Consider the following 113,925-nt stretch of genomic DNA (forward strand, 5'->3'; position numbering starts at 1 on the left):
GCCGTTCCTTTTCAGTTGTCAGTTGTTCAACAAGTTTTGCCCGCCGGTCGCCGGACCGGGCCAGCTGATGCATTCGTGCCCGGGAGGCTGCGGTCAACGCCGTTTCAGATCCCGAAAAAAAGAAACTTACCGCCAGCAGGGCAACAATGCCCCCGCTGGTTAGCCAAAGCATTGCGGTCATGAAAAGTTCGTCGTCCCCATCGCTGTCAAATCTGATGCGCGTTCCCTGATCGGATTGCGCGCGGCACATGGTAAGCCATGACGCGACAAACCCCAATGGTTTGGTGTCAATTAGGGGTTGAGTTCTGCAGGCACCGGGGGCTCATCGTGCAGCACTGAGATTTTGACGCGCTCGTTGGCCGCCAGATAGGGGTCGTTGGTAAAAAAGGCTCTGAATCGGCGCGTCCGATCACACCCTGTATCTGGCGGGCTGGCAGGCCAAATTCTCCCAGGATGGCGCGTACCGAATTGGCGCGATCGCTGGATAGCTCCCACGGCCCGTAGCGATCATTAAGATAGAGCGATCCGGCGGCGGTATGTCCCGAGATGCTGATCCGGCTACCCAACTGGCTCAGGATTGGGGCCATGGCAGCAATGGCGGCGCGCGCCTTTTCGACCGGATATTTGCCCCCTTCGGGGAACATGCGGCTGCCTTTTTGATCGGCGATGACAATGTCGAGGCCTTCGGGCGTCTCCTCGACAATCAGATTATCCGCAACTGTGGTCAGTTCGGGCATCGACTGCCAAGCCTGCCGTATGGAAGCGGCAGCCAGCGAGAAGCGCTGCTTGGAGTCGATGGTGTTTTTTCGATTTCGAAGGTGTTGGCTTCCACCCCCTGCATCCGGTTCTTGTCGCTCTTGGTGCTGGATATGGACACTTTTTCCATATCGATAAGGTCGTCAGAGGCATCCTTGACGAATTCGCGCGCCGGGTTGCCGCTCTGCTCGATAACGCCGGACAGGCGGCGATTGTCGCTGCTGCCGAAGGCCTCGCGCATCGAGCCGGCCACCACCTGAAGTTTCTTGGTGTCCTGAATGGAAAAGGAGATCAGCAACACAAAAAAGCAGACGAGAATGGACATTAAGTCACCAAAAGTGACCATCCATTCGGGTGCTCCGCCGCCAACTTTTTTGCGCATTGCCATTTCGCCAGCCCCTAAGCCGCTTCGTCCAGCATGCCCTTATGCTGGTTCTCGGGCAGATAGGCGATAAGCTTTTCGCGAATGAGGGAAGGACTGGTGCCGGCCCGCACGGCCAGAACGCCATCGATAATGAGGGTCTGGTTGATTTCTTCGACTTCGAGCTTGGCGGTCAGTTTGTCGGCAATAGGCAAGCACACCAGATTGGCCAAAACCGCGCCGTAAAGCGTGGTTAAGAGGGCCACGGCCATTGCCGGACCAATGGCGGATGGATCCTCCATATTGCCCAGCATCTGCACCAACCCGACGATAGTGCCGATCATGCCAAAGGCGGGGCCGGCATCGCCCAGCGATTTGAAGACGCGTTGGCCTTCCGAAAGGCGCTGCAAAAACTGGTCGCGCGTCAATTCCATTGCTTCGCGGATGTAGGCCGGATCATAGCCGTCCGCGATATAGACCGCGCCGCGTGTCAGATTGGGATCGCCCGCCTCAAAACCTTCCAGCCCCAGCGGACCAGAGCGGCGCACCAATTCACCCATTTCGGCGATTTTCTGGATGAGGGCCCGTGGTTCAACCTTCTTGTGGGTAAACGCCACCCGGCCACCAATCGCCAATGACTGGCCAATGCCCATCAGAGGAAAGCGAATGACCGTGGCCGCAAACCCGCCACCGAGAACTATCAACACCGATGGCAAATCGACAAAGGCCATGAACGAGCCGCCGAGCGAAATCGCCAACCCAATAACGGCGGCGCCAACAATAATTCCGGCAATTGTTGCAATATCCATGGACCATCTCACTTCGTTTCCAAGTTCGACAGTATAGGGGTGCCTGTTAAGCCATCGCTAATCGCGACCGGCTACTCACCAGAAATTGCTATTGAAATGCAATTTGGTGCGATCATGTCCCATTTGGGAACCATTTCAGTGAGGCGGGACAGAAAACCCTATGGATAGGGTTTGAAATGCTTGGAGAGTTTGAGCGCCTGAGCCTGATAGTTCGAGCCTGACGCCGTGCCATAGAGCCTGTCGGGAGTTTCAGCCAGTCTTTCGTAAATCAGCCGCCCAATGGTCTGGCCATGCCCCAAGAGAAACGGCACCTCGCGGCTGCGCACTTCCAGAACTGCCCGGCTGCCGGTGCCACCAGCGGCAGAATGGCCAAAGCCGGGGTCAAAAAATCCGGCATAATGCACCCGAAATTCACCCACTAGGGGATCGAACGGCACCATTTCAGCGGCATGATCGGGCGGCACGTGCACCGCTTCATCGCTCACCAGAATATAAAACTCATCGGGATCAAGGATCAATTCGTCCGAGCCGCGATTGGTGATGGGTTCCCAAAAATCGAGCACGTCGAGCCCGGCCTTTTTGTCCACATCGACCACGGCGGTGTGGCGCTTTGAACGGAACCCCACCAGCCCATCGCGGCTTTGTCCCTTGAGATCAATTGATAGTGACACGCCATTTTCAACCGGCCGGTCGCCGCCAATGACCAAAGTCTGTGCAGCGTGCAGGGCCTGATGCTCGGCAATGTTCAAGCGGGAATCCCCAGAGCGGAACCGCATCTGGCTGAGGCGCGAGCCGGTGCGCACGAGAACAGGAAAGGTGCGTGGGCTGACTTCGAGAAACAGCGGCCCACGATAGCCCGCGGGCATCTGGTCAAAGCCGCGCGCCCGATCCCCGATGACCCGGGTAAAAACATCGAGCCGTCCGGTGGAACTCTTTGGATTGGCCGAGGCGCTGACGGTGGCGGGCAGCGCCAGACTTTCCTGCAAGGGGACCAGATAGACACAGCCGCGCTCCAGCACCGCGCCTTGCGTCAGGTCGATTTCGTGCAGCTTGAGCGCTTCAATCCGCTCGGCAACGGAATGGGAGGGGCCGGGCAGGAAACTTGACCGCACGCGAAACGCTGTATCACCCAATCGCAGATCAAGGCTTGCCGGTTGCACCTGATCGGCATCAAAGGGTCGCTTTGTGCTGATGGAGCCCTCGGCGCTTAATTGTTCGATCAGCCGGGCCGGAAATACGCCCTTGGGCCAATTGTGCTCAGTGCTCATGACGGCGCCCCTGATAAAAACTGGCCTCTCCGATAGCAACCCATGCAATTGACGCCAAGAGCCAATTGGTCTTAGATCAAATAAGTGGTGATTTGGCCGGTCTGGTTGCAGCCACTTTAAACAAATTGCTAAGAGACCGTTCAACCGGCCGCTCCTGCGGGCCGGTTTTTTTGTTTGAAGGCATATCAATGACCAAGGCCAGCAATCCCCTTAGCGATCCCGCCCGTCAGTCTCTGGACACCCGTCTGGTTCATGGCGGCACCGATCGTTCCCCGGCCGGGGAAACTTCTGAAGCCCTGTTTTTAAACTCGGGCTATATTTATCCCAACTCGGCCGGTGCCGAAGCGCGCTTCAAGGGCGATGATCCGGGCTATATCTATTCTCGCTTTTCCAATCCGACCGTTGAAATGTTCCAGAACCGGATGGCGTTGCTTGAAGGGGCCGAGGCGGCTCGTGGCACGGCCACCGGCATGGCGGCGATCACGCTATCGCTGATGAGCCAATTGCGGGCGGGCGATCATGTGGTTGCCGCACGCGCCCTTTTTGGCGGCTGCCGTTTTGTGGTCGAAGATTATCTGCCGCGCTGGGGCGTCAGCTCGACGCTGGTTGATGGGCGCGACCCCGCCAATTTTGCCGCCGCGATGAAGCCCAATACCAAGGTCATATTTCTTGAAACCCCGACCAACCCGACGCTGGAACTGGTCGATATCGCCGCTGTCGCCGATATCGCGCATGCCCACGGCGCCAAACTGGTTGTCGACAATGTCTTTGCCACCCCGATCTGGCAATCGCCGCTGCAATTGGGGGCGGATCTGGTCGCTTATTCCGCCACCAAGCATATTGACGGCCATGGCCGGGTGATGGGCGGTGTAGTTCTGGGCAGCAAAGAGCTGATCGAAGGGGATGTGCACACTTTCATCCGCCAGACCGGCCCGTCGCTGGCCCCGTTCAATGCCTGGAACCTCCTAAAGGGGTTGGAAGGCTTGTCGTTGCGGGTGCGTCACGCCACCGCCACCGCCACCGCCCTTGCCAATGCGTTGGCCGATCACCCCAAGATTGAGCGGGTTTATTACCCGCACCACAAGGATCATCCCCAGTATGAACTGGGCAAGCGGCAGATGCGCGGCGGTTCGACCATGTTGGCGTTTGAAGTCAAAGGTGGTCAAGATGCCGCTTTCAAGCTTGCCGATGCGTTGGCCATCATCCTGATTTCCAACAATCTTGGCGATGCCAAGTCGATCATCACCCACCCCACCACAACCACGCATCAGCGCTTGGGTGAAGAGGTGCGGCTCGAAACCGGCATCAGGCCGGGTCTGTTGCGCTTGTCGGTTGGACTTGAGGCGGAGGAAGACCTTTTGGCGGACCTGCTCTATGGGCTGGATCAGAGCTGATCATTTTCCGTTCCCCCAACATTGGCCGTCCGCGCCCCTCGCCAAATCTGCTCAATTGCGCCATAACCGGGGCAATTGAACTGGCCGGGGCGTACCGACCGATGCGTCTGATTATTTCGTTGTTTTTGCTGCTGGCGGGGCTCAATGGGGCCTTTGCACAGGCGCTACCCAATCATGTTGACCCTTCAGCGCGCGAAATTCTGCCCAATCTGACGCCGATCCCGGCCATCCGGTTTTTGACGACGGCGGATTTTCCGCCCTTCAATTTTCGCGATGCCGGGGGCGCACTGATCGGCTTCAATATTGATCTGGCGCGACGTATTTGCTCCGAAGCCGATGTGGCCTGCACCATTCAGGCCTGGCCCTGGGCGCAGGTGACAGAAGCGTTGGCTGACAATCAGGGCGACGCCTTGATTGCGGGTCTGGCCATGACTCGCGCCGATGGCGACCGGTTTGATTTTTCGGCAAACTATCTGGCCCTGCCCGGCCGATTTGTCGCCGCAAAAGGCGCTATAAGGGATTTTGATCCCGAAAAACTTGGCGGCAAATCAATCGGGGTTCGTGCCGGATCGGCGCACCAGACCTTTATCAATCGCTATCTGCCCACGGCCAGGCTTGTGCCGTTTGAAGATGAATTGCAGGCACTGGCAGCGCTCAAGGAGAACAAGGTCGATTTCTATTTCGGCGATGCCATGCGCGCCTCGTTCTGGCTCAACGACAATCCTGACTTCGGTTTTGCCGGCCAGCCTTATTTCCGACCTGACCTGTTCGGCCCGGGTCTGACCATTGCGGTCAATGCCGGTCATGACGCGGTGCGGCACGCTATCGATCTGGCGCTGGTCAAACTGGAAAACAGCGGTGCCCTCGACGAGCTTTACCTGCGCTGGTTTCCCATCGGATTCTATTGAGCCTTATGGCCCCTGATCAGACCCGAACGCTTGGCGATTGTGAAAATGCCGTCGTTTTCGGCCATCCGCTTGATAATCATTGCCCGAAGGGTGGCCAATTGAGCCTGACTGGCCCGGTCGCCCGGCGGATAGGAAGTAAGCGATCCCACGATCGCCTCGGCGTCGGTCACCTTGAGCATGTCGCTGGAAATTTCAACCTCGACCTCTTTTAGCCGGGCCTTCATGGCATCGGTGGCCGCCTTCATGCCAAAGCTTTCCCCGCTCGGATCAACCGCCAACCCGCCCCATGCAGCGTGGGCCAGCGAATACATTTCGCTCATATTGTCTTCGCTATTGGTTGTAACAAGGATTGTGCCCCCGGGGCGCAAGACGCGGATCATTTCGTCCAGTGCGCCCTGCGGGTCTGGCACGTGATAAAGCATGTGACACGCCAAAACCACATCGAAGCTATTGTCGGGAAAAGGCAGCGCTGCGACGTCTGCCGTCCGACCCTTAACTGTCGGGAAACGATCCAGCGCCCGTACGCGGGCCAAGGCCTCAGAAACCATACCCTCGGACTGGTCGGTCAGGGTCAATGACAGTCCCTCGGGCATTGGTTTGGCGGTCCAAAGCCAGCCGGGACCACACCCCACCTCCAAAACATTGGCGCCATCGGGCAGGTGTGCGTGCAATGCGACCCAATCGAACCAGCCAATCGGGGCGGTACCGTATTGGAAAATATTGGCCCGCCGCGCCAACCTGGCAGCGTCGCGATACTGCTCCTTCATGCCGTCCTGATCCAAAATCCAGTTGGACTTTGCGTCATTGGCCATCTCGAGTTTCTCCCGCCCGCCTAACCGGGCATGCGCCGATAGCGCGCCCGCGCTGCTGTTTCGATGGCGGCGGTTGTCAGGCGGTCGACCTCAATCCGGTCGCGCAGCATTTCCAGAAACCGCAATTCTTCCTGCGACAGATGCAAGTCGAGCGCGGTTATCTCGACCGCCAGGGCATAGGCTGTGTCCTGCAACTTTGCTGGAATGGCGGCCAGCGCATCATTTATGGCACCGTCCAGTCCGGGTGCGCCGTTGACTTTTTCAACGCAATTGTTGGCCACCTCGGCCAATCGGGCGCTGTCAAAAGCCTCAAAAACCGGCATCCGACCCACCAGTCCTTCGACGCGTTTCCATTCGCTTTGGCTCATGGCACTATCGGAGGCGGCCGCAACGACCATCAAATGAATCAGACCCTCATGGGCGCTAGTTGGCATCGAAGTTTTCCTTTGAACAGGCTTGGGTTGGCTATGCCAGCAAATCAGGGGCACACCACAGCATTGACGCAAGCGGCGCACAATGCAACACACCCATACGCCCCCCTTAGCTGAAAAGGCCAGACCCTTGTCGCCCGCACCACTTCCCGTCCTCGACCCCGCATTTTTCGAGCCCGCCCAAACCGCCCGCGCCTGGCCGTTTGAGGAAGCCAAAAAGCTTGTGGCGCGACTGGAAAAAACCGGCAAATCCGAGGTTCTGTTTGAAACCGGCTATGGCCCCTCGGGCCTGCCACATATCGGCACTTTTGGCGAAGTGGCCCGCACGACAATGGTCCGAACGGCATTCCGGCTGTTGACCCGCGATCAGATACCAACGCGGCTTTTGGCGTTTTCCGACGATATGGATGGGTTCCGCAAGGTGCCAGGCAATGTGCCCAATCAGGAGATGATGGCGACGTTCCTTGGCAAGCCATTGACCCGGGTGCCCGATCCGTTCTCGAACGAATATCCCTCGTTCGGGGCAGCCAATAATGCGCGTTTACGCGCTTTTCTCGACGGCTTCGGCTTTTCCTACGAGTTTGCCTCCTCGACCGATTATTATACCAACGGCACCTTTGATGAGGCGTTGCTGCGCATGCTCGCGGTCTATGATGATGTGATGAACATCATGCTGCCCAGCCTTGGTCCGGACCGGCGCGCCACCTACTCACCATTCCTGCCGATCTCCAGGGTCAATGGCAATGTGCTGCAAGTGCCCATGGTCGAGATCAACGCCAAGGCCGGCACCATTGTCTATATCGACCCTGCCGATGATCAGAAGTATGAAACCAATGTTACGGGCGGCGCGGTCAAGTGCCAGTGGAAGCCCGATTGGGCGCTGCGCTGGTTTGCGCTCGGTGTCGATTATGAAATGGCCGGCAAGGATTTGATCGACAGCGTCAAACTGGCCAACCGCATTGTCACAGCGCTCGGCGGCAAGCCGCCCGAGGGGTTCAATTACGAATTGTTCCTTGATGAATCGGGCCAGAAGATTTCAAAGTCAAAGGGCAATGGGCTGACCATTGACGAATGGCTGGCGTACGCCAGCCCGCAAAGCCTGGGCCAATATATGTTTGGCAAGCCGCGCGCCGCCAAGCGCCTGCATTTTGACGTCATCCCCAAGGCGGTCGACGACTATTATACGTTCGTCGCCAAATATCAGCAGCAGAGCGTTTCCGAACGACTGGAAAACCCGGTTTTTCACGTGCATTTCGGCAACCCGCCAGCCGCAGAATCGCCGCTGACCTTTGCGCTGCTGCTCAATCTGGTTTCGACGGCCAATGCCGAGGATGCCTCGGTGCTGTGGGGTTTCATTTCGCGCTATGTCAAAGGCGCGACCCCCAAAACCCATCCCGAACTGGATCGGCTGGCTGGCTACGCGGTTCGCTATTTCAACGACAAGGTCAAGCCAGGCAAAATCTATCGCGTGCCAACCGACAAGGAGCGCGCAGCGCTTAGCGATCTTTCAACCGCACTGGTTGCCAAGTCAGGCTCGATCGACGCTGACGATTTGCAGAACCTCGTGTTCGAGATCGGCAAGAAGCACGAATTCGAACCGCTGCGGGACTGGTTCAAGGCGATCTATCAGGTGCTGCTGGGTCAGGATCAGGGACCGCGCTTTGGCTCGTTCATCGCGCTATATGGCGTTGATGAAACCCGCAAGCTGATCGAAACTGCCTTGGCGGGCGATCTGGTCAAGGCGGCGTAGGCTCAGGCGACAACTTTGCGGAAATAGACCACACGCTGGGTTTCCTCGAATCCGAGCGTGTGGTGCATCTGGTGGCTTACGAAGTTACTTATGGAAGCATCCGAGGCCAATTCCTTGCATCCGCGCGCCCGGGTCCATTCTGCGGCGAGCTCCATCAGATGTCGCGCTATTCCCTGGCGCCTGAATTCGTTTCGGACGTAAATTCCTTCGAGGAATCCGACTGGTGATGTTTGGCAGCCATTCACGTAGTCATGGCGAATGCTTGCCTCGACGAACCCGGCGGCGGCGCCGTCAGATGTCCGCACCAAAAGGTTCAGCCTGTCTGAATTGTCTTCCAGCATTTGCGTGGCTTCAACATGGTGATCCGCCAGACTGGTCTCCGGCCACAACTCTTTGCGCATCGCGACCCAGTCGGGCAAATCATGGGTGCAGGCCTCCTCGACTAAAATCCCCGGCATCTTACTGGCTCGCCCAGATGATCCGGGCGATCCATTCAATATCGCTCAGCTCCAGCGTGCGCGGTTCATAAGCGGAATTAAGGGACTGCAACTCGATCTGCTTGGCGCTTTGCCGGGCCAGAACCTTGGCCATCACTTCGCCATCGCAGGTCTTGACCACCACCCGGTCTCCGCGCCGCACCTGTTCGGTGGGTGACACGACAATCCTGTCGCCCTCGCGATAGAGCGGCTCCATGGAATCGCCCTGCACTTCGAGCGCATAGATGCCCTGCTCGCCGGGCGAGGGCAGGGCGATTTCGTCCCAGCCCTGTCCGGCGGGAAATCCCGCACTATCGAAAAAGCCGCCTGAGCCCGCCTGTGCCACTCCTAAAAGCGGTACGGTGCGCAGGTTTGCCTTTTCCGACAGCTGCAAAAACGCGCCGGTTCCGTTCAAGAAATTGTCAAAACTTTCGCCGGTCGCTTCAAGGATCTTGGCGATACTTTCGGTCGAGGGCCAGCGCTCACGCCCGTCCTTGCTCACCCGCTTGGAGATATTGAACGCCGTCGCATCCAGCCCTGCAAGCTTGGCCAATGCCGAAACGGAATGGCCGTGGCGTCGTGCCAGAGCGTCAATTCCATCCCAGATGGCGCGGTGTGAGAGCATGAGTGATCGTTCCTAGAGACAGGAAATAGTTCTTAGGTATACGGAATGAAGTCCTATCCATACGTCGTTCGCGGGCGCTTGTAAAGTCATTCCCCCGCTTGCGTGGAAGCCTCGCGCCCCCTATTTTGCGCCGCATGACAACGCCGCCCAGCCTGACCTTCAAAATACTCGACCGCCCAAGCCGCGATGCTACGGGCACCAGCAGCCATTGCGATGGCATGCCGATTGATCGCAGGGACGGATATATTCATCTTTCATCGGCTGACCAACTCGCCCAGACGCTTGCGTTGCATTTTGCCGGACAGGATGATCTGGTTCTCTTAGCCGTTAGAACTGCCGATCTTGGCCAAAATCTCAAATGGGAGCCGTCGCGCGGCGGTGCTTTGTTCCCCCATTTTTATGGCGCCCTGCCCATGGCCGCTGTCGCATGGGAAGCGCCCCTTGCCGTTGCCGCTGATGGGTCGTGCCTGCTTCCTCAAGGCGTTCAATGATCCTTTCGGCCCTTTCTCCGCTCCTCAAACTCACCCCGGTCCAGAGCCTGAGCAGCGCTGCGCTCCTGAAAATGGATGCCGAAACCGCCCATGGCGCCACCATTGCAGCGTTGCGGTTGGGGCTTGGCCCGCAGCAAAACCATCCCGATGCCCCTGAACTTGCCACATCGCTGTGCGGGCTGGAACTGACAAATCCGGTGGGCATGGCAGCGGGCTTTGACAAGAACGCCGAAGTCCCCCGCCAACTTGGTCAGATGGGCTTTGGCATGGTCGAAATCGGCACCATTACGCCGCGCGCCCAATCCGGCAATCCCAAGCCGCGCCTGTTTCGCCTGACCGCTGCCCAAGGCGTCATCAATCGTATGGGGTTCAACAATGAGGGCCACGAGGCCGCATTTACCCGCCTCAAGGGGCTGCGCGTGCCCGCCGCCCTCGGCGTCAATATCGGAGCCAACAAGGACAGTGAGGATTTCGTTGCCGATTATGTTGCGGGCGTCAAGCGCTTTGCCGATCTCGCCGATTATCTGACGGTCAATATCTCCTCGCCCAATACGCCGGGCCTGCGCAATCTGCAGGCCGACGAGGCCCTCGCGCGCCTGCTCGGCGAAGTGTTGCAGGCCCGCGCCAAGGCCAAAGTACGGGTGCCGGTATTTCTAAAGATCGCCCCTGATCTTGACGAGAAGGCGCTGGATGCGATCGCGAGGGTTGTACTGGCCACCGATCTCGACGGCTTGATCGTTTCCAATACCACCCTTGCGCGCGACAATGTTGGGGGGCAGGAAAATGCCGATGAGGTCGGTGGCCTGTCGGGCCAACCGCTATTTGATCTGTCCACCCGAAAACTGGCCCAGACACGCATCCGGGTTGGCGAGTTGCCGATAATCGGCGTTGGCGGCATTCATTCGCCCCAAAGCGCTCTCGCCAAGTTTGAAGCCGGTGCCAATGCCATCCAGATCTATTCGGCGATGGTTTTTAGCGGGCTGAACCTGCTCGACAGGATCAAGCGCGGCCTGGTTTCAGCTGTGCGCGCCAATGGCAAAACCAACATAGGTCAGCTAAGTGGCACCCACGCCGCCGACTGGGCCAGCGGCAAGGCGCGCCTCAAGGACAATAACTAGTGTGCGCTATCAATGGTAATGATCAGATCTGCCCGATCCTGGGATTGGGCGACCAAATCATAATTGGGCAAATCAGTGCGCTCGATATGAGCCTTGTTGCGTTCCTCTGAAAACAATCCTTCTTCGGCATGGCGCTTGAGCAATCGCGCCCGCACCGTCTCGCGCGGCACATCGATAAACACCGAAAAATCCAGTTGCGGCTTGACCCCTGCCCACGCGCCCTCGCTGAGCAGCAAATAATTGCCCTCAACGATCAGCACCCGCACATCCGGCCTAACGGTATAGGCATTTTCGACCACATCCTCAATCTTGCGCGAATAGCCGGGTCCGCTGACCGCAATTTTGGCGTGTTTGATATGGTGCAGAAACCCGGCAAACTCGGCGCCTTCAAAAGTGTGCGGCGCGCCTTTGAAATCCACCAATCCCAACTTTTCAAGCTTGGCATGGCGCATATGAAAGCCGTCCATTGGCACCAGCGCCGCGCTTCGGGGGCGGACTGCATCGAGCATGGTCATCAACTCACTCGCAAGAGTGGATTTACCGCTGCCGGGTCCCCCGGCGATGCCGATGGCCAGCCGCTCCCTGCTACCCGCTTCCATCTCGAGGATGTGGGCGGTGAGCAACGAAAGCGCGGCCTCAGGCCTCAGCGTGCGGCGAACCGGCGTGTCGTTCGATTGCGAATTTTCCGTTTCCATTGACTTTTTCCCGCCTGCATCCGCGTTATGTTGGCACGCCGCTAATTGACAGCCCCGGATCACCCTTGACCGAACTGCCCCCCATTATCACCGATTGGTTTGCCGCCAAAGCCTGGACGCCGCGTGCGCATCAGCTTGAGGTGTTGCAAAGCTGGAATGATGGTGCGTCGGCGCTGTTGATTGCGCCAACCGGTGCGGGCAAGACGCTGGCTGGCTTTTTGCCGACTCTTCAGGATCTGATCGCCACCCCGCACGAAGGCCTTCATACCCTTTACCTATCGCCGCTCAAGGCGCTGGCGGTCGATGTGGCGCGCAATCTGACGACCCCGATTGCCGAAATGGATCTCACCATCAAGGTCGAAACGCGCACCGGCGACACCCCGGCGTCGCGCCGTCAGCGCCAGCGTTTCGATCCACCGCATATTCTTCTGACAACGCCCGAGCAATTGGCGCTGCTCTTAAGCCATGCTGACGCCCCGCGCCTTTTTGGTTCGCTCAAGCGCATCGTGCTCGATGAATTGCACGCCTTGGTTACCTCCAAGCGCGGCGAATTGCTATCGCTGGCGCTGGCGCGGCTGGCAACGCTCGCTCCGCAAATGCGGATTACAGCGCTCAGTGCCACCGTCGCCCGACCCGACCTTCTGGCCGACTGGATCGCCCGACCATTGCCACAGGCAAAAACCGACCTGTTGACCGCAACCGGCGGCGCACCACCAACCTTGTCGATTCTCAAAAGCGAAGACCGCCTGCCGTGGGCCGGGCATTCGGCTGCCTACGCCGTGCCTGAACTTTACGACACTATCAAGCAGCACCGCATTACCCTGCTGTTCGTCAACACCCGCTCACAGGCAGAAATGCTGTTTCAAAGCCTCTGGGCGATCAATGACGATGGTTTGGCCATAGCCCTCCACCATGGCTCCCTGTCGGTTGAACAGCGCCGCAAGGTTGAAGCGGCGATGGTGGCCGGCCGTATTCAGGCGGTGGTCTGTACTTCGACGCTGGATCTGGGGATCGACTGGGGCGATGTCGATCTGGTGGTGCAGGTTGGCGCGCCCAAAGGGTCGTCGCGCATGCTGCAACGAATCGGCAGGGCCAATCACCGGCTAGACGAACCGTCCAAGGCGCTGCTGGTCCCCTCCAATCGCTTTGAAGTGCTTGAATGCGAGGCGGCGCTGGAAGCGGTTGAAGAACGCCATCAGGATAGCGAGGATCCGGCAGAGGGCGGCTATGATGTTCTGGCCCAGCACATTCTGGGCATGGCGTGCGCTGCCCCCTTTGATCCCACGACACTTTATGCCGAAATTATTCGCGCCTGGCCCTATCGCGACCTGCCGCGTCACTTGTTTGACCGCATTCTCGATTTCGTCGCCACGGGCGGTTATGCCCTGCGCGCCTATGAGCGCTATGCCCGGCTCAGGAAAACGCCCGCGGGCCTTTGGCGTATCGCCAACCCGCAGGTCGTCCAGCAATATCGCCTCAATGTCGGCACCATCATTGAAGAACCGATGGTGCGTGTCCGGCTGGTCCGCGCCCGGGGGTTCAAAAAGGGACAAACCACTGGCCCCATTGGTCGCGGCGGTCGGGTGCTCGGCGAAATGGAGGAATATTTCTTCGGCACACTGGTTATTGGCGACACCTTCATGTTTGGCGGCGAGATCGTGGCGTTCGAGGGCATGAAGGACAATGAGGCTTTTGTCAGCCGCGCCTTTGCCAAGGACCCCAAAATCCCATCGTATATGGGTGGCAAATTTCCGCTCTCGACCTATCTGGCCGAGCGCGTCCGCCGCATCATTGATACGCCCCAGGATTGGCCGCGCCTGCCTGATCAGGTGGCCGACTGGCTGCGCCTGCAGCGCGACATTTCGGTGCTGCCGGGACGCAATAATCTGTTGGTCGAAACCTTTCCGCGTGGTGCTCACAATTATCTGGTCTGCTATCCCTTTGAAGGTCGTCTGGCTCATCAGACGCTGGGCATGTTGCTAACCCGTCGGCTCGAGCGCGCCCGCGCCCGCCCGCTCGGTTTTGTCGCTTCTGAATATGCCTTGGCTATTTGGGGGCTGGGCGATCTGTCCGCCCTTATTCGCACTAACCGGCTATCGCTGGCAGAGCTGTTTTCCCAGGATATGCTGGGCGAAGACCTTGAAGACTGGCTTGATGAATCGGCCCTGATGAAACGCACCTTTCGCAACTGCGCCATAATCGCGGGTCTCATTCAGCGCCGCCACCCGGGCAAGGAGAAGACCGGCCGCCAGATCACCATGAGTTCGGATCTGATTTACGATGTGCTCTATCAGCACGAGCCCGACCATATTCTCATTCAGGCCACCCGGCATGACGCGGCGCGAGGGCTGTTGGACATTGAGCGGCTGGGGCAATGCCTGGCGCGTATTCACCAAAACATCGCGCACAAGCCGCTGGACCGAATCTCGCCTTTTGCAGTACCCATGATGCTCGAAATGGGTCGCGAGCCGATTTTTGGCGAAGGCCGGGAAACCGCCATGGCCGAAGCGGCGGACGAATTAATGAAAGAGGCATTGGGCTGATTTTGGGGTACGATCAGGGCCAGGCAAGGCGCGAGGAGATACCGCTATTGCATTTCGCCGGGCACATTTTTGAGCCGCTGGCTTCGGGCGCCTTGTTCTGGCGCGCCGAGAATGCGCTGCTGGTTGCCGATCTACACCTTGAAAAAATGTCATCCTTTGCGCGAAGCGGCCAATTGTTCCCGCCCTATGATACCGGCCTGACCCTCAAGCGGCTCAGCCGCGATCTCGCGACAACCGGTGCCACGACGCTTATCGCATTGGGCGACAGTTTTCACCGCGATTATGGACCGCAGACCCTGTCTGATGCCGATCGGGCAACCATTGCCACCCTTTGCGCGCGCGCCGAATGGTTCTGGCTTTCGGGCAACCATGATCCGGCACCCCACGCGCTGGGCGGCCAGTGCATGGCCCAATTGGAGCGTGGTGGTCTGGTACTGACGCATGAGCCGCGTCGGGGCACGCCGGGCCTTATGGCGGGGCACCTGCATCCGTCCGCTCACATCCATATTAATGGCCGCGCCATTCGTCGACCCTGCTTTGTCCATGACGGCCAATTGCTGATCCTGCCCGCCTATGGTTCATCGACCGGCAATCTCAATATTCTGGACCCGGCCTTTGCCAATCTGTTCGATTTTTCGTCGCTCGCCATCACCATGCTGGGGCGGGATCGGCTTTATCCGGTCAGCCCCAAGCGCCTGATTGCCTAGTTGCGTTTGAACAGAACGCCACCCAGCCAACCGGTCAGAAGACCCAACAGCACGCTGACCAAGCCATAGAGCAAAGGCTGCTGGCGCGCCTGAATGGCCAGAAACCGCTCGAAGCCGATCTTTCGGACGGTAAAGCCCTCGGTGTTACGCGCCACGGTTACGCCATCCTTGAGCACATAGGTGCGCGCCAGATAACGTCCCGGTGGGGCGGCGGCTGGCAGCGTCAAGCGGCTGGTATAAACAGTTGGTGACAAGAATTTCACCGCTCCCTCATTGAGCCCGAACAGGCCCTGCTCGGTCATCAATCGCGTCAGTTCGCGACCGAAAAGCGCCGATTTCCACCAACCCGCTTCCGCGTTTGGCCGGGCTTGACCGGCGGGATCGAAATTCTCAACCGCCTGAGTTGAAGGGCTTGCAATGTCATTGAGCCGACCGCTCGTGAGCACCTGATAGTAGGTGGGAAAATGGGCAAACCGGACTTCTTCGGTATTGAGCCAGACACCAAAATTGTGGGTCTTTTCGCGTGCCACCCGGTCCGTGGTCGGGCCAATGACGACAATGATGACGTGATACGGCCCGTTCAGCGAACTCACGTCGGCATCGGCATCGGGTCCGATGCTGCCAAAAAAGCTCAGCCGTTCGCCCGAAAAACTCGAGGTGATCTCGACCGATTCAGTGGAAAGTTCGCTCACCACGGTTTCGGCGCGCACCGGCGCGCAAAATGCGGTTAGCGCCAATCCTGCCATCAAGACCACACGGGACCAGGTCAATTTACGCCTCCAGTCCCGGCGACGGCCATGCTGAAAATATCGCCCGGCGTGAGCACCAGCGACAGCCCGAACCGGATGGCGACAGCTAGCACCAGCAGCGCCAGCAACCCCCGCAATTGCTCGCCGCGTAGCTGCTTACCGGCCGCCGCACCAAACTGGGCCCCCATCACGCCCCCAACCATCAGGCAGAACGCCAGAACGATGTCGACGCTCTGACTTTGGACAGCATGCAACATGGTGGTCGCCGCCATCATCACCACGACCTGCATCAACGATGTGCCGATGACCATATTGCCGGGCACCCGCAGCAGATAGACCAGTGCGGGCACCATGACAAAGCCGCCGCCAATGCCCAATACCGAGCCGAGAAAGCCAATGGTCAGGCCAATCACCAGAACCGGTAGAACGCTGATATAGAGTTTTGAACGCTTGAAACGGACGCGCAACGGCAGGCCGTGCATCCAGTTATGCTGGTTGGGGAGGCGTTCGCGCGACACCACACCCGAGCGGCGTTTGAGAATGGCGCGCGCCGACTCGATGAGCATTACCGTGCCGACAAAGCCCAATAGCACCAGGAAGCCGATCGAAATGATGAGATCAAGTTGCCCGGCGGCGCGTAGTTTTGAAAATGCGGCAACGCCACCAAAGGCGCCCAGAATGCCCGCAAGCACCAGATACATCGCCAGATGCAGGTCGATTTGGCCGCGCTTGTAGTAGGTCAGCGCTCCGGATGTCGATGCCGCCACCACCTGCCCGGTTACCGATGCCACGGCAACCGAGGCCGGCACGCCCGAGAAAATCAGCAGCGGGGTCAACAAGAAACCACCCCCGACCCCGAACAGGCCTGACAGAAATCCAACGGCCCCTCCGATCCCGACGAGAAAGAAGAGATTTACCGACATCTCGGCGATCGGCAGATAAATCTGCAAGACCCGGGTCCATTCAAACCTTGTGCGCGGTCGCTTCGACCGGGCGGGAACAATAGGAAGAAGCCCCGGACCCCAAGTTCATGGGGTCGAGGCTTCCGGTTGATAAATTAGTATAAGGGACTATGGCACATTCGCCACCCACCAAGTAAGCCATTCGTCCACGACAATGCGCTCAAAAGCTGAATGTTTGCTTTCACTTATGCACACCGGCAAAGAAAAATGTCCGCCCCCGCATGCGGGGACGGCGTACCAATGGATATTAGACGGGTTGGCTACCCAGAACGGCGAGCAGGCGAGGGTTGATTGCCCCAGTCTGACTCATGCCGGTTTCGCGTTCAAATGCCTTGATCGCGTCGGCGGTCTTGGGGCCAACGACACCGTCGGGTGTGCCGACATCAAAACCAAGATTAAGCAGGGCCGTCTGCACTTTGCTGACTACCGCTTTTGTCTTGATGGTTTCGCCCGGGTCGAAGCTGGCTGACCAGGTGCCGATGGGAGCAAAATTGGCCGCCAGATCGATTTCAGCAGGTTTCCAGTTGCCGATTTCGGCATTGACCGCCTTGACCGCATCGGCGTCGAGCGAGCGGGCGATATCATCACGCGCCTTGATCGCATCAGCATCGCCATTGCGCGCCGCCAACGAGAACCATTTGAACGACTGCTCAAGGTCCTGCTTCACGCCAAGGCCGCGCGCATGCAACATGCCCAGATTAAACTGGCTGTCGATCATGTCACGGTTGGCGGCGCGTTCGAACCATTCCGCCGCCATGTCAAATTTCTGGTCGCCCAGCTGGCCGCTGGCATAGAGCGCTGCCAGATTGTGCATGGCCATGCGATTGCCCGCTTCAGCGCTGCGCTGATACCAGAGTTTGGCTTGCTCGATGTTCTTTTCGACCCCGTTGCCATTTTCATAGAGGTTGCCGAGCCGATATTGGGCGGGGGCAAAGCCTTGCGCCGCTGCGCGTTCGTACCAGGTTGCGGCGCTGTCATAGTCCTGAGTGACAGCGTGACCTTCACTATAGATGGCTCCAATTTCGAACTGGGCGCGGGCATCACCCTTGGCCGCAGCTTCACGAAGTGGCAATGGCCCGATGCTCTCAGGGGCCAATTCGAACGCGGCGGCGCCGCTTGCTGACCCGGTGCTGGAGGATGCCGGATCGGCCAGCGCTGCGGTTTGAGTTGTGATCGGTTGGCCCGGCTTTAACGCATCAACCGGTTTGATAGTGATGTCGGTCGCACTGGCCTCGTCTGCGGGTGTTGCTTGCAAGGCATCGGGCATGGCACTCGTCGCTCTGGTGAAGCGAGTGGTGTTGGCCGGGTCGATCGAACCAACTGTTGAGGAATCAACCATTGAAATGACGCGCGGCTCGGTCGGCAGGTTGGTCGGGTCAATCGTGCCGTCGAGCATGGAGGTCTTGGCTGGCGCATCGGCTCCGGCTGCCGGAACGGGCGCTGTGTTTTCAGCCGGTCCGCCGCGCTGCAGTACCAGATTGATCGCCAGCATCGACACCACCGCCAGTGCTGCCGCCAAAAGCAGCGTGCGGCGATGGCGCATCAGAAAACCTGGGTTGTCCTGTTCGTCCTCGGACAGATCAAATCCCTCTGCGGTGACGCCATCATCCAGTTGATCCTGTGCCACAGCGTCCGGCGTTTCGATACTGGGTTCCTTACGACGACCGAGGAACCGCGCAGCCTTGGGCGCGCGTTCTGGTTCCTGATCCCTGTTATCCTCTGAGGTCTCAATTTCTGCTTCTTGAGGCTTGTCTGCCTTTGGCTTGCGCCCGAAAAGCGAGCGCTTCTTTTTGACCATGTCCGGCGCATCGCCAGCATCATCTTCGTCACCCGTTGCCCCTACGTCGGCGGTATTGGCCTTCACCCGTGCCAGTGCCCGCCCAATGATCGAGTTGGACATGACGGCGGGGGTTGATTCCTGTTTGGCGCGCTGCGCCCGTCGCGCGGCGGCAACAAAGGTGCTGGTGCTGGCGGCGCTCGCTCCAACGCTGGGCGCATTGGTCTCGGCGTCGCTGGCAGCGGTCGGCGAGAATGGATCGTCTGCTGGAGCATCAAAACTTGATTGAGGCCGCGGTGGCCGCTCAACGCTTTCGGCGTCATATTCCATTTGCGCTACGACTTCGGGAGGAAGCCGGTTGGTGCGCTTTTCGATGCCCGGATGTGCCCGGCGCGCTGCCTGCGGCGCTGCGGGTTCAGCCGCTGCAAATCCGGGATCGCGCAAGGGCGCATCCTCGGATGGATTGTTCGGCATGGTGTCGGGGCGCGTTGCAGCTCTTGGGCCTGTTGCCGATAATGCCGCCAGCATGGTGTCCAGCGCTTCGGCCTCGGCTGGCTGGCTTGGCGCCGCTTTTGCCGGGGCGGCGGCGGCCTGCCGCTGTGGTTGCGATTTGGCTTTCACACCTGGTGCTGCTGCCTGCGCTGCTCTGGCCTGTGGCGGCTTGGCCGCCGCTGCATTTGCCGCCGCTTCGCTGGCGCGCTTTGCCAGTGCCGCTTCGAGCTTGGCCAGCCGCTCGGCTGTGTCCTTGCCCGCGGTATTGAACATGGCCGACATGCGCTGTTCAAGCGCGTCGATGCTTTCCTGGTCTACGCCGCCGGGAGCAGGCGCATCCCGGGTGGCAGCCTCAAAAGTGCGATGGGCAACCAGGGTCGCCAGTGCCTCAAAATCGGGCTCGGGAACCGGTTTGGGTTCGGGCGCCGGGGTTTTGTAGAGGGTTGTGAGGCCGTTGAGCTGCGCCCCGGTCTCATCCATGCGCGCCACCAGCGCCTTGAGCTGGTTTTCGATCTGGCCAACGCCGGGATCTTCGCGCGGCAGATCAAGCTTGCTCGAAAGCGCCTCGATCTGGGTCTCAATCTTGTCAAAACGCGGCGCGACGCCACTCAGGATGGTGCCGCGCAGGGCGCTGACATCGCTCTTGAGCCCGGCAACGTCGCCATTCATGCTTTCAAAACCGTCAATGCGGGCCTGCAGCGCATCGATCTTTTCGATCAGCGCCTCCGGCAGCACGTCCTTGTCGCGCACCGCCTGGGTGAAGGCTGCCATTTCGGCGGTCAACCGTTCAAATTCACCAGATGACAGGGTTACGTTGCGTTCGATGGAATCTATGCGGTCGTAGACATTGCGCACACTGGATTCGATCGCCGCCAAAGCCTCGCCATTGTCGGCTGCCTGTCCAACGCCAAAATCGGCCGCCAGCGTGTCTCGCTCCTGGCGCACCACTTCGCGTTCCATCTGCTGGGCCTGCAGTTCTGCCAGCTTGCCAACCGTGGTCGAAACATCGTCCAGACGCTGGTTGATGGCCGACAGGTCGACCTTGGGACCATCGCCAATCAATTTCGCCAAGCCGGCGATCTGGGCTTCGAGGCGCTTGACCTGCCCGGTTTCCCCGACGGCGCCCGCCAGTAGTTCAACCACTTGGGTCAATTGCTCAACCTGGCTGGCAACTTCTTGCACGTTACCATTGTTGGCGCGCTGCGCCCTGAGTTCAGTCTCAAGCCCGCCCAAGCGACCGGACAAGCCCTGCACCAGCGCCGTCATTTCGCTCAGTTGTGGTGATTCGGCGTTCGCAGCCTGTCCATTGTGGCGTGCCACAGCGGCGGCTGGTGCCGAAAACTGCCGATTGCGAATTTCATCGATAGCTGCGTGCAGTCCTGTTGGCGCATCGGCCTGGGGTTCCTCAGGTTCAGAGAACCGGTCAACTGCCCGTTTGACCGTCTGGAGTGCCTCGCGACGCCGGACAACGCCGGAAGTGCCATCGACCTGATCGCGCAGATTGCGGACCTTTTGGCTCAATCCCTGGTAAGCGGCGGGGGGCTCGGCCTGGGTAAACCGACCTTCGACCTGATCGAGCAGTGCAACCAGTTCACCGCGCAGGGCCTGCCATTCGCCGGGCTGCGGTTCGATTGCGTAATCCTGTGGTTCAGAGAGCGAGGAGGCACGGGCCATAATGTTTCCCAATCGGAAAAACTGCGGGCACCCTCGCGATTCAACACGAAGGTATAAGGTTCACTCTTGAGAAAACATGGTAAAGAACCCGTTAACCATTGTCTCATTTTGCCAAAGTGCTTCGGTAATTGTACAGATTTATGCGCTTTGACATGCTTTACAGGCATCTGCACCGGACCCGACCAAGAGTATCATTGTGCCCATGACGCGCCGCCGCATAATCATCGTTGACGATCATCCCCTGTTTCGCGCTGCCCTGAAACAGACCCTTGCTGGTGGCGATGCCACCATTTTGGTCGAGGAAGCGGGTGACCTTGCCGAGTTGAACAAAGCGCTCGAGGCCGAGCGCGACTGCGATCTGGTGCTGCTCGATCTCAACATGCCGGGCGTACGCGGTTTTTCGGGCCTTTTGCTGCTGCGGGCCCAGTATCCCGATATTCCGGTCATGATCATTTCGGCGGTCGAAGAGGATACGGTGGTGCGACGGGCGTTCGAATTGGGCGCCGCCGGATATTTGCATAAGTCTGTTGGTCCAACCGAAATCCGCCGCTCGATTGAAACGGTTCTTTCGGGCGAAGTTTTTGTGCCCGAGGGGGTCTCAGTTGGCAGCGATGATGACCAGAGCGCCCTGATGCGGCGTCTGGCAACGCTGACGCCCCAGCAGGTGCGGGTCCTGATGATGCTCAGCGATGGGCTGATGAACAAGCAGATTGCCTATGAGCTGACGATTTCAGAAGCCACGGTCAAGGCGCATGTTTCAGCGATCCTGCAAAAACTTGACGTCGACAGCCGCACCCAGGCGGTGATTGCGGCGGCGCGCATTGAACAGGGGCAGTTCGAGGCGCTGTTTTCTGCTGGTATCGCCAAACCCTGATGTCAGCCGATCGGAGATTTGTTGGTGCGACCGCTTTGGCTGGCAAGCCCGGTTATAGCGGCGCGTAAGGCAGCCGGTTTGACCGGTTTGGTCACCACGGCAATGCCGCGCTCCTCGGCCAGCGCACGCACGGTGGGGCTGCGATCAGCGGTGACCAGCGCGGCCGGCAGGTGCCCACCCACATTATGCCGTAGCCATTCGATTGCATCGAGTCCGGAAGTTTGTTCGAGATGATAGTCCATTAGCACCAGATCGGGAGACCAGCCTTCGATCAAGCGGCCCCGGTCGATTTCCCTGAGGGAGCGCGCCGAACGCACATCGCACCCCCAATGGGTCAACAGCCCTTCCATGGCCTCAAGAATAGTGCGCTCATTGTCAACGCAGAGGATGCGCAGATCCAGCAAACCGAAACTGACTTCGCGTTCGGGCAGATCAGGCTCGTCGGCTCTTTGATCGTCCCGTGCCGCCGCCAGAAACAGCGAGAACCGCGATCCATGTCCTTCAATACTATCGAGTTCGAGCACGAGCCCCAGCGCCGTTACCAGACGTTGAACGATTGACAGGCCAAGGCCCAGCCCCTGGGCCATGCGCGCGCCCCGCTCCAACCGCGAAAATTCAGCAAACACCAGCTTGTGCTGGTCCTTGTTGAAACCGATACCGCTGTCGATCACATCGAGGCGAATGCGGCTGCCGCGCCGTCGCGCACCCACCAGCACTCGCCCGCCGGGCGGGGTATATTTGATGGCGTTCGATACAAGATTTTGCAAAATACGACCGACGAGCATGCGGTCAGCCACGACGGTGGCCTTGGTCGGGATGACCACCAATTGCACCCCCCGCTCGCGCGCCATCGGTCCAAATTCGACCTCGATCTTGGTCAAAAGGTCACGGACGCGAACCGGGGCGGGTGCCGGTCGCAGCGCGCCACTATCAATACGCGACATGTCCAGCAGCGCCGACATGATATCTTCGACCGCGGTCAGCGATGCCTCGATACTTTGGGCCAGTTCACCCAATCCGGTGGCCTTGGCCCGCTCAATCAGGGTTGAGGTATATAGCCGGGCGGCGTTGAGCGGCTGTAGCAGATCATGGCTGGCGGCGGCTAAAAAGCGCGTTTTGTCGTGGTTGGCCGCGTCGGCCTTGGCGCGCGCCTGTTCCAGCTCGGAATTGACACGTGTCAGGGCCGCCGTACGCTCGGAAACGCGTGCTTCAAGCGAGAGGTTGACCTGCGCCAGTGCCCGCTCGGCTTCGGCCCGCGCCGTGACATCGGAAAGGCTGATGGTCAGCCCGCCATCGGGCAGGCGGGCGGTATGGAATTCGAGCATCTGTCCGGCGTTGCCCATACGCTGGCTTACAGTTTGGGCTGATCCAAGCAGTTTTTGAACGCGCTCCTGGGCCAGTTGCAACGGATCTCCCGGCCCGAAATCGCCGCGTTGGCCCACGAACAGGCAGATATCGAGCAGCGCGGTGGCGGGCACTGACAGCCAGGCTGGCAATGCCAGCAGTTCGCCATATTGCTGATTGGACATTACAAGCCGCAAGTCCGCGTCGAACACGGCAATGCCTTGCGGGATGTGGTCCATGGCCTGACGCAACTGGTTCGCATCGGCTTCGCGCGACAAATCCATCAATGCACTCCTGTTGCCGTGCCAATATCGGGCATGGGCACTATTGGCGCAAGCAACGCAGTGGTTCTACTTGCAATCGTTAACGGATTGCTAAATTCTGGGTCTCGTCGCGCGGGCGGTTTTGCTCAGGCCAAGGGCGGGCGCGGCACAACATTTACGGTTGAGCAAAAGGGGACACAATGTTCAAGGAATTTCGCGACTTTGCCATTAAGGGCAATATGGTCGATCTAGCGATCGGCGTTATTATCGGCGCCGCCTTTGGTGCCATCGTGTCATCGCTGGTCGATGATGTTTTCATGCCAATCATCGGCCTGATATTGGGCGGTGTAGATTTTTCAAATCTGTTCTTCGTGCTCAAAAACCCCGACAATCTGCCCGTGCCGTCGCTGACCGCCGCTCAGGACGCCGGTATCGCCACTCTTAATATCGGCCTGTTCATCAATGCCGTCGTCAAGTTCACCATCGTTGCATTCGTGCTGTTCATGGTGGTCAAGGGCATCAACTCAATGAAACGAGAGGCGGCAAAGGAACCTGTCGAAGCCACCCCTGCGCCATCGCGGGAGGAAGTTCTTCTCACCGAAATCCGCGATTCGCTTCGCTCAAAGACCTAGAGCTTCCAGCAGACAGACAGTCGGCGCTTCGGTGCCGATTTTCTTTGCGCCCATTCTAGGAAAAAATTCAGTTGACGTTATATCAAATATGATAATATACCTAGTTTGTAGGTAGTCGATCCTACGCATTGTTCATATCGGACAGCGCCAACACTTAGCGCAAACTACGGGCAGAATCACGGGCATCGCAGATGCAGCGTTCGAGTTGCGGATGACATCACGTCATTTCCGGGCGCGTACCCGCCTGCCCGAGAAATGGCCCAAAGGACAGAGGACACCATGAGCGAGCAAGTCTACTATCATTCATTCTTGAACCGCGACCGCCTGATTCATATTGCCGACCCGGACCCGGCGACCTGCGAAGCGCTCAGCGTCCTGTTTCGTCTTGAAGGTTTCCAAACCATTTTCTCGCTCGATGCCAGCCATTTTCTGGCCAGTCTTGAGCGTCGTCGCGCCGACGTCGTCGTCACCAATCTTCAGGTGGGCAACGAGAATGGGCTCAACCTTCTGGCCCGTGTTAAAGCCATGCGCACTGGCACGCCGGTATTCATCCTGTGTGATACACCCCAGGTGGAGGTGGCGGTCGCGGCGATGAAGGCGGGCGCCTCCGATGTCATTACCAAACCCATTGATTCTGAATATTTCCTGCAGTCGGTGCGCGATGCGCTGCGACGCGACATTCATCTGGGCGCCATGATCGGTGGACGTCGGCCGGTGGAAGTGCGAGGCTTTTCCCAGCTCACGCCACGCGAACGCGAAGTCCTGCAACTGATCACCAATGGTCAGTCCAACAAGGAGGCAGGGCGCGAATTGGGCATCTCGCCCCGCACCATTGAAGTGCACCGGGCGCGGGTCATGGAAAAGCTGGGTGCCCGCAATACAGCCGATCTGATGCGGATCGTATTGACCACCTGAGAAAATGGCCCCGCTGCCGAGACGGCTATATCAATGGCTAAGTTCAGGCGCCGCAACCAGAATGGCGGCGGCGTCGCTTGCATCAGGCTCCAGCATTTTGGCGACGCGCTCCAGCGAAGCAATCAGCATGGCCTGTTCCCATTCTGCCAGTTCGAGAAACTGTTCATTGAATTTTGCATGAACGCCATCGGGGGCGATGGCCAGCACTTCGCGGCCGCGCTCACTCAGCGATAACCAGACCTGTCGGCGGTCTGCCTCACCCTTGCGGCGCTGCACCATGCCAGACTGTTCAAGTTTTTGAATCAATGCCGTGGCCGTGGCCTGAGTAATGCCCATGCGCCCGGCGACGTGGCCGGCGGTTTGCTCGGCACCCTCTTCGAGCATTTGCATAAAAATCAGTTGAGACGGCGTCAGGCCTGTCTCGCGCATCACGGCCTTGGCGTTTAGCTCAGTAGTGCGCAAGATCTTGCGCATGGCCGTCAGGGCTAGTTTGGTTCGGTTTTCCAACGCTGCGCATCCCACATGTCATTTTTCAGACATTATCCGCGTCAATCGCCGAACCCAAGCGGCTTTCGGCTTCATCCCGCACAAAATTGTTTCTCTATTACAAACTATTTTAGGACAGATAGTATGGCCACTGTCACGATATAAAAAATCTAAAAAATATCAAATCTCTATGTAACCGACTGATAACTCTCCATAAAAATGCCTCTTGCAATTTTTGCAACTCTGCTGTGCCGTTGACATTTAGTTTTAACAAGCTAAATACCTGACCGCAGACCAATGGAGAATTTTTATGCATCTTGCGGCCATATCCCAGAACAATGCCTCGGCAGGGCACAACCATCTGAGCATTCGCAGCCCAAAGCGCGAAGACGGCGCAGCGGTGTGGAAGCTGGTGCGTGAAACTGTGGGGCTTGATGACAACTCCATGTACTGCAATCTGTTGCAGTGCAGCCATTTCGCCAGCACCTGTGCGTTGGCAGAAATGGACGGCGAGGTGGTTGGGTGGATCTCGGGCTATATCCCGCCTGATCATTCTGACACCCTGTTTGTCTGGCAGGTTTGCGTCAGTGAGAAGGCGCGCGGACGCGGCTTGGCGCGGCAGTTGATTACCGCTGTGCTGGCACGTGATGTCTGCGCCGACGTTCGACGCGTGCAAAGCACGATCACCAAAGACAACAGCGCTTCATGGGCCCTGTTCGGCTCCATTGCAGAGCGGCTCGATGCCGACCTGACCCGTCAGGCGCATTTCCGGCGCGACGATCATTTTGATGGCCTGCACGACACCGAATTTCTGGTGACCATCGGTCCATTTGAGCGCGAAGCGCTCGCCATTCGCTCGGCTGCCTGAAACCACTCGGCTTGCCACGCGTTCAATATTCACGTCCCCAGGGAGACGATACTCATGACACTCACGACCAGTAAAATCACCAATTCTGAGGTTTTTGACCGGGTTGAAAGCCAGGTGCGGTCCTATTCGCGCAGCTTCCCAAAGACCTTTGGCAAGGCGCAGGGCGCAACGATCTTTGACAAGTCCGGTAAGGCTTATACCGACTTTCTGGCCGGATGCTCGACGCTCAATTACGGCCACAATGATCCTGATCTAAAAGCTGCCCTAATTGACTATATTTCAGCCGATGGGATCACTCATGGTCTGGACATGTTCACCGAGGCCAAGGAAAATTTCCTTGAAACCTTCGAGCGCCTGATCCTCAAGCCGCGTGGCATGGATTACAAACTGCAGTTCACCGGCCCGACCGGCGCCAATGCGGTGGAAGCTGCCATGAAGCTGGCGCGCAAGGTCACCGGTCGCAATTCAATCATTGCCTTTACCAATGGCTTTCACGGCGTCACCCTTGGCGCGCTCGCCGCGACCGGCAATTCCGGTCATCGCCAGGGCGCCAACACTCCGCTTTCCGGGGTAACGCGCGCCGCCTATGACGGCTATTTCGGTGCCGACATTGACACTGCAGACATGCTCGATCAGCAATTGTCTGATCCATCCAGCGGCTTTGATGCGCCGGCTGCCTTTATCGTTGAAACGGTTCAGGGCGAGGGTGGTCTGAACGCGGCCTCGGCTGAATGGCTGCTCAAGATCCGCGCCATTGCCCGTCGCCACGGGGCACTGTTCATCGTTGATGATATTCAGGCCGGATGCGGTCGCACCGGCAGCTTCTTCTCGTTTGAGGGTATGGGGCTGGATCCCGACATCATCACCATGGCCAAATCGCTTTCGGGCATGGGCCTGCCTTTTGCACTGACCCTGATGAAGCCGCGCCTTGATATCTGGAAGCCTGCCGAACACAATGGCACCTTCCGCGGCAACAATCATGCGTTTGTCACGGCGGCTGCGGCTATCCAGAAATTCTGGTCCGATGGCAAGTTTGAAGCCGAGCTGGCGGAAAAATCCACCTATCTGGGCGAGCGCCTCGATGCGATTGCCGAGGCTCACGATCTGGGCCGTCGCGGTCGCGGCATGATGCAGGGCATCAATGCGGGTACGGGCGCTGTCGCCGAGGCCATCTGCCGCTCGTGCTTCCGTTCGGGCCTCATCATCGAGACCTCAGGCGCCCATGGCGAGATCGTCAAGATCCTGTCGCCTTTGACCATTGATAAACAACAGTTCGCTGCTGGCCTCGACATTGTCGAGAACGCCTTTGAGGAAGTCCTCGGCACCCAGCGTGCGGCCGCAGAATAGGAGCACAATCATGATCGTTAGAGATTTGCACGCCGCGCGGGAAACCGATCGTCTGGTCAAGTCTGATGGCTGGGACAGCACCCGGCTGTTACTGGCTGGGGATGATATGGGGTTTTCCTTTCACATCACCCGCATTCACGAAAACACGTCGCACGTGTTTCATTACAAGCACCATTTTGAGAGCGTTTATTGCGTTTCGGGCGAAGGCTCGATTGAGGATCTTGCCACCGGCACGGTCCATCCGATCCGCCCCGGCATCATGTATGCGCTCGACCAGCATGATCGGCACCGCCTGACCGCCAAGTCCGAAATGGTCATGGCGTGCTGCTTCAACCCGCCGGTGACGGGCAAGGAAGTTCACCGCAAGGACGGGTCCTACGCACCGGTTACCGAAACCGCCTGAGCGAACCCACCTTTTTCCAACCAATTTGCAGAAAGGGATTTCTGATGAGCATTGCCATGCAATCGACAACAAGAGACCTTTACCCCACCCGCCTTGAGGCGGAGCAATGGACTAACCGGCCCGATCCGGTGTTCTGGGGCAAATGGACTCCTGAAGCGCCCCTCACGCGTGCCCAGACCGAAAGCTTTGTCAAAAACGGCTATTTGATCCTGGAGAATGTCTTTTCCAGCAGCGAGATTGCCGCACTTCAGGCCGAGGCTGCCCGCCTGCGCGCCGGGGACGGAAATCTCGATGCTGACAGCGTCATTGCTGAGCCCAACTCCAGGGAAGTGCGCACAGTCTTCCGTCTCGACGAGCAAAATGTGCTTTTTGATCGTTTGGCGCGCGATGCGCGCGTCGCAGGCCCAACCAGCTTCCTGCTCAACGACGCTGTCTACCTGCATCAGTCACGCCTCAATTATAAGCCCGGCTTTAATGGAAAGGAGTTCTATTGGCACTCCGATTTTGAAACCTGGCACGCCGAAGATGGCATGCCCCGTATGCGGGCCATTTCGGCCTCAATTCTTTTAACCGACAATGATGCGCTCAACGGCCCGTTGATGCTGATGCCCGGCTCGCACAACCAGTTTGTTGCCTGCGCTGGCGAGACGCCCGAAGACAACCACAAAAGCTCGCTCAAGAAGCAGGAAATCGGGGTTCCCTCGCACGAAGCCCTGAGCAAGATGGCCAAGAAACACGGCATTGATTATGCGGCGGGCAAGGCTGGCACGGTGCTGCTGTTTGACTGCAACACCATCCATGGCTCCAACGGCAATATCACGCCCAACCCCCGCTCCAACGCGTTTTTTGTCTACAACGCATGGTCCAACAAGGTTGAGGCCCCCTTTGCCGCCAAGACGCCGCGCCCAGCGTTCCTGAGCGCCCGCGATCCCAAGGGTCCCATCGACATCGCGTCCGGCAAGCTGGCTTGATCCCCAGCTTCGCCTCTGAGTTGAATAGAGTTACGGCACCCTCTCAGGGGGTGCGCAAGGATTATCATGACTATCCGGCCGACCAATACGCACACTGTCGAAAAAATCGGCGGCACGTCGATGTCGCGCACCAGGGAACTGCTCGATACAGTCCTGATCGGATCGCGCCAGGGCACTGAGCTTTACAATCGCATCATCGTTGTTTCTGCCTATGGCGGCATGACCGACGCCCTTCTTGAACACAAAAAATCCGGCGAACCGGGGGTCTATTCCCTGTTTTCCAGCGCTGAAAGCGGCTGGAGCTGGGGCGACGCCCTTAGCCGCGTCGCCAGCGCGATGCTGGAAAAGAACGCCGAGATTTTTGGCGATGACAATTCGCGCGAAGTGGCGGACCGTTTCGTCAAGGAGCGGGTCGAGGGTGTGCGCTCGTGCCTGATCGATCTGGCGCGGCTGTGCTCGTTTGGCCACTTCCAACTCGAACAGCACCTGCTGACCGTGCGCGAAATGCTCTCGTCGCTGGGCGAGGCCCAATCGGCCCACAATACTGCCCTGCTGCTCAAGCTGCATGGCGTCAATGCCCGTTTTGTTGATCTGACCGGCTGGCGCGAAGATGGCCAGCACGATCTTGATCAGCAGATCGAACGCGCCTTTGCCGAAATCGACCTCACCCAGGAGTTGCCGGTCGTAACCGGCTATGCGCAGTGCCGAGAGGTGCTGATGCGCACCTATGATCGGGGCTATTCCGAAGTCACTCTGTCGCGCGTCGCCGTGGTAACCGGGGCCGCCGAAGCGATCATCCACAAGGAGTTTCATCTCTCCTCGGCCGATCCGCGTGTCGTCGGTACCGATGCCGTCCGGGTTATCGGGCAGACCAATTATGATGTGGCCGATCAGCTCTCCAATATGGGGATGGAAGCCATCCACCCGCGCGCGGCCAAAAGCCTGCGTCAGGCGGGGATTCCGTTGCGGGTCAAGAATGCCTTCGAGCCCAGCCATCCCGGCACCCTGATCCGCTCTGATCTGAGCGCTGATCAGCCCGGTGTTGAAATCGTCACCGGTCTCAAGAGTGTTTTCGCTTTTGAATTTTACGACCAGGATATGGTGGGCGTTAAGGGCTATGACGCCAAAATTCTGGAGGCGCTGGATCGGCACAAGGTCTGGATCATTTCCAAAACGTCAAACGCCAATACCATCACCCATTTCCTCAAAGGGTCGATGAAGGCAATCAGGCGGGTCGAAAAAGATCTCTCCGACATCTTCCCGACAGCGGAAATTTCGCTGCGCAAGGTGGCGCTGGTTTCGGCCATCGGTCGTGACCTTGGGGGCACCAATGTGTTGAGCAAGGCCGTCACCATGCTTGCCGAAGCCGGTATAGAACCGCTGGGCATTCACGACCTGATGCGCAAGGTCGACTTGCAGGTTGTGGTTGAGGAAGCCGATTTCGACCGCGCCGTTGTTGCCTTGCACAAGGGTTTGGTGGAACAGGACGCGCGCGATCAATCCAAGCGCCAGCTAAAAGCCGCCTGACAAAAATTGTTGCCCCGCGCCACCAAGCGCGGGGTCAATTCGCTATTTATCCAAATACCGCGTCGACAGCGATCTTGAATTTGTCGACCACTATATCTGCCTCGGCCTCGCTCAGGCACAGGGGCGGCGCAAAGCCGATGATATCGCCCTGCGGCATGGCCCGTGCGATAACTCCCTGCCCCAACAGCGCTGCTGCCAATTTCGGGCCGATCTTTTCGCTCGCCTCAAAAAACGTCCGGCTGGGCTTGTCCTTGACGAACTCGACGGCGCACATCAGCCCCTCGCCGCGCACATCACCGACATGGGCATGTTTACCCAACGCATCGGCCATGGCGGCATTGAAATAGGCCCCGGTCTTACCGGCATTTTCAACCAGTCCCAAACTGTCGATCAGCTTGAGATTGGCCACCCCGGCGGCGGTCCCGATGGGATGGGCCGAATAAGTCCAGCCGTGTCCGATCGGACCGTTCTCATCGGTACCGCGCTCCAACACTTCCCACATCCGCTTGGAAAAGATCGAGCCGGAGAGCGGCGCATAGGCTGAGGTCAAACCTTTGGCGATGGTGATGATATCGGCCTCAAGCCCGTGCTTGTCCGAGCCAAACATGGCGCCCAGCCGCCCAAAGGCGGTCACCACCTCGTCAACGACCAAAAGGATATCGTGCTTCTTGAGAACCTTCTGGATGGCCTGCCAATAGCCTGCGGGCGGGGGCACCAGCCCGCCCGTGCCCAGCACCGGCTCACCAATAAACGCGGCAATCGTATCGGCGCCTTCGCGCTCGATCATGGCTTCAAGTTCGGCCACGCAATGGGCGACAAAATCGGCCTCGTTCATGTCCAGATCGGCGCGCCGGAAATAATAGGGCGCTTCGGTATGCAGGATCGGCGCACGCGGCAGATCAAACTTGTTGTGAAAGCCCGCCAGTCCGGTCAGCGATCCAGTCATGATCCCCGAGCCGTGATAACCGCGCCAGCGTGAGATAATTTTCTTCTTTTCTGGCCGCCCGAGAATGTTGTTGTAGTACCAGATCATCTTGATGTTGGTCTCGTTGGCGTCGGACCCGCCAAGCCCGAAATAGACCTTGGACATATTGGCGGGGGCCCGGTCCAGAACCATTTTTGAAAGCGTGATCGAGGCTTCGGTGCCATGCCCGACATAGGCATGGTAATAGGCCAGCTGCTTGGCCTGCTCTGCAATTGCATCAGCAATCTCGGAGCGCCCATAGCCCACATTGACGCAATAGAGCCCGGCAAAGGCATCGAGCAGTTTGGTGCCGTCGCGGTCCTCGATATAAACGCCCGATCCGCCGGTCACGATCCGCGTCGGCGTTTCCCCGCGCGCGTGCTGGCCCAGATGGGTGGAAGGGTGGAAAAAATTGTCGCGATCCCAGCGGTCGAGTTGGTCATTCGTCAGCATTGCAGTCGTCCTTCTTGATAAATTTCGTACCCCGGATCAGTGCCAGTCACGGCAGACATATTTGACCTCGGTAAAGGCCTCCATGCCCAGCCGTGCGCCTTCGCGCCCGATCCCGGACTGTTTCATGCCGCCAAAGGGAATGGGCGCGCCCGTAACCTTGGTGCGGTTGATCGCCACCATGCCGTATTGCAGCGCCCGGCTAGCGCGATAAATGCGGCGCGGATCATTGGTGTGCAAATAAGCCACCAGCCCATATTCGGTGTCGTTGGCGCGGGCCAGAACGTCGGCTTCATCGTCAAACGGGGCGATGGCCGCCACCGGGCCAAATGTTTCCTCGTGCATGATCAGCGCATCGGGGGGCACATCGACCAGTACTGTTGGCTCAAAGAACAAGTCCCCCGCCGCGTGGCGCTTGCCCCCCACGAGGCATTTAGCTCCTTTGGCCAAAGCGTCGGCCACGTGCTCGGCCTGCTTGGCAACCGCCTCTTTATTCATCAGCGGCCCGATATCGGGGTCTTCAATGCCCGGCCCAACGCTGAGCGCCATGATAGCGGCGGCCAGTTTTTCGCAGAACCGGTCATAGATTGACCGTTCGATAAAGAAGCGGTTGGCCGCCAGACAATCCTGGCCTGAGGTCGCAAATTTTGCCTTGATGGCCTCTTCCACCGCCTGATCGAGATCGGCATCGGCAAAAACAATGAACGGGGCAAGACCGCCCAATTCCATGATCACCCGTTTGACCGTATCGGCGGACTGGCGGATCAGCAGGCGGCCAATTTCGGTGGAGCCGGTAAAGGAAATCACCCGGACCCGTGGGTCCTCGGTCCAGGGCGCAACAATTTCGCGCGCCTTGCCGGTGACAATATTAAAGACGCCCTTGGGCATCCCGGCCCGCTCTGCCAGAATGGCGAGGGCGGTTGCTGAAAATGGGGTTTCGCCCGAGGGATGACAGACGCAGGTGCATCCGGCTGCCAACGCCGCCGCAGCCTTGCGCGTCAGCATGGCGGCGGGAAAATTCCACGGCGTGATCAGCGCGGCGACACCGCAGGGTTCACGCCAGATTTCGACCTCGGCATCCGGCAGATGCGAGGTGACGCTTTCGATGTTGGGCCGTTTGGTTTCTTCGGCATAAAACTCGACGAAGGAAGCCGCATAAGCGATTTCGCCGCGCGCTTCGGAAATCGGTTTGCCTTGCTCGGCGGTCATGATCTGGGCCAGATCTTCCTGCGCGCCCATGATCAGATCAAACCAGCGCCGCAAGGTTGCAGAGCGCTCCTGCGGGAGCAGCCCTGACCAGGCGGCAAAAGCATTTTGGGCGGCATCAACGGCACGGCGGGACTGGGCTGCGTCCATGCCGGGAACGCTCCCCAAAAAACGTCCGCTGGCGGGATCAGTCACAATGATTTCGCCGCGCACGTCCTCGCCGATGCGCTCGCCGTCGATATAGGCAGCCGGACAGAACAGTTCGCGATCTGCCAGCCGGTCGATCAGATCGTCGGATTGCGGATTGCTTGCCTGTGCTGAATTCATCAAAACCTCCTCGGTTCACCCAAGATTAGGCGATCCGGGGGCAGAGGCGTTCGCCAAACTCCCCCTGCTTTTCCGATAGAAGTTCTATTTGGATCGGGTCAGGCGCTAGTTTCGTCTGGCTGGCCTCAGCTTTCGCGTGCCAGCAGTTCTACCGGCAGCGGCACGTTCTTGATCGGCTGGGTCACGACATAGGAATAATAGCGCTTGATGCCGATGTCCTGGGCCAAAAGCCCTTCAACCAGGGCCTGGTAATCATCGAGTGTGCGCACGATTAGCTTGCAGATATAGTCGATGCCGCCGCCAACGCCCCAGCATTCGACAATTTCAGGGGTTGCCTCGATGGCGTCTTGAAAAGTCGCGAAATCTTCCTGACGGTGGCTGTCGATTTCAACCTGCATGAAAACGATGGTCACCGGCCCGAAGGCCTTGATCGAGACGACCGCCTGATAGCTTTCAATGATCCCGGCGTCCTCAAGCCGCCGCAACCGCTCCCAGCAGGGGGTGGCCGAAAGATTGACCCGTTCGGCCAGCGCTGCCTTGGGGATGCGCCCCTCGCGCTGCAGAATGCTCAATATCTTGATATCGCGGTCATCGAGACGGACGCCGTTATCGGCTTTTGGTGCGCTCACGCTTGCTCATCGCTAAAGGTTGGGTGAGCGCACCATAGGGCCAGCCCCCGGCCTCGTAAAGCGTTGCCTTGGGAGAATCCGTTGGTCAGGTGCCACGTCCACAGCTGGTCGGCTTCAGCCTTCCAGCACTGCCTTTAAAAACTCGCGCGTCCGCTCCTCCTTGGGATCGGTAAACAATTCGTCTGGCGTGCCCTGTTCCTTGATCTTGCCCTTGTCGAAAAAGCAGACCCGGTCGGAAACTTCGCGGGCAAAGCGCATTTCGTGGGTTACCAGCAACATGGTCAGATCATGTTCTTCGGCCAGTGCCCCAATGACGTTGAGCACCTCGCCAACAAGTTCAGGATCGAGCGCCGAGGTTGGTTCATCGAACAGCATGACCTTGGGGCGCATTGCCAGTGCCCGGGCAATGCCGACGCGCTGCTGCTGACCGCCTGAAAGCTGGTGGGGATATTTGTCGGCCTGATTGGCCAACCCAACCATTTCCAGCAATTCCTCGGCCCGCTCGCGCGCATCCTGCCTGCTCATCCCCAAAACCTTGACCGGGCCTTCGGTGATGTTGCGCCGAACGCTCATGTGCGGAAACAGGTTGAACTGCTGAAACACCATGCCCAACTGCACGCGCATCTTGCGCAAATGCGCCTCGCTGGCATTAACCAGTCTGCCGTTTCTTTCCTCGTGCCAAAGCGGTTCGCCATCGACGCTGACAATCCCTTCGCTGATACTTTCCAGCGTCATCAGAATGCGCAGAACGGTCGACTTTCCCGAACCGGACGGGCCGATGATTGTTACCTTTTCGCCGCGCTGCACATTGAAATCGAGGTGATCGAGAACGGTCAGCGCACCGAAGCGTTTGACCACCTGATCGAATTTGATGATGGTGTCGCTCATTTCAGGGAAAGACCTCTCTTGGGCAGGGTCTGGTCAAGCCAGCGCACCCCGCCGGACGCAACCAGCGTCATGATCATGTAAAGCCCGCCCACCATGGAAAGCGGGATCAGGTAATTGAAAGTGCGGTCGCCAACAATCTGGGCAACGTTGAGCATTTCGAGAACGGTGACCACCGAAAGCACTGGCACGTCCTTCATGATGGACACCAGATAATTGCCCATGGCCGGGATGATACGGGGCACCGCCTGCGGCAGGACCACGTGGGTAAAGGTGCGCAGGCTGGTAAAATTGAGCGCCCGCGCCGCCTCGTGCTGGCCCTTGGCGATGGCCTCGATACCGGCGCGATAAACTTCTGCTGTATAGGCGCTATATTGCAGCCCCAATGCCAGCGCGCCGGTCAGGAAGGCGGGCAATACCAGCCCATATTCGGGCAGCACATAATAGAGAAAGAACAGCTGGATCAGCAGCGGCGTATCGCGGATAAATTCAGTCAGAACACCTGCGGGCCAGGAGATGATCTTGAGCGGGGCCGCCTTGAGCGCCGCAAAGATCAGCCCCAGGACCAGCGCCACGAAAAACCCCAGAAAGGTCGCCTGGATGGTTACGATCATGCCGCGCAAAAGGATTGGCAGGATCGAGATGGCGAAAGCCAAATCGCTTGAGGTGTCCCATTCAATTCCAAATAGCATGGTTCACCTCACCCGCGCGCCGAACGCCAGCGCCCGACGTAGCGCTCCAGCGTTTTCATCAGTGCTGTCACCACCAGCGCCATGCCGAAATACATGAACAGGACCATGGTGTAGATCGTGGTGCTATCCTGGGTGAAATTGCGCAATTGCTCGGCCCGAAAGGCGAGATCGCCGAGGCTGATCAGCGAGACTAGCGCCGTGTCCTTAAGGTTCTGCACCGCCAGATTGCCAAAGGACGGCATCATTTCGGGAATGGCCTGCGGCAGCGCCACCGACCAAAGGGTCTGCCGCCGGGTAAAATTAAGCGCCTTGGCGGCTTCATACTGGTCCTTGGAAACCGCCTGAATCGCGCCCCGCACGACTTCAGCGCCATAGGCCCCGATATTGAGTGCCAAAGCCAGCACGCCGGCCACAACGGGGGGCAGGCGCAGGTCCAGCCCTACGGTTTGCCCGAGAATGGGCAGGGCGAAATAAAGCCAGAACAATTGAACCAAAAGCGAGGTGCCGCGAAACACTTCGATGTAGGTGACGGCAATGGCCTTGACGATGCGGTTGTGCGAGGTTTTGCCGATCCCGGCGGCAAAAGCCAACACAGCCCCAAGAATGGTCGAATACAAGGTCAGCTGAACTGTCAGCCAGGCGCCCTGCATAAGGGGATTGAGATACTCGGTCCAGTGCATCCATTGCCCTGTTCTGCACCCTGGCGATGGTTGCCGGAGTTTGGATGGGAAGGGGCGGGTCAGCCTGACCCGCCCCGATTTTGTCTTGACCTATTTGGCGGCGCAAAGTTCCTCGGTGGTCTTGTGCCCGGAGCCATCAACATCGCTCTGGGTAAAGCCATAACTCATCAGGGTTTTGCTCCAGTCATCGGTAGCCTTGTACTCAGCCAGAACACCATTGACGGCATCGCGCAGATCTTCGGACCCCTGGGCAAAAGTGAACGCGCCCCAACTCCGCACCTCTTCGCCGTTAACGACAGGATCGACAAATTCACCGGCGACTTCAACCTTGTCGCCCTTGGCCGCCAGTTCGCTGGCGGTCAGGCTCGTGGCTGCATAGGCATTGGCGCGGCCGGTTGAAACCGTCGAGATGGCGTCAGCGTTGGACGAGATGGTGACCATCTGGTCCTCGGCAACACCCAGAGCCTGCATCATGTCGAGCTGGTCGGCCCCGGCCATGATCGCAACCTTGATGTCCTTGCGGGTGGCGAAATCTTCAAACGAGTGAATGCCGTCAGGGTTGCCAGTGGCGACCAGCAGGCCTTCACCATAAGAAGTGTTGGGTTCGGAATAGATAACCTGCTCGCAGCGAGTGGGCAGCACGGCCATTTCGGCAGCTACCATATCAAAACGGTCTGCCTGCAGGCCGGGGATCAAGCCAGAAAATTCGGCCGTGACCCATTCGATATCCTTGATGCCCAGCTCGTCCATGATGTGCTTGGCAACGTCCGGTCCTGCCCCCTTGGCATCGCCATTGGGGTCGATATAGCCGTAGGGAATTTCATTGGCGACGGCGATCCGGATCTTGCCCGACTTCTGGATGTCGGCGAGCGAGGCGGCGCTAACTGATGCCGATCCCAGCGCCGCGATGGTCAGCGCTGCCAGAATAGTTTTTCCTAGTTTTTGAGTATTGAGCATGTGTTTACTCCCGTGTTCCTGATATTGGCGGTTCATGGTTGCCGCATTCGGTCGAAGGTCAAAACAACGTAGCAGCAAATTGGTTGCTATTTTTTTGACAAGCCTTGTAGCCTGTTCCGGTTAGGCGAGAACAGTGATTGAGCGAACCGGGATCGCCACAAGGCACGAAGGCGGACTATTTGTATGCCCTCACGCTGAACTTTACCGGGGCATAGGTTTGCGGATCAGGTCGACCGAGTCGAGGGAAGATATCTCTTTATGTCGCGCTTCAGGCAGGCGGATCGGCTGCCACTGTCTAAATGTTTAGTGAGATCAACTATCTGGCGGACAGGCATAGTCCTGATCTTGGCACGATTATTTGATTGGTCGGCCCCCGAGGCGGATCGTCTGCCCCGGAACGCGATCCCCAGGGTTTCGCAATAATCGGGAGGTGCTTTTGAGCGTTGCCTTCACCCAGATACTTGCGGCGCGACGACGCATTGGCGCCCATGTGCTGCGCACACCCCAGCGCGATGCTGTGAGCCTGAGTGAAAAGCTGGGCGTCCCGGTGCGCCTTAAGTGCGAACACCACCAGACCACCGGCAGCTTCAAACTGCGCGGGGCTACCAATGCGGTTCTGTCCCTTTGTGAGGGCGAGCGCGCTGCCGGCGTCGTGGCTGCCTCAACCGGCAATCATGGCCGGGCGCTGGCTCATGCTGCACGGATTGCGGGCTGCCGCGCCGTCATCTGTGTGTCGAAACTGGTACCTGCCAACAAGGTCGCCGCGATCAAGGCATTGGGAGGGGAGGTGCATATTGTGGGCACCAGTCAGGACGATGCCCAGGTCGAGGTGGATCGGTTGGTGCGCGAAGAGGGAATGTCGATGGTCCCCCCGTTTGACGCCGTCAATGTCATTGCCGGGCAGGGTACGCTGGGCGTCGAAATGCTTGAAGATGCCCCCGACGCCAGCGCCGTTCTGGTGCCCCTCTCCGGGGGCGGGTTGATGGCAGGCATCGCCCGCGCCGTCAAAACCATCAATCCTGCCACTCAGCTTGTCGGCGTCACCATGGAAAAGGGCGCTGCCATGCATCAAAGCCTAGCGGCAAAAGTGCCGGTTTCGGTCACTGAGCTGCCAACGCTGGCCGACTCGCTTGGCGGAGGAATCGGACTTTCCAATCAGCATAGTTTTGCCATGGTGCGCGATCTGGTTGATCAAACCATTCTGGTCAGCGAGGCCGAAATCGCCAATGCCATGCGCTATGCCTATTTCGAAGAAGGCGAAGTTTTGGAGGGGGCCGCCGCGGTTCCGCTGGCGGCCCTGATCAGCGGCCGGTTTGCTCCCAAGGGCGAGGTCATTGCGCTTCTGACCGGCAAGAATATCGACATGGCTCTGCACCAGCGTATCATGGCGGGTGAGGATCCCGATCTTGAAGCTGAGGCTGCCGATGCCTGATGTAACCATCCTGACCGAAGCCGACTTGCGCCAGTTGGTGCCGCTCGATCCTGAAGCCGTTGCCTGCATTGAAAACGCTTTTCGGGCGCTGGCGACAACGGCGGTCGTGATGCCGCCGATCCTGCGTCTGGATATGAAAGAGGCCAATGGCGAGGTTGATGTCAAAACCGCCTATGTTCCGGGCATTGCAAGTTTTGCCATCAAGATCAGCCCCGGTTTTTTCGATAATCCGGCCCTTGGCCTGCCCTCGGTCAATGGGCTGATGGTCCTGTTGAGCGCCCGTACCGGGCTGCTTGAAGCGAGCTTGTTCGACAATGGTTATTTAACTGATGTGCGCACCGCGGCCGCTGGTGCTGTGGCCGCCAAACATCTGGCGCGCGAGGATGCCGATACCGCAGCGGTTCTGGGCGCGGGCGTTCAGGCAGGTCTGCAGTTGCAGGCGCTGATGCTGGTGCGCCCGATCCGTTCTGCGCGCCTATGGGCGCGCGATATGGCCAAGGCCGAAAGGCGAGCTGCAGAATTGTCCGCGGCATTATCCATCCCGGTTACCGCGTGCCCCGAACCGCGCGAAGCGGTGCGTAATGCCGATGTCGTTATCACCACGACGCCAAGCGACACTCCGATTTTCAGGGCTGACTGGCTAGAGCCCGGCCAGCATATTACCGCCATGGGATCGGATGCCGAGCATAAGAATGAAATCGAGCCCGATGTCTTTGCTCTGTTGACCCGTTATGTGCCCGACCGTTTAAGCCAAACCAGAATATTGGGCGAATTGCACCACGCCATAGAGGCGGGACAGGCGCTGGCCGACACCGACTATGTTGAACTCGGGGCGATTGCCAGCGGGCTAGCCAGCGGTCGTACCGATCCCGACGACATTACCCTGGCCGATCTTACAGGCACCGGGGTTCAGGATACCGCCATTGCAACGCTGGCCTTCCAACGCGCCAAACAGGTGCAGGCCGGCAAGATTTTTTCCACCTGAGGCCTCTGGAGGTCCAATTGCCCGATATCGCCCTACCGTTTTCGATTGCAGAATACCAGGACCGTCTGGTCAAGACGCGCGCTGCCATGGTGCGTGCCAATATTGACGTGCTGGTCGTCACCGACCCCGCCAATATGTCGTGGTTGACGGGTTATGACGGCTGGTCATTTTATGTGCATCAGGCGGTGATCGTTCTGCCCGAAGGCGAGCCACTTTGGTGGGGCCGTCCCATGGATGGGGTCGGGGCGCGGATGACCAGCTATCTGGCGCCGGAATCGATCCACTCCTATCCCGATCACTATGTGCAAAGCGCCACCATTCACCCCTATCAATTGATGGCGGTGCTGCTGCGCCAATATGGCCATTCGAGCGCCCGCATCGGGTTGGAAATGGACAATTACTATTTCACGGCAAAGTGCTTTGAGACGCTGCGCCTTGAGCTGCCCGACGCCCAGTTCAGTGATGCAACGGCGCTGGTCAACTGGCAGCGGGCGGTCAAATCCGAACAGGAACTTATTTATATGCGCCGCGCCGCGCGCATCGTTGAGCAAATGCATCAGCGCATCCGCGACACCGCCGAAGATGGCCTGCCCAAAAGCACGCTGATTGCCGAAATCTACGACGCGAGCCTGCGTGGCGCCGATGGCTTTGGTGGCGACTATCCCTCGATCGTGCCACTCACCCCTTCCGGTACCGACGCCGCTGCCGCCCACCTGACATGGGACGATCGCCCGCTACGGCGTGGCGAAGGCACGTTCTTTGAAATCGCCGGGTGCTACCGGCGCTATCATTGTCCAATGTCGCGCACCATCTATCTGGGTGAACCGCCCGCCGACATGCTCCGGGCCGGAGAGGCGGTGCTCGAAGGGTTGGCTGACGGGCTTGAGGTGGCGCGGCCCGGCAATACGTGCGGCGAAGTAGCGGACGCCTTTTTCGCGGTTTTGGCCAAGCACGGGATCGAGAAGAATTCGCGCACCGGCTACGCCGTCGGCATTTCTTATCCCCCCGACTGGGGCGAGCGCACCATGAGCCTGCGGCCCGGCGACCAATCGATCCTGGAGCCCAACATGACCTTTCATTTCATGCCGGGTCTCTGGGGCGACGATTGGGGGTTTGAGGTCTCCGAAACCATCAGAATCACCGAGGATGGCCCGGCTGAGTGTCTGGCCGATGTTGGCCGTGAATTGATCATCAAACCCTGACCGGAGCCACCATGGTCCATGCGCTGCTAAACGATGCGGTTGCCGTCCTTGACGATCTGATCGGCTTTGACAGCATCAGTCTGCAATCCAATCTGGCCGTGATCGCCTATCTTGGCGAGCGGCTCGACGGATTGGGCATCCACACCCGATTGAGCCATTCGACCGATGGCCAGCGAGCCAACCTGTTTGCAACCATCGGGCCGCGCGACACCGATGGCGGCATCGTCTTGTCAGGCCATACCGATGTGGTGCCGGTGGCGGGGCAGGATTGGACCAGCGACCCCTTTGTGGCGCGCCACCATGATGGTCGTGTCTTTGGCCGTGGTGCCTGTGACATGAAAGGCTTCATTGCCTGTGCCATGGCCCACGCCGCTGAATTTTCGGGCAAATCGCTGCGCCGCCCCCTGCATTTTGCCTTCACTTTCGATGAGGAGGTCAGCTGTCTGGGGGCTCAGGTCATGCTTGAGCAACTGGCCAGAACCGGGCCAAAGCCTGCCGTCTGCATCGTTGGCGAGCCGACCGAAATGCGCATCATTGAAGGGCACAAGGGGTGCTGCGAATATGCGACCCATTTTACCGGCAGTCCGGGTCACGCTTCGCAGCCAGCGCTGGGGGTCAATGCGGTCCATTACGCGGTGCGCTATATCACCCGGCTGCTCGAAATCGGAGAGGCGCTCAAGGCCCGCGCGCCGAAAAATTCGCGCTTTGATCCAGCATGGTCGACCATTCAGGTTGGCCGGATCGAAGGCGGCATGGCGCGCAATGTCATTGCCGGGTCGTGCTCGCTCGACTGGGAAATGCGCCCGGTCAGCGCCGCGGATCTGGCGTTTGCAAAAGCCAATATCGAAGAGTACGCCCGCTCGACCCTGCTGCCTGCCATGCAGGCCGACAATGCCAACGCCGACATTATCACAGAAATCATCGGGGAAATCATCGGGCTGGAGCCCATGGACGATTGCGAGGCCGAAGCGTTGGTGCGCACCCTGACGGGCGACAATTTACCGGCCCAATGCGTTTCATTTGGCACTGAGGCGGGGCTGTTCCAGCAACTAGGGATTGCGACGGTCATTTGTGGTCCAGGATCCATCGAGCAGGCACACAAGGCCGATGAATTTGTCGAACTGTCCCAGCTCGACGCCTGTCTTGCCATGATGAGCCAACTCGGCAGGCATATGGCCGACTAGGCTTTTGGCAGCCCGGCCAAAGCCTTGTTTTCCGCGCCGATCCGTACCCACATCATGGCGGCGTTCAATGCCGCAAAAAGCACGGCCACCCAGGGCAGGCCCAGCGCCATCGGTACGGTAATCAATTCGGCCGCCACCAGCCAGTAGTTGGGGTGGCGTACGAAACGGTATGGGCCGCGCCTGATCGCGGGCTCCTCAACAATGACAATGCGTGTTGTCCAACGCCCGCCCAGCGAGCGTAATATCCAGACCCGCGCCACTTGCAGGATCAGATAGACGCCAACCCATGCCCAGACCAATTGCTGTTGCCAGCCAAACCAAACCAGAGCGGCAATCCAGGCGGTGTGCAGTGCCACGATCAACCAATAGTGCTCCGCGCCAAATTCGCGGCCCCCGCGTGCCAACAGCGCTTTGGTATTGCGTTTGGCGATCTGCAATTCCACCAGCCGCTGGCCAATGACCAGCGCCAACAGCAGCACCGCACCTATTGAGGCATTTCCCATCAATCAAACTGGATCGGCAGCATCGAGGCTGTGAAGCCCGGGCCTAGCGCTGCCAACATCATGGTGCCGGTCGGCGCCCCTTGCATCACCCGCTCCAAGACGAACAGCGCCGTTGGGGCTGACATATTGCCAAACGCGCGTAAAACCTCGCGCTCGGCGTCGAGCACCCCCTGTTCGAGGTGCAATGCTGCTTCAATGGCTTCGACCACCCTGGCCCCGCCAGGATGGCAGATCATGCGACTGAGATTGTCGCGCTCCAACCCGATGCTTTCAAGGCCGTCGGCAACCGCATCGGCAAAATTCTGTTTGACGAATTCGGGGATGGAGCGATCAAAAATGACGCCAAAACCGTCGGTATCCACGTCCCACCCCATGATTGGCAGCGTGTCGGGCCATGTGTGCTCGGCCCCTTCTCCAAATATTGGATCGGTTGCACTGTCGGTCGATAAACAAGCAGCCGCCGCGCCATCGCCGAACAATACGGTTGCGATAATGTCGGCTTTTTGCATCCGGTCAGCCCGGAACGAAAGAGTGCAGGTTTCAACGCAAACCAGCAACACCTTGCTGCCCGGCGCAGAAGCCGCCAGCCGGGCTGCAATCGACAACCCCGTGACCCCACCGGCGCAGCCCAGGCCAAAGACGGGCACGCGTTTGACATCAGTTCGAAATGGTAGACTAGCCATGGCCCGAGCGTCCAGCGTCGGGGTGGCAATACCGGTCGAGGTTATGGTGACAATGGTGTCAATTTCCGCTGCCTTCAAGCCGGCACAGTCGAGGGCCTTTTGCGCAGCCGCCACAAACAAAGCGGTCGCGCCTTCAAGGTAGGCCTCGGTGCGTTCAGGCCAATCCTTGCCCGCCTCGAACCATTCAAAAGGCACCACCGAATAACGTTTATCGATCCCTGAATTGGTAAAGGATTTTGATAGCCGCTCAAACTCGGGATAGCGCGGCCCCAGGATCTTGCTCGCAACCAGCTTGACCATGTCCTGTGGCAGTTCATGGGCGGGAACGGCCGTGCCCAGGCCGAGAAGGCGGGCCGGCTGGGCGGCAATCTGCATGTTCACAACGGGCTCACTTTCAGTAGCGCAGGGAACGGGCAAATTATGCGCACCCCCTTAACGCAGCGGCGACGGTTTTGGATGCCTACCTTGGCACGATCACTCGGCCCGTGCGCCCAGAAACGGCAATAATTCGGTATCCATTTCGGTTTTTACCGCGTCAGTGAACAGATTGGTCGCGACCATCAGTCCGGCGAAGGCGATGAGGTCAACCAGGGTTTTTTCGTCATAGCGTTCAGCGACTTGGCCCCAGATAGCGTCCGGCACTGATTGGGCATTCCTGCCCAACGCCTGCCCCAGGGCCACCAACGCCTCTTCCTCGGCGGTCAGCACCAGCCTATCGGGATCGTCGCCGCCGGTGACAATCGCGCGCCGCATAAATCCCATGCCAATGGGGCTGTCCGAGGATTTACTGATGGCCTCGGCAAACAGCCAGATCGGGCGCACGCCCAAAATCGGCAGGAGTTGGTCGCGCAGCGCGAACCATTCGCCATAAATTCGTAGCGCCACGGGAGAATGAAGCAGCGTGCGCTTCATATTGGTCATTCGCCCGCGCAAGGCCATTTCCGCATCGTGAGCCTGGCGTTGTTCAGGCGTGGCGGTGGCATAATCAACCTGAGTGATCCGGGCCATCCGGCTAGATCATCGGCGTAACATCGCGCACGATTGCGCCGTGCTCAAACGTATTGCCGACCGTGCAGATTTCGTGGGCCTCGGCGATCAGCTCCTGCCGTTCAGCGGCATCAAAGTCACCTTCGATCCGAAACGAACAGGCAAACCCGGCGACCCGCGAAGGGCCGTCGGGTGCCTTTTCGTGGGTTACGTCCACATCAACCGAGGTAAACCGCTCCTGCCATCCGAACTTTCGCACTGCGATCCGCACGCTCAACACCAGACAACCGGCAAGCGCTGCGTCCATCAGTTCGAGCGGGGTAAATCCCTGGTCCGACGCCATGTTGGCCAATTTGGCCCCGGCACCCGATTGGGCCAATACACTGCCAACTCCGGCTTGACTTAGAGTTGCCCCAACTGTTGTGGAACGCGCAACGATATTGACCATGATCTACCCTTTTGTTTACCGTTATATTGGCTGCCGGTTTCCCTCAGGCAATGTCATCCGCCTGAATTGCTTTGTCAAAACGCCGATGCGGCACGCAAAACAATTTCTCGGAGTCGCGCCCAAAACGCAACCCGGCTAGCGCCCGGCCTCTGGCTATATCGGCATATTACGATATAGTTCCCACCAACTACCGCAATCGCGACAACCGTCGTTTCCAGTTCAGGAGCAACACCATGCAGCTTTTCGCCCGTTCCAATCGCCGCCAGTTCGGCGCAACCGCCATCGCGGCCAGCATTGCCGCGCTCGGCATGATGTCAGTCAGCCCCGCTGTTCTGGCTGCAGCCGACACCAGCGCCGTCATTGAAATCGGTTCCCTGTATGAGCCGCAGAATCTTGATAACACCGCTGGCGCCGGACAAGGTATCAACGAAGCCTTCAACGGCAATGTCTATGAGGCCCTGTTTGCGTTGACCGATGGTGGCGATGTGAGCGATGCGTTGGCCAAGGACTATAGCGTCAGCGACGATGGATTGACCTATACCATCACCCTGCAAGACGGCGTCACCTTCCACTCCGGCGATCCGCTGACCGCTGCCGACGTCAAGGCCAGCATTGAGCGCGTAACCGCGGAAAGCTCCAAAAGTTCGCGCAAGAACAACCTTGCCACTATCACCAATATTGAAACACCAGACGACAGCACTGTCGTCATTACCCTGAGCGAACGCTCGATTTCGCTGCCCTATAATCTGAGCTATGTGTGGATCGTCAATGATGCGGCCACCAGCATCACTGACAGCGAAGATGGCACCGGCCCCTATAAGCTGGATCAGTGGCGTCGCGGCTCAAGCCTGTCGCTGACCCTGGCGGACAATTACTGGGGTGAGGCGCCAACCAATGCGGGTGTGGTCTTTAACTACTTCACCGACGCGACGGCGCTCAACAACGCGCTTTTGACAAACGCTGTAGATATCATCACCTCGGTGCAAAGCCCCGATGCGCTGGCCCAGTTCACCGACAATCCCGATTTCACCGTCACCAATGGCCAGTCAACGACCAAGGAACTAATGGCCTTTAATGACCGTGTTGCCCCCTTCGACAAGGTCGAGGTCCGCAAGGCCGTTGCCCGCGCCATCGATGACAAGAAACTGCTGGAATCGATCTGGGGTGATTATGGCACCCTGATCGGCTCGTTCGTGCCGCCCACCGACCCGTGGTATGTCGATCTGACGGCGGTCGACGCCTATGATCCCGACAGCGCCAAGGCAATGTTGGCCGAGGCGGGCTATCCTGATGGCTTTACCTTCAGCCTTGATACCCCTGACTATGATCCGCACCCGATCGTTGCCGAATTCATCAAGAGCGAACTGGCCAAAGTTGGGGTGACGGTCAATATCAACATCATCACCGCCAATGAGTGGTACACCAAAATCTATCAGGCCCACGATTTTGATGCGACGCTGCAGGAGCACGTCAATCACCGCGATATCGTGTTTTACGGCAATCCCGATTTTTATTGGGGCTACAACAATCCCAAGGTCGTCGAGCTGATCAAACAGTCTGAATCAAGCGCCACCATTGACGAGCAGAACCAGAAGTTGACCGAGGCCAACAAGCTGATTGCCGAGGATGCGGCTAGTGACTGGCTATACCTTTACCCGCAGATTGTGGTATCGGCCTCAAATGTCAGTGGTTATCCGGTCAATGGGTTGAACTCGCAGTTCTACGCCTATGACATCGAAAAAAGCGCAGAATAGGTCTGTTGCGAGCCGACGAATGGAGCTGAACAATTCTCGTTTATATCCTGCGTCGGCTCGTCATTTTATGCCTTTCACTGATCCTTGCGTCAGTGGTGCTGTTTGCCCTCCTGCGCATTTTGCCGGGTGATCCAGCCAATGCCCTTCTGGGCGTTGGCGCTGATGCCGACCAGATCGCGGCGGCCCGCCAGCAGGTCGGCTCCGACCTGCCGCTCTGGCAACAATTTGTCGGCTTCTTCACCAGTCTTGCCCGTTTTGATCTTGGCACCTCGTTTGTCAGTCAGGCGCCGGTGAGCGAGGAAATTCTGGCCCGCCTCAGCGTCACGGTACCGTTGACCCTTCTGGCTTTTGCCTTGGCGATCATTGTGGCGGTGCCCCTGGGCATCATCGCCGCCGTCAAATCGCACAAATGGTATGGCGGGTTGATTTCGGTTTTCTCGCAATTGGGCATTGCCATCCCGGTCTTCTGGGTCGGCATCCTACTGGTCACCGCTTTTGCCATCAATTTGCGCCTATTTCCCTCCGGTGGATTTCCGCGTCAGGGATGGGGCAATCCCGCCGACGCGTTACGCGACCTGACGCTGCCGGTCTTGACCGTTGCCATTGTCATGGCGTCCTCGCTGGTGCGCTATGTGCGCTCCGCCACCCAGGATGTGTTGGGCAGCGATTATCTGCGTACTGCCCGCGCGCTTGGCTCCAGCTTTATCGAAGCCCTTTTGCGCCACGGTGTGCGCAATGGCTCGGTGCCAATCATTTCCATTTTGGGCATTGAACTGGCCTCAACCTTTCTCGGCGCCGTCGTGGTCGAGCGGGTTTTTACCCTGCCCGGTCTCGGCTCCATGCTGCTATTGGGCATTTCCCAGCGCGACTATCCCAATGTGCAGGGCGTGCTGTTTGTCTCAACGCTCCTGGTGCTTTTCATTGGCTTTTTTGCAGATCTCGCCCAGCGCCTGATTGATCCGCGCCTACGCGACCGCAGCCGGGGCGCCGCCTCATGACCACAATCGAACTGGATCGGCCCGCCCGGCGCTCGGCCGCTTCCTTGACCTTTATTGTTGGTCTGATTCTGGTCGGCTTGCACGTCGCCATCGCACTCCTGACTCTGGTCTGGACCCCTTACGATCCTTCAAGCACCGCCGGCGGACGCCTTGAGGCCCCTTCCCTGCTGCATTGGGCCGGGACCGACCGGCTGGGGCGCGACCTCTTCACCCAAATCATGATCGGCTCGCGCATTGCCCTGCAAGTCGGCATCGGCGCCGTCGGCATTGGTGCCGCCATCGGTGTCACCATTGGCGTGCTTGCCGCCTTTGCCACCCGTCTGCTCGATGATGCATTGGCGGCGGCCTTTGATATTCTCATAGCCTTCCCAACATTGCTCCTCGCCATGCTGGTAGTCGCCGCCAGCGACACCGCCAGCCTGTGGTCGGCCATTCTGGCGCTCGGCATTGCGCTTTCCGCCATTGTCGGGCGCTTGACCCGCATTCTGGCCAAGCGGGTGTTGCAGATGGATTTCATCACCGCCGCCCGCACCTCAGGCACCTCATGGCCACGTATCGTTGTGATCCACATCCTGCCCAATATCTGGCCGACGCTGATGGTCAATTTCGCCTTGCAATTCGGCCTCGCTGCCATTGCCGAAGCCTCCCTGTCCTATCTCGGCCTCGGCGCGCCGCCGCCCAATGCCTCGTGGGGACGGCTGTTACAAGAGGCACAGGGCACTGTTTATACCGCCCCTTTTGGCGCCATCGCGCCGGGTCTGGCGCTCTTGGTTCTGGTCATTGGCATCAATCTGTTTGCCGACGGCCTGCGCGATGTCGGCGACCCTACCCGCAGGCGCAGCCGATGAGTTTGCTCGCTGTCAACAATCTTGCCATCGCCACCGGTGGACATGATCTGGTCGCCGATCTGTCGTTTGCGATTGAACCGGGCCAACGGCTTGGTCTAATCGGGGAAAGCGGTTCGGGGAAATCGCTGACCGCCATGGCCATCAGCGGCCTGTTGCCCCCCGCCATCGTGCCGCGCGGTTCCGTAACCCTTGATGGGGTGGAAGTCATTGGCGCGCCGGAGCGAAAACTCAATAAATTGCGCGGCGCGGCCAGTGCTGTTGTTTTCCAGGAACCACTGACAGCACTTGATCCGCTAATGAAACTCGGTCGCCAGTTGGCCGAACCGCTGCGCCGTCGTTTTCGCCGCGAAGGGCGCGACCTTGCTGGCATCGAGGCTGAAACCATTGCCTTGCTGGAGCGTGTCTCGCTGCCCCAGCCGCAGCGCATTGCCAATGCCTATCCTTATGAAGTTTCGGGCGGTCAGCGTCAGCGCGTCGCCATTGCCATGGCGTTAGCGTGTCGCCCCAAACTGCTGATTGCCGATGAGCCAACCACGGCACTCGATGTTACCACCCAGGCTGAGATTCTGGCCCTGCTCGACAGTCTGGTGCGCGACCTTGGCATGGCGCTCCTGTTCATTAGCCACGACCTTCCGGTCGTTTCCACCATCGTCGATCAGGTGCTGGTATTGCGGCAGGGGCGCATGGTGGAAACCGGCCCGGTCAAATCGGTCCTTGGCACGCCCACCCAGCAATATACCCAATCGCTGGTGGCGGCTGCCCGTGCCTTTGATACTGCCTTGGGGGCGAGATGAGCATTCTATCGCTTGATCAGGTCAATTTTGGTTACACCAGCAAAGCCAGGGTTCTCAACGAAGTCAGCTTTGAGGTCGAGCGCGGCGCCAATCTCGGCATTGTTGGTGAAAGCGGTTCAGGCAAAACCACACTGTTGCGCCTGCTACTCGGTCTTGAGCGTCCAACCAGCGGCACCATCAATTTCGGCAGCGTTCAGCTGGATCCGCGCGATGCCAATTTCATGCGCCGCTATCGCCGCGCCGTGCAGATGGTATTTCAGGATCCCTATTCCTCGCTCGATCCACGTCAGCGCGTTCGCGATATCATCGCCGAGCCGCTCCAGTCTCTGCGCATAGAGGGTAATCACGATGAGGCGGTTGCGGCAGCTCTCACCGAAGTTGGCCTGCCCGCCGACGCGGTCCGGCGCTATCCGCACGAATTTTCCGGCGGCCAACGCCAACGCATTGCCATTGCTCGCGCCATCGTTGCCCGCCCCCAACTGGTGCTGGCCGACGAAGCCGTCAGCGCCCTCGACCTCTCGACCCGCGTCCGCATTGTCGAGCTGCTCAAGCAATTGGGTCACACCATGACGCTGGTGCTGGTTTCACACGATCTGGGCGTTGTCGCTGCCCTTTGCCCGCGCATTGTCATTCTCGAGCGCGGCATAGTTGTCGAGGCCGGCGACACTGCCACCATTTTGGCCGCCCCCCAGCACCCCTACACGAGAAAACTCATCGCCAGCGTCCCCCGCATGCCCGCCTAAAGCCACCGGCTCGGGCACGCATCTGGACTTTAGCCTTGCAATACCGCCCCCAGTCCGCTTTCAAAGGGGATAACTTATCCAACAGGCCGCTGATCACTTGCCAGATAATGTTTGCCGGCACATCGCCAACGTCGCGATCGCCCACCCGACGTCGGTGGCGCTTTTGGCGCATGATCGCCAGCACGCCACCTACAGCGACATTTTCGATCAGGTCGACGCGCTCACCGGTACCCTGAGCCAACTCGAGTGCGCATCTGGCACCCGTATCGCGGTCATGTTGGACAGTGGACCAGAAATGGCGGTGGCCTGTCTGGCCATCATGGGCACCTCGATATGCGTTCCGATCAACCCTCATTACCCGGCCAGCGAGCTTTTGTCGCTTTTGCCGCGTCTCAACGTTACTCACATGCTAACCGATCGTGCCCTCTACGCCACACATGGCGAGCTGTTTGTGAGCATGGGGTTAAGCGTCATCATCGCCACCCCAGACCCCACCGCGCCAGCCGGACGCTTTACGTTTGAGATCGCGCACAAGCCCGGAAATCCGGTAGTTCCGTCCGCAAAGGGCACCCCGCAAAACCTTGCCCTGCTGCTCCACACATCCGGTTCCACCGGCACACCAAAACTGGTCCCCCTCACCCACGAAAACCTGCTCAGCGCCATGGCCAATGTGGTCTCTTCATTGGCGCTAACCCCTTCTGATCGTTGCCTGAATACCATGCCGATGTTCCACGTCGGCGGCCTGGTCGACCTGTTCCTTGCACCCCTCTCCGTCGGCTCCAGCATCATCACCGCTCCCACCCTCGGGCCCCAATCGGCACTCACCAGCATCCTCGAATTTTCCCCGACCTGGTATCAGGGTGTTCCCACGATGTTGGCGGATTTTCTGGCCAATCTACCTGACGAACTGCCTCCGAAAGTCGCCAATCTTCGCTTCATCCGCTCTGTCTCGGCACCGCTGCCCGCGCGCCTTCTCGCTGACATAGAAGCACGGCTCGATATTCCGGTTATCGAGATCTTCGGGATGAGCGAGACGGCTGGTCTGATTGCGAGCACCCCCCTGCCGCCCGGGATGAGAAAACCCGGTTCGGTCGGCATTGCTGCCGGCCCCGAAGTGGCGATAGTGGACGTCCTGGGCAATCGGATCGGTGCCGACGTTCGCGGCGAAATTGTCGTTCGCGGCCCCAGTGTCATATCCAGTTATCTTGATCAGAATGCCAGTCAATCCAGTGCTTTCATAGGCAGTTGGATGCGCTCTGGAGACGAAGGCTATCTCGATGCCGATGGCTATTTGTTCCTCACCGGTCGACTCAAGGACATCATCAATCGGGGCGGTGAAAAGATTGCCCCCAGCGAAATTGATATCATCGTCAACGAACTCGAGGGGGTTGCAGAAGCCGCGGCCTACGCCCGACCTCATGCAGGTCTAGGCGAGGAGGTCGGGCTGGCGGTCGTTCTGAGGCCAGGCGCTCCGCTTTCCGAAGCTGATATCCTCCACCATCTCAGCCCAAAGCTGGTCCAGTTCAAACAACCTCGCCATGTCGATTTCCTTGCGACCCTGCCTCGCGTTCCCAGCGGTAAACTTGACCGCAGGGCGATTGCCGGATTGGTGGGCATTTCGTCGTCCCAATCCGAGCAGTCGCCACCTCGCTTGCCGGAAACGCCGTTGCAGCGCCAATTGGTAGAGATCTGGCAGCGCATTCTGCAGATTGATGAGGTTGGTCTCGGTGACGACTTTTTTGATCTTGGCGGCGACTCGCTCAAAGCCACGACACTGATGATTGAGTTAGAAGCAATTTTTGATCAACCACTTGATGGCGCTTTGCTTTTTGATGCGTCAACCATTGCGGAACTGAGCGAAAAACTATCTCATCTGTCCAAGGATGCTGGCGTATTCCCAGCCAATGTCAGTCCGGGCGAACTCCCCGATGCGGTCTATCAGGAGATCAAACGCCAGATCGCCGGTTGGCAGGGCAACCGGGCACAATCGGCAAGCCTGATCACTGGCCGCAATACGTTCGGAACCAAAATCCCGCTGTTTTGGGGTGTGACCAAGGAAGCCGAGTTTTCCCAACTGGCACGCAATCTTGATGCGGACCAACCGATCTATGCGATGCGGTCTTTATCCACTACCCAGCTAAAGAGCGACGACAATACGAGGCTGCTCGCCCACCAATACGCGCGTGAAATTGTCAGACTTTGCCCGACCGACCCCATTCAGATTGGCGGATTCTGTGATGGGGGTCGGTTGGCCTTCTTTGCGGCTCAGTGGTTAAAGAAACAGGGGCGTCAGGTTGATCTGTTGCTGCATGATCGCTTCGTACCAGAACCCTATGATGGACCGGTGACCTTTTTCTGGGGCATTACGGGTTGGCTTTTCAGCCACGAGGTGGAGCGGGCGAACAAAGCATGGCGGCGGTACTATTCCGGTCCGCTGAGCGTTGTTGAACTGCCGGTTGAACACCAGATGGCCTACGAGGACAGTTTTGCGCCGCAGTTGGGCCGGGCGATTAGCGATGAATTGGCCCGCCTTGGAGGGCGCTCTGAGCCCGAGAGCACGACTTTTCAGCCACTTGAGGTGCCACTGCCATCGGACATTTACCAAGCGCGGCTTTCGGCCAGGGTGCTCCCGCTGCTGCGCCAAGGCCGCCCACACATCGTGCGAACCAAGGTTCGCAACACAAGTGCACACGACTGGATGCCGACCGAGCAGAGCGGCATTTGCCTGGCGGCGCGATGGACCAACCTTGATGGGTTTGAGATCGTACAGATCGAGGGATTTACGGCCCTGAAGCAGGCTGTTCCATCGGGAGGCGAAGTGCATCTGGAGTTGGAGGTGGTTCCGCCTGCGCGCGGCCTGCCGATGTTTTTGGTCATAGATCTTCTCGAAGAGGGCGTTGGCTGGTTTGGACCGCGCGGTTCAAGGCCCGCCAAATCTTTGGTGATGCCGCTGGGGCGGCGGGCCGAAGCGAAAAAGGTCTATAGCGCCAGACGGAGATGAGCGAGCCATCGATGCCCGGGCCGGGCCAACCATTGTGGCGCGTCGTCCACGAGCCTGACGTTGGGCGCGTGCGCCAAAAAAGCAGCAACTGCCGCTTCTGTTTCAGCTTTGGCCAATTGGGCACCAAGGCACGAATGCTTGCCTTTGCCGAAGCTTAGGTAGGCTTGGCGTGGGCGGGCAATGTCAAAGCGATCAGGCGCGGGGAACTGGGCGGGATCGCGATTGGCGGCCCCCAATATCAGCAAGACGGTGCTGTCCTGTTTGATGGCGGTGCCGTGGATCTCAGTATCGGATCTGGCCACCCGGGCAATTGCCTGGGCCGGGGATTCAATACGGAGGGCTTCTTCAATCGCTGCCCCTGTCCGTTCGGGCACGCCTCTGAGGGCCGCAAACTGGTCGGGGTTACTCAAAAGCGACTGGACGACGCTGGCTATTCCGCGATCGACATTTTCGACGGCATCGGCAAACAGCAGGATAATTGTGTCGGCCAGCACCATGGGATCGCGAATGCCCGCCTCGGCCATCGCCGGGATCAACGCCGAAACGTAATCGTGTTGCGGATTGGTGGTCCGAGCCTGCACCACGGTCAGAACATAATGTCGGAAGGCCGCCAATTGGTTGTCCATTTCCAAGCGCGCGGCTTCAGAGGGAATTTTTGAGAACAGATAAAAAAATACTCGCTGTGGGCTTTGAGTTGATCACCGTCGGTATCGGGAAAGCCAAGGATCGAGCAGATGGTCTTGAGCACAAACGGGGTAGCAAAATCCTTGATCAACTCGACATCGGAGCGCCCCTGTAGCCGCTCGAGGCAGTGTTGCGCAAAGCCCTGATAGTCGGGCGGCATCGATTTGAGATGACCGGTAAAGCTGCGCGCCACAGCCCTTCTGGGCCCCGCGTGGGCAGGATCATCGAGAAAAGGCAGAATGTTGTTAGCCATGTCGGCGCAGACATAATTGTCGCGGTTACGCGAATGCACCACGGCATAGCGCGCCGGGGCATTCCCGAGTGCTGGATTGGCGAGCGCTGCAACAACGTCGTCATAGCGCGTCAACACAAAAGCCCCATTGGGAGCGCGGTGAACCGGCTCATTTTCGCGCAACCATCGGTAGGTTGGATAGGGATCGGCCACGAATTGGGGATGATCGGGCTCGTAACGCTCGAGAAGCGTCCGTTCTTCGGGCGTATTCTGCCTGGTTATCCCAAACCTATTGAGCAGAGAACGAATGGTTCTCACCGATGACCTTGGCAATTTCAGCTTCATTCTTGGCCAGATGTTCGCCAAGAATGGCCCGATCTTCAGGACTCAAGCGCTTGCCAGCAGCCAGTTTGGCCAGAATATCGGTCTGATAGAATCGGATAGCCGCCGACAGAACGAATATTTCGTCCACCAGATCCGCCGTTGTGCTGGGTGAGCATATGTCGGCAATATTGTCAGTGCCGACGCGCACATGCACACCCGCTTCGAGCAGTTCAAGCACCCTTGGGATGCAATTGTAAGTTGGCGTGTGCAACGGACGAAGCTGGCGCATGCCGATGGCGGCCGAAGGGCAGGTTATGACCCCGATATTGCATTCGAGCAGCCCCTCGACCATGCGCCGATGGCGCCTCTCATCATAGGTCGATGGCGAGATCATGTGCACCGCCCAAACGAGTGGGTCGCCATTGTCGGCGCACGGCGTACCGACAACGCGGGCGACTTCAATCAATCGCTCGGTGCCGCGCTCGCCCTCCTCATTTCGCTGGTCGGTGTGGACATGCAGCATCATCTTGTGGCGAAGCGCCAAATCCAGATGACGCTCGCAATGGTTCTCAAACCCAATGTGGTCGGGATAATCGTCAATATCATCCGCTTCAGGAAGGCAGCCTATGAAATCGGCGCTGGCTACCGCTTCCTCGAGCAGCGCCCATCGTTGAGGCTCACCATCAACGAACCCAAACGGGGTATAGGCGCCCAGTCGAAGATCAATTTTGCCAGCGTAGCGATTGCGTAAATTGGCGAGTGTTTGCAGCGCCGATAATTGCACCCGATCATCTGTCACATCGACCATTGTATCGACGCGCGTTGTGCCGATATCAACCATGGCATCCAGATATTCAACCGCCCGCGCCGTCAGGTCCTCGACATCGAATGCGGGGCCAGCGTGCAAATTGTTGATCAATGAATGTTTGCGCATCAGCGAAACATGGGAATTGTCCAGAACAGTCAGATCAATCCCTGCCATATATTTCGGGTCGAGTGTACCGGCCCGGTCAAGATGAGCGTGAGCATTGTGCATGCCACCGTAGCCCGCAATCTGGGTCTCCAGCAGTCGATAAAACGGCGTTTTACTTCTCATAAATCAAAAAGGACCTAATCGGATATCGGGGTCAACCCCCCTAATGTGGTGTTCGAACAGCTTGGCAGCGAGCTGGCCTTCTCCTGATTCCACATCAAATCGAACCGGCGCCGTTAATTCGACGAGCTTCCAAGAATGATTGAACGGGGCGATGCCGACGCTTTGGAATTCTATCTTCCCAAGGCCGACTGGTCGGTACAGATGCGGTCGAGTAGTGCGTCCATTTCCCCTTTTTCGGGCATACCGCGCTCAAGGCGCTGCTTTAGAAATTTCATCGATTCCGCCAGTATTTCGTCGAGCCGTGTTTCGCAGGCAAAGGCGCCTGCGACGCCCTTAACTTTGGTATTATCGAACAGTGCCGACCAGGACTTGTCGCCGGTCAGGGGGCCTTCCCAGTCGCTGCGATAACGCACCAGGGTGTCGGTTGGGACGTGCACGACCCGGGGTTCAACGCCCAGTGCCTTGCCAATGCTGGAATAGATCGCGTCCCAGGTGTGCGCTGTGTCTGAGGTGATGTGGAAGGTTTCCTTGATCGCGCCACTCTTGCCAAACAGGCTAACGAATGGGACTGCAAAATCGATGGAGCGCGTTAGCGTCCATGGCGTATTGCCGTCGCCAGCGACAACTACCGGCTCGCCTTCAAGCATTCGCCGCGCAATCAAATCGCCCTCGCCCATCATTGTGGGCAGTCCGGTGCGGACGGTGTGGCTTGGGCGAATGATGGTCCAGGGTAGGTTGCTGCTATCCTTGAGCAATTTTTCGCAGGCAATCTTGTTCTGGCTATAAGTCCAGAACGGATTGATTGCCGGGGTCTGCTCGGTGATCACATAGTGGCTGGCAGGTTTTTCATAGACCGATGCTGAGGAGATGAATATATATTGCCCGACCTTGCCGGAGAACAACGCAATGTCCCTGGCTAGCTGATCGGGGGTAAAGGCGATGAACTGACAGACCACGTCGAAGCCGAGATCTGCCAGGCCGTCATATTCCGGCCCATTCATGTCGCCGACAATGGAGGTTGTGCCGGTCGGAAGCGCAGCGCCGGACCTTCCGCGATTAAAGACACTGACATCATAACCCTGGCTCACGGCCCGCTCAACGCAGGGGTAGGAAATTTGTCCGGTGCCGCCGATGAATAATACTCTCTTGGCCATGAAATGCCTCCATTGTCATTATGGGCCGGTAGTCAGGTCGACCGGCTTATATCAAAAGTCGGGGTCCAAAGTGCGCCGCTTATGCTGCGTGAGCAAGGTATTAGCGCGGCGCGACGACGTAGATTTTAAGCGGACCACCTTTGCTGATGTCGGTGAGCCAGGCCGGTAGCCTGCCTTCAGGCGCCAGCTTGACGAAAGAGTCAGGGGCAGCATCCGGTAAGCCCGCCATTTCGGGTAAGGCGGGGCAAGTAACCACCAGATTGATGCCGCGCTTGTCGAGAATATCGCGCGCCGTCGAAATGGGTTGATTGAAGAAATGGAAGGCGTCGAGCACTCCCTGCTCGTTGCGGTGGTACGGTGCAGCCACAACCGAATGGGATGTGTTGAGCAGGATATGGGAACCCAGATCAATCGGGTTCATTATTGGCTGGGCTGGCAGGGTACCGAGTTGGACAAAAGCTTCTGGCACGACGCAGGAGGCCCGGCCCGGCTGCTCAATGGCCGTATTGTTGGACGGCAAGGCCAGTCCGCCTGTCAGCAAAGTGACCAGCACGACCATGATGATGCCCGAAAAAGTCAACCAGCTGCCCAACAATAAGGCTGCATCGCGCAGTCGCCTGCCATCGAGATAGCGCTTTCGCAGCGTCACGATCAGCCAGGCAGCAGCCGGAATGGCGGGCATGGTCACCAACCGGGCCCCGCGCACCTGCAGCGCCATGACCAGCGTCGCCATGGCCAGGAATCCCATCAAGACCAGCCATTCCGAGCGATCGTACGGAAACCGGATCGCGCGCCATGCAATAATGGCGATGCCGACAAATCCAGGCACGCTGACCGCTATCGTGTAGGCTGGCAGTTCCCAGATGCTTTCCCACCAGGTCTTGGCCTCTGAAATTGCATTCAGCCAGTTCGCAACGAGCCATGGATCAACGGACGCGTATGGTCCTTTTATGCATTGCGGATCGATCAGTAGGGTCAACCCGATGCCGATTACACCCGCTACCACCATTCCAATCAATTTGCGCCAATAGGAGGATTGCAGCCACGACGCAGAGCCAAGTGCGCCAAACAGAACACCGATCAACAGTGCGCCGCCAATGTAAAATATCGATATTGCGTCGCATGCCGGGACAAACCAGCGCTCGGGCGGCAGGGCAATGACAAGATGCACGATGCCAACAACAGCAAAGCTAATACCGAAGCCGCGCAAATTCTTGCTTTGATCAGTCCGAAACACCCACAGTAGAGCCGTTCCAGCAATTGCAACAATCACGGCAGGGACCGATTCCGTGCCGACGGCCAATGCGGTTGCGCAAAGCCCACCTGCCAGCATGCTGAAGCGCCAGCGCTTGATGGCCTCGATGCAGGCCCAGGCAATCGCCAATGTCAGGATGATCTGGACGCTATGATGGTCTATGCGACCGGGCGTAAATTCAGCGGTGACGGCAGGGCTGAGGACAGGCAGAATCAGCGCGGGCAGCACCCCGACCTCACCGACCAATCGCAAGGCAAGCCGCGCACTAAGCCATAACAGGATCAGCAGGAGCAGCAGGGGCCAGACATAGGCGGCGACCAGTTCGGCGTGCCCAAAGGCGAACGGGCGCGCCACAACAATGATGGTGGCAATGGGAAGATCGACCAGTCTGGACCAGTGTACCTCGGCGCCGAACGGAGCGTTGAGCCGGTGCTGAACGATATCGAACCAGTTTTGGCCGCCGAGAAAATCGCGCACAACCACCATGCGCATGGCATCGTCGGTATCGGCGAACAGCGGCCCATGACCGCCGCCGACGATGGCGCGAATAACCAGTGTCGCTACGGCGATACCGAATATCGCCAGAACCAGCACCGGATTGATGCGCCCTGCGCTTGATTTGTCTGTCATCTACCCGCAACCCACAATCGCCCGACACTGGATCGGCGTCTGACAATTGCTAGTTGCTTGTCATTAATATCCGCTAAAAGCCGGTCTTTTGAATTCTAGCGCACGATGGGAGCGGGGGCATAAGTTGGGCGACACTGATCATTTCTGCCGTCCAACAACGGTAACGTTCTTGCGCGGCGTTATCCGCGAGGCTGCGGCACAATGCGCATATAGGGTTTTGGCTCTTTCCAGCCATTTGGATATTTGGCCTTGGCTGCGTCATTGTCGACGGTTCCGGCGATGATGACATCCTCACCGTTTTTCCAATTAACGGGCGTTGCCACCGCGTGGTTGGCAGTCAGTTGCAAGCTGTCAATGACCCGCAGCACTTCATCAAAATTGCGCCCGGTGGAGGCAGGATATTCAATCTTGAGTTTGACCTTCTTGTCCGGCCCGATGACAAAAACCGACCGCACCGTCAGCGTGTTGTCGGCATTGGGATGGATCATGTCATATTTGCGCGCAACCTCGCCCTCGGTATCGGCCAAGAGCGGGAAGTTCAGGGCCGTGCCCTGGGTTTCCTCAATGTCCTTGGCCCAACCGGCGTGGTCTTCGAGTTTGTCGACGGACAGGCCCAATACCTTGACACCGCGCCTGTCAAATTCTGGCTTCAGTTTGGCGGTATAACCCAATTCGGTCGTGCAGACCGGGGTATAGTTCTTGGGGTGCGAAAACAGCACCGCCCAGGAACCATCGATATAATCGTGAAAATGTATGCGCCCTTCGGTTGATTCAATATCGAAATCGGGGGCTGTGTCGCCAATCAGAATTGCCATTGCTTACTCCTTGCTGCCCCGCGCACGGGGCTCCTTATAAATTTAAGAATATCGTACCCTTAATGGGCAATCATAGCGGCATTGTGAAGAATATTTTCGGGCATTGGCGTCACATTGTATCATTCTGTTCCGGATTCAGCGTCAATTTCGAAAACGGCCCGAATGTGTTAGTTCGTTGCTGGCTGAGGCGGACCATCGGTCCAGGAAACATCGGCGCCGTTGAGGGGCACCACCGAAAGCGACATTTTGCCGGAGCCCTGCTGGATTTCGCGGGCATGAGCCAAATAAATGATCGCGTTATTTTGGGCGTCATAGATGCGTGAAACGCGCAGCGATTTCCAGATCAGCGACCGGCCCTCGCGGAATATTTCCTCACCGCCCGAACTCAGGGAAATGTCTCCAATGGTGATTGGCCCCATGGCCGAACAATCAAGCGCCGAATAGGAAGGATCTTCAAACCAGTTTCCCTGTTGCAGTCGGTCAATAAAGCTGCGGTTGAAATAGGCCAGATGGCAGACGACGCCCGAAACTTCGGGATCGGCCACCGCGTCAATGGCAATGTCGTTGCCGGTCCAGTCAACGCCAACGCTCGCCACTTCGCGCTTGTCTGAACAGGCTGCAAGAACGAGAGCCAACCCAATGCCGACCACAATGACGGAAATTCGTTTCATGCCCTCAACTCCGAATGGCGCTATTTGTCGTGATGCATGTGGTGGGCAATATCTCGAGGTACAAGGTTAGCTCCTGTTGCGGGCCATGTGTCGTTCGAGCAGGCGCACCAGCAGCGACAGGGAAATGGTCATGGTGAGATAAAGGAACGCCACGACATTGTAGGTTTCGAAAAATTTGAAATTGCTAGAGGAATAGACTTTACCCAGCTGGGTGATGTCCTGCACGCCCAATGCCGACACCAGCGCAGAATCCTTGATCATGGAGACGAAATCATTGCCCAGCGGGGGCAGGATGGTGCGCAGGGCTTGTGGTGCGATGACATGGCGAAAGGTGCGCCATGGCGACAGGCCCAGCGCTCGGGCCGCCTCGGCCTGTCCTTGGTGGACCGCCTCAATGCCGGCGCGGAAAATTTCGGCGATGAAGGCGGAGTAGGCGATGGTCAGCGCAAAGATTGCTCGCCAAGTGAAATCGAAACTGCGGATGGTCAATTTGGGTAGCAGGCCCCAACCCACAAGAGGCGAAATCAGCCAGTTTGCCGCGTCGACCATGGCGGGGGCACCGACGAAGGCGATGTAAAACAGCGCTACCAGAATTGGGATGCCACGGATGACTTCGATGTAGAATGTGGCGGTTTGGACCAGTATCTGGTAGCGGGATGTTCGGGCCAGGGCAACGAGCAGGCCCAGGACCATGGCGAGAAAGAACGCGACCATGGCGACCCACAGCGTGGTGAGCATGCCTTTGACCAGTATCGAGAAAATCTCGTTATAGCCCTGGTCAGCGACGACTGCCCAGAGGATGAGCAGGCCGAGGAGCGCGATGGCGGCAAGCCACCACGGGAAGTGTCTTGCATCAGGTTTGGGATTGGGTTGCGACATGGCAAATGACCGTGCACCGGGGATGCACGGTCAAACCTGACTTATTGGTCAGCGCCGTATTCGAAGAACCATTTGTTGATCATTTTATCGAGTGTGCCGTCGCCCTTCATCTGTGACAGCGCGTCGTTGAAGGGGTCAACCAGATCCGACTTTGGTGTCAGGATGAAACCCAGCGGCTCGGATTTGATCGGCTCACCAACGATTTTGAAGGCGCCGGGATCGGCGCCAATATAGCCCGCCGCCGCTGCCTGATCGGCAATCACCGCATCGACATCGCCACTCTTGAGGGCCTGAACGGAAGCGCCAAAAGTGTCAAAAAGCTTGATGCGCGGATTGGCTTCGTCGCCATCGAGCACGTCATAGACGGCCGTGTAAAAGGCCGAGGTGCCCGACTGGGCGCCAAACAGCAAATCGGGATGTTCGGCAAAGCTGGCGGTATCCTTGATCCGATCCTCGTCAGCCCGCACGAGGAACGATTGATCGACGGTGATGAACGGTTGGGTAAAGTTGACCTGCTCGGCACGTTCGGCATTGATGGTAATGCCGTCGGCACCGATGTCGTACTGGCCGGTGCGCACCGCCTCGATCATGACGTCCCAGGCCGAAAGGTTCCATTCAACCCTGGCGTTGAGCCGTTTGGCCGCCTCGTTGATCACGTCATATTCCAGTCCTATCCCGGTGCCGGTTTTGTCGGCGAAGTTCAGGGGGTAGTAAGCATTTTCGGTGACCGCGTGAATGGTCCGGCCGTCCAGATCAGGCAGCGCTTGCGCCAGAGAAGGAACGGCCAGTGCCAGGGCCAGCACTGGCACAGCAAGAGTGGTAAGCAGGATTTTCATGAGGCAGCAGTCTCCTGTGTCAACGATATGGCGTGACATTAGCCGGGATCAGGCCTCGTCGACAACATCTGCTGCCGGGCCATTTTTCTGGACCGAGGCGATGCAGTTCTTGGAGCTGGATTTTGACTTGTAGGTTTCCGAACGCACTAGTGGTTCACCATTGGCGGCAACGAAGCGCACAAAAGTCTGGCCGTCCTTGGAAGCGGCGATTTCGAAGCGGTAGCCCTTGCCTTCTTCGCCAGCAGTCTGGTCGACAATGGCGGCGCCCGGCGCATTTTTCTTGATTGACTCGATGCAGTTCTTGGCGCTGGCCTTGGATTTGTAGGTTTCGGACCAAACCAGGGTTTCGGCATTGTAGACGAACTTGGCGACAAACTCGCCGTTCTTGGCGGTGGTGATCTTGAATTTATGGGCCATAGCGCAAGGTGCTCCTCAAGTAGTTATTGGCGATTCTTTGTGTCGTGGGACACCAAGACTAGCAACGATCACAAAAATTGAAAGCGTTTGCTGAGGCGCGGGCGTCATTTGTTGTTATCGGACTGGGGTTCAACGAGCCGGGCGAGGATTTGATCGACCAGATCAAGGTCCTGACGTTTGCCAGCGGCTTGTTGCTGCAGGTCGACGAGGTAGGAGGTAGTGTAATAGAGCCGCCGCGCCAGCATGGTGGCGATGTGCAGGGCAAATTCGGGGCGCTGGTCAAGAAAGGTCAGCGCGTCGGGGATCTGGTAGGCGCGCACATCCGAGAGCGCCTTGACGGTGGCCGAATGGGGCATGTCGAGCAAAACGCTCATTTCGCCGAAGAACGAGCCGGGCTCGTCGATGTGGGTGACCTGGGTTCTTTCACGGATCACCTCGATCTGACCTTCGATCAGTATATAAAGACGCCCCAGCCGTTCGCCCTCAGGCAGGATCACCTGCCCTGGCTTGAAATCGGTAATTTCCAGATCCTGACAATAATCAAGGATATCGGCCATCAGTGCCCTCCATAAATGTGCACTGGTTATATCGTGCAATCATGACGGGTCAAAGCAAAGCCGCCCGCGATGCGCGGGCGGCTTCGATCACCGGGAGTGTGATTATTTGATCCAGACGACGGCGCGGCTGGAATTTTCAACCAGCACCGGGCGGTCATTGATATAGGCGTAGCTGTAGGTGCGATCATCGGGGACGGCGGTCAGCTGCACATCGGCAGGGACCTGGTAACCGACGACAATGTCACCATTGACGTTGACCGTGCCAACCGGATTGTTGACAACGAAATCAGCCGTTGCCTGCGGCACGAGATAGCCGGGCGACTGGACCAGCGCGCGACTCTGCATGTCCACGATCCAGACGCGGTCATTGGCATAGACATAGCCATATTGCGCATCGCCTTCGACCGGATGAATGGTCACATCGGCGGGCAGAGTCGCGCCGATATCCACGCTACCATCAATATAGATGGGCTCAACCGGATGGGTGCCGGCATACTCAACCGTGGTTGCGGCAACGCCTGCTTCAGCGCCAAGCGTAGCGCCAGCAAAGCCGCCGACAACGGCACCGATAGGACCGCCGAGAACAAAGCCGAGAGCTGCCCCGCCTGTACCACCGGCGGTAGCGCCGACAGCGGCGTTGGCATCGGTCGTGGTTTGAGCAAATGCAGGCGTCATTGCCCCTAGCGAAAGGACGGCGACGGTTGCCAAAAGAATGTTCTTCATGGTTCTAGTTCCTTGTTTTGAGTGATTAATTCCCACTCGATTTTACGGAGGCACCTTGACTTGACAGGCGCCTTGCCACCCCGTGCCAATCAACGAGGCAGGTGGAGGCCGGTTCCTGAAAAGTTCGGCGCTGGAACCAATTGTGATAATTTGGCCACGCCAATTGCCCGACTGGCCAAAAAGCCATCGGGGAACAAGCAGACGGGCCCCGAGGCGGCTGACGCCTCGATGATTTGTTTTGTGTGAGACGCAAGTGCCTCGGGGCGCCGGGCTTTCTGGACTGCGGAGCGCTGCATGGGCCTGGCTGGCAGGCCGACATCCGTCACGCGGACCCAGGCGGAAAACGACTTCCGCCCTCCCGGCTGTCCTGCGCGCGGTTGGTCGTTGCAACTCCGTCCGGGCCCGCAGGATGGTTTTGAGTTTACAGCGGGTTTTGGCTGGGGGGATAAGTTCTGGCCATAAGGGTTGGCGTGCGGTCCGCCAATATCTTTTCAATGCGCCGCGCCAGCTTGGCGCGCAGGCGGGCGGTATCATCCTTTGCCGGCGCGGGTGGTGGTGGCGGCAGTTGCGGCCTGAGGCGCTGCACCGGCAAAAATCCATTGTCGCCCAGGTGCCAGACGTAGCAATTATGCTGACCATCATAACTGGTGCAGCGCGCTTCATATGCCACCAGCCCCGCCAGCGCCTGCCCCAACTGGGCCGCCAGCGCGCCATAGACAGGTGCGGCCACCGGCAGAGCGCGCCCGGGCGAGCGCACCAGAAACGGGCGACAATCAAACAACAAGCCTTCGGCGACCATCCGCACCCCTTCAGGCACCTCGGCCCCCGGCCGACGCGCCGCTGCCGCCTCGGCCTGTTTGGTCAGGCTCGTCAATCGCAAAAAGATCGCCTCATGGCGCTGGGCGGCGGGGCGCGTGATTTTGATTATTTTGTCGGGCATGGGGTTTCTCCTGCATGAATTTATTGCGTCAGGAGAGAGTAGGCCGGGTGGGTGAGGGCGGGGATTATGTTCCCATACACCTGGGACGCTCGTGGCGGCATGTCACGATGGGCCCCGGGTCAAGCCCGGGGTGACACGCGGTGGAGTAGGGTGGTTTTGGGTGATATTTGTAGTTTGGGGGGACTTCTGATCAACAGACCTTGCCATATCGATCTGCCGTGACAGATAATTCGTGTCTAATATTTAGATACCAAATCGTTGCAGAGCCAACCTTATGAGTTTCGGCATTTTCATTCACCGAGCGGATTCGATCTACAATGATAGTCCGGCTGAGCGCTATCAGTTTCCGAAGCGATATCTGAAAGCCGCAAAGTCCTGCGTTGGCGATTGGATCGTTTACTATGAGCCAACAAAGGTCCTGGGCACCAAGGGCTATTATGCCGTGGCACAAATCGCGGAAATTGTCCGTGATGAAAGTGCGCACGATATGTATCTGGCGTACGTTAAACCCGGTAGCTACCTTGAGTTCGCCAATCCCGTTCCCTTCAATCTGGACGATGGATTGGCCGAGACGGGCCTTCTAAATGCCAATGGGCAAATATCAGGACTCAGGCAATCTGCCGTTCGGCCATTGTCCGCACGAGATTTCAATCGCATCGTTGGCATCGGTCTGGCAGATATCGACGTATTCCTGCCGCGTGTAGATGATGTTGAGCACAGCGAGCCGCTGCGCTCAGAGTTCGACGACGAGCAGGCACCATTTGAGTATGAACAAGAACGGGTGCGTCATACGGCGCTGACATCGCGGGTTGTGCGGGATAAAGTGTTTCGGCGGGTAATACTGCGGGCCTATGACGAACGATGTGCAGTGACCGGGCTAAAATTGATCAATGGCGGCGGACGTGCTGAAGTTGAAGCAGCCCATATTCGCCCGGTGGAGGCCAATGGTCCGGATATCGTCAATAATGGCATGGCCTTGTCAGGCACCGCCCATTGGATGTTCGATCGCGGCTTGATAGGCTTGGCTGACAATCAGGAAATAATGATCTCCCGTCACGTCAACGACCGTGACGGCGTTGAAAGTATGATCAACACAACGGGGAGGTTGATTGGGCCACTCAAGGCACGCGATGGACCACACCCAGCGTTTTTGGCATGGCACCGCGATAATTGCTTCAAGCACTGAGTTTTGGTGGACCGGCCCACGGGGCACGCGGGGATCCATTGCGAGGTTTCGGTTTGATTCCGGATGACGCGTTTTGCGCCGGTGGTGGCACTTCACGATGGGCCCCGGGTCAAGCCCGGGGTGACATGCGGTGGGTGGGGAAGTGCGCGGCTGATCCAAAAAACCCGGGACAATGTGGGGCCGGCGCTGGGCGTGACGTTCTAGTTGCGTCCCCAAAAACCAAAACTATTCGTCACCCATTTTGAGGGCTTTGATGAAGGCTTCCTGGGGGATTTCGACGTTGCCGTACTGGCGCATCTTGGCCTTGCCCTTTTTCTGCTTTTCCAGAAGCTTGCGCTTGCGGGTGGCGTCGCCGCCGTAGCATTTGGCGGTCACGTCCTTGCGCATGGCACGCACGGTTTCGCGGGCGATGATCTTGCCGCCGATGGCGGCCTGAATGGGAATGACGAACAGGTGTGGCGGGATCAGCTCCTTGAGCTTTTCGCACATGAGGCGGCCACGGGTTTCGGCCACAGTGCGGTGCACCAGCATGGAAAGCGCATCGACCGGTTCGGCATTGACCAGCACAGAGAGTTTGACCAGATCGCCGGGGCGATGTTCGATCAGGGCATAATCAAAGCTGGCATAGCCCTTGGAAATGGACTTTAGCCGATCATAAAAATCGAACACCACCTCATTGAGCGGCAGTTCATATTCGACCAGCGCCCGGCTGCCGACATAGGAGAGGTTTTTCTGAACGCCGCGCCGGTCCTGACAGAGTTTTAGAATAGAGCCCAGATATTCGTCGGGCGTCAGAATCGTCGCCTTGATCCAGGGTTCGCGGATTTCCTCGATCTTCATGACATCGGGCAGATCGGCGGGATTGTGCAGCGCGATGGTTTGGCCATCGGTCTGGACGATCTCATAGACCACCGAAGGGGCGGTGGCGATCAGGTCGAGATTGAACTCGCGACTCAAGCGTTCCTGAATGATTTCGAGATGCAACAGGCCCAAAAAGCCGCAGCGGAAGCCAAAGCCCAAAGCGGCGCTGGTTTCCATTTCGTAGGAAAAGCTTGCATCATTGAGCCGCAGCTTGCCCATGGCGGCGCGCAGCTCTTCAAAATCGGAGGCATCGACCGGGAACAGGCCACAGAACACCACCGGCTGGGCCGGGCGGAAATCGGGCAATGCCGTGGCGGTGGGCTTTTTGTCGTCGGTGATGGTGTCGCCGACATTGGTATCGGCCACTTCCTTGATCGAGGCGGTGAAAAAGCCCAATTCACCGGGGCCAAGCTGATCGACCGCGACCAGTTTTGGCGTGAATACGCCAACGCGGTCCAGCTCATAGGTGGCCTTGGCGTTCATCATTCGGATTTTCTGGCCTTTTTTGACCGTGCCATCGATGACGCGGATCAAGACGACGACGCCGAGATAGGTATCGTACCAGCTATCGACCAGAAGCGCTTTTAGCGGCGCACTGATATCGCCCTTGGGCGCGGGCAGGCGGGTGACGATGGCTTCAAGGACCGTATCAATGCCCATGCCCGATTTTGCCGAGATTTCGAGCGCATCGGACGCATCGAGCCCGATGACGTCCTCGATCTGCTGTTTGACGCGCGGAATATCGGCGGCGGGCAGATCAACCTTGTTGAGCACCGGCACGATTTCATGATTGGCATCAAGCGCGTGATAAACATTGGCCAGGGTCTGCGCTTCAACGCCCTGGGAGGCATCCACCACCAGCAGCGAGCCTTCAACGGCGGCCATGGAGCGCGAGACCTCGTAGGCGAAATCGACGTGTCCGGGGGTGTCGATCAGGTTGAGGATATAATCCTCGCCATCCTGAGCATGATATTTGAGGCGCACGGTCTGCGCCTTGATGGTAATGCCGCGTTCGCGCTCGATATCCATCGAATCGAGCACCTGAGCTTTCATCTCACGGATTTCCAGCCCGCCGGTCAATTGAATGAGGCGGTCGGCCAAAGTGGATTTGCCGTGGTCGATGTGAGCCACGATGGAAAAATTGCGGATATTTTTAAGCGGCGTTGTCATGGCCGCGCTGATAGCAGAAGCGGGGCATGGCGCAAAGATGGTTTATGTGCCCTTAACCGCGCTATTTGCGTGATTGTGTCATTGATGGCAACGATTGGCACGCTGGCGGCGTTTGGAATGCCATGCGCTGGCTTTGTATCATGATGATGAGTGTTGCTCTGACGGGGCCGGTTGGGGCGGCGGAGGTGGCGCTGCCGCGACCGCGACCGGCGGCGACAAAGCCGGTAATTGTGCCGCCCGAGGTGACAAAGCCCGAGGTCGAGGCAAAGCCAGCGGTGCGACTTTACCAGACCGCCTGCCCTGCGGTGATCAACGGTCAGGTTGAGGCGAAGGCGTTGCCGCCGATCAGCGAAGGGGTGTGCGAGGCGCGCTCGCCGCTCAGTGTGACGAAAATTCTGGCCAACGGAAGGTTGGTGGCGCTGTCGAACCCAATCATCACCGATTGCGCCATGGCCAGCAGCCTGCCCGGATGGGTTGCGGCGATCGACGGCTATTTGGGGGCGGTGCAGAACACCCAGCTTGAGACGATTGTGGTGGGCACCAGCTATATGTGCCGCAAGCGCAATAACGCGGCGGACGGTTTGACTTCCGAACATGGTTTTGCCGACGCGCTTGACGTGGTGGGCTTTGCATTTGGCGATGGCACGGCGGTCAGTTTGACTAAGGATTGGTTGCCCGCCGAGGGGGCGGGGGGACGGTTGTTGCGGCTGGCCCACGATGCGGCCTGCGCCCGGTTTACCACGGTTTTGGGACCAGAGGCCAATGCGTTGCACCGCGACCATCTGCACCTTGACCTCGGGTGCCATGGCAAGACCTGCACAGCGCGGCTGTGTGAATAGGGTTATGCGCAGGGGCAGTCGTTTTGCGGATGATAGGACGGCAGATCAGCCCATTGCCGGGTGGGTAGCCGGTCGAGCGCTGCCTGCGGGCAATCGCGGCGCAGGAGGGCGCGGAGCCAGTTGTGCAGTATCGTATACATAATGTAACTCCTTCTTGCGGGTTTTCTGGATGTATTCGTCAGAGTGATCCTGCCTTGCCTGGAAATCAATGGACATTGCCGGAGCAATCTCTATAGATTTTCTATATGACAAATCCGTTTCCCATACCGCTCAATGCCTTGCGCGCCATCGAAATCGTGGCGCGGCGGGGGGCGTTGGCGCCGGCGGCGGAGGAACTTGGAGTAACCATTGGAGCGGTCAGCCAGCATGTGCGGCGGGCCGAGGAGCGGCTGGGGTTTGAACTGTTTAAGCGAACGCCGCACGGGCTGGTGCCGCGCCCGGTGCTGGCGCAGGTTTTGCCGCAGATCACGTCGGGATTTGCGGCGCTACAGGACGGGCTGGCGAATTTGAGTGGGCGCGACGAGCAGGTGCTGAACCTGACTATGGGCAGCGTATTTGCCTCGCGCTGGCTGATCTGGCGGATCAATAAATTTACCGCGCTAAACCCCGCGTTCGAGGTGCGTTTGACGGTGACGGCGGCGATGCTGGATCTGGGGCGGTCCGACATTGATTGTGCCATTCGCTATGGGTTGGGTGATTGGCCCGGGGTGGCCGTGAGCCGGATCGGGGGCAGCCATTTCAGCCCGGTGTGTGCGCCGCAACTGGCCGAGCGCCTGCCTGATCCGGCAGCGTTGGCGCAGGTGCCGGTTATTCATGACCAGACCAGCATGTTGTCCTGGCCGCTCTGGAAAAAGGCGGCGGGACTGGGGGAGGACGCGACTTTTTCCGGGCCGGTGATTTCGGATGCGTCGCTAGCGTTTGACGCGGCGATTGCGGGACAGGGTGTGTTGCTGGCAGCCGACATGATGAGTGCCGACGCGGTCAGCGATGGGCGGTTGATTCGCCCCTTTGCCATTTCAACCCAAGGACCGACCGGCTACTGGCTCGCGACAGCCAAGGGACGGCGCGAGCCGGAAAAACTCAAGCTGTTTCGGCGGTGGCTCGAGGATGAAGTGGCAGCATCGACGAGTGGATACATGGGGCAAATTAAGCAGTGACTTGCCGATAGATTAGAATTATTCTAAATATCTAACTCTTTGTGCCGGGTCCGCCATGATGCGTTTTTTACCTGATAATCGTCGTGATTTTTCTTCGCTCAATGAGCGCGAAATCCTGTCGCTTGCTATTGCCGCCGAGGAAGAAGACGGGCGGATATATGGTGAGTTTGCCACCAGACTTGGCGAACAATATCCCGGCTCGGCGGCGGTATTTGAGGGCATGGCCGCCGAGGAGGACGAGCATCGGCGGCGGTTGCTGGACCATTATCGCGAAAAGTTCGGCGAGCGGCTGGTGCCAATCCGGCGCGAACATGTGCGCGGGTTCTTGCAGCGCAAGCCGCTATGGCTGATGCAGAATTTAACGCTGGAGGGCGTGCGCCAGCAGGTCTGGGAGATGGAAGAAGGCGCCTACCGCTTCTATATGGCAGCGGCCGAACAGACCCAGGATGTGGGGGTGCGCAAGCTCTTGGGCGATCTGGCGGCGGAGGAACGCGCCCACGCCAATGCGGCCGACAAGCTCGAGGCGACCGAACTGGGTGCCGAAGCGCGATCACAGGAAGCCAGTGAAGAGCATCGTCAGTTTGTCCTGACTTATGTGCAGCCGGGGCTGGCGGGGCTGATGGATGGATCGGTGTCGACATTGGCGCCGGTGTTTGCCGCCGCTTTTGCCACCGGCGACACCTGGCAGACATTTCTGGTGGGGCTGGCGGCAGCCGTTGGCGCGGGTATTTCGATGGGCTTTACCGAGGCGGCGTCCGACGATGGCAAGCTGACCGGGCGCGGCTCACCACTCAAGCGCGGGCTGGCCGCCGGGATCATGACCGCCATCGGCGGGCTGGGCCATGCCCTGCCCTATCTGATCCATGATTTTACCCTCGCTACCACGATTGCCGTTGTGGTGGTTTTGATCGAATTGTGGGCCATTGCCTTTATCCAGAGCCGCTATATGTCGACCCCGTTCTGGCGCGCCGCCCTGCAAGTGGTCGTCGGCGGTGCGTTGGTGTTTGCGGCGGGGGTTTTGATCGGCAGCGCCTGACCATGAAACTGCAAACCATTGTGCAGCCGCAAATCGCCCCTAACCGCCGGGCCGATCAAGAAACCGCATGGCCGTTGCAGTAAATGGGATCAACGAATCATAAATGGGAACGTGGTCGCCGCCAGGAACAATCCATAACGCCGCATCTGGTATGGAACGATAGATACTCACCGGAATATCTACGGGAAAAAAATTGTCGCGGTCGCCGTGCACAATGAGTGTACGCGCCGAAATGGTTGATAAGCTCTGCGTCGTGAAATTCATATCATCGTGATTTTCGGCAAAGCCGTTGAACTGAGAAATAAGTTGGTGAACCTGTTTATCACCGCGAGTTGCGCACGCCCGATACATCGCCTGCACGTCCTGGGGTATGGTGCCAATCGAGGCTCTACGCATTATGCCCCTGGCCTGGTCGGTGAAATGGGTGGTTGCGCTAATCAGCACCATTGCCTTGATGCGAGCTGGCTGGCCGGTGGCCATATGCAGGAGCGTCATGCCTCCTGAACTGATCCCCATGGAAGAGAAACGTTCTATGCCCAGCCTGTCCAACAGGCGGAACACATCGCTGGCCGCCTCATGATGTGTGAACGTGTTTGCTGGATTGGTGGAGTAACCATGGCCGCGCAGGTCGATGAGGATTAATCTATAGCGCTCTGAAAGCTCGGCGACGAAGGGATGCCAGTTCTGTGTGGAGCCGCCAAATCCGTGCAAAAGTACCAGGGGCGGGCCATCTCCGTACTCCTCAAAATACATTTCGATGTCATTGACTGGCACCGTTTGCCCGCGCGTGGTCATTGGTTTGGGCGCATTATTCATTGTCCTCAGCTGGCTGGTAGAAACAGGGCTTTAATAGGCGGCACACCGCTCACCAAGCGACAACATGCGCGAGCGATTTTGCTATTTTGCCATGAGTCCTATCGCATCGCCAAGGACCGGTTGCACGCTCCTCGAATTTATGGATGAACGGCAAAAACGGGTGGCCGACGCCTCGCCAGCCCCACGCCTGCGAAACCTAGTGGGCCAGGCTTTTCTGCCGCCGGGCGCGGCGGGCCGGCCGATATCGAGCAATCATGATGGTGGCCAGCGCGATGGTAATGATGGTTATGCCAAAGGCCAATAGCTCGGGCATGCTGGCCCCGTCGGCACCAAATATGACCCGGTTCATGATCCGCGTCGGCAGGAAGGTGAAGAGGCCGGTTATCAGCAAGGCGCCGATATAGGTCAGCTGCATGGTGCGTTTGTGCCGCGTGATATTGCGCTGGCGCGCATAGGATACGGCGCGCCACAAGGCGTAAAGTGTGCCCAGCGACAGCAGATGGATGGGGCTGAACAGGCCAACCATGCGCAACTCCCAGATAAACAACGAGCTGATACAGACCACGACCAGCAGGCTGACCCAGATGCGGCCCATCATTCTGTGACGCGCATCGCCTTTGCGATTGAACAGCACATAGGCGCCGGTGATCAGGGCAAGGGTGGCGGCCAGCGCGTGTAGCTGGATAATGGGGCTGGCGTGGAGGAGTGGGTCGAGGCTCATGAAAATCTCCGGCGGTTGGCGGCTCGTACGTCTTGCAAGTGCAGATGCCCGCGCTAGAGTGCAGGCGCAAATTGTGATGCGCCAAACCCCGGATTTCTACGTGAGCAACTCGCCCCTGCGTTTCACGATGCGCGAAATGCGCGCCCAGATGACCAATCGCGCCACCCAGATCGTGCTGCTGGGGCTGGCTATGGTTTTTGGATTGTCGGGCCCGTTTGGCACGTTTGACGCGCTGGAGCCGTTGCCACGCCTGCTCTATTGGGCCGTGGTGGTTCTGAGCACCTATGCCATTGGGACGGCGACGGCCAATCTGGTCAAATTTGGACTGACGCCGACCGGGATGAACCCCTGGATATTGGCTTTGGTTGAAGGGTTTGTCGGCGGTGTGCCGGTAGCGCTTTGTGTATTGGGCATCAATCTGGTGGTTATGGGGGACTTGGGTATTAATCCCTGGCACCTGCTTGCCTATTGCATGATCATTTGCGCTGGCGCGATCATCATTACGCGCCTTGTCGAACGTGCCCGGGTTCCGGTTGCCCAAACAGCTGCCGCACCGGCGCCGCAGCCGCCCGCCATCCTGCAACGGCTGCCCCTGCCCCAACGCGGAAAATTGCAGCAGATTTCGGTTGCCGACCATTATGTCGAGATCACCACCGACAAGGGGCACGGGCTGGTACTGATGCGGCTGGGCGATGCCATTGGCGAAACCGGCGCGGTTGAGGGCCTGCAAATTCACCGCTCGCATTGGGTGGCGCTCGATGCCGTGGTGCGCTGCATACGGGTCGATGGCAAGCCAATGGTGGAAATGGTGAATGGCACCCGCCTGCCGATCAGCCGTTCGTTCTTGCCAGCGGTAAAAGCTGCGGGGCTTATACCGTAGCGGGGACCGACACTGGCCTTTAAATGGTCAATTGTACCCCAGAGCGTTTTTCCGCTCGCTTGCGGCGCTTCGGATCAAATCGACCAGCGCGGGATTGGCGCATTCGGCCATCGAGCGGATTTTGACATGCCGCATTTTGGCGCCAGTGCCCTCGAGCAAATTGTCTGGATCATCAAGCGCGACGCCATAATTGAAGCCGAGATTGACCCATCGCGCGTGCGGGATGATATGGAGATAGCTCTCGGTCATTTTTTTGGTGCCGACACCAAAGTTGGCGGCGCGGTAGCCGAGTTGAACCACAAGGCACGTTTCCGGATCAGCGGCCAGCACCAGATCGCGCAGGCGACGGACAACCGGCTGCACCGCGTCTGGTGCCAAGCGGACAATATCGTCAAAACTGCCGGACTTTTCCGCGCTCATCGTGCCAATCCCATCCCATCGAGTGGCCCGTTGGACAGCCCGAAATCGAGCCTTAGCCGACCTTGCCACTGGCGCGCGCCCGGTTGGCTTCGGCGCGCTGTTGCTTGGCCATTTTTCGCGCTTTGGCAGCGTTATGGGAGGCATCGCCCATATGCTCAAGCCCGCGCGCACGGGCCAATTCGATCTGGCGATGACGTTCGGTAGCAGCCGCGTGTTTTTGGGGCTGGTCGGCGCAAAAAGGACAGCAGATATCTTGCTGATAGGTCGGATCGGCGCGGTCAGCAGCGGTCAGCGGATGGCGGCAGGCCCGGCACAGCGTTGCATCGCCTTCGACCAACCCATGGCCAACGGCGACGCGCTCGTCAAAAACGAAACATTCGCCCTGCCAGCGGCTATCCTTGGCCGGAACGGTTTCGAGATATTTCAGAATGCCGCCCTTGAGGTGAAACACTTCCTCAAAGCCTTTGCTCAAAAGGTAAGAGGAGGCCTTTTCGCAGCGGATGCCGCCGGTACAGAACATCGCCACCTTCTTGTCGCGGGCCGGGTCAAGGTGGGTGGCGACATAGTCTTTGAACTCAGTGAAATTTTTGGTCGCTGGATCAAGAGCGCGCGAAAAGGTGCCCAGGCCCACTTCATAATCATTGCGGGTATCGAGAAGCACGATGTCGTTGCGCTCGATCAGCGCATTCCAGTTTTGCGGCTCGACATAGGTGCCCACGGTTTTTGCCGGATTGGCCTCGGGAGCACGCAGGGTGACGATTTCGGGCTTGAGCCGGACCTTCAAACGCAGGAATGGCATGGCGCTGGCCGCTGAATACTTGATCTCGGCGCCGACAAGCCGCCCGGCAAAGATCGCGCCGTCCAACAGAAAATCGGCCAGGGCATCAATGGCCTGGGGACTGCCAGCAACCGTGCCATTGATGCCCTCGGGGGCCAGGATCAGCGTACCGGCAACTGCGCGGGCGCGGCAAAAATCTTCAAGCGCTGGAACGATTGCGGCAGCGTCGGGCAATTGGGCGAATTTATAAACGGCCATGACCTTGAAAAGAGAGGTCTTGAAGGTTGGGGCGGTTTGGGTCAGGTTAGCATTCATAGGGCAGGCCGCTGTTGGAATTTGTCCGCTTCTATCATTGCTCGCGCCGCGCTGCAAAGGGCGACGCAGTTGGGCAACCTGCACGAAATCTGGAGCTATGCCATGACTTATCGCGCCGATCCGGCACGCTATGACTCAATGCAGTACCGCCGCTCAGGCAAATCCGGGCTGAAACTGCCAATCATCAGTCTCGGGCTGTGGCAGAATTTTGGCGGCACGCGGGACTATCCCAGTGCCATGGAAATCCTCGGACATGCGTTTGACGCCGGGATCACCCATTTCGATCTGGCCAACAATTATGGGCCGCCAGCAGGATCGTCCGAAGAATTGTTCGGCACGGTTTTGGCGCGCGATTTTCGCCCCTATCGCGACGAAATGATCGTTTCGACCAAGGCGGGTTATAATATGTGGCCGGGGCCTTATGGCGAATTTGGCAGCCGAAAATATGTGCTGGCGAGCCTCGATCAAAGCCTTGGGCGCATGGGGCTCGACTATGTCGATATTTTCTATTCACACCGGTTTGATCCCGATACCCCGCTCGAGGAAACCATGGGCGCTCTCGCCCACGCCGTGCGGTCGGGCAAGGCGCTTTATGTCGGCATTTCCAGCTATCCAGAAAAGGAAACCCGCGAGGCCTATCGGATATTGAAGGAGATGGGGGTGGCCACCACCATTCACCAGCCCTCCTATTCGATGCTTAATCGCTGGATTGAAGACGACAAGACCATGGATGCCTGTGGCGAACTGGGCATTGGCATGATTGCCTTTTCGCCCCTGGCGCAAGGGGTGCTGTCGGGCAAATACAACAAGGGCAAGACCGAGGGTACGCGGGGCGGCAATCCCAACGGATCGTTGCGGGCCAGCCATATCGAGCCACGTGTGCTCGCCGCCGTCGAGGCGTTGGAGCCGATTGCGCATGCGCGGGGCCAGTCCATGGTGCAGCTGGCGCTGAGCTGGGCGTTGCGGCGGCCTGAAATGACCTCGGCGCTCGTCGGTGTGCGCACGCTTGAGCAGCTCAAAGACAATCTGGGTGTGCTCAATAATCTGAGCCTTGCCGACGATGAGATCGCGGCCATTGATGCGGCGACCAAGGGCGGATTGATGGATTTACATCCGCGCCCCAGCGGCTGGCTGCGATAGGATGATGATGCGGGCCGGGTTGAAAGAAATCCTGGCGGGCGTGGCGCTGCTGATCGCTGGCTGTGCGCCGGCGTTCAGTTTTGATGCGGCGACCGATGCAGTGCTGGGGTCGCTCAAGATTGGCAAGGTGCTGCACCAGAACGCGCTCACCACGCTGATGAGCGGTTCGCAGCGCTGGTGCTACGATCAGCAGCAAAACAGTTGTGGCTGGAGCGATATTTATCTCGATATCGGGGACGAGCGGGTCAGCTACGAGGGATCAACGCTGTGGGACGAGGCCACCGAAATTGCGGTGGTGCACGAATTGGCACTGCGCGATGATCGCTATGTGTGCGAAGTGGCCGAAACGGCAACCCCGACCACCCGCGCCATTGCCGTGGGCAGTGGCCAGCCGATCGGGGGGCGTCCTTTAGCCGAACTCAAGGCCGAAATCGGGGCGGCAGAAGCGGCGGACATTTCCTACGATTGTTTTGATTATGTGCTGATTTCGCTCGCCCAAAACCGTGAAAGCCTGATCTTGCGCCAGCGTCAATATATCAATGGCACCACCGACGCCGCCAACGATGTGTCGGTGACGCTGCACTTCGATCCAACCGTCGCCCATTCGCTGAAATTGCGGTGGTGAGGGGTGTTTCGCTGAAACGCGAGGCGGGTGGTATCTGAACAGCAAGCCTGCATTCCTGACATCGTCGATTTTGCATGTATCCAGCTTTTGTTGGTGCCAGCGAGGCCGTAGTTGCGCTCGGCGGTCGGTATGCTAGAAGCCCGCGTTGGGAACAGTCCGGCGGGATGGGCATTGACACAATCAAAATCAGCTTCAACCAGTCAGCCCATGCATATTGCGCTGACGTTTGACGATAATTTCTGGGCGCCTGCGTATGCGGTGATGCGGTCGGTCTGTGTGCATACCAAGCGCAAGGCTGATCTGGTGTTTCACCTTTGCCATCGCACCATGAGTGATGCGCACAAGGCGGACCTCGCCAAGATCGCAATCGAATTTGGCGCCAAGCTGGTCTGGTATGATCTTGATCAATCTGACCAGTTCAATCAAACGGTCGACCGCATTCCAGCAAAAAAACGGTTCGGCAAGATCGTCTATGCGCGCCTGTTGCTGGACCGGCTTATTGATCCTTCAATCGAGCGGGTGGTCTATCTCGATTGCGATGTACTGGTGCGAGCGCCCATCGAGCAGCTATACGACGTCGATCTGGGCGACTGCGCAATCGGGGCTGTTCGCGACACGATGGGCGGCTTTATCACCGGGGGACGTGACCTGGCGCACAATGGCGAGATATTTGACATCGCCGACCCCTATTTCAATTCCGGCGTCATTGTCATCGATATTGCCAAGTGGCGCGAGGCCGATATTGGCAGCCGGATCGATGGACTTCTGGCCGACGGCACCATGGACAAACTCTATTTTGATCAGGACATTTTGAACCTGATATTTGTCAACAAATGGCAACAACTGCCCGCGCGCTGGAATACGATTGACGCGCGCGGCGCGCACGAAGGCATGGACGTTGCCTTGTTGCATTATACGGGCCCATCAAAGCCCTGGAACCTGATATCGACCGTGGCCTATCGGCGATTTTACCGCCATGTAATGACCAATGAGCTGTTTTATCGCTTCATGCGGCATCGCTGGAAGCGGTACTGGGCAAAAAAGTTCGGACGTTAACGGGGAAGCGTTAGGCGGTCGGGTCGATATTGTGACGGGCGCAGAGGATTGCCATGGCGCTGTCGGGGGCGGGCAATTGCATGCCGGCGCGACCGCGATTGGTGAACTGGCTGCGCCAGACGTGGACGCCCAAAGTTTCAGGCCTGATCACGGTTTCGATGCGGCTGCCGGGTTGCATAAGCGCGGGTACATCCTCATAGGGCACCGGGTAGAACACGGGCGGCGGTTGCACCTGATCCCAGAGACCGCGCTGGCGGGCAAAATGGGTCAGGGCAAAAGGGCCGGTGGCGCCATATTGCATGTTTTCAGGTGGCACTTTCAGGCCGACCAGCCGCTTGGTAGCGACTTCAAGACGCCGGATCGGGGGCAGGTGCGGCTCGAACAGGGGTCGGTTTTCTGCCGAAAAAACCTTTATCAGATCATCGAGCAAGGGCGCGTTGGCGGGCATTGAGAGCACCGCTACATTGATCGAGCCGGGGCGCTCAAAGCCCATCAGATAGTCTGGCAGATCGGCAAAGGGGCGGACGCAGAAAATATCGGCGTCTGACCAGATGCCCGCTTCGGCCTGCAACAGCTTTAGCCGAAAATAGTCGGAAAACACTGCCGGGGTGCCGTGGCCCTTGTAAAAAACGAGGCGATCTTCGGGCACGATCTTTGCTGCATCGTGCCAGACCGCGCCGGTTGGGAGGTCGGGGACTGGGGCGTAGCTATAGAGGTGGAAGGCGTGGCCCTGAGCGATGAAGGTGCGGATGCACAAATGCTCCAGCCAGCTCAAGGGTCCATGCCAGAAAGAAGCGATGACCGGCAGGCCGTTTTCCTGTGCGATCATCGCGCTTATTTCTTTCTCAAATCGGTCACGCCCGGAGCGTGCCGCCGGTTGATTTGGTCACGGCGCCAATGATGGCGGCGGAGACTTTTTCGATATCCTCGTCGGTCAAGGTCTTGTCCAGCGGCTGAAGCGTTACCTCGATGCCGACGGACTTCTTGCCTTCCCCGACATGAGCGCCTTCAAAGACGTCAAAGATACCAACATCGCTGATCAGGTTTTTGTCGGCGCCCCTCGCGGCGCGCAAAATGACAGCGGCAGTGACGGCGCGATCGACCACAAAGGCGAAATCGCGACTGACGGGCATCAAGCCTGAGAGATTGAGCGCCGGCTTGGTTTTGGTCGGTTTTTTGCGCGGTTCGGGCAGCGCGTCGAGGTCGATTTCAAAGGCGGCGACCGGACCATCGAGATCAAGTTCGGCGGCCCAGGCGGGGTGCAGTTCGCCGAACCAGCCGAGAATGAGCTTTGGCCCAAGTTGAATGCGACCGCCCCGGCCCGGATGGCTCCAGGGCGCCGGTTCGGCCACCACCTGCACCTTGTCGATATCAACGCCCAAGGCATCGAGCGCGGCGCCAATATCGGCCTTTGCGTCGAAAACGCCGACCGGTGCGGCCTTGCCGGTCCAGTGGCGACCTGCGCCGGTCAGCCCGGCAGTGCCGGTGCGGATGCCGGTGGCGTAGGTGTGCTGGCCCTCGGGCGCGGACGACAGGAAAATCTGACCCACTTCAAAGAAGCCCAGATCGGCAATGCCACGATTGGCATTGCGCTTGGCCGCCGACAGAAGGCCGGGCAACAATGAGGGACGCATGTCGGTCATGTCGGCGGCAATGGCATTGGCCAGTTGCAACTCGTCCTGACCGCCGCCGAATTTTTCGGCCATCTCGTGATCGATAAAGCTCCAGGTGACCGCCTCGTCCAGCCCCCGCGACGCCAGGGCCCGGCGGGCAATGCGGCGACGGTTCTGGATGGTCGTCAACATGGGAGGGGCGACATGGGTGAGCCGCTCGAGTGGCTCGACCGGGACATTATCGACCCCGACCATGCGCATGATTTCTTCGGTCAGATCGGCCTTGAGGCTCACATCGGGCCGCCAGCTTGGCACCCTGATTGTGAGGGTGTCGCCCGTGGCTTCAATGGCGAAGCCCAAAGCTGTCAAAATGGCCTTGATCACCATGGGTTCAACGTCGAGCCCGGTCAGGCGTTTGACTTCGCTCAAGGGGAACTGGATGGTTGTATTGGCATACACATCCTCGCCCGAAATCACCGGCTCGCAGGGCTCGCCGCCACAAATCTGCATGACCAGCCGGGTGGCCAGTTCGAGGCCCGGTTCGGTCAGCGCCGGATCGACGCCGCGTTCCAGCCGATAGCGCGCATCCGAGACAATGCCCGTCGCCCGACCGGTGCGGGCAATAAGATCAGGGTCCCAGCTGGCGCATTCCATGAAGATATTGACGGTGCCCTCGGTGCAACTGGTGGGCACGCCTCCAAGGATGCCGCCGAGGCAGAGAGCGCCGCTATCGTCGGCAATGACGGTCATGGTTTCGTCGAGTTCGTGGCTTTTGCCATCGAGTCCTTCAAGGGTTTCGCCCGGCTTTGCGTTGCGCAAATAGGGCGCACCAGTGAATTTATCGGCATCATAGGCGTGCAAGGGGCGACCCCAGCCGAGCGAGACCAGATTGGTAATATCGGCCAAGGCATTGATGGGGCGGAGGCCAACGGCGCGCAGGCGCTGTTGCAGCCAGTCGGGCGATGGACCGTTCTTGACATTGCGGATCAGGCGACCGGCAAATTTGTGGATGGTTTTGGGCTCGTCGGCGGCAAATCGCTGCTCAAGCGCGCCAATCGGGCTGGGACCAACGGAAGGGACCGGCGACATGTCGGCGGGCTTTAGCGCGCCCAGCCCATAGGCGGCCAGATCGCGGGCGATGCCATATACCCCGGTGGCGTCGCCGCGATTGGGGGTGATGGAAATATCAAAGGTGACGCCATCCAGTTTGGCGAACTGATCGTAGGGCACGCCAACCGGCGCATCCTCCGGCAATTCAATGATGCCGTCGTGATCGCCCGACAGCTCCAGTTCGGCGCCCGAGCACAACATGCCATTGCTGACCGCGCCGCGAATATTACCCTTGCCGATGGTCATGTCCTTGCCCGGAATATAGGTGCCGGGCGCGGCGAAGACGGTTTTCAGACCGGTGACGGCATTGGGCGCGCCGCAGACCACATCGATCAACTCGCCAGTGCCAGCATCAACCTTGCAGACGCGCAATTTGTCGGCGTTGGGATGTTTTTCGGCCGACACGACATGGGCGGTGACAAAATTCTTGAGCGCATCGCCCTCATGAATCACCTCTTCGACTTCCAGCCCGATCATGGTCAGGGTTTTGGCAATGTCGGCGACGCTGGCGTCTGTATCGAGATGCTCTTTGAGCCAATCAAGGGTGAATTTCATTGCTTTGGCACCTTACCGGAAATCGCTGGCTGACCCGGAAATCGCGGGCAGTTGGCGGGAAATCTTGAACAGTTCGACCAGCACATTGGCAAAGCCGCGCGCATCATCAATGGCGTTATGGGTGTGGGCGATATGGCCGTAAAACTCGGCGGGCAATTTGCTCATGCCCCAATCGAGATAGGGCGCGCCGCGCAGGGTGCCAGCCATGGTGTAAAGACACACACCGCCGCCCCTGAAAATCTGCCGTGTCTTGAACGGGCCGCTTAAAACCCGCGTGCCAGCATAGACATCCAGATAATGGTCCATCCACAGACCATCAAACATCATCGGCGCGGCGGCGAAAACCTTGGGGCCGGGCAGGCTATCGACCCAATCGGCAAAGCGCGGCATGACGATTTTCGGCGCCTCGGCATTTTCGGTCGCCGCCTTCCACGCCTCAGGCTGTGTCTGCCACCAGGCCATGGTGGTCGGGTCGGTGCCACGATCGGCGCGCGGCTGCAATTGCGCTTCAAATTCACCATGGCGCGTCCCGTCGGCTTCAATCGCCACCGAGGCGAAACTCAGCATCGAATGATGCAGGGGCGTTGGGCCATTGCTTTCAATATCGGTGACAATGAAGATGGGGCTGGCGACTTGGGCATAGAGCGCTCTTCCGGCTGGCAAGATTTCCACCAGTTTGAAGGTCTCGCAGACAATCTCCATATCGGAGGTGAAACCGCCATTGCGGGCGAAATAGGCCTCATGGCCAGCGCGCCATTGTGCATAGTCGCCTTCCCCTTCAAGATCGGAAAAGGTGGCGGTGATGGCGGCGAACGGCTTGATCTGGACCGAGACGGTTTCGATGCGGGCCGTAGCTTCACCGCGCCCGTTGAGCACGATATCGCGCCGTCCCACGACCGGCATCGGCTCGCCGTCAGCGCCAAAATCGCGCAGAGCGCCACAGGTCGCGGTTTTTTTGCCGGCCAATACCAGTGCGAGCAGCGAATCGGCCAGTGCCGGGCTGTCCCCAAAGCTGAACGCTATGTCGCCATCCACATTTGGCGTGGTTTGGGCCATTAGCTACTCAGCCCCCAAAAAGGGTTGGCAGGTCAAGTGGCCGGAACCCATAATGATCGAGCCAGCGCTTGTCGGCGTCAAAGAAGGCGCGCAGATCCGGCATGCCATATTTGAGCATGGCGATGCGATCGATCCCCATGCCCCAGGCAAAGCCCTGATAGACGTCCGGGTCAAGGCCGGCCATGCGGATGACATTTGGATGGACCATGCCGCAGCCGAGGATTTCGAGCCAGTCACTGCCCTGCCCGATCTTGACTTCCGAGCCTGAGCGGTCGCATTGCACATCGACTTCCATCGAGGGTTCGGTGAAAGGGAAGAAGGACGGACGGAAGCGGGTTTTCACTTCGTCGACCTCGAAATAGGCCTTGAAGAATTCTTCCAGAACCCAGCGCAGCTGACCGATATGGCTGGATTTGTCGATCACCAGACCTTCGATCTGATGGAACATCGGCGTGTGGGTCTGGTCGCTGTCATTGCGATAGGTGCGGCCGGGAATGACGACGCGAATGGGCGGGTCCATCGGCGGGGTCATATATCTGACTGCCGGTTTTTCATTGGCTTTCTGCATGACGCGGATCTGCACCGGCGAGGTGTGGGTGCGGAGCAGTTTCTTGACCCCGTCGGGTCCGGGCTTCATGAAAAACGTGTCGTGCATTTCCCGGGCGGGATGGCCTTCGGGGAAATTGAGCGCGGTGAAATTGAAATAGTCGGTTTCGATATCGGGGCCTTCGGCAATGGAAAAGCCCATGTCGGAGAAAATCGCGGTGATTTCATCGAGCGTCTGGCTGACCGGGTGGATGCGGCCCCGCGCGGTCGGCGCGGGCTGCAGCGGCAGGGTGATATCGACGGTTTCGGCGGCCAGCCGCGCTTCGAGCGCCTTGGCCTTGAGCTCAACAAGGCGCTTTTCGATGAGGCCCGCGATTTCGCCCTTGAGCCCGTTAATCGCCGGTCCGGCGGTCTTGCGCTCTTCGGGGTCCATCTTGCCAAGGCCCGCCAAAAGCGCTGATACACTGCCCTTTTTGCCTAGACCCGACACGCGCACGCCATCAAGGCTGGCCTCATCGCTGCTATTGGCAATAGCGTGGGTCAGTTCGGCGCGCAAACTGTCAATCTGATCGTCTAGGGACATGGCTGGTTTCTCTTAAGAGCGGTGGGCAGACTGCTTTTACAAAACAAAACGCCCTGCGCCAGCCCCCAAGGGCGGCACAAGGCGCAAATTTGCCTCAGCGATGCTGAAGATCAGGCGGCGTTGACGCGCGAGTGGGTCGTTTTTTCGACCCCTTCGAGATATGCCAGTGCTGCCTTGGCCTTTTCGACCAATACGCCGAACGCTTCGGGCTGGGTGATCGCGAGATCAGACAACACCTTGCGGTCAACGGCAATCTCAGCCTTGCTGAGGCCGTCGATAAATCGACCATAGGTCAGGCCATGATCGCGCACGGCGGCGTTGATACGCTGGATCCACAGAGCGCGGAAATTACGCTTCTTGACGCGACGGTCGCGGTAAGCATATTGGCCTGCCTTTTCGACGGCCTGCTTGGCGATACGGATGGTAGACTTGCGGCGGCCATAATAGCCCTCCGCAGCCTTCAAAACTTTTTTATGGCGGGCGTGGTTGGTAACGCCTCTTTTAACGCGTGACATGTGTCAGCTTCCTTTCAGCGTTCTTAGCGGTTGTAGGGCATGTACCACTTGACCAGGTTTTCATCGCCCTTTTGCAGGATCTTGGTCCCACGATTGGTGCGGATGTACTTGGCATTGTGGTTGATCAAACGGTGACGCTTGCCTGCGACACCGGCTTTGACGCGGCCAGTCGCTGTGAAACTGAAACGCTTTTTGGCGCCAGATTTGGTCTTCATTTTGGGCATTTTGCGGGTCCTTGGTGTTTATAGATAGGTTTGGGCCTATCGCATTCATAGATCGCCACGGCATGCCTTTTGGCCGGGCGATCCGGAGAAGTTGGCTCTATAGGGGTATTAGACCATCATGGCAAGCCAGCAGTTGCCATTTTCAGCTGGCCAGACGTCGCGATGGGGCCGATTGATCGGATATTTCGGCCTCGCGTCCGGTAAACTCGGCCACGATGGCATCGAGCAGGCTGGCCTGCGCCTCTGTCTGGCAGATGGCGGCGTTGGTTTGTTCAACGAGCGCCGCGTTATTCTGGGTCATGACATCCATTTGCGCCATGGATTGGGCAATTTCGGCCACCGAGGCTGCCTGACGCTGGCAGGCCGCTGAAATCGCCTGCATCTGCTGGCCATTGTCACCGGTTGCCGAAACGATGGCTGTCAGTTTTTCCGCCGCTTCGATTACAAGACGAGTGCCGCCTTTGACCTCGTCGCCCGACTGTTCGATCAGAACCTTAATGTCCCTGGAAGCGACGGCGGCGGACTGGGCCAGACGGCGCACTTCCTGGGCAACGACAGCAAAGCCATTGCCGGCTTCCCCGGCGCGGGCCGCTTCAACCGAGGCATTTAGGGCCAGAAGATTGGTCTGGAAGGCCACATCGTCGATCAAGGCGATGATGTTGGCAATCTTGCCGACCGAAGTGGTGATGCGATCCATTGCATCGGTGGCCGCGTTCATGGCCTGCTCGCTTTGGTCGGCGACACCCATCGAGGCCTGCATGGCCAAAGCGGCATTATCGGCGCGATCGGCATTGTCCTTGATCGAGCCATTGAGACTGGTGATGGCGGTTGAAGTTTCTTCCAGAGCGCTAGCCTGACGGTTGGTACGTTCGGACAGATCATCGGCGCCGGTCAGGATTTCCCCGGTTGCCAGTTTCAAGGCGCGCGCCGACTCATCCAGGCGCGTCATGGTGGTGGCCAGGAATTCGGCCAACATGTTGGTATTGTCCTTGAGGACCTTGAAGGCCCCGGCATAGTCGCTTTCAACGCGACGGCTGAGGTCAGCTCGGGCCAGTCCCGCCAGTACGGCACCGGTTTCCTCCAGCCCCCGCGATACGGTATCGAGCAGGCCATTGACCGAGCGGGCTACGCCGTTGAGATCGGCGGCGCCATAATCGCGCTCCAACCGCGTGGCGAAATCGCCCATGGCGGCGGCCGCCAGCAGGAATTCGATATCTTCCTGCAATTCATCGCGCACTGACTGACGGGCCGCGGCCTCGTCGGCCTCGTTGATCCGCATGCGCTCATTTTCCATGATGGTGCGACCGTTGGCGCCAAAGACTTCCAGCGCGCGGGCGATGCGGCCCAGTTCATTGCTCTGGTCGGCCCCAGCCATGGTAACTTCAAAGTCGCCGTCAGCCATTTTTTCCATAGCCTCGGACATCAGACGGATCGCGCCGGACAACCAGCGCGCAATAATGATGGCCAGGGCAATGCCGATGGTTAGCGCCAATACACCAAAACCAATGGCACCGGCATGGGTCTGGATGGCCTGAGACTGGCTGGCGTCGCCCAAATGCTGCTGATTGGTTTGTGCCTTTTTCAGAACGTTGGCGTAGGTCGCCCCAATCGCAGTGTCGATGGCGCTGGCTTCGCCACCGAGTTTCTGGCGTTCGGCGAGACTGGTATAGGACTTTTCGATCATCTGGCCGAAGGGCGCAACCAGCGCCGTGACATCGTCCACCCGCGCTATGTCGTCGTCGCGGAAAAATACGGAGCGCAATTGTTCAAGGGTTGCCAGTGATTTGGCCGCCAACTGCTTTGTCTTTTCAAAGGAATCAGCGCTCGGATCGGTCATGAGCGCCGTGGCCGCAATGCGGGTTTGCAGCAATTGCTCCGTGGCCAGGCCCGATACGGCTGCGGCCCTTGCATTCAGATTTGCCGATTGAGCCGTCTCTGCAATCAGAGCGCCCAAGGTATCCGTCGCGGTGGCGCCTGCCGCCAGGAGACGTTTGGTGGAGGCCGAAATGTCCTTGTCGAGGTCGATCATCGTGGCAAGCAGAGTTTGATAACGCGCCAGATTCTGACCAAGTTCGGGCGCAGAGAGTGCGGTGGTCCGGCCCATCAGGGCGCGCTGCTGGTTGACCAATTTGTCCAGCCGCGCCGCCACCTTGTCGCCGCGCTCGGCATTGGGGACCAGTTCGTAGCGCGAAAACGCCAGCCGGGTCTGACCCAACTGATCGACCAGTTGATTGATGGCGCTGGTTTCAGAGCTTATGGCGCGGTAGCCGCCAAAGGTGCCGGTCAGGGACTGCACCCCCATGACCGCGACCACAACAACAATGGCCAGCAAAGCGGTCAGGGCTCCAAACGCTGCATAGATGCGTCCGGCAATCGACAGGCGTGACAAATTCATCGGTATACCCAGTAGTACAAATCCCCTACGCACAAATACCGAACAAGAGTTAAAGAGCTGCAAATCCTACAGTCATCATCTTGTTACATAGAGATTTTTTGGGTTGTCGCGAAAGTCGGGTGAACAATTCGGGGCGTCATCATTTTGATGGGCGAGGTGGGCCAATCGCCACGCTCGGTAAAACAAGGCTGAAACTCTTTTTGGGAAGGTCCCGTTGTTTCAACCGAGCTTAGAAAAACTCGCCCCGCGTCAAACCCCAAAGGAATTACATCATGAAAATGTTCAAAATCATCGCCGTTACCGCTACGCTTTTTGCTGGTGCCAGTGCTGCCTACGCCAGCCCCTTCAACGCCATGGGCGGGGTCGACGGCCTTAGCATGTTGAGCGATGCCACCTATGCAACGGTTCTGACCACCTCAGCAGGCGATGTACCGTTCCTGCGCTCGCAGACCGATACCCAGGCCCTGCAGCAGCGCATTGCCAACAACCCCTATCTGGCCAAATCGGTGCATGATCAGGGCTATGAAATCACCGATGTAATCGGCCTGGATGCTAGCGGTTCGAGCGTAACGCTTTACGTCCTCTAATCTTTGCATCATCTCTCCCGACCGGGCGGCCCTTAAACGGGCTGCCCGTTTTTGTTGAGCATTGGCTCGAGATGATCCTCAAATAATTGGCCGGTTTCGGGCGCATAAAGGCGTTCGGCCTGGAGTGAAACCTCGAGGAAATCTATCAGGCCGTCGCGGCCCTTGTCGTTGGCGAGCGGATAGTATGTCGACCCCAACCGCTGCAAAAGAACCTGCTTGGAAGCGATCATGCCCGCCTTTGCCTTGTCACTGTTGCTCATCGAGCCGGCCCGCTTGATATAGTCGTGCAGCGGCGCGCCCAAATGAAAGCTTTGGGGCGCAGTGCGGTAAAGCTGCAGCAGGAATTCCAGATCCGTCATGTTGCTCATGCTCAGATCATAACGTCCGTCGGCGGCGCGCCGGTCCCAGACCAGCATTGAATCCATTGAAATATTGACCCATTTATGGGCGCCGGGCGTCAGCACCCGATCCGGACCGCTCGCTACAAAACGCAAATGGACAAATTGCTCGTCCATGACATCAAGGGCCGTTGTCACAATGGGGTGTTCGGCCAGCGCATTGACGGCCCGCTCGAGTTTTTGCGGCTTGAGCCGATCGTCGGCGTCCAGAATTGCGGCATATTCGGTGGAGATATTATCAAGCGCCACATTGCGGGCAGCCGAAGCACCGCCGCCCAATTGGCCGCTATCAAGGAATTTTATCCGCGTATCGGTAATGCCTTCTGCGCCGAGCACTGGCCCATAATCGACGCCATCGTCGGCAACAATGACCAATTCCCATGCCGAATAGGATTGATCAAGCACGCTCTTGACGCTGTAGCCGATGGTGGCATGTGCCTTATAGGCTGGCATGATGACCGAGACAGTTCCGCGCACGACATTTCTCCCCTTTGCACTCACCCTTGAAGCATTCTCATCACTGCCCCATATCTGTTGGGAACGCCAGATGCTGAAAGAAATCGGGTCTGCGTTTTGACGTTGCTTGATTCAAGGACGCTATGGAATGTCGCGTATTTCTGTTTTTTCAGCCCCGTTTCTGCTTGGCTTCGATAATTTCGAAGAACGTGTGGATCGGCTTGCCAAATCGGCTGAAGGCTATCCGCCCTATAACATCGAACGCAGCGTGACGCCTTCGGGTGTTGAACGGTTTTTGGTTTCGATTGCGGTGGCCGGTTTTGCCCTTAACGAACTCGAAGTGATTGCGGAGGACAATCAGATATTGGTCCGCGGTCGGCAAAAGGACGATCCAGGCCGGGAGTTTCTGCATCGCGGCATTGCCGCGCGTCAGTTCCAGCGCAGCTTTCTCCTAGCCGAAGGGATGATCGTCAAGGATGCAACTTTAGGTCATGGTATGCTCGTTGTTACTCTTGAGAGGCCACCTGTCGAAAAGATCGCTCGTCAAATCGAAATTCGATCAGTTTAGAGAAAGGGCCGAATAATGTACGAAAAACGTAGCGAACAGCCCGAAGCCGTCGATCCGAATCATCCGCTGAAAATGTTGACCGCAGCCGAATTTGCCGCACTGGGCGGCGATGCCGTTGCTTTTGTGCGCGCGATTAGCGGGCATGAGTTGGACATGATCGTGCAGGATGTCGATTTTATCGCCGACGAACTCTACCAGCTGGTGATGTCCGCTGATGGCACCCCGCTTCTGGTTACCGACACCGAAGACTCGGTGGCTGAATGGCTCGATGACAAAAATTTGGGACTAGTGTCGGTTCACTGACCGATCATGGTAAACGGCCGACCCTTCAGGATCGGCCTTCAAACTTGAAATATCAGGCCGCGACGTAGGTTGCGACCGGGCTGGTCAGAATCTCATAAAGATGTTGGGGATCATGGCTCTTGCGCAAATCTGCCACCAGCGCTTCGGTGCGCAACAGGCGGGCCACGCGCGACAGCGCCTTGAGATGATCTGCCCCAGAGCCTGCGGGCGCCAAAAGCATCATCACCAAATCCACCGGCAAATCATCAACCGAATCAAATTCGAGCGCTGGTGACAGGCGGGCAAATACGGCGGTAACGCCATCCAGCCCGGCCAGCTTGCCATGGGGCACAGCTACACCATCGCCAAGTCCGGTTGATCCCAACGTCTCGCGTTCGAGCAAAGTGGTCAGAATTTCGCTTCTGTCGTGTCCGGTAGTCTCCGCTGCATTGTCAGCAAGTTGTTCAAATAACTGGCGTTTTGATGTGAGATCCGTACAAATAAGTACGGATCTCTTAGCCAGAATATCGGCCAGTTCCATTCAGATACCTTAGAATTTTCTTAATTCATTATCTGGATTGGTCTTTCGCTAATTTGCCCCCAGCGCCGGATCAATCCACCCAATATTGCCATCGGTGCGGCGGTAGACCACATTCAGCCCACCATGTCCAGCGTGGCGGAAAACCACGACTCCAGATTGGCTGAGGTCTAGTTCCATCACGGCTTCACCCACACTGAGCGAACGCAGGTTCTTGGTGGTTTCGGCAATGACGGGCGGCGCGTAGTCCTCATCGAGCTCATCATCGCCATCGCCGGCGCCCAAAACGGTATATTGGGCCATCAGCCCCTCACCCTTGGCGCCCTTTCCATGCGATTTGAGCTTGCGCTTGTAGCGGCGCAGCCGCTTTTCGATATTCAGCGTCATCACGTCATAGGCTGCGGTAGCGTCGTTCCCTTGCGCGCTCGATTGCAGCATTGCTCCCGAATCCAGATGCACGATGCAGTCGGCGCGGAAGCCACTACCGTCCGGAGTCAGCGTGAGATGCCCATCATAGCCGCCATCGAAATATTTGGCGACGATGGCATCGAAGTTCTCTTCCGCCTTGGATCGGAGCGCTTCACCAACGTCCATGTTCTTGCCAGAAACGCGTAAGGTCATGGATCCCTCTTTTCGTTATTTTATCGTCGCTTTGGTTCCGACGATCCTATGGATATGGTCACGAACCACCTTTGATGCTAGTCCCAAGCCCGGCTTTGAGGCAATGCGCAACTGTGCGCCCGACGGCAATTGACGGGGTGACAATGGCGGCGAACGCCTTTACGCTTCGGCTCGAGTTTTCGGGTAGCCAGAGCGCCCCAATTCAAGCGCGCGGTTCGGCCCGTTTGAGGCCATGGCTGGCGTCTGGCAAAACCAGGTGCGGCGGCTGATGCCCATCCATGAACGCCCTGATATTGACGATGACCGCTTCGCCCATCTCGATGCGCGCCTCTAGCGTTGCCGAGGCCATATGGGCAGTCAGCACAACCTTGTTGGCTTCGGCCAGCGCCAATAGTTTTTCATTGATCCCATTGCGGTTTTCAAAGACATCGAGCGCCGCGCCGCTGAGATGGCCGCTTTCAATGCCGGCAACCAATGCTGCCTCATCGACCAATTCGGGGCGGGAGACATTGACCACAAAACTGCCCGGCTTCATGCGGGCCAACCGGTCGGCGTCGAGAATGCGATAGGTCTCGCGGGTGCGCGGGGTGTGCAGGCTGACGATATCCACCGCTTCGATCATGGCGTCGAGATCGGCCCAGTAGACGGCCTCCAACGGCTCTTCGAGCGCGGGGGGCGGCGATTGCGCGAATAATAATGGATTTTCAACCCGAACGCCTTGGCGCGCTGGGCAACGGCGGTGCCGATGCGGCCCATGCCGACAATGCCCAGCGCCTTGCCGCGCAGCCGATGGCCCAGCATCCAGGTCGGAGACCAGCCGGCCCATGCCCGCTCGCGCACCAAAAGCTGGGTGCCCTCAATCAGGCGGCGCGGCAGCGCCAGCATCAGCATCATGGCCATGTCGGCGGTATCTTCGGTCAGAACGCTGGGGGTATTGGTTACAGCCAGCCCCGCCGCCAATGCCGCCTCGATATCAATATTATCCACCCCATTACCGAACTGGGCAATCATGCGCACCGAGGGGGGCAGGCGCGCGATCAGTCGGGCGTCGATAATGTCGGTAATCGAGGAAACCAGCACATCCTTTTCGGCCAGTCCGGCCACCAGATCATCGGCGTGGAGCGGCACATCGGCTTCGTTGACGTCGGTTTCAAACAGCGTGCCCATACGGGCCTCGATGACATCGGGCAGTCGGCGTGTCACCAGAATTCGAGGCTTGCTCGTGTTCATCTATGCAATAATTTCCGCACCGGTTTGGACCAGCCCGACGCGCGTACAATGCGGTGCATCGGGTCAAAAAGACAGTCAGACTGCCATTTTCAAGGACCATTAAGGATCATGGTGTAGTGATAGGTCAATTCCACTATCACTGCAAAGCCATGTTTGATTCCAATCCCTGCAAGCCCACCAACCTCCGGCCACATCGGCTCGCCTTCTGGCGGGCGGCAATGGTTTGGGCGCTGGTGTTTACCGGGATGGTGCTTCCGACACTGGCGCAGGAAAATCCAAGCGGGCTGCCGTTGCCCCGATTTGCCAGCACGCGCTCGGATCCGATCAATGTGCGGGTGGGTCCGGGCACCAAATATGAGGTCGCCTGGATCTATCTCAAGGCCGGTGTGCCGATTGAAATCATTGCCGAATTCGACACGTGGCGCAAAGTGCGCGACGTCGAGGGGCAAACGGGCTGGATTCACCAGAATCTGTTGTCGGGCAACCGGGTCGGCTATGTCAAAACCGACGATGCTGGCGGTGAAATCACGCTGCTGTCGGCACCAGACCCCGCAGCCAAGGCGCGCGCCATGCTGCAAAACGGCTTTCGCGTGCAGCTAAACGAATGCGATGGCCAATATTGTCAGGTCACGGCCAGCTATCAGCCTGATGGCGGGCGCAGCCAGTCCTATACCGGCTATGTCGAGCAGGCTCTGGTTTGGGGCGCGCTGCCCAACGAAAATTTCGACTAGTCCCGCGCCGCAGCAATCGTGCGGGCCACCGCCGCCGAATCGGTCTGGGTAAGCTCATATTCGCGTTCAAGATTATCGCCGCCCATGCCGACATGGGGATTGCGGAACGCCATCGGGCTTTTAGCGGTTTTGGGTGCGGCAAAGTGCATTTCGGTAACGCCGGTGCCGGCGCGCACCGCCGCTATATTGTTTGCATCCAGTTCGCCGCAGGCCATGATAACCAATCGCCCGGCCGCCAGTTGCACCGTGTCTTTCAAGATATCCATGCCCTGGACAGCGGTATCTCGTTGTCCGCTGGTCAGGACGCGATCAACGCCGCAACGCACCAGCGCCTCGACGGCAGCGCGATAGTCGCGGGTCATGTCAAAAGCACGATGGCAGGTGACGCTCATGGGCCGAGCCGCCTCGACCAGCGCAGTGGTGCGGGCCTCGTCAATGTCACCTTTTTCGGTCAGGCAACCGATGACGATGCCGGCCACACCCAACTCGCGCAGGGCGGTGACGTCGGCCAACATGGCGGCAAATTCGGCCTTTGAGTACAAAAAGTCGCCGCCGCGTGGCCGCACAATGACATGAAATGGAATGTGGGAGAGGCGGAGCGCTTCATGGACTACCCCGAAGCTGGGCGTCAGTCCGCCTTCGATCAGGCTGGCACAAAGTTCGACCCGGTCCGCGCCACCCTTTTGGGCTGCAACCAGCCCGTCGGTGCCCTCAACGCAAATCTCGATTGTCAGCTTGTCCGTGGCCATCTTGCTCTCCCCCAAATCAGTGGCGAGTAGACCCCCTGTCGCTTTGGCAGGCAAGCCCCAGGCTGGGGCAAATTGCCATCATTTCGCCAAAACATTGGGTGAACTGCGCAGTCCAGGCGAAAGCAGCGAGCAACCTATGGCCGCCATTGTGCCGGGATAGAATCTCGTTCGCTGGAGCCTTCATGTTGCCGCTTCGCGCCTTTTTGTCTAATTGCCGCGCCGCCTCGGCGGTGGAATTTGCCTTGTTGACCCCGGTCTTTGTGTTGATGCTGACCGGTATGCTGGCCTACAGCATCTATTTTGGCGCGGCCCATTCGGTCCAACAGATTGCCGCAGATGCAGCGCGCACCTCGATTGCCGGGCTGAACGGGCGCGAACGCGATGCGCTTGTTGCGGCCTATATCGACAATAATGCGGCTGACTATCTGCTGATCGAGCGCGCGCGGCTGAGCTATACAATCGGGGACAAGGCGAGCGATCCCAGCCAATATCAGGTCAGCATCGATTATGACGCCAGCGCGCTACCAATCTGGAACCTTTATCCGCCGCTCCCCTTGCCCAGCAAGACCATCCGCTTTTCCTCCTCGATCCGCCGGGGCGGGTTATGAAACTGCTTGGGCGTTTTGGACGGGCAGAGGATGGCAATATGGCCATCCTGTTTGCCGTGGCGCTTTCGATATCTGCGGTGGTTTCGGCTTTTGCGGTCGACGCCGCCAGCCTTTACAATATGCGGCGGGTCATGCAGTCCAATGTTGATCTGGCAGCACTTGCCGCCGCGCGCGATCCGGCCAACGCCACCGAAATTGCCCGGGCGGCGCTGGCGGAAGCTGGCCTGATCGAGCCAGACGCGCCGGCATCAGCGGGTTCCAAATCGGGCGCCCGACTAAGCGTTATGCCCGGCCACTACGAAGCCGATCCAGACCTGCCGGTGGCGCAGCGCTTTGTGGCGGGACAGGCACCGCTCAATGCCGTGCAGGTGCGGCTTGAACGGCCCGGTGAGCTCTATTTTGCCAAATCCTGGAGCCCGACACCGACGTTGGGTGCCAGTGCAATTGCCCGGATCACGCCGCAGGTCAGTTTTTCCATTGGCTCACGGCTGGCAAAGTTTCAGGGCGGATTAGTCAATGGCGTGCTCAATGGGTTACTCGGCACCAATGTCTCACTCAGTCTCGTCGATTACAAGAGTCTGCTGGACGCCAGAATCGACGCCTTCGCTTTTCTTGATGCGCTGGCCCAGCAATTGCACATCAGCGCTGGCACCTATGATGATGTGCTCGCCGCCCAAGCCGACCGGGGCGACATTGCCGCGGCTCTGGCCCAAACCCTGGATGGCAGCGCACAGTTGGTGGCGCAAAAACTTGCCAACGGACTTGCCGAAAGCGATGCGGTCAATGTGGGAAGGCTGTTTGACCTGGGAGATCTGGGACGACTCGATATCAATTCGGGCGGTCAGAACCTGTTCACCTCGTTTTCGGCGCTGCAAATGCTGGTCGCCAGCGCCAGTGCGAGCGATGGCAGCCACCAGATCAATCTCAAGCTGGCCGCCAACGTGCCGGGGCTGGCCGGGCTTTCGCTCAAGCTGGCGGTGGGTGAACCGCCTCAAACTGGCAGTTGGTTTGCTGTTGGACCACGAGGCACGGTGGTTCGGACCGCGCAGGTGCGGCTGGCCCTGACCGCGCACCTGTTAGGCGGCGGCGTATTGGGCAATGCCGGGGTCAATCTGCCGCTCTATCTTGAATTGGCCCATTCCGAAGCCATGGTCAGCGGGGCCAGTTGCCCCACCCCCTCGAGCCCGCGCGGTACTGCCAATATCGCGGTTCGGCCCGGGGTTGCCCGGCTGATACTGGGCGAGGTCGATGCCAATAGTTTTGGGGCCTTTGCCAGTCCGCCCAGCATCGGGGAGGCGCAATTGATCAATGCGCTGCTGCTCAAAGTCACCGGTAGCGCCAATGTCGAGATCGCCCAGACCACGCCGCAAACGCTCTCTTTCTCGTCGGCCGACATCGAGGCAGGACGGCTCAAGAGTGTGCATACCCAAACCATTGTTTCCTCACTGATCGGTTCGCTCCTGGGGGACCTGCACCTTAAGGTTCGCGCGCTGGGACTGGGGCTGGCCTCGCCCGCCATCATTGCCCAGGCGATCGAGGGGCTAATCTCACCGCTGGCGCCGATGCTTGATCTGACCATTGAAACGCTACTGCAAACACTGGGTCTCAGTCTCGGCGAGGCCGATGTGCAGGTTTATGGCGTTCGGTGTATTGAACCGGTGCTTGTCGGATAGCGCTTTTTGGGCTTCTCAATCTTTCCCGAATTTTTGGGTCGCAACATGCTTGACATCCTAGTTTAGTGTGCTACATATCCAGCACACTACGTAGGTAATTCACATGGACGACTTTCATACTGGCCAGCCGATCTTCATGCAGATCCGCCAGCGCCTGATCGAAATGATCCTGCGTGGATCGGTTGGGGAGGGTGATCCCCTGCCCTCGGTGCGCCAGATCGCCGCCGACATGGCGGTCAATCCGTTGACGGTCACCAAGGCCTTTGAAGCCCTGGTCGATCTTGGAGTAGTCGAAAAACGCCGGGGACTCGGCATGTATGTCAAAACTGGTGCGCGACCGGCCTTGCTGGCCCATGAGCGCGAAAAATTCCTGAGTGAAGACTGGCCGCGCATTGCCGCCCAGATCAAGGCACTCGAACTCGACCTGTCCACATTGCTGACCAAGAACAGGTCGGCTACCCCCGGGGGGAAAAATCCGATGACTGAACCTGAAGCCGCACTGGCCCCAATCGTTACGGCGCGTGGCCTGCGCAAGAAATTTGGCAACAAGGAAATCCTGCACGGGCTGGATTTCGACATTCCTGCCGGGCGCATCTATGGGCTGATCGGCCATAATGGTGCCGGCAAGACCACGACGCTCAATGCCATTCTGGGGCTGACAAATTGCCAGGGCACTATCCGGGTGCTGGGCGAGGACCCGTTTGCGCGCCGGGCCAAGCTGATGGAAAATGTCGCTTTCATTTCCGATGTTGCCAGCCTGCCCCGCTTCTTGCGGGTGCGTGAACTGTTTGCTCTTCTGTCCAATATCCATCCCAATTTTTCTCAGGACAAGGCGCGCAGTTTCCTTGAGGGCACCGACATTCGGCCCGAAGCCAAGATCAAACAATTGTCCAAAGGCATGATGGCCCAACTGCACCTTGCCGTGGTCATGGCGATCGATGCCAAGCTGCTGGTGCTGGACGAGCCGACGCTGGGGCTGGATATCACTTATCGCAAGCGGTTTTACCGTCGCCTGCTCGAAGACTATATGACCGAGGAGCGCACCCTGCTGATCACCACGCATCAGGTTGATGAGATCGAATTTATGCTCTCGGACATCATGTTCATTCGCGATGGCAACATGATCCTGCACATGCAGATGGAAACGGTGAACGAGAAATTTGCCCAATTGGTGGTAGCTGATGAGCAAAGCGCCGAGACGGCGCGGACGCTCAAGCCGGTCTATGAGGAAACGCGGTTTGGCCAGACGGTAATGATTTTTGACGGGGCCGACCGCGAGACGCTTCAGACGCTGGGCAAGGTATCGACGCCAACCATGTCGGACCTGTTTGTTGCGCTGATGCAGCGACCAACGGTTAATCCGGAGACAGCAAAATGAAGGCTTTTGTTGCTTTGGTGCGGCGCGAGCAGATTGAGCATCGCGGTGCCTTCCTGATTGCGCCGCTGGCGCTTGTGGCCATCCTGTTCGGCGCCACTGTTCTGGCCTTTACCGTGGGGCGGGTCGATGCGCGCTTTTCGGGCGCCATGATGAATCTGGCCCCGCTGCGGGTGTTTGCAATCGGCTTTCTGGGCGTCGGCTTCGCCTGGGCACTCTATCTGATCGCGACGCTGTTCTTTTATTGCGCCGACGGCTTTGCCGCCGACCGCCGCAACAATGCCATGCTGTTCTGGAAGTCGATGCCGGTTTCGGACCTTCGAATTCTCTATGCCAAACTGGCAGCAACGCTCACGATTTTTCCGGCCACCATCTACGTGGTTTCACTACTGAGCAGCGCTCTGCTGATGGGTGTGGCGGTGGTGACCTCCAATATCAGCACCGGCAATGGGCTGGCGATGCTGGGCAATATTTTTGACATCTATGTGCAAGTGGCGGGTTCAACGCTTCTGGCGCTGGTTTTGGGTCTGCTCTGGTATGTGCCCTACATGGCGCTGGTTGGGGCTCTGGCAACCGTTGTGGGGCGCTGGGCGATACCGCTGTCGCTGCTGCTACCATCGCTCGTGTCGCTGCTTGAATGGGTGACGCTAGGCGGGCTCAGCCCCTTCCATACCCATGTTTGGAACTATCTGGCCGACCGTAGCGATTTCAAGCTCGCCGATGGCTATCTCGAAAACTGGTTTCACGCGGAAGGCACCTTCAGCATGGTCGATTTTGGCAATGACCTTCTGGCGCGCACCGATTGGACCCAGATGGCGATCGGCTGGCTGTTTGCCGCTGTCGTCATATATCTGGCCAGCGAATACCGGCGCCGGTACAACGACAACTGAGCGACGGCGGCAGGCCTTTCTGGTCTGCTGCGCTAGACCTTGACCGGGTGTTCGGCCCGGTCCTTGTCGCCAAAAATGCGCAGATAGCGGGCAATTTCGGCAGGATCGCCGGTCGCCTTGGCTGGATTGTCCGACAGTTTGACTGCCGGGCGACCATTGGCCTTAGAAACCTTGATGACGATGGAAATCGGATCGAGGCCCGGATTGACGTCGGGGGCGCAGCCTTCAAAATCATTGGTCAGATTGGTGCCCCAGCCAAAGGCCATGCGCACCTTGCCATCAAAATGCAGATAGGCCGCCTCGATCATGTCGACATCGAGTCCATCGGAAAAGATCAGCAGTTTTTCGCGCGGGTCGCGGCCGTGCCGCTTCCACCATTGGATGATCCGCTCGCCGCCTTCGATGGCCGGGGCGCTATCGGGGCGAAAACCGGTCCAGTCCGCCACCCAGTCGGGCGCGTCGCGCAAGAAAGCGGTGGTGCCGAAGGCATCGGGCAGGACGATCTTGAGGTTGCCACCATAATAGCTCTCCCAATCCTGCAATACCTGATAAGGCGCGGCCTTGATCGAGGATTCGGTGGTGGCAAGCGCTGCCAAAACCATGGGCAGTTCATGGGCGTTGGTGCCCAACGCCTCAAGATCATTGTCCATGGCCAGTTTGACGTTGGAGGTGCCGGTGAAATTATCGCCGATTCCCTCCTTGAGCGCTTCCACGCACCAGCGTTGCCACAAAAATGAATGGCGCCGCCGGGTGCCGAAATCGGAAATTTTTAGATCGGGCAGTTTTTGCAGCCGCTCGACCTTTTCCCACATCTTGGCCTTGGCGCGGGCGTAAAGCACATCGAGCGTGAAGGGCCCGTAGCGCTTCATGGCGGCGCGAGATCGCATTTCATTGATGATGGCGAGGGCCGGAATTTCCCACATGGAGGTTTCGACCCAAGGCCCGTAAAATTCCAGATCGAACTGCCCGTCGCGCTTTTCCAGCCGATATTCGGGCAGTTGGAAGTCTTCGAGAAATTTGAGAAAGTCTGGTTCGAAAATCTGTCTGGAGCCATAAAAACTGTTACCGGCCAGCCAGATCATTTCCTTTTTGGAAAAACGCAGGCCGCGCGCATAATCGAGCTGGGCGCGTAACTCATCGATGTCGATCTCCTCGGCCAGACGCACCCTTTTGGTGCGGTTGATCAGGGAAAAGGTGGCATCGACCCTGGGATAAAGTCCCCAGATCATCTGCAGCATCAAAATCTTGTAAAAGTCGGTATCGAGCAGGCTCCGAATGATCGGATCAAGCTTCCAGGTGTGATTGTGCACCCGTCGCGCTATATCGGTCTTCGGCATTGGTCCCGCCCAGGCTCTTGCAAATTCACCTCGGGCTTTTATCGCGAACTAACGATGAATGCCAGCCGTTGCCCGGCACCGGCCTTAAGCAAACTGAAAGACGGCGAAGCGGTCAAGCGCCTCGTCAAGCGCGGCCTTGGCATTGGCGTCCGGGGCGCGGTGCCAATGCAGGTTTTGCACCAGCAGCGACCTGGCCGTCCGGTCCGCCTTGAGATCGATCACCGCCGCGATCTCTTCGCCCATCAGCACCGGCAGGGCAAAATAGCCCATTTTACGCTTTTCTGACGGCAGATAGGCCTCAAACAGATGTTGGTAGTCAAAAAACAGTTTGAGGCGGGGGCGCTGGATAGTCAGCGGATCGAACGGCGACAGGATATGGACCAGTTCCGAGGCTGGATGCGGTGATGCCGCCATGGCAGCGGGCGTTGCCCAATGCTGCACACCGGGGGCGTTGGCCAGATGGACCGGCATCAATTTTTTCGACCGCACCCGCGCCGCGATCAGGGCGCCGATCGCTTTTTTGCGCGGGGCGTCGAGATGGCAGATGGACTGCAGGCTGACCATGCCCTGGGCACGCAGGGCCCGATCCAGCACATAGGCGGTGACCTGGTTCTCGCTGGCGGGCCGGGGACGGCTCAACCAGCCAAAATGGCGCGCGCTCAGATCATAGGTCTTGAGCATCCCTTCGCGGGCGCTGACCGTCAGATGGCCTTGAAAAAACGCCATTTCGAGGATGCGTTTGGAGGGTTTTCGGCTGCCCCAGAGATGGGCCTTGTCTACCCGCACATCACTATCGAAATCGCGCATCGACAATGGCCCCTCAGCCCGAATACGCCGGAGCAAGGCTTTCACGTCACGGGGCGCCACAGTGCCAAACCAGCGGCTGGGCGTCTCGCGAAGACGCGCCATCAGAATCCATGAAATAGCGATAGTCGGCGCTCGGCACATAGGCCAGCGCATGGGTCCAATATTCGAAGACCGATTTATCAGTCGACTGGGCCTGAGCCAGATCGGCGCGGCGATAGTCGGGAATGCGTGAATAAAGGATATGATGGTGGCATCGCTCGATGACATTGATGGTGTCGATCTGGACATAGCCCAGATGCGCAATGGCGCGCGGCGTCGCTTCTGGTCCGGCGCCGAACGGGGCAGACTCGTCCAGCCGCTGCGCCCGCAACCAGATGCGGCGTGCCTGCGATGTCGATACGGGATGGGAGGAAAGCTTTGGGCTGCGACTCATGGATGATATTATTGCCAAGACGCGGCAAGACTTCCAGTAGTGACTGACAGATCAAGGACCTGAGGACACCGGGCGGGATTGCCAATGATCGATATATCGATTACCCGTGCTCCGCGTCTCGCTGTTGGGGACAACGTATTCGCCTGAGTTTGTCTTTGCGTTGTTGATCATTGGTTTAACTGGATATGGGCATTAGATATTATCTGACCTTCGTTTATATGTTACGTTCTAGCAGAATTGCGGCATTGGCATTGGCTGAAATGCGATTTTCCAGCACTCCTTATTGTATCACAGTTGCAGGCCTATGCAGGAGCCGCAGTTGTATAAACTGCCAACGCCTTTGGATTTATCATGACATTTGAAGAGACGCGACCGGCCCTGCTTCTCGCAGCGCTCGTTGGCGCACTTGCCATGGCGCCGGTAGCGCCTGAGGCAGGCAATGCACTGTTCCTGATTGCTGGTGTATCGGCACTACTGCTACTACGGGCCCAAGATCTAAAGCTGCTCGCGCGCCCAATCGTTTGGATGCCATTGATTGCCATGGGATTGCTATCGATTGCCTACGTGGTCGCCGATGGGTCGTTCAATGGACTTATCGGGATTGCCTATTTTGCCCCCCTGCTGGCCATCTGGCCACTTCTTGCCTTGAACCGCGGCAGTATCGCAACGGCACCGGGGGCCATCGCAATCCTGGCTTTATGTGGTGTGGCAGGGGCCACAACAATGGGGATCAATGATTTTCTGACAACAGGGACCGATCGCGCCGGCGAATCGGTTGCCAACCCGATCCACTACGCGGATGTGGCCCTTGCCATCGGCTTTTTGGCAACAATTGGTGTGGTCTATACCAAGAAGGGGTGGCGATATATTTATCTGGCTGGACCGCTATTGGCATCAGCGGCCGTTTTGCTCTCGGGAACACGCGGTGCGGTTGTCGCCCTTGTCGTCATGGGCACGGCAGCAGTCACTTTGATAATTTGGTTTCGGTTGGTGACATTGCGATTTGCCGGAATTGCGACGCTGATAAGTGCGGCTATTTTGGTCGTTGCCCTTTTCGCGGGCGTCGGCGAGACTTCCGGGGTACTGCGCATGTCGTCAGAAGTTACGGATGTGCTGCGCAACGGCCCTCCTACTGACGAGATCAACAAAGCTCAGGCTGCAGATGTACACGGGGGGCCTGCGTGCCTTTCTGGCTTCGCCCCTGGTTGGGCACGGTCCATTTGATTTTACGACCGTTGCGTCGAACTATGTAGACGTGCCGTTCACTCCCCCACCGCATTTGCACAACGATCTCGCCGATTTTGCAGCTAGTGGTGGCGTTCTTGGGCTCCTTGGGTATTTCATGTTCTTGCTGGCACCAGTCGTCGAAGCTCTGCGCGCGCCCCATTCCGCCAAGCGCTTTGGGCTTATTGTGATCGCTGCGACCCTGAGCGTCGGCTATTTGGTGATGGGTTTGACAAATGCGATGTTCGGCATACTCAACGTCACAGTTTGCTTTGCCGCATTGTCCTTGGTCGTCGGGCTGCTGAGCCACCGTCCACAATCGGGGCAAACAGCGGCGCTGAATTCCTCGCCTCAATGTTAGTGCACGAGCGCTCCATATTGGCGTTATGTCCGGTCGAAGAGGCAAGGCGTCCCTAGCTGGGCGAAGGTCAACTAACGCCATCACTGGCATCAAAAAGTACGCCCTGGTGCACGGTGGGTTGATATCCTCACGGCAATTTTGGACATAAAGATCATGTCGATGATCCTTCCTAAGCGTTGCGAGGTGGAGGAGACAAGCGATGGGGCGCGGGCTCGATATGAGCAGGGAGGCAGCAACATCTCGATTGGACAGGTCGTCGTTATCGGTGTAGGCAGCGCTGTAGTCCGCAATTTTGAGAGTGGCCAGACTGTTGTGGGCGTGGCAGCGTGCGCCTTGGAGAAATCATAGTGCTCAATACTCCATTTTCCCCTTGGCCATCCTTTACAACGGAAGAAATCGAAGCCGTTTCCAAAGTCCTGGCGTCCAACCGCGTGAATTACTGGACAGGAGACGTCTGTCGGGGCTTCGAGACGGCATTTTCCCGCTTCGTTGGTGCAAAGCACGCTGTGGCCCTGGCAAATGGAACTCTGGCTCTCGATGTCGCCCTTAAGGCGCTAGGTGTCGGCGCTGGCGATGAGGTGGTTGTGACACCAAGAACCTTTATTGCCTCGGTGTCTGCAGTGGTAACGGCGGGGGCCATCCCCGTTTTTGCTGATGTTGATCGGGACACACAAAACATCACGGCTGAGTCTATTGCGCGCGTTCTTTCGCAGCGCACCAAGGCGATTATTCCCGTTCATCTGGCGGGCTTGCCTTGCGATATGGATCCGATCATGGATTTGGCACGCGAGCGTGGATTGTTCGTTATCGAAGACTGCGCACAGGCCCATGGCGCCCTCTACAAGGGGCGTAGTGTTGGAACAATTGGCGACGTCGGTGCCTGGTCCTTTTGCCAGGACAAGATAATGACGACCGGCGGCGAGGGGGGCATGGTCACGACCAATGACGGCGCGCTTTGGTCTGCCATGTGGTCCTACAAAGACCACGGCAAAAGCTGGCAAGCCGTCTATGATCGCAGCCACCCACCGGGGCCCCGGCTCGTTCACGATAGCTTTGGCACGAATTGGCGCATGCTGGAAATGCAGGCAGCCATTGGTTTGATTCAGATTGACCGCATGCCGAAGTGGACACAACGACGGACAGATGTGGCGCATGCCATCACCGAGACGCTTCGGCGACATGTTGCGGTTCGCGTACCCTTGGTACCTGAGTATGCCCGGCACGCGCATTATCGGCTCTATGCTTTTGTCTGTCCCGATCAATTGGACACTGGCTGGTCACGAGATCGGGTCATTGATGAGATCGTCAAACGGGGGGTCCCATGCATGCATGGCTCGCAATCCGAAGTCTATCTTGAGGCCGCCTTCGATGACTCCTCATGGCGCCCGATGCACAGGCTTTCGGTCGCCCGCGAACTTGGTGAAACCGGTATCGCCTTTCTGGTCCATCCCACACTGACTGATGCCGAGGTGTCAAAAACCTGCGATGTCGTCGCACAAGTGCTCACCGAAGCTGTCGGGGGCTAGGGACTAAGGACGACGTGGGGAGGGCATTTCAGAACCAAGCTGCGCCCTATGCTCGTTGCCAGAGGGTACACCGCGGCAGTTCGGTCTTTCGCTGGTCTGAGGTATGATACGCACGCCCATAGGCCCATTCGGGAAGCGAATACTGAATGAAGCGCTCGGCCTTGCCGTTGGTTTTGGGCGTGTAGGGTTTGGTGCGGATGTGCTTGAGGCCATTGTTCAGGCAAGCTAACTTGAACTGCTTCGAACGATAGCAGATCCCATTATCGCTCATAATGCGCTCAACACGGATTCCGAGTTTGCGATACTAGGCCACTGCGGCCTTCAGGAATGCCACCGCATCCTGCTTGCGTTCGCCGGCTAACACCTGGCTGAAGCCGAGGCGCGAATGGTCGTCAACGCAGACATGCACAAACTCCCAACCGATACTGCGCGCGTTGCTCTGATCCACGAGATCAGCGGCGATGCGATGGCCTGTGCGGGTGAACTTGACAGCGACGGCCTGCGATACAGCCTCGCCGAACGCGGCGCCATCGCAGACATCCGCCGATGCCGACACGACGCAGGCTCCCCGCTTTCGAAGCTGATCTCTACAAGAAGCGCCATCAGGTTGAGAGGTTCTTCAGCAAACCAAAACACTTTCGGGCTATCGCCACCCAGTACGACAAGCGCGACGCCAACTTCCTAGCCCCCCATACAACTCGCCTCACTGCGCACTGGTTGCGGACTTGCGAAGCGATGACCTATTGCTGTTTGTCTAGCGGAGAAGCGGATTCTCTCTATCACGCCGAGGTTCGACAAGTAGCTCGCTTACTGCACCCCGCGGCTGTGGCTTGACTCGTTGTTAGGGCAACATCACCCATTTTGTGCGGCCATACAAACATACCTAAAGCGACGCCTTGTAGATCTCCAAAATAGACTCTTTTGACATTTTGCGAGGATTGTAATCCAGGAGGCGACGAATTTTGAATGCTTCTTCGACCATCGGCTCGAGGTCGGATTCCGACACACCAAGTTGACCCATTCTCATCCCTATCCCGAGACCCGAGCAAAACTGATAGGCTCCTGCAAATGTATCGCCGTCAGCAAATCCCAAACTGCCTGCAATCTCCCGCGTCTTGCCTGGCGTAGCCTGCTGGTTGAATGCCAGCGTATGTGGAAATATTACAGCGTTGGCTAGTCCATGTGCAACGTTATGTCTTGTCCCAAGCGGGTATGAAATTGCATGCCCAGCCGTGGTGTTGACGGGTCCAAGGCAGTACCCCCCGATACAAGAGGCGTAGCAGAGGCCCGCCCTGGCCTCCAGGTCACCGCCATCACGAACTGCTCGGCCAAGAAACTTACCGACTAACTCAATACCTTGGCGTGCATACATGTCTATCAGCGGATGCGCACGCGTGCTCGTGAAAGCCTCAACGCAATGCGCCAATGCGTCTATCCCGGTCGTCGCCGTAATCGCGGATGGCAAACTGACAGTCAGCACGGGATCAATAATGGCCACATCGGCCAGCATATAGGTACTTTCCACCGAGATTTTTTGTCGGGTCCCAGGGTCCGTTACGAGTGCGCGCGATCCAACCTCGCTACCGGTCCCCGATGTCGTCGGGACTTGCATCAAAAATACGCCTCGTTGCGGCGCATTGCCAACACCAGCAATATCCTGAATCGACTGCCGCGCCGACACGAGGACCGAAACCAGTTTCGCTGTGTCCATGACGCTACCGCCGCCAAATCCGATAATGAGGTCCGCAGATACCTCGCGGGCGACGGCTAAAACCTTGTTAATGGAGATCAGATCGGGTTCAGACACGAGGTCGCCTTGCACGAAAACCTCTCCGGGCAGATCCAATTGATCCACACGGACAGCGTTATACTGATCTGAAATTACGAGTGTCCGCTTTACTTCCTTGTTGGTTGCCCACTGTCCGGCGCTGGATATCTTGCCGATGCCAAACTCAATGCATTTGGGACGTTCAATCCTGAGCGGCGCGCCGTATGTCGCCGGACCCAACTTCTTACTGCCAAGCGTAGCTGCGCACATTTACCGTCCCCTTTGAATTCGCGATGCAAGCCTCAAACTGCGAACGCACACCCAACCTCATAACGCCCCGTTTCAAGAATGCATCGCTTCAGCATGCCATAGAATTACAAGTTGTCAACTACTTGCAATTTCTCTCATCAAAAATTGGCTGCAAAAATGCATATTTAGTTGATAATGCATTGTTATTCGTTCTCTTCCTACCCTGGCATCGATAGATAACAAGTTGTCAGGAGACATCACCCACTGCGTCGGTTTCGGTATTCCACCTAGGTGGTGCTTCAAGACGGAACAGGGGCGTCGGCTGCAGCGGTCCTGGAGGAATCTAAGCGCTCGCCGCAACTAAAGGCGGATTGAGAACCGGGCAAGCGGCCAAATGACCGTCGCCGACGTCGACCAACTGCGGAACGTCCCGGCGACAAGATTCCACGGCGTGTTTGCACCGACCATGGAAGCTGCATCCGGAGGGTGGATCAATTGGGTTTGGGATCTCCCCTGTAAGGATTTCCCGCTCGCTTTTCCGCTTTGGGTTGGGGACTGGCGCGGCCGAAATGAGTGCGCGCGTATAGGGGTGCCGAGGATTTCGGAACAACTCCTGATTTGCCGCCACTTCGACAATCTTGCCCAGATACATCACCGCAACGCGGTCGCTCATGTGGCGCACCACGCTCAGGTCATGGGCGATAAAAATGTAGGCGAGCTCGAGTTCACGTTTGAGACCCTGCAACAAGTTCACCACCTGCGCCTGAACCGACACGTCCAGGGCCGAGACTGCTTCGTCGGCTACTATTAACTTGGGACTAAGTGCCAGCGCTCTTGCAATGCCGATGCGCTGCCGCTGTCCGCCGCTGAATTCGTGGGGATAACGATCCGCGAGATCGCGATGTAGTCCCACCTTTTCCAACAGCACGCCGACTCGGTCGGGTATTTCGCTTGCGGGCACCACATTGTGAACCAAGAGCGGTTCGCCGACAATTTTTTCGACTGTCATCCGCGGATTGAGCGACGCGTAGGGGTCTTGAAAAATGATCTGCATGTCCCTGCGCACTCGCAGCATCTGTCTGCGAGACAGGTCGGCAATATCCGTGCCTTCAAAAAAATTTTACCTGCCGTGGGCGCAAGCAATTTCAGGATCAACCGGCCGAGCGTGCTTTTGCCCGAACCACTTTCACCAACCACACCGAGGGTCTCGCCACGGTTCAGGTGCAGCGTCACGTCATCGACCGCCTTGACCGATTTCTTTTCAGATTGAAACATGCCGGTTCGCACCGGAAAGTGCTTCTTTAGCCCTCGAACTTCGAGCAGCGGCTCCATCACTTTGGCCTCCGTTGGCACTTAGCTTGGTCAGCGGTCGATCGGCGACACAGGGACAGTGTCCTGTGTACGATGTTGCCAGTCTCTGATTTTCGCGACCAGGGAATTTACAAGTTCTATATTTGTCCTACCGTAGATATTGTCGGTCTCGCCGGCGTCCACGGTTAGCTGGTAGAGCTCATGTTCCCCGAGTTGGCTATAGTTGAACTTCCATCCGTCCTGAGTATAGACAGTGCGGACAGGATCGGACATCGCCGCAACGATCTCGCCTTGCTTGTAAAACTCAAGCATCCAGTCACGGGTAGAAACCTCACCTACCACGTCGCCCAGTCCGTTGTTGCCACCGCTCCATTCCATGAAGACATCGCTGTCGGGCACCGTCGCGCTTTCGGCTTCAATCCAGCGCCTAAGGCTGTTTCCCTGCAAGCCGTCAGGCCCAGTTGCACCGAGGTAGTCAAGGATGGTTGGAACCACGTCAATCTGACTGAATGCGCCGGATATCAACTTGCCTTGGGTCTGGCCGGGTAATTTGACGAGGAACGGCACCCGCGCCGCCTCTTCGTACATGAAGCACTTGGTCAGCAACTGGTGGGCGCCCATCATGTCTCCATGGTCAGAAGTGAACACAATCATGGTGCTATCATCGAGTCCACAAGCGTCGAGCGTGTCCAGAATGCTGCCGATATGCGTATCAACTAGGCTGCACAGTCCCCAGTAGTGGGCAATCATGCGCTTCCAATCATCCTCGGTCTCCAACGCCATGCCGCTGTGCCCGTGACGTCGAAACTGCTCCTTCATGATGCGGGTCTTGAGCGGGCTGTCATTAGCCAGCTCGTGGTCAAAGTTGTCGGGCAACGGGATGCATTCTAGTGGATATTGATCGTCTCGCGGACTGAAAAAGGGCATATGAGGTTCGAAGAAGTTCACATAGAGCACAAACGGTGTGTTGATATGGGTGCGCAGGAAATCGTTTGCCATCTTGGCAACATAGGCTGGTTTGCCCAGTTCTTCGGGAAGCCGGGCTGCTTCACCTCGACTGAAATAATCACCGTTCTTCGGCGTCAGACCTTGGGCGATGAGATAGTCGTGGTAGGATGATCGGGCGGCTTTGTCTCGTCCCTCGCTGAAATATTTCTGATATTGGTCCTCGACGCTCGCCCAATGCTGAAACCCATGCTGGGCAAACACCTCGTCGCCGAGATGCCACTTGCCGAAATGGGCGGTCACGTAGTCGCCATCTACCATTTCCGGCAGGCATTTGGTGGTTTGCGCCAATGGCACATTGTTCTCGGAGCAGCCGTTGGTATGTGGATAAAGCCCCGTCAACAGACTGGACCGAGATGGCGTACACACGGGTTGGGTCACGTACATGCGCTCAAACACATGGCTGCGGTCGGCCAGACGATTCAGATTCGGCATATCGATCTGATCGTTGCCGTAAGCTTTTAACGTATTGAATGCCTGCTCATCGGTATAGATAAACAACAAGTTTGGCTTGTTCATATTGATTGCTCCCCTGCCAGCTACTGCGAATACGCTCCACATTGTTTGTCGGTCGTGAAACATGAGGTGCTAGGGGCATTGTGCCCAACAAATTCGACAAAAAGATCACATCGACCCGGTTGGAAGTTACACATTTACAAGATGCGATTGCAACCTGCGTCTCAGCAAAAATTTTACCCTTAAGGTCTAACGCTCCAAGTGCGTTTCGCTTTTGCACGGCAGCCATGAATTTTCTAATACTTTATGGTATTGATATTATTGGTATAATTTTGTCATAAGGAACACCATCATAATATTATAGACACATTCGCACTGTGCTCTCAGTCAGTTCGTCGGCAAGCAATCGGCACTTGCGACCATGGGATTTACCCTCACCTGTCCACATTTAATATTGTCAACTGGACAAATTTAGGTATCCTCTGGACTTCGCAACGAGGGAGGATGGACTATTGCAACGATTTGACAACGCAGCCAACACCAATGTGGATTGGGGTGCGCGCAACCGGAAATTGGGGCTCTGCATTGTTGCGGCAGCTTCCCTCGCTTTGGCGTTCGCCGCCCCTGCCAACGCGCAGGACGACAATGTCTTGCGTATCGCAACCGCGGCCCAGGGGGAGGCGAGCTTTTCATTCCAACCCACGGTGTGCGGTTCGGACCAACAAAATTGGGAGACCCTGCTCTACGTGCCTCCAATGTACTTCGATGAAGACTCGAAAATGCAACCAGGGATTTTCAAGTCCTGGTCCTCAAATGATGACAGAACTGTCTGGACCTTCGAAATTGATCCGCGTGCCAGATTCTCCGATGGCTCTCCTGTGACGGCAGAAGACGCCAAGGGCACCTGGGAGATTATGGCCAATCCGCAATATTGCGGCCGCGCCGCGCAGTACCTTGGAAACATTGTCGGATTCCAGGACACCGCAGATGCGAACGATATCAACGCGACGATGACAGGGCTCAAGGTCGTCGACGATCACACGCTGGAAGTCACCCTGGCGGAGTCCGACCCGGTGTTCATGTACCGGATCGCAACAACCCATCTGAACATTATCAATCCTACAGATGCGCGCGAACTTGGCGAAGCCGATTTCTGGTTGCCGGAAAACAACCCCAAGTTCACCGGCCCCTATGTCCTGTCGGACTACAGTCCTGATTTGGGCGAAGCGACCATGACGCCGAACGAGAATTGGTGGATGGACGTCGGGCCGTATCTTGACGCCGTGAAGTTTCAGTTCGTGCCGGACGCACAGACGGCCGGCGTTATGGTGGTCAACAATCAGATCGACGCATCCCAAGCAGATATTCCGACGGTCTTCAAAGACCAGGCACCGGGCTATTTCGATCACATAAAAAGCATTGGCTATCACACATTCTTTCTCCGCCCCAACGCCGCACCGACGGACGATCCACTTGTTCGCAAGGCGCTGGCCCTTTCTGTGGACTGGAATGCGGTAGCGAAGGCGACATTCGCCGACGTCGACTATCTGCCAACCCCACAGCCGCTCGACCCCGAAATGATCCAGGATCCGGACAATAAGGGCTATCCATACGATCCGGAAGCGGCTCGGCAGGCACTTGCAGACTCGAGTTATGGCGGGCCGGAAAACTTGCCCAAGCTGCGTGTGTCTCCGCGCGGAAATCGTCTCTCCAACAACCGTGCACTGCAGGCTGTAATGGGGTATTGGAAGGAAAATCTCGGCATCGAAAATGTTGAGTTCCAGGAGCGCCCTGCTGGCTTCGGCAAGGACTGGGTGGACACTATCAACCTGACACGCGACGACGTCGTCATTCGCTATCCCGATGCCGCCAGCTACATGAATGCTGCGGCCAACTCCACCAGTGTAACCGCAACTGACACGATGAACGGATATTCCAATCCGGAAATCGACAAGGTGTTGGCAATGGCCCTGAAGCTCGATCCGTCGGATCCAGAGCGGGATCAGTTGGCATTCAAGGCCCAGAAGATGTTCATGGATGATTATGTCATGGTCGGTTTTGGCAAGGCGATTCGGAACATCAATGCGCGCAACTACGTCACTGGCTATTTCAAGGGCCCTGATGTGGGCCTGATTGCCCCGTGGCGCATCAAGCTCGAAAAGGAATAGTCGAGCGCCTCACACGGCGACCAACACGACGCATGCCACACAAGTCGAACTGGTGTGGCATGCGTGCACAAGGTGAGAACGAAATTTATGGCTTCATATCTGCTTGTCAGACTGGTCCGGTGGATCACGGGGTTATTGATGGTGATGTTTTTGACATTCACCATGATGCATTTCAGCGGTAGCAACCCAGTGGACATAATGGTTAGCCAAGGCAGTTCAGCGGATTGGCCACAGCAACGGATTGAAGCCCTCAAGGAGAAGTTCGGCTTTGACAAGCCGTTCTTCGAACAGTTGGTCGACTATACAAACAACCTTCTGCATGGCGAATTCGGTCGTTCGATAAAATTCAATCGTGACGTAGCACCCATCCTCGAGACCAAGGTGCCAATCTCGGTGCAACTCGGCCTGGCGGCAACATTTCTTGTGATTTTGTTTGGTGTACCATTGGGTGTGTTGGCGGCAGCAGCGCACAATCGGTGGCCCGACACCGTGATCCTGGGCACGACCATGACGTTGCAGGCTATTCCAGAATTTGTGCTGGGTCCTGTCCTGACCGTGATATTCGTTCTGTGGCTAAAGATCCTTGCTGTGCCAGTCGGCTGGAACGGCCTGTTTACCCAGCAGTCTATCCTGCCACTCGCAGTGCTCACTATCGCGAACGTACCGATCATTATTCGCCAAACGCGCGCATCCATGCTGGAAATGGCGGGGAGCGACTACATCAGGACAGCGCGCACCAAGGGCCTGTCAGAACGAAAAATACTAATGAAGCACATGCTTCGTCCCGCATTGATTCCTGTCAGCACGACTGCCGGCATGTTGATGACGAGCCTGGTGAACGGCGCAATTTTTGTCGAAGCAGTGTTCAACATTCCAGGTCTTGGAAACCTGACTCGCGACGCGACGCTGTCACTGGATTATCCACTGGTTATGGGCGTGGTGATCATCATTACCGTTCTCGTCATGATGGGAAACCTGATTGTCGATCTAAGCTATCCTCTTATCGATCCGCGAATCCGAAACCGGTGAAGTGACCTTGAAAACTGCGTCGACTGAATTAGCAAGGTTTGTTGATAAGCTATGACCGCAACAGCACACGTCACAGGACTCAAACGAGCAAAGTCGCGCAATCTGTGGCGTGATGCGGCGCGGCGCTTTGTCCGCAACAAGTTGGCAATTGTCGGCATGGTCGTGGTTGTGGTGTTTCTTGTACTCGCGATACTGGGCTCGGCGATCACACCATATGATCCGTTCGACCAGGATTTGATCGCAGCATTACAGGGACCAAGTGCAGCACACTGGCTTGGTACCGACGATCTGGGCCGGGACGTACTCAGTCGGTTGATAATTGGTGCGCGCACGGCGCTGTTCGTGGCGATTGTGACCATCTCAATCAGCCTTGTCATTGGTATCGTGCTCGGAACGATGGCGGGCTATTTGGGGCCATGGGCAGATACGCTGATCATGTGGTTCAGTGATGTGGTTCAGTCGATCCCCCCTTACTGCTGGCCATGATTGTGACAGTGACACTACGCCAGCCCGCGACATACTGGGCGGACCAGGTTTATTCGGCGACCCACTGGTCGATACTCGCCAATACAAACCGATGGTGGATAGACTTTGTGATTGTCTTTGGCGCCCTGTCGCTTGCCTCATGGCCATATTATGCCCGCCTGATCCGTGGCACGGTACTCAGCCTATCCAGCGAGGATTATGTGCTGGCGGCGCGTGCGATCGGTGTACCCGATATTAGGATCATGACACACCATATTCTGCCCAATGCGATCGGTCCTATCATCGTTCTTTCCACATATCAGTTCGGCGCCGCGATTGTTGCTGAGGCAGGTCTCAGTTTCCTGGGCGTGGGCGTGCAACCGCCGAATACGAGTTGGGGCAGCATGCTGTCCAGGGGCTGGCAATTGTGGACCATCGCGCCACACGTGATGTTCGCTCCGGCGATTGCAGTGGCGCTCATCCGTATTACTTTCAACTTCCTTGGCGACGGACTGAACGACGCGCTTAATCCCAAATATTCGAAGGGAGGCAAGTAGACAGATGCCGCGCACCGCCTCCCTCACACAGACCACCGACCAAGCTAAATTGACCACAGCCGTGGACAGCGACGTGCTGCTCGACATTACCGACCTTAAAACCTACTTCTTCACCGAGAACGGCGTTTCGAAAGCGGTGGATGGTGTAGATTTTCAAGTCCATAAGGGAGAGACACTCGCAATTGTGGGCGAGTCAGGTTGCGGAAAGAGCGTTACTGCCATGTCCATCCTGCAAATCCTCGACAAGGCCGTTGGCAGAATAGTCGGCGGCAGAATATTGCTGGAAGGCACAAACCTGCTCGAGTTGTCCAACCGCGAAATTCGGCGGATCCGTGGCAAGGAGATCTCGATGATTTTCCAGGAGCCCATGACCTCGCTAAATCCAGTATTCACTATTGGCAATCAGATCAGCGAGGCCATACTCGTGCATCAACGGATCGCGAAGTCGGCTGCCTGGGACGAAGCGCAGCGACTACTGTCGCTGGTTGGGATCCCGTCTCCCGAACGAACGATGCGCGACTACCCTCATCAACTGAGTGGCGGCATGCGCCAGCGGGCAATGATTGCCATGGCACTCAGTTGCAATCCGAAACTGCTCATTGCCGACGAACCAACCACGGCACTCGATGTAACTATTCAAGCGCAGGTCATGGAACTGATCGACTCGGTCAAAACCCAGTTTGGCATGTCGGTGTTGCTCATCACGCATGATCTTGGAGTCGTGGCAGAGTCGGCAGATCGTGTCGTGGTGATGTACGCCGGCAAAGTCGTCGAGCAAGGCGAGGTTGGCGCCATATTCGAGAACGCGCTACACCCTTACACACAAGGCCTTCTTCAATCTATGCCGCGACTTGACGAAGACCAACCCATAGGTGATTTGCCAGAAATTGCTGGCATGGTTCCGATGGCAAATGATCGCCCTGAAGGATGTTATTTTCATCCGCGCTGTCCCAAGGCCATGGACATTTGCCGACAGCAGATGCCAGAGCTCACGACGCACGGCGAGACACGGGACGTCAGATGCTGGCTCTACACACCAGAAGCCTCAAACGAGCATTAGGGTATTGGGGGGAGCAGTATATTGGCTTGCCATCGCGGATACCATGGACCACTTGGACATAGCTGAGTAACCGGTGCCTGACGGCATTTACATCTTTCTTGCCGGGCGTGCGGACCCGGCAAGATCGGGTTGGCGCCGCCTTAGTCAGGACGACGATGCGACGGAATTGCCAGAGGATACCCATTTGCGCGGGAACCGCACAAATTTGATGGCGCGGCGGAAAAACGTGAACGCTACGTTTATCGTTCCCTCCGGTCCCTCCGTAACAGTGGGGTAGGACAATTCGCGACCGTGCCGCTCCGCTTTGGAATCGGGGTCTTTGAGCGGTGCACTATCGCCAACTTGAATGTCGCGCTGCTCCGGCCAAGTCACCCCGTCATCATAGGACAGGGCAATGCTGAGTGGGGTGCGTGGCACACCCCATACCGCCCGTCGAATCTGTGCGGCTTGCCCCCCGTCCGTACGAAGGTTTTCTCTTGCGTAGCGCCGGTCAGCAAACGCGGCTGCATTCACCGAATTGAATACCAATACCAATGCGCCATCTGATAGTGCGCTCACCTGGATTGACGAATTGTTGTTGGGTTGAGCGGTTGCCGATGGCGCGGTCCAGCTTTGCCCAAAGTCCGTTGAAACACTTCGCAGAATGTGGTCTGCATATCGACTTCGGTAGAATGCCAACAACCGCCCGTTACCTCTATCCAGTACGTTCATATGGACGGCGCCCACGCTGTTTGGAACCTCATATTCTTTCCAGGTCTTGCCGCGATCGGACGAGAGTTTTACGGCGCTGACGTCATTGTGCCCGTGCCATCGTTCTCCTGGGATCGGCCGACAATGGAACACTGGCAGCAGCCAAGTCCCATTGTCGAGTACAACCATGGGTTGCCTGATAAATATTCCGGGCTCGTCGAATAACAGCTCGACGGGGTCCCATGTGGCGCCCTGATCGCGCGAGATGCGACGGCGGACGATGGATGTATCCTGCCCGTGGTAGAGTTGGGCCGTGTAGAGCAGCCACAATTCACCATTTGGCGTTTCGAAAAGTACTGGATTCTGTTCGGAGCGCTCTGGATCATCAGATAACTTTACTTCTCCTTCCCAGCGATCCGACCCTTTTGACAACCGCGAAAAATATATCGAAACATCCGGCTTGCCCTCCTCCGATCCAGCGAACCACGCGCATACGAGATCCCCGTTATTCAAAGTCAGAAGAAACGAGGCATGGGTCTCCTTGTCTTCGCACGGCAGGTAAGCATCGACTCGCGCTGGGTCGTCCTCACATTCGCGTAGAAGGCCATCGGGCTTAATCTGTTCCACCGCGCCCATTGTACTCATCAGTTTTCTCCTTGCCTGAACATTTTTGGGGATGATCGCCACGTAGATCGTGGCTGTTTGTGTGGATAGCGGTTAGCGCGTAGTATTCAGCGGCCCAACACCGCGACGAGGCGACTGAGCGCGTCGGGGTCGCCAAACCCTCCGGATTTGGTAAAAACGGTTGTGGGCCGGTCGCCAATAGTGGCGAGAGACCGGCTGACACCAGGGAAAATCTCACCGGCGACCTCTAGCGACTTGACACCCAACGCAGCGAGCACTGACGCCGCTGTCTCGCCACCACTTATTAACAGCGTAGCGGGTTTATTTCGCGCGACGGTATGGGCTACTCCCCTTGCAAATCGTCGCCCAACAATTTCGGGTGCTTCTATCTTGTCAGTTGCAGTGGCAACAAGCAGGCAAGTCTCCGAATTCATTTTTCCGGGGGGACCTGACCATTTGGTGCCACGATCATCTGGATGGTGCTGCTGCTCCTCAGCTGCGCGATCTGCGTTTGCGTCACCTCGTCTCTTGAGCCAACCACCAACAACATTGGTCGCGC

At 58.1% G+C, this 113,925-nt stretch carries 110 protein-coding genes, 6 pseudogenes and 1 riboswitch (2 of these 117 only partly in view); of the genes and pseudogenes, 50 read left to right on the forward strand and 66 right to left on the reverse strand.

Annotation, left to right across the window (positions count from 1 at the left end; translation table 11 throughout):
- From PSQ90_RS06350 to PSQ90_RS06370, 5 genes and pseudogenes are all read right to left on the reverse strand, one after another.
- Nucleotides 1-172 (reverse strand): annotated as a pseudogene (locus tag PSQ90_RS06350) (HlyC/CorC family transporter) (it extends 1,108 nt beyond the left edge of the window).
- A 115-nt stretch (nt 173-287) separates the two neighbouring features.
- A complete protein-coding gene (locus PSQ90_RS06355) occupies nt 288-737 on the reverse strand; it encodes an OmpA/MotB family protein (RefSeq protein ID WP_282212567.1) in 450 nt (149 codons plus the stop codon).
- Entirely contained in the window at nt 725-1,144 is a 420-nt protein-coding gene (locus tag PSQ90_RS06360) for a flagellar motor protein MotB (protein ID WP_282212568.1), read from the reverse strand. Before PSQ90_RS06360 ends, PSQ90_RS06355 begins: the two co-directional genes overlap by 13 nt.
- Before the next feature lie 11 nt (nt 1,145-1,155).
- Entirely contained in the window at nt 1,156-1,926 is a 771-nt protein-coding gene (locus PSQ90_RS06365) for a motility protein A (RefSeq protein ID WP_282212569.1), read from the reverse strand.
- 158 nt (nt 1,927-2,084) lie between these two features.
- Nucleotides 2,085-3,194 carry a 2'-deoxycytidine 5'-triphosphate deaminase gene (locus PSQ90_RS06370; RefSeq protein ID WP_282212570.1) on the reverse strand — a complete coding sequence of 370 codons (1,110 nt, stop codon included), beginning with the start codon at nt 3,192-3,194 and terminating at the stop codon, nt 2,085-2,087.
- 74 nt (nt 3,195-3,268) lie between these two features.
- Nucleotides 3,269-3,346, forward strand: a riboswitch (SAM riboswitch).
- Between the two features lie 36 nt (nt 3,347-3,382).
- On the opposite strand from PSQ90_RS06370, the gene metZ reads away from it, so the two are divergent.
- Nucleotides 3,383-4,588: an O-succinylhomoserine sulfhydrylase gene (gene metZ, locus PSQ90_RS06375; RefSeq protein WP_282212571.1), complete on the forward strand. Its 1,206-nt coding sequence runs from the start codon at nt 3,383-3,385 to the stop codon at nt 4,586-4,588.
- Between the two features lie 101 nt (nt 4,589-4,689).
- Nucleotides 4,690-5,496 (forward strand): transporter substrate-binding domain-containing protein, encoded by an 807-nt coding sequence (locus tag PSQ90_RS06380; RefSeq protein WP_282212572.1) that lies wholly within the window; start codon nt 4,690-4,692, stop codon nt 5,494-5,496.
- Here the strand turns inward: PSQ90_RS06380 and PSQ90_RS06385 are convergent.
- Complete coding sequence (locus PSQ90_RS06385; RefSeq protein WP_282212573.1) at nt 5,490-6,308, reverse strand: class I SAM-dependent methyltransferase; 819 nt, start codon at nt 6,306-6,308, stop codon at nt 5,490-5,492. The genes PSQ90_RS06380 and PSQ90_RS06385 overlap by 7 nt on opposite strands.
- 20 nt (nt 6,309-6,328) lie before the next feature.
- Nucleotides 6,329-6,742: a tellurite resistance TerB family protein gene (locus PSQ90_RS06390; RefSeq protein WP_282212574.1), complete on the reverse strand. Its 414-nt coding sequence runs from the start codon at nt 6,740-6,742 to the stop codon at nt 6,329-6,331.
- Between the two features lie 127 nt (nt 6,743-6,869).
- On the opposite strand from PSQ90_RS06390, the gene PSQ90_RS06395 reads away from it, so the two are divergent.
- Nucleotides 6,870-8,489 (forward strand): lysine--tRNA ligase, encoded by a 1,620-nt coding sequence (locus PSQ90_RS06395; RefSeq protein WP_282212575.1) that lies wholly within the window; start codon nt 6,870-6,872, stop codon nt 8,487-8,489.
- Between the two features lie 2 nt (nt 8,490-8,491).
- Here the strand turns inward: PSQ90_RS06395 and aac(6') are convergent, their stop codons facing one another.
- Nucleotides 8,492-8,947, reverse strand: a complete 456-nt coding sequence (gene aac(6') / locus PSQ90_RS06400) for an aminoglycoside 6'-N-acetyltransferase (protein WP_282212576.1) — start codon at nt 8,945-8,947, stop codon at nt 8,492-8,494.
- Nucleotide 8,948: 1 nt separating this feature from the next.
- The gene (locus PSQ90_RS06405; RefSeq protein ID WP_282212577.1) at nt 8,949-9,590 is read right to left on the reverse strand and encodes a S24 family peptidase; all 642 of its coding nucleotides are present in this window, start codon (nt 9,588-9,590) and stop codon (nt 8,949-8,951) included.
- Nucleotides 9,591-9,724: 134 nt separating this feature from the next.
- On the opposite strand from PSQ90_RS06405, the gene PSQ90_RS06410 reads away from it, so the two are divergent.
- Entirely contained in the window at nt 9,725-10,081 is a 357-nt protein-coding gene (locus PSQ90_RS06410; RefSeq protein ID WP_282212578.1) for a DUF952 domain-containing protein, read from the forward strand.
- Nucleotides 10,078-11,199, forward strand: a complete 1,122-nt coding sequence (locus PSQ90_RS06415; RefSeq protein ID WP_282212579.1) for a quinone-dependent dihydroorotate dehydrogenase — start codon at nt 10,078-10,080, stop codon at nt 11,197-11,199. The genes PSQ90_RS06410 and PSQ90_RS06415 overlap by 4 nt, the downstream gene beginning before the upstream one ends.
- Here the strand turns inward: PSQ90_RS06415 and PSQ90_RS06420 are convergent.
- Complete coding sequence (locus PSQ90_RS06420; protein WP_282212580.1) at nt 11,196-11,894, reverse strand: nucleoside/nucleotide kinase family protein; 699 nt, start codon at nt 11,892-11,894, stop codon at nt 11,196-11,198. The genes PSQ90_RS06415 and PSQ90_RS06420 overlap by 4 nt on opposite strands.
- 14 nt (nt 11,895-11,908) lie before the next feature.
- Here PSQ90_RS06420 and PSQ90_RS06425 point away from each other — a divergent pair, with 14 nt between their 5' ends.
- Together PSQ90_RS06425 and pdeM are read left to right on the forward strand one after the other, a co-directional pair.
- On the forward strand, nt 11,909-14,437 hold the full coding sequence (locus PSQ90_RS06425) for a ligase-associated DNA damage response DEXH box helicase (RefSeq protein ID WP_407648202.1): 2,529 nt from the start codon (nt 11,909-11,911) through the stop codon (nt 14,435-14,437).
- A gap of 47 nt (nt 14,438-14,484) precedes the next feature.
- Nucleotides 14,485-15,144, forward strand: a complete 660-nt coding sequence (gene pdeM / locus PSQ90_RS06430; protein WP_282212582.1) for a ligase-associated DNA damage response endonuclease PdeM — start codon at nt 14,485-14,487, stop codon at nt 15,142-15,144.
- Here pdeM and PSQ90_RS06435 read toward each other — a convergent pair.
- From PSQ90_RS06435 to PSQ90_RS06445, 3 genes are all read right to left on the reverse strand, one after another.
- On the reverse strand, nt 15,141-15,914 hold the full coding sequence (locus PSQ90_RS06435; protein WP_282212583.1) for a TIGR02186 family protein: 774 nt from the start codon (nt 15,912-15,914) through the stop codon (nt 15,141-15,143). The two genes, pdeM and PSQ90_RS06435, sit on opposite strands and share 4 nt — an antisense overlap.
- Nucleotides 15,911-16,843, reverse strand: a complete 933-nt coding sequence (locus PSQ90_RS06440) for a sulfite exporter TauE/SafE family protein (protein WP_282212584.1) — start codon at nt 16,841-16,843, stop codon at nt 15,911-15,913. The genes PSQ90_RS06435 and PSQ90_RS06440 overlap by 4 nt, the downstream gene beginning before the upstream one ends.
- Before the next feature lie 259 nt (nt 16,844-17,102).
- The gene (locus PSQ90_RS06445; protein WP_282212585.1) at nt 17,103-20,798 is read right to left on the reverse strand and encodes a peptidoglycan-binding protein; all 3,696 of its coding nucleotides are present in this window, start codon (nt 20,796-20,798) and stop codon (nt 17,103-17,105) included.
- A 202-nt stretch (nt 20,799-21,000) separates the two neighbouring features.
- Here PSQ90_RS06445 and PSQ90_RS06450 point away from each other — a divergent pair, with 202 nt between their 5' ends.
- The gene (locus tag PSQ90_RS06450) at nt 21,001-21,672 is read left to right on the forward strand and encodes a response regulator (RefSeq protein WP_282213000.1); all 672 of its coding nucleotides are present in this window, start codon (nt 21,001-21,003) and stop codon (nt 21,670-21,672) included.
- A gap of 2 nt (nt 21,673-21,674) precedes the next feature.
- On the opposite strand, the gene PSQ90_RS06455 is transcribed toward PSQ90_RS06450, so the two are convergent.
- Entirely contained in the window at nt 21,675-23,300 is a 1,626-nt protein-coding gene (locus PSQ90_RS06455) for a hybrid sensor histidine kinase/response regulator (protein ID WP_282212586.1), read from the reverse strand.
- Between the two features lie 179 nt (nt 23,301-23,479).
- Between PSQ90_RS06455 and mscL the strand changes: the two genes are divergently transcribed.
- Both mscL and PSQ90_RS06465 read left to right on the forward strand, forming a co-directional pair.
- Nucleotides 23,480-23,911: a large conductance mechanosensitive channel protein MscL gene (gene mscL, locus PSQ90_RS06460; RefSeq protein ID WP_282212587.1), complete on the forward strand. Its 432-nt coding sequence runs from the start codon at nt 23,480-23,482 to the stop codon at nt 23,909-23,911.
- 279 nt (nt 23,912-24,190) lie between these two features.
- Complete coding sequence (locus PSQ90_RS06465; protein ID WP_282212588.1) at nt 24,191-24,826, forward strand: response regulator transcription factor; 636 nt, start codon at nt 24,191-24,193, stop codon at nt 24,824-24,826.
- 30 nt (nt 24,827-24,856) lie between these two features.
- Here the strand turns inward: PSQ90_RS06465 and PSQ90_RS06470 are convergent, their stop codons facing one another.
- Nucleotides 24,857-25,333: a MarR family winged helix-turn-helix transcriptional regulator gene (locus PSQ90_RS06470; RefSeq protein ID WP_282212589.1), complete on the reverse strand. Its 477-nt coding sequence runs from the start codon at nt 25,331-25,333 to the stop codon at nt 24,857-24,859.
- Between the two features lie 289 nt (nt 25,334-25,622).
- On the opposite strand from PSQ90_RS06470, the gene ectA reads away from it, so the two are divergent.
- From ectA to PSQ90_RS06495, 5 genes are all read left to right on the forward strand, one after another.
- Nucleotides 25,623-26,180: a diaminobutyrate acetyltransferase gene (gene ectA / locus PSQ90_RS06475; protein WP_282212590.1), complete on the forward strand. Its 558-nt coding sequence runs from the start codon at nt 25,623-25,625 to the stop codon at nt 26,178-26,180.
- 54 nt (nt 26,181-26,234) lie between these two features.
- On the forward strand, nt 26,235-27,527 hold the full coding sequence (gene ectB, locus PSQ90_RS06480) for a diaminobutyrate--2-oxoglutarate transaminase (RefSeq protein WP_282212591.1): 1,293 nt from the start codon (nt 26,235-26,237) through the stop codon (nt 27,525-27,527).
- Nucleotides 27,528-27,537: 10 nt separating this feature from the next.
- Nucleotides 27,538-27,930, forward strand: coding sequence for an ectoine synthase (locus PSQ90_RS06485; RefSeq protein WP_282212592.1), 393 nt, complete (start codon nt 27,538-27,540; stop codon nt 27,928-27,930).
- A 44-nt stretch (nt 27,931-27,974) separates the two neighbouring features.
- A complete protein-coding gene (thpD, locus tag PSQ90_RS06490) occupies nt 27,975-28,901 on the forward strand; it encodes an ectoine hydroxylase (protein WP_282212593.1) in 927 nt (308 codons plus the stop codon).
- A gap of 66 nt (nt 28,902-28,967) precedes the next feature.
- A complete protein-coding gene (locus PSQ90_RS06495; protein WP_282212594.1) occupies nt 28,968-30,428 on the forward strand; it encodes an aspartate kinase in 1,461 nt (486 codons plus the stop codon).
- A 46-nt stretch (nt 30,429-30,474) separates the two neighbouring features.
- Here the strand turns inward: PSQ90_RS06495 and PSQ90_RS06500 are convergent, their stop codons facing one another.
- The 7 genes from PSQ90_RS06500 to ehuB all read right to left on the reverse strand — a co-directional run bounded on the left by PSQ90_RS06500 (nt 30,475) and on the right by ehuB (nt 37,218).
- Complete coding sequence (locus PSQ90_RS06500) at nt 30,475-31,845, reverse strand: aspartate aminotransferase family protein (protein ID WP_282212595.1); 1,371 nt, start codon at nt 31,843-31,845, stop codon at nt 30,475-30,477.
- A 36-nt stretch (nt 31,846-31,881) separates the two neighbouring features.
- On the reverse strand, nt 31,882-33,375 hold the full coding sequence (locus PSQ90_RS06505) for an NAD-dependent succinate-semialdehyde dehydrogenase (RefSeq protein ID WP_282212596.1): 1,494 nt from the start codon (nt 33,373-33,375) through the stop codon (nt 31,882-31,884).
- 125 nt (nt 33,376-33,500) lie between these two features.
- Nucleotides 33,501-34,004: an Lrp/AsnC family transcriptional regulator gene (locus PSQ90_RS06510; protein ID WP_282212597.1), complete on the reverse strand. Its 504-nt coding sequence runs from the start codon at nt 34,002-34,004 to the stop codon at nt 33,501-33,503.
- A gap of 114 nt (nt 34,005-34,118) precedes the next feature.
- A complete protein-coding gene (gene ehuA, locus PSQ90_RS06515; RefSeq protein WP_282212598.1) occupies nt 34,119-34,892 on the reverse strand; it encodes an ectoine/hydroxyectoine ABC transporter ATP-binding protein EhuA in 774 nt (257 codons plus the stop codon).
- Nucleotides 34,889-35,581 carry an ectoine/hydroxyectoine ABC transporter permease subunit EhuD gene (ehuD, locus tag PSQ90_RS06520; protein ID WP_282212599.1) on the reverse strand — a complete coding sequence of 231 codons (693 nt, stop codon included), beginning with the start codon at nt 35,579-35,581 and terminating at the stop codon, nt 34,889-34,891. Before ehuD ends, ehuA begins: the two co-directional genes overlap by 4 nt.
- An 8-nt stretch (nt 35,582-35,589) precedes the next feature.
- On the reverse strand, nt 35,590-36,261 hold the full coding sequence (gene ehuC / locus PSQ90_RS06525; protein WP_282212600.1) for an ectoine/hydroxyectoine ABC transporter permease subunit EhuC: 672 nt from the start codon (nt 36,259-36,261) through the stop codon (nt 35,590-35,592).
- Between the two features lie 90 nt (nt 36,262-36,351).
- On the reverse strand, nt 36,352-37,218 hold the full coding sequence (gene ehuB, locus PSQ90_RS06530; protein ID WP_282212601.1) for an ectoine/hydroxyectoine ABC transporter substrate-binding protein EhuB: 867 nt from the start codon (nt 37,216-37,218) through the stop codon (nt 36,352-36,354).
- Between the two features lie 430 nt (nt 37,219-37,648).
- Here ehuB and eutB point away from each other — a divergent pair, with 430 nt between their 5' ends.
- Genes eutB through argE form a run of 4 tightly spaced genes read left to right on the forward strand, consistent with a single transcriptional unit; the run spans nt 37,649 to nt 42,021 of the window.
- Nucleotides 37,649-38,650, forward strand: coding sequence for a hydroxyectoine utilization dehydratase EutB (gene eutB, locus PSQ90_RS06535; protein WP_282212602.1), 1,002 nt, complete (start codon nt 37,649-37,651; stop codon nt 38,648-38,650).
- Entirely contained in the window at nt 38,643-39,635 is a 993-nt protein-coding gene (gene eutC / locus PSQ90_RS06540) for an ectoine utilization protein EutC (protein ID WP_282213001.1), read from the forward strand. The genes eutB and eutC overlap by 8 nt, the downstream gene beginning before the upstream one ends.
- Nucleotides 39,636-39,652: 17 nt before the next feature.
- Nucleotides 39,653-40,837 (forward strand): ectoine hydrolase DoeA, encoded by a 1,185-nt coding sequence (gene doeA, locus PSQ90_RS06545; protein ID WP_282212603.1) that lies wholly within the window; start codon nt 39,653-39,655, stop codon nt 40,835-40,837.
- An 11-nt stretch (nt 40,838-40,848) separates the two neighbouring features.
- Nucleotides 40,849-42,021 carry an acetylornithine deacetylase gene (argE, locus tag PSQ90_RS06550; RefSeq protein WP_282212604.1) on the forward strand — a complete coding sequence of 391 codons (1,173 nt, stop codon included), beginning with the start codon at nt 40,849-40,851 and terminating at the stop codon, nt 42,019-42,021.
- On the opposite strand, the gene PSQ90_RS06555 is transcribed toward argE, so the two are convergent.
- The 4 genes from PSQ90_RS06555 to PSQ90_RS06570 all read right to left on the reverse strand — a co-directional run bounded on the left by PSQ90_RS06555 (nt 42,018) and on the right by PSQ90_RS06570 (nt 44,642).
- Entirely contained in the window at nt 42,018-42,524 is a 507-nt protein-coding gene (locus PSQ90_RS06555) for an isoprenylcysteine carboxyl methyltransferase family protein (RefSeq protein ID WP_282213002.1), read from the reverse strand. The genes argE and PSQ90_RS06555 overlap by 4 nt on opposite strands.
- Complete coding sequence (locus PSQ90_RS06560; protein ID WP_282213003.1) at nt 42,524-43,582, reverse strand: type III polyketide synthase; 1,059 nt, start codon at nt 43,580-43,582, stop codon at nt 42,524-42,526. Before PSQ90_RS06560 ends, PSQ90_RS06555 begins: the two co-directional genes overlap by 1 nt.
- Nucleotides 43,583-43,681: 99 nt before the next feature.
- Nucleotides 43,682-44,215: a carboxymuconolactone decarboxylase family protein gene (locus PSQ90_RS06565; RefSeq protein ID WP_282212605.1), complete on the reverse strand. Its 534-nt coding sequence runs from the start codon at nt 44,213-44,215 to the stop codon at nt 43,682-43,684.
- Between the two features lie 4 nt (nt 44,216-44,219).
- Nucleotides 44,220-44,642, reverse strand: coding sequence for an OsmC family protein (locus PSQ90_RS06570; RefSeq protein ID WP_282212606.1), 423 nt, complete (start codon nt 44,640-44,642; stop codon nt 44,220-44,222).
- A gap of 308 nt (nt 44,643-44,950) precedes the next feature.
- Between PSQ90_RS06570 and PSQ90_RS06575 the strand changes: the two genes are divergently transcribed.
- From PSQ90_RS06575 to PSQ90_RS06600, 6 genes are all read left to right on the forward strand, one after another.
- On the forward strand, nt 44,951-46,396 hold the full coding sequence (locus PSQ90_RS06575) for an ABC transporter substrate-binding protein (RefSeq protein WP_407648203.1): 1,446 nt from the start codon (nt 44,951-44,953) through the stop codon (nt 46,394-46,396).
- A gap of 47 nt (nt 46,397-46,443) precedes the next feature.
- Nucleotides 46,444-47,394, forward strand: a complete 951-nt coding sequence (locus tag PSQ90_RS06580) for an ABC transporter permease (RefSeq protein ID WP_282213004.1) — start codon at nt 46,444-46,446, stop codon at nt 47,392-47,394.
- Nucleotides 47,391-48,242 carry an ABC transporter permease gene (locus tag PSQ90_RS06585; RefSeq protein ID WP_282212608.1) on the forward strand — a complete coding sequence of 284 codons (852 nt, stop codon included), beginning with the start codon at nt 47,391-47,393 and terminating at the stop codon, nt 48,240-48,242. The genes PSQ90_RS06580 and PSQ90_RS06585 overlap by 4 nt, the downstream gene beginning before the upstream one ends.
- Complete coding sequence (locus tag PSQ90_RS06590) at nt 48,239-49,036, forward strand: ATP-binding cassette domain-containing protein (RefSeq protein ID WP_282212609.1); 798 nt, start codon at nt 48,239-48,241, stop codon at nt 49,034-49,036. The genes PSQ90_RS06585 and PSQ90_RS06590 overlap by 4 nt, the downstream gene beginning before the upstream one ends.
- Nucleotides 49,033-49,779 carry an ATP-binding cassette domain-containing protein gene (locus PSQ90_RS06595; protein WP_282212610.1) on the forward strand — a complete coding sequence of 249 codons (747 nt, stop codon included), beginning with the start codon at nt 49,033-49,035 and terminating at the stop codon, nt 49,777-49,779. Before PSQ90_RS06590 ends, PSQ90_RS06595 begins: the two co-directional genes overlap by 4 nt.
- Nucleotides 49,780-49,876: 97 nt before the next feature.
- Nucleotides 49,877-52,780 (forward strand): non-ribosomal peptide synthetase, encoded by a 2,904-nt coding sequence (locus tag PSQ90_RS06600; RefSeq protein ID WP_282212611.1) that lies wholly within the window; start codon nt 49,877-49,879, stop codon nt 52,778-52,780.
- Here PSQ90_RS06600 and PSQ90_RS06605 read toward each other — a convergent pair.
- The 13 genes from PSQ90_RS06605 to PSQ90_RS06665 form a co-directional block, all read right to left on the reverse strand.
- Complete coding sequence (locus tag PSQ90_RS06605; protein ID WP_282212612.1) at nt 52,759-53,406, reverse strand: cytochrome P450; 648 nt, start codon at nt 53,404-53,406, stop codon at nt 52,759-52,761. The genes PSQ90_RS06600 and PSQ90_RS06605 overlap by 22 nt on opposite strands.
- Nucleotides 53,367-54,014 (reverse strand): cytochrome P450 family protein, encoded by a 648-nt coding sequence (locus tag PSQ90_RS06610; protein ID WP_282212613.1) that lies wholly within the window; start codon nt 54,012-54,014, stop codon nt 53,367-53,369. Before PSQ90_RS06610 ends, PSQ90_RS06605 begins: the two co-directional genes overlap by 40 nt.
- Nucleotides 53,986-55,116: an amidohydrolase family protein gene (locus tag PSQ90_RS06615; protein WP_282212614.1), complete on the reverse strand. Its 1,131-nt coding sequence runs from the start codon at nt 55,114-55,116 to the stop codon at nt 53,986-53,988. Before PSQ90_RS06615 ends, PSQ90_RS06610 begins: the two co-directional genes overlap by 29 nt.
- A gap of 170 nt (nt 55,117-55,286) precedes the next feature.
- Nucleotides 55,287-56,270 (reverse strand): SDR family oxidoreductase, encoded by a 984-nt coding sequence (locus PSQ90_RS06620; RefSeq protein ID WP_282212615.1) that lies wholly within the window; start codon nt 56,268-56,270, stop codon nt 55,287-55,289.
- A gap of 100 nt (nt 56,271-56,370) precedes the next feature.
- Entirely contained in the window at nt 56,371-58,155 is a 1,785-nt protein-coding gene (locus PSQ90_RS06625; RefSeq protein WP_282212616.1) for a hypothetical protein, read from the reverse strand.
- A gap of 179 nt (nt 58,156-58,334) precedes the next feature.
- A complete protein-coding gene (locus PSQ90_RS06630) occupies nt 58,335-58,970 on the reverse strand; it encodes a peroxiredoxin (protein ID WP_282212617.1) in 636 nt (211 codons plus the stop codon).
- Nucleotides 58,971-59,137: 167 nt separating this feature from the next.
- Nucleotides 59,138-59,641, reverse strand: a complete 504-nt coding sequence (locus PSQ90_RS06635) for a CreA family protein (protein ID WP_282212618.1) — start codon at nt 59,639-59,641, stop codon at nt 59,138-59,140.
- Between the two features lie 66 nt (nt 59,642-59,707).
- Nucleotides 59,708-60,520, reverse strand: coding sequence for an amino acid ABC transporter permease (locus PSQ90_RS06640; protein WP_282212619.1), 813 nt, complete (start codon nt 60,518-60,520; stop codon nt 59,708-59,710).
- Between the two features lie 41 nt (nt 60,521-60,561).
- Nucleotides 60,562-61,356 (reverse strand): substrate-binding periplasmic protein, encoded by a 795-nt coding sequence (locus PSQ90_RS06645; protein WP_282212620.1) that lies wholly within the window; start codon nt 61,354-61,356, stop codon nt 60,562-60,564.
- A gap of 48 nt (nt 61,357-61,404) precedes the next feature.
- Nucleotides 61,405-61,773, reverse strand: coding sequence for a YegP family protein (locus tag PSQ90_RS17125; protein ID WP_282212621.1), 369 nt, complete (start codon nt 61,771-61,773; stop codon nt 61,405-61,407).
- Nucleotides 61,774-61,877: 104 nt separating this feature from the next.
- A complete protein-coding gene (locus PSQ90_RS06655) occupies nt 61,878-62,330 on the reverse strand; it encodes a Crp/Fnr family transcriptional regulator (RefSeq protein ID WP_282212622.1) in 453 nt (150 codons plus the stop codon).
- A gap of 102 nt (nt 62,331-62,432) precedes the next feature.
- Nucleotides 62,433-63,053 carry a DUF1236 domain-containing protein gene (locus tag PSQ90_RS06660; RefSeq protein ID WP_282212623.1) on the reverse strand — a complete coding sequence of 207 codons (621 nt, stop codon included), beginning with the start codon at nt 63,051-63,053 and terminating at the stop codon, nt 62,433-62,435.
- A 421-nt stretch (nt 63,054-63,474) separates the two neighbouring features.
- Entirely contained in the window at nt 63,475-63,993 is a 519-nt protein-coding gene (locus PSQ90_RS06665) for a hypothetical protein (RefSeq protein ID WP_282212624.1), read from the reverse strand.
- A 274-nt stretch (nt 63,994-64,267) separates the two neighbouring features.
- Between PSQ90_RS06665 and PSQ90_RS06670 the strand changes: the two genes are divergently transcribed.
- Nucleotides 64,268-65,179, forward strand: a complete 912-nt coding sequence (locus PSQ90_RS06670) for an HNH endonuclease (protein ID WP_282212625.1) — start codon at nt 64,268-64,270, stop codon at nt 65,177-65,179.
- 225 nt (nt 65,180-65,404) lie between these two features.
- Here PSQ90_RS06670 and lepA read toward each other — a convergent pair whose 3' ends face one another.
- Nucleotides 65,405-67,210, reverse strand: a complete 1,806-nt coding sequence (lepA, locus tag PSQ90_RS06675; RefSeq protein WP_282212626.1) for a translation elongation factor 4 — start codon at nt 67,208-67,210, stop codon at nt 65,405-65,407.
- A 140-nt stretch (nt 67,211-67,350) separates the two neighbouring features.
- On the opposite strand from lepA, the gene PSQ90_RS06680 reads away from it, so the two are divergent.
- Nucleotides 67,351-68,049 (forward strand): extensin-like domain-containing protein, encoded by a 699-nt coding sequence (locus tag PSQ90_RS06680; protein WP_282212627.1) that lies wholly within the window; start codon nt 67,351-67,353, stop codon nt 68,047-68,049.
- A 2-nt stretch (nt 68,050-68,051) separates the two neighbouring features.
- Here the strand turns inward: PSQ90_RS06680 and PSQ90_RS06685 are convergent, their stop codons facing one another.
- The gene (locus PSQ90_RS06685) at nt 68,052-68,189 is read right to left on the reverse strand and encodes a hypothetical protein (protein WP_282212628.1); all 138 of its coding nucleotides are present in this window, start codon (nt 68,187-68,189) and stop codon (nt 68,052-68,054) included.
- Between the two features lie 105 nt (nt 68,190-68,294).
- On the opposite strand from PSQ90_RS06685, the gene PSQ90_RS06690 reads away from it, so the two are divergent.
- Both PSQ90_RS06690 and mbfA read left to right on the forward strand, forming a co-directional pair.
- Nucleotides 68,295-69,206, forward strand: a complete 912-nt coding sequence (locus PSQ90_RS06690; protein ID WP_282212629.1) for a LysR substrate-binding domain-containing protein — start codon at nt 68,295-68,297, stop codon at nt 69,204-69,206.
- A gap of 55 nt (nt 69,207-69,261) precedes the next feature.
- Nucleotides 69,262-70,242 carry an iron exporter MbfA gene (mbfA, locus tag PSQ90_RS06695; RefSeq protein ID WP_282212630.1) on the forward strand — a complete coding sequence of 327 codons (981 nt, stop codon included), beginning with the start codon at nt 69,262-69,264 and terminating at the stop codon, nt 70,240-70,242.
- 39 nt (nt 70,243-70,281) lie between these two features.
- On the opposite strand, the gene PSQ90_RS06700 is transcribed toward mbfA, so the two are convergent.
- On the reverse strand, nt 70,282-71,058 hold the full coding sequence (locus PSQ90_RS06700; RefSeq protein WP_282212631.1) for an alpha/beta fold hydrolase: 777 nt from the start codon (nt 71,056-71,058) through the stop codon (nt 70,282-70,284).
- A 196-nt stretch (nt 71,059-71,254) separates the two neighbouring features.
- Nucleotides 71,255-71,779 carry a DUF2306 domain-containing protein gene (locus PSQ90_RS06705; protein WP_282212632.1) on the reverse strand — a complete coding sequence of 175 codons (525 nt, stop codon included), beginning with the start codon at nt 71,777-71,779 and terminating at the stop codon, nt 71,255-71,257.
- A 100-nt stretch (nt 71,780-71,879) separates the two neighbouring features.
- Between PSQ90_RS06705 and PSQ90_RS06710 the strand changes: the two genes are divergently transcribed.
- Nucleotides 71,880-72,659, forward strand: a complete 780-nt coding sequence (locus PSQ90_RS06710) for a LytTR family DNA-binding domain-containing protein (RefSeq protein ID WP_282212633.1) — start codon at nt 71,880-71,882, stop codon at nt 72,657-72,659.
- Nucleotides 72,660-72,686: 27 nt separating this feature from the next.
- On the opposite strand, the gene PSQ90_RS06715 is transcribed toward PSQ90_RS06710, so the two are convergent.
- Both PSQ90_RS06715 and trhO read right to left on the reverse strand, forming a co-directional pair.
- On the reverse strand, nt 72,687-73,079 hold the full coding sequence (locus tag PSQ90_RS06715) for a DUF1801 domain-containing protein (RefSeq protein WP_282212634.1): 393 nt from the start codon (nt 73,077-73,079) through the stop codon (nt 72,687-72,689).
- Between the two features lie 52 nt (nt 73,080-73,131).
- A complete protein-coding gene (gene trhO, locus PSQ90_RS06720) occupies nt 73,132-74,172 on the reverse strand; it encodes an oxygen-dependent tRNA uridine(34) hydroxylase TrhO (protein WP_282212635.1) in 1,041 nt (346 codons plus the stop codon).
- 102 nt (nt 74,173-74,274) lie between these two features.
- Between trhO and PSQ90_RS06725 the strand changes: the two genes are divergently transcribed.
- The 3 genes from PSQ90_RS06725 to PSQ90_RS06735 all read left to right on the forward strand — a co-directional run bounded on the left by PSQ90_RS06725 (nt 74,275) and on the right by PSQ90_RS06735 (nt 76,993).
- Nucleotides 74,275-75,312 (forward strand): aldo/keto reductase, encoded by a 1,038-nt coding sequence (locus tag PSQ90_RS06725; protein ID WP_282212636.1) that lies wholly within the window; start codon nt 74,275-74,277, stop codon nt 75,310-75,312.
- A gap of 1 nt (nt 75,313) precedes the next feature.
- Entirely contained in the window at nt 75,314-75,937 is a 624-nt protein-coding gene (locus PSQ90_RS06730) for a hypothetical protein (protein ID WP_282212637.1), read from the forward strand.
- Nucleotides 75,938-76,108: 171 nt separating this feature from the next.
- A complete protein-coding gene (locus tag PSQ90_RS06735) occupies nt 76,109-76,993 on the forward strand; it encodes a glycosyltransferase family 8 protein (RefSeq protein WP_282212638.1) in 885 nt (294 codons plus the stop codon).
- A gap of 10 nt (nt 76,994-77,003) precedes the next feature.
- Here the strand turns inward: PSQ90_RS06735 and PSQ90_RS06740 are convergent, their stop codons facing one another.
- From PSQ90_RS06740 to PSQ90_RS06775, 7 genes are all read right to left on the reverse strand, one after another.
- Nucleotides 77,004-77,822: a glycosyltransferase family 32 protein gene (locus tag PSQ90_RS06740; RefSeq protein WP_282212639.1), complete on the reverse strand. Its 819-nt coding sequence runs from the start codon at nt 77,820-77,822 to the stop codon at nt 77,004-77,006.
- Between the two features lie 25 nt (nt 77,823-77,847).
- Nucleotides 77,848-80,271, reverse strand: a complete 2,424-nt coding sequence (gene pheT / locus PSQ90_RS06745) for a phenylalanine--tRNA ligase subunit beta (RefSeq protein WP_282212640.1) — start codon at nt 80,269-80,271, stop codon at nt 77,848-77,850.
- Nucleotides 80,272-80,283: 12 nt separating this feature from the next.
- Nucleotides 80,284-81,327 (reverse strand): ASCH domain-containing protein, encoded by a 1,044-nt coding sequence (locus tag PSQ90_RS17030; RefSeq protein WP_328517530.1) that lies wholly within the window; start codon nt 81,325-81,327, stop codon nt 80,284-80,286.
- Between the two features lie 7 nt (nt 81,328-81,334).
- Nucleotides 81,335-82,456: a phenylalanine--tRNA ligase subunit alpha gene (gene pheS / locus PSQ90_RS06760; RefSeq protein ID WP_282212641.1), complete on the reverse strand. Its 1,122-nt coding sequence runs from the start codon at nt 82,454-82,456 to the stop codon at nt 81,335-81,337.
- A 110-nt stretch (nt 82,457-82,566) separates the two neighbouring features.
- A complete protein-coding gene (gene rplT / locus PSQ90_RS06765; protein WP_282212642.1) occupies nt 82,567-82,971 on the reverse strand; it encodes a 50S ribosomal protein L20 in 405 nt (134 codons plus the stop codon).
- 23 nt (nt 82,972-82,994) lie between these two features.
- A complete protein-coding gene (rpmI, locus tag PSQ90_RS06770; RefSeq protein WP_282212643.1) occupies nt 82,995-83,195 on the reverse strand; it encodes a 50S ribosomal protein L35 in 201 nt (66 codons plus the stop codon).
- Nucleotides 83,196-83,337: 142 nt separating this feature from the next.
- Complete coding sequence (locus PSQ90_RS06775) at nt 83,338-85,590, reverse strand: methyl-accepting chemotaxis protein (protein WP_282212644.1); 2,253 nt, start codon at nt 85,588-85,590, stop codon at nt 83,338-83,340.
- Nucleotides 85,591-85,862: 272 nt separating this feature from the next.
- On the opposite strand from PSQ90_RS06775, the gene PSQ90_RS06780 reads away from it, so the two are divergent.
- Nucleotides 85,863-86,177, forward strand: a complete 315-nt coding sequence (locus tag PSQ90_RS06780) for a hypothetical protein (RefSeq protein WP_282212645.1) — start codon at nt 85,863-85,865, stop codon at nt 86,175-86,177.
- Between the two features lie 32 nt (nt 86,178-86,209).
- On the opposite strand, the gene PSQ90_RS06785 is transcribed toward PSQ90_RS06780, so the two are convergent.
- The gene (locus PSQ90_RS06785; RefSeq protein ID WP_282212646.1) at nt 86,210-87,052 is read right to left on the reverse strand and encodes a glycosyltransferase family 2 protein; all 843 of its coding nucleotides are present in this window, start codon (nt 87,050-87,052) and stop codon (nt 86,210-86,212) included.
- Between the two features lie 127 nt (nt 87,053-87,179).
- Between PSQ90_RS06785 and PSQ90_RS06790 the strand changes: the two genes are divergently transcribed.
- Together PSQ90_RS06790 and PSQ90_RS06795 are read left to right on the forward strand one after the other, a co-directional pair.
- Complete coding sequence (locus PSQ90_RS06790; RefSeq protein ID WP_282212647.1) at nt 87,180-87,599, forward strand: Hsp20 family protein; 420 nt, start codon at nt 87,180-87,182, stop codon at nt 87,597-87,599.
- Nucleotides 87,600-87,614: 15 nt separating this feature from the next.
- Complete coding sequence (locus tag PSQ90_RS06795) at nt 87,615-87,902, forward strand: DUF1150 family protein (RefSeq protein WP_282212648.1); 288 nt, start codon at nt 87,615-87,617, stop codon at nt 87,900-87,902.
- Nucleotides 87,903-87,954: 52 nt separating this feature from the next.
- Here PSQ90_RS06795 and PSQ90_RS06800 read toward each other — a convergent pair whose 3' ends face one another.
- The 3 genes and pseudogenes from PSQ90_RS06800 to PSQ90_RS06810 form a co-directional block, all read right to left on the reverse strand.
- Nucleotides 87,955-88,422 carry a PTS sugar transporter subunit IIA gene (locus PSQ90_RS06800; protein ID WP_282212649.1) on the reverse strand — a complete coding sequence of 156 codons (468 nt, stop codon included), beginning with the start codon at nt 88,420-88,422 and terminating at the stop codon, nt 87,955-87,957.
- A 48-nt stretch (nt 88,423-88,470) separates the two neighbouring features.
- Nucleotides 88,471-89,040, reverse strand: coding sequence for a ribosome hibernation-promoting factor, HPF/YfiA family (gene hpf / locus PSQ90_RS06805; RefSeq protein ID WP_282212650.1), 570 nt, complete (start codon nt 89,038-89,040; stop codon nt 88,471-88,473).
- 202 nt (nt 89,041-89,242) lie between these two features.
- Nucleotides 89,243-90,270, reverse strand: a pseudogene (locus PSQ90_RS06810) (2-hydroxyacid dehydrogenase).
- Nucleotides 90,271-90,419: 149 nt separating this feature from the next.
- On the opposite strand from PSQ90_RS06810, the gene PSQ90_RS06815 reads away from it, so the two are divergent.
- Nucleotides 90,420-91,001: an SH3 domain-containing protein gene (locus PSQ90_RS06815; protein WP_282212651.1), complete on the forward strand. Its 582-nt coding sequence runs from the start codon at nt 90,420-90,422 to the stop codon at nt 90,999-91,001.
- Here the strand turns inward: PSQ90_RS06815 and PSQ90_RS06820 are convergent.
- A complete protein-coding gene (locus tag PSQ90_RS06820) occupies nt 90,998-91,750 on the reverse strand; it encodes a copper homeostasis protein CutC (RefSeq protein WP_282212652.1) in 753 nt (250 codons plus the stop codon). The two genes, PSQ90_RS06815 and PSQ90_RS06820, sit on opposite strands and share 4 nt — an antisense overlap.
- A gap of 182 nt (nt 91,751-91,932) precedes the next feature.
- Between PSQ90_RS06820 and PSQ90_RS06825 the strand changes: the two genes are divergently transcribed.
- From PSQ90_RS06825 to PSQ90_RS06840, 4 genes are all read left to right on the forward strand, one after another.
- Nucleotides 91,933-92,358, forward strand: coding sequence for a TadE/TadG family type IV pilus assembly protein (locus PSQ90_RS06825; RefSeq protein WP_282212653.1), 426 nt, complete (start codon nt 91,933-91,935; stop codon nt 92,356-92,358).
- Complete coding sequence (locus tag PSQ90_RS06830) at nt 92,355-94,031, forward strand: TadG family pilus assembly protein (RefSeq protein WP_282212654.1); 1,677 nt, start codon at nt 92,355-92,357, stop codon at nt 94,029-94,031. Before PSQ90_RS06825 ends, PSQ90_RS06830 begins: the two co-directional genes overlap by 4 nt.
- Before the next feature lie 103 nt (nt 94,032-94,134).
- The gene (locus PSQ90_RS06835; protein WP_282212655.1) at nt 94,135-95,409 is read left to right on the forward strand and encodes an ATP-binding cassette domain-containing protein; all 1,275 of its coding nucleotides are present in this window, start codon (nt 94,135-94,137) and stop codon (nt 95,407-95,409) included.
- Nucleotides 95,406-96,296 (forward strand): hypothetical protein, encoded by an 891-nt coding sequence (locus tag PSQ90_RS06840; protein ID WP_282212656.1) that lies wholly within the window; start codon nt 95,406-95,408, stop codon nt 96,294-96,296. The genes PSQ90_RS06835 and PSQ90_RS06840 overlap by 4 nt, the downstream gene beginning before the upstream one ends.
- A 32-nt stretch (nt 96,297-96,328) precedes the next feature.
- Here PSQ90_RS06840 and pncB read toward each other — a convergent pair whose 3' ends face one another.
- Together pncB and PSQ90_RS06850 are read right to left on the reverse strand one after the other, a co-directional pair.
- The gene (gene pncB, locus PSQ90_RS06845) at nt 96,329-97,633 is read right to left on the reverse strand and encodes a nicotinate phosphoribosyltransferase (RefSeq protein WP_282212657.1); all 1,305 of its coding nucleotides are present in this window, start codon (nt 97,631-97,633) and stop codon (nt 96,329-96,331) included.
- A gap of 84 nt (nt 97,634-97,717) precedes the next feature.
- Nucleotides 97,718-98,873, reverse strand: a pseudogene (locus PSQ90_RS06850) (winged helix-turn-helix domain-containing protein).
- Between the two features lie 351 nt (nt 98,874-99,224).
- Between PSQ90_RS06850 and PSQ90_RS06855 the strand changes: the two are divergent.
- From PSQ90_RS06855 to PSQ90_RS06865, 4 genes and pseudogenes are all read left to right on the forward strand, one after another.
- Nucleotides 99,225-100,097 carry a hypothetical protein gene (locus PSQ90_RS06855; RefSeq protein ID WP_282212658.1) on the forward strand — a complete coding sequence of 291 codons (873 nt, stop codon included), beginning with the start codon at nt 99,225-99,227 and terminating at the stop codon, nt 100,095-100,097.
- Nucleotides 100,063-100,155, forward strand: a pseudogene (locus PSQ90_RS17130) (hypothetical protein); the annotation flags it as partial. The gene PSQ90_RS06855 and the pseudogene PSQ90_RS17130, both read left to right, overlap by 35 nt.
- A 60-nt stretch (nt 100,156-100,215) precedes the next feature.
- The gene (locus PSQ90_RS06860) at nt 100,216-100,458 is read left to right on the forward strand and encodes a hypothetical protein (protein ID WP_282212659.1); all 243 of its coding nucleotides are present in this window, start codon (nt 100,216-100,218) and stop codon (nt 100,456-100,458) included.
- Nucleotides 100,459-100,805: 347 nt separating this feature from the next.
- Entirely contained in the window at nt 100,806-101,984 is a 1,179-nt protein-coding gene (locus tag PSQ90_RS06865; protein ID WP_282212660.1) for a DegT/DnrJ/EryC1/StrS family aminotransferase, read from the forward strand.
- Between the two features lie 70 nt (nt 101,985-102,054).
- Here PSQ90_RS06865 and PSQ90_RS06870 read toward each other — a convergent pair.
- The 4 genes and pseudogenes from PSQ90_RS06870 to PSQ90_RS06890 form a co-directional block, all read right to left on the reverse strand.
- Nucleotides 102,055-102,471: pseudogene (locus PSQ90_RS06870) on the reverse strand (DDE-type integrase/transposase/recombinase); the annotation flags it as partial.
- A gap of 396 nt (nt 102,472-102,867) precedes the next feature.
- Nucleotides 102,868-104,022 (reverse strand): iron-containing alcohol dehydrogenase, encoded by a 1,155-nt coding sequence (locus PSQ90_RS06880; RefSeq protein ID WP_282212661.1) that lies wholly within the window; start codon nt 104,020-104,022, stop codon nt 102,868-102,870.
- Between the two features lie 322 nt (nt 104,023-104,344).
- Nucleotides 104,345-105,336: pseudogene (locus PSQ90_RS06885) on the reverse strand (ABC transporter ATP-binding protein).
- Between the two features lie 27 nt (nt 105,337-105,363).
- Nucleotides 105,364-106,836 carry a sulfatase-like hydrolase/transferase gene (locus PSQ90_RS06890; protein ID WP_282212662.1) on the reverse strand — a complete coding sequence of 491 codons (1,473 nt, stop codon included), beginning with the start codon at nt 106,834-106,836 and terminating at the stop codon, nt 105,364-105,366.
- A 449-nt stretch (nt 106,837-107,285) separates the two neighbouring features.
- On the opposite strand from PSQ90_RS06890, the gene PSQ90_RS06895 reads away from it, so the two are divergent.
- From PSQ90_RS06895 to PSQ90_RS06915, 5 genes are all read left to right on the forward strand, one after another.
- Nucleotides 107,286-108,941: an ABC transporter substrate-binding protein gene (locus PSQ90_RS06895; RefSeq protein ID WP_282212663.1), complete on the forward strand. Its 1,656-nt coding sequence runs from the start codon at nt 107,286-107,288 to the stop codon at nt 108,939-108,941.
- A 138-nt stretch (nt 108,942-109,079) separates the two neighbouring features.
- Entirely contained in the window at nt 109,080-109,970 is an 891-nt protein-coding gene (locus PSQ90_RS06900; protein WP_407648176.1) for an ABC transporter permease, read from the forward strand.
- Between the two features lie 51 nt (nt 109,971-110,021).
- Nucleotides 110,022-110,456: an ABC transporter permease gene (locus PSQ90_RS06905; protein ID WP_282212665.1), complete on the forward strand. Its 435-nt coding sequence runs from the start codon at nt 110,022-110,024 to the stop codon at nt 110,454-110,456.
- An 8-nt stretch (nt 110,457-110,464) separates the two neighbouring features.
- A complete protein-coding gene (locus PSQ90_RS06910) occupies nt 110,465-110,992 on the forward strand; it encodes an ABC transporter permease (RefSeq protein WP_282212666.1) in 528 nt (175 codons plus the stop codon).
- Between the two features lie 4 nt (nt 110,993-110,996).
- A complete protein-coding gene (locus PSQ90_RS06915; protein ID WP_282212667.1) occupies nt 110,997-112,052 on the forward strand; it encodes an ABC transporter ATP-binding protein in 1,056 nt (351 codons plus the stop codon).
- A gap of 144 nt (nt 112,053-112,196) precedes the next feature.
- Here PSQ90_RS06915 and PSQ90_RS06920 read toward each other — a convergent pair whose 3' ends face one another.
- The 3 genes from PSQ90_RS06920 to PSQ90_RS06925 form a co-directional block, all read right to left on the reverse strand.
- Entirely contained in the window at nt 112,197-113,387 is a 1,191-nt protein-coding gene (locus tag PSQ90_RS06920) for a sialidase family protein (RefSeq protein WP_282212668.1), read from the reverse strand.
- Between the two features lie 86 nt (nt 113,388-113,473).
- Complete coding sequence (locus PSQ90_RS17135) at nt 113,474-113,800, reverse strand: nucleotide-binding domain containing protein (RefSeq protein WP_407648177.1); 327 nt, start codon at nt 113,798-113,800, stop codon at nt 113,474-113,476.
- Nucleotides 113,797-113,925, reverse strand: the end of a protein-coding gene (locus PSQ90_RS06925; protein ID WP_282212669.1) for a four-carbon acid sugar kinase family protein. Its footprint extends 705 nt past the window's final position; the window shows 129 of its 834 coding nt (coding positions 706-834); its start codon lies off the right edge, out of view; it ends in the stop codon at nt 113,797-113,799. Before PSQ90_RS06925 ends, PSQ90_RS17135 begins: the two co-directional genes overlap by 4 nt.

Source organism: Devosia rhodophyticola (assembly GCF_028816475.1).
In the GTDB taxonomy this organism is placed as follows: Bacteria; Pseudomonadota; Alphaproteobacteria; order Rhizobiales; family Devosiaceae; genus Devosia; species Devosia rhodophyticola.

Coding starts and splice junctions, on each gene's coding strand:
- ectA (WP_282212590.1), top strand. CDS start 25,623: ATGCATCTTGCGGCCATATCCCAGAACAATGCCTCGGCAGGGCACAAC.
- PSQ90_RS06680 (WP_282212627.1), top strand. CDS start 67,351: ATGATGATGAGTGTTGCTCTGACGGGGCCGGTTGGGGCGGCGGAGGTG.
- PSQ90_RS06590 (WP_282212609.1), top strand. CDS start 48,239: ATGAGTTTGCTCGCTGTCAACAATCTTGCCATCGCCACCGGTGGACAT.
- argE (WP_282212604.1), top strand. CDS start 40,849: ATGGTCCATGCGCTGCTAAACGATGCGGTTGCCGTCCTTGACGATCTG.
- metZ (WP_282212571.1), top strand. CDS start 3,383: ATGACCAAGGCCAGCAATCCCCTTAGCGATCCCGCCCGTCAGTCTCTG.
- PSQ90_RS06920 (WP_282212668.1), bottom strand. CDS start 113,387: ATGAGTACAATGGGCGCGGTGGAACAGATTAAGCCCGATGGCCTTCTA.
- PSQ90_RS06855 (WP_282212658.1), top strand. CDS start 99,225: ATGACATTTGAAGAGACGCGACCGGCCCTGCTTCTCGCAGCGCTCGTT.
- PSQ90_RS06635 (WP_282212618.1), bottom strand. CDS start 59,641: ATGAAACGAATTTCCGTCATTGTGGTCGGCATTGGGTTGGCTCTCGTT.
- PSQ90_RS06830 (WP_282212654.1), top strand. CDS start 92,355: ATGAAACTGCTTGGGCGTTTTGGACGGGCAGAGGATGGCAATATGGCC.
- PSQ90_RS06905 (WP_282212665.1), top strand. CDS start 110,022: ATGACCGCAACAGCACACGTCACAGGACTCAAACGAGCAAAGTCGCGC.
- rpmI (WP_282212643.1), bottom strand. CDS start 83,195: ATGCCCAAAATGAAGACCAAATCTGGCGCCAAAAAGCGTTTCAGTTTC.
- PSQ90_RS06505 (WP_282212596.1), bottom strand. CDS start 33,375: ATGAATTCAGCACAGGCAAGCAATCCGCAATCCGACGATCTGATCGAC.
- PSQ90_RS06455 (WP_282212586.1), bottom strand. CDS start 23,300: ATGGATTTGTCGCGCGAAGCCGATGCGAACCAGTTGCGTCAGGCCATG.
- PSQ90_RS17030 (WP_328517530.1), bottom strand. CDS start 81,327: ATGGCCCAAACCACGCCAAATGTGGATGGCGACATAGCGTTCAGCTTT.
- PSQ90_RS06660 (WP_282212623.1), bottom strand. CDS start 63,053: ATGAAGAACATTCTTTTGGCAACCGTCGCCGTCCTTTCGCTAGGGGCA.
- PSQ90_RS06795 (WP_282212648.1), top strand. CDS start 87,615: ATGTACGAAAAACGTAGCGAACAGCCCGAAGCCGTCGATCCGAATCAT.
- PSQ90_RS06465 (WP_282212588.1), top strand. CDS start 24,191: ATGAGCGAGCAAGTCTACTATCATTCATTCTTGAACCGCGACCGCCTG.
- PSQ90_RS06665 (WP_282212624.1), bottom strand. CDS start 63,993: ATGCCCGACAAAATAATCAAAATCACGCGCCCCGCCGCCCAGCGCCAT.
- PSQ90_RS06405 (WP_282212577.1), bottom strand. CDS start 9,590: ATGCTCTCACACCGCGCCATCTGGGATGGAATTGACGCTCTGGCACGA.
- thpD (WP_282212593.1), top strand. CDS start 27,975: ATGAGCATTGCCATGCAATCGACAACAAGAGACCTTTACCCCACCCGC.
- ehuD (WP_282212599.1), bottom strand. CDS start 35,581: ATGCTATTTGGAATTGAATGGGACACCTCAAGCGATTTGGCTTTCGCC.
- PSQ90_RS06705 (WP_282212632.1), bottom strand. CDS start 71,779: ATGAGCCTCGACCCACTCCTCCACGCCAGCCCCATTATCCAGCTACAC.
- PSQ90_RS06585 (WP_282212608.1), top strand. CDS start 47,391: ATGACCACAATCGAACTGGATCGGCCCGCCCGGCGCTCGGCCGCTTCC.
- PSQ90_RS06445 (WP_282212585.1), bottom strand. CDS start 20,798: ATGGCCCGTGCCTCCTCGCTCTCTGAACCACAGGATTACGCAATCGAA.
- PSQ90_RS06410 (WP_282212578.1), top strand. CDS start 9,725: ATGACAACGCCGCCCAGCCTGACCTTCAAAATACTCGACCGCCCAAGC.
- PSQ90_RS06380 (WP_282212572.1), top strand. CDS start 4,690: ATGCGTCTGATTATTTCGTTGTTTTTGCTGCTGGCGGGGCTCAATGGG.
- PSQ90_RS17135 (WP_407648177.1), bottom strand. CDS start 113,800: ATGAATTCGGAGACTTGCCTGCTTGTTGCCACTGCAACTGACAAGATA.
- PSQ90_RS06820 (WP_282212652.1), bottom strand. CDS start 91,750: ATGGCCACGGACAAGCTGACAATCGAGATTTGCGTTGAGGGCACCGAC.
- PSQ90_RS06670 (WP_282212625.1), top strand. CDS start 64,268: ATGAGTTTCGGCATTTTCATTCACCGAGCGGATTCGATCTACAATGAT.
- PSQ90_RS06800 (WP_282212649.1), bottom strand. CDS start 88,422: ATGGAACTGGCCGATATTCTGGCTAAGAGATCCGTACTTATTTGTACG.
- PSQ90_RS06860 (WP_282212659.1), top strand. CDS start 100,216: ATGTTCTTGCTGGCACCAGTCGTCGAAGCTCTGCGCGCGCCCCATTCC.
- PSQ90_RS06620 (WP_282212615.1), bottom strand. CDS start 56,270: ATGGCCAAGAGAGTATTATTCATCGGCGGCACCGGACAAATTTCCTAC.
- PSQ90_RS06900 (WP_407648176.1), top strand. CDS start 109,080: ATGGTGATGTTTTTGACATTCACCATGATGCATTTCAGCGGTAGCAAC.
- mscL (WP_282212587.1), top strand. CDS start 23,480: ATGTTCAAGGAATTTCGCGACTTTGCCATTAAGGGCAATATGGTCGAT.
- lepA (WP_282212626.1), bottom strand. CDS start 67,210: ATGACAACGCCGCTTAAAAATATCCGCAATTTTTCCATCGTGGCTCAC.
- eutC (WP_282213001.1), top strand. CDS start 38,643: ATGCCTGATGTAACCATCCTGACCGAAGCCGACTTGCGCCAGTTGGTG.
- PSQ90_RS06790 (WP_282212647.1), top strand. CDS start 87,180: ATGTCGCGTATTTCTGTTTTTTCAGCCCCGTTTCTGCTTGGCTTCGAT.
- PSQ90_RS06495 (WP_282212594.1), top strand. CDS start 28,968: ATGACTATCCGGCCGACCAATACGCACACTGTCGAAAAAATCGGCGGC.
- pheS (WP_282212641.1), bottom strand. CDS start 82,456: ATGTCCCTAGACGATCAGATTGACAGTTTGCGCGCCGAACTGACCCAC.
- PSQ90_RS06645 (WP_282212620.1), bottom strand. CDS start 61,356: ATGAAAATCCTGCTTACCACTCTTGCTGTGCCAGTGCTGGCCCTGGCA.
- PSQ90_RS06780 (WP_282212645.1), top strand. CDS start 85,863: ATGAAAATGTTCAAAATCATCGCCGTTACCGCTACGCTTTTTGCTGGT.
- PSQ90_RS06360 (WP_282212568.1), bottom strand. CDS start 1,144: ATGGCAATGCGCAAAAAAGTTGGCGGCGGAGCACCCGAATGGATGGTC.
- PSQ90_RS06555 (WP_282213002.1), bottom strand. CDS start 42,524: ATGGGAAATGCCTCAATAGGTGCGGTGCTGCTGTTGGCGCTGGTCATT.
- PSQ90_RS06685 (WP_282212628.1), bottom strand. CDS start 68,189: ATGTATACGATACTGCACAACTGGCTCCGCGCCCTCCTGCGCCGCGAT.
- PSQ90_RS06690 (WP_282212629.1), top strand. CDS start 68,295: ATGACAAATCCGTTTCCCATACCGCTCAATGCCTTGCGCGCCATCGAA.
- PSQ90_RS06415 (WP_282212579.1), top strand. CDS start 10,078: ATGATCCTTTCGGCCCTTTCTCCGCTCCTCAAACTCACCCCGGTCCAG.
- PSQ90_RS06605 (WP_282212612.1), bottom strand. CDS start 53,406: ATGGACAACCAATTGGCGGCCTTCCGACATTATGTTCTGACCGTGGTG.
- PSQ90_RS06630 (WP_282212617.1), bottom strand. CDS start 58,970: ATGGCAATTCTGATTGGCGACACAGCCCCCGATTTCGATATTGAATCA.
- PSQ90_RS06775 (WP_282212644.1), bottom strand. CDS start 85,590: ATGAATTTGTCACGCCTGTCGATTGCCGGACGCATCTATGCAGCGTTT.
- PSQ90_RS06825 (WP_282212653.1), top strand. CDS start 91,933: ATGTTGCCGCTTCGCGCCTTTTTGTCTAATTGCCGCGCCGCCTCGGCG.
- PSQ90_RS06450 (WP_282213000.1), top strand. CDS start 21,001: ATGACGCGCCGCCGCATAATCATCGTTGACGATCATCCCCTGTTTCGC.
- PSQ90_RS06725 (WP_282212636.1), top strand. CDS start 74,275: ATGACTTATCGCGCCGATCCGGCACGCTATGACTCAATGCAGTACCGC.
- PSQ90_RS06835 (WP_282212655.1), top strand. CDS start 94,135: ATGGACGACTTTCATACTGGCCAGCCGATCTTCATGCAGATCCGCCAG.
- PSQ90_RS06890 (WP_282212662.1), bottom strand. CDS start 106,836: ATGAACAAGCCAAACTTGTTGTTTATCTATACCGATGAGCAGGCATTC.
- PSQ90_RS06565 (WP_282212605.1), bottom strand. CDS start 44,215: ATGGCCCGGATCACTCAGGTTGATTATGCCACCGCCACGCCTGAACAA.
- ehuB (WP_282212601.1), bottom strand. CDS start 37,218: ATGCTCAATACTCAAAAACTAGGAAAAACTATTCTGGCAGCGCTGACC.
- mbfA (WP_282212630.1), top strand. CDS start 69,262: ATGATGCGTTTTTTACCTGATAATCGTCGTGATTTTTCTTCGCTCAAT.
- PSQ90_RS06625 (WP_282212616.1), bottom strand. CDS start 58,155: ATGACAGACAAATCAAGCGCAGGGCGCATCAATCCGGTGCTGGTTCTG.
- PSQ90_RS06700 (WP_282212631.1), bottom strand. CDS start 71,058: ATGAATAATGCGCCCAAACCAATGACCACGCGCGGGCAAACGGTGCCA.
- PSQ90_RS06840 (WP_282212656.1), top strand. CDS start 95,406: ATGAAGGCTTTTGTTGCTTTGGTGCGGCGCGAGCAGATTGAGCATCGC.
- PSQ90_RS06915 (WP_282212667.1), top strand. CDS start 110,997: ATGCCGCGCACCGCCTCCCTCACACAGACCACCGACCAAGCTAAATTG.
- ehuA (WP_282212598.1), bottom strand. CDS start 34,892: ATGAGCGACACCATCATCAAATTCGATCAGGTGGTCAAACGCTTCGGT.
- hpf (WP_282212650.1), bottom strand. CDS start 89,040: ATGACCTTACGCGTTTCTGGCAAGAACATGGACGTTGGTGAAGCGCTC.
- PSQ90_RS06365 (WP_282212569.1), bottom strand. CDS start 1,926: ATGGATATTGCAACAATTGCCGGAATTATTGTTGGCGCCGCCGTTATT.
- PSQ90_RS06570 (WP_282212606.1), bottom strand. CDS start 44,642: ATGGTCAATATCGTTGCGCGTTCCACAACAGTTGGGGCAACTCTAAGT.
- PSQ90_RS06420 (WP_282212580.1), bottom strand. CDS start 11,894: ATGGAAACGGAAAATTCGCAATCGAACGACACGCCGGTTCGCCGCACG.
- PSQ90_RS06385 (WP_282212573.1), bottom strand. CDS start 6,308: ATGGCCAATGACGCAAAGTCCAACTGGATTTTGGATCAGGACGGCATG.
- PSQ90_RS17125 (WP_282212621.1), bottom strand. CDS start 61,773: ATGGCCCATAAATTCAAGATCACCACCGCCAAGAACGGCGAGTTTGTC.
- trhO (WP_282212635.1), bottom strand. CDS start 74,172: ATGAATGCTAACCTGACCCAAACCGCCCCAACCTTCAAGACCTCTCTT.
- PSQ90_RS06615 (WP_282212614.1), bottom strand. CDS start 55,116: ATGAGAAGTAAAACGCCGTTTTATCGACTGCTGGAGACCCAGATTGCG.
- PSQ90_RS06485 (WP_282212592.1), top strand. CDS start 27,538: ATGATCGTTAGAGATTTGCACGCCGCGCGGGAAACCGATCGTCTGGTC.
- pheT (WP_282212640.1), bottom strand. CDS start 80,271: ATGAAATTCACCCTTGATTGGCTCAAAGAGCATCTCGATACAGACGCC.
- PSQ90_RS06815 (WP_282212651.1), top strand. CDS start 90,420: ATGTTTGATTCCAATCCCTGCAAGCCCACCAACCTCCGGCCACATCGG.
- PSQ90_RS06655 (WP_282212622.1), bottom strand. CDS start 62,330: ATGGCCGATATCCTTGATTATTGTCAGGATCTGGAAATTACCGATTTC.
- PSQ90_RS06715 (WP_282212634.1), bottom strand. CDS start 73,079: ATGAGCGCGGAAAAGTCCGGCAGTTTTGACGATATTGTCCGCTTGGCA.
- PSQ90_RS06880 (WP_282212661.1), bottom strand. CDS start 104,022: ATGTGCGCAGCTACGCTTGGCAGTAAGAAGTTGGGTCCGGCGACATAC.
- PSQ90_RS06595 (WP_282212610.1), top strand. CDS start 49,033: ATGAGCATTCTATCGCTTGATCAGGTCAATTTTGGTTACACCAGCAAA.
- PSQ90_RS06355 (WP_282212567.1), bottom strand. CDS start 737: ATGCCCGAACTGACCACAGTTGCGGATAATCTGATTGTCGAGGAGACG.
- PSQ90_RS06500 (WP_282212595.1), bottom strand. CDS start 31,845: ATGCTGACGAATGACCAACTCGACCGCTGGGATCGCGACAATTTTTTC.
- rplT (WP_282212642.1), bottom strand. CDS start 82,971: ATGTCACGCGTTAAAAGAGGCGTTACCAACCACGCCCGCCATAAAAAA.
- PSQ90_RS06730 (WP_282212637.1), top strand. CDS start 75,314: ATGATGATGCGGGCCGGGTTGAAAGAAATCCTGGCGGGCGTGGCGCTG.
- PSQ90_RS06560 (WP_282213003.1), bottom strand. CDS start 43,582: ATGCAGATTGCCGCCCAGCCGGCCCGCCTTCTCGGCCTGGGCACGGCC.
- PSQ90_RS06575 (WP_407648203.1), top strand. CDS start 44,951: ATGATGTCAGTCAGCCCCGCTGTTCTGGCTGCAGCCGACACCAGCGCC.
- ehuC (WP_282212600.1), bottom strand. CDS start 36,261: ATGCACTGGACCGAGTATCTCAATCCCCTTATGCAGGGCGCCTGGCTG.
- ectB (WP_282212591.1), top strand. CDS start 26,235: ATGACACTCACGACCAGTAAAATCACCAATTCTGAGGTTTTTGACCGG.
- PSQ90_RS06740 (WP_282212639.1), bottom strand. CDS start 77,822: ATGATCGCACAGGAAAACGGCCTGCCGGTCATCGCTTCTTTCTGGCAT.
- PSQ90_RS06370 (WP_282212570.1), bottom strand. CDS start 3,194: ATGAGCACTGAGCACAATTGGCCCAAGGGCGTATTTCCGGCCCGGCTG.
- PSQ90_RS06640 (WP_282212619.1), bottom strand. CDS start 60,520: ATGTCGCAACCCAATCCCAAACCTGATGCAAGACACTTCCCGTGGTGG.
- pncB (WP_282212657.1), bottom strand. CDS start 97,633: ATGCCGAAGACCGATATAGCGCGACGGGTGCACAATCACACCTGGAAG.
- PSQ90_RS06390 (WP_282212574.1), bottom strand. CDS start 6,742: ATGCCAACTAGCGCCCATGAGGGTCTGATTCATTTGATGGTCGTTGCG.